Genomic DNA, 115,343 nt, shown 5'->3' on the forward strand with positions numbered 1-115,343 from the left:
TGTGGACGGTCAAGTGACGGCCACAGATGTTGATCATCGTGCAGTGCTCACTTACACGCCAGATAACTTGAAAGGGGTGTACGGTACGTTCACTCTAAATTCGAGTTCGGGCAAGTGGCATTACACATTAGACAATAACGCTCACCAAGCATTAGCGCAGGGCGAGTCTCATGTCGAAACTATGCAGGTCACTGTTACTGACGATCAAGGCGCTACTACTACCCAGCAAGTCACAGTGACAGTTGAAGGCACTAATGATAAACCAGTACTGAGTGCGGATACGCACACGGGTAGTGTCAATGAAGACGGTACTTTGTTTGCTCGAGGGCAGATTTTAGCCACGGACGCCGATCATAACGCTAAATTGACTTATACCGCAGGCAGTCATCATGGCACGTACGGTGATTTCACGCTAAATGCCGGCTCAGGTACGTGGACCTATACGCTGGATAACAAGCATCATCAAGATTTAGCCGCGGGTGAAACCCATACTGAATCTATGCTAGTAACGGTCACCGATGACAAAGGTGCAACGGTGACAGAAACCGTTGCAGTAACGGTGACGGGCACTAATGATATCCCAGTGATCACTAGCAAAGCACCCCTTGAAACAGTCAAAGAAGACGGCCTCCAATTTGTGGATGGTCAAGTGATTGCCACAGATGTGGATCATGGCGCAGTCCTGACTTATACCCCAGATAGTCTTCAAGGGCAGTACGGTACATTTGTATTAAATGCTAGCTCAGGTAAATGGCATTACACGCTAGACAACAGCGCTAACCAAGCGTTAGCCGAAGGTGAGTCTTACACTGAAACCATGCGGGTGACAGTGATTGACGACAAAGGTGCGACGGCCACTCAACAAATCACGGTGACGGTTGAAGGCACGAATGATAGACCGGTGATCACCAGCCAAGCGCAAGCTGAAACAGTCAAAGAAGATGGCGTTCAGGCTGTTGCCGGTCAAGTGACGGCCACAGATGTGGATCATGGCGCAGTATTAACGTACACCCCAGACAGTTTACAAGGTCAATACGGTACATTTCTCTTAGATGCCAGCTCAGGCCAGTGGAAATACACACTTGATAATGCGGCTCATCAAGCGTTGGCCGAAGGGGAGTCCCAAACAGACACCATGTTGGTGACAGTGACCGATGATAAAGGCGCGACGACAACGCAGCAGGTCGTTGTGACGGTTGAAGGCACCAATGACGTACCAAAACTACAGGCTGATACTCACACTGGTAGCGTCACTGAAGACGGTACTTTATCAGCCAAAGGGCAAGTGCTTGCTACTGACGTAGACCATAACGCCCAATTAGCGTATAGCACGAGTAATTCTCAAGGAGCTTATGGGGACTTTACTCTAGATCCAACATCTGGCGAGTGGACTTATAAGTTATCGAATGCTCAGCATCAAGATCTATCTGAAGGAGAGGTCCATACAGAGTCGATGTTGATCACGGTCACCGATGATAAAGGTGCAACCGTCACTGAAACGGTTGCAGTGACAGTGACGGGGACCAATGATCAGCCCGTGGTGACTTTTAAAGACAACAGCGCCGATCATACTCACGGCACACTTTCCTTTACTGATGTTGACACTTTCGATACTCATACCTACGCAGTGAGTGGTAGTACAATCTCTGGTGATACACAAACGATTGTGGGTCAATTTGGCGATCTTGTTTTAGATACTAAAACAGGTGCTTATACTTACACCCAACATCCGTCTGTTTCTGGTATGAGCATGGATGCGAATGGCGTTTATCATGGCAAAGAGTTTTTTGAAGTAAGTACGTCGGATAACCATGGTGGGACATCGACAAAATATCTTACTTTTGAACCTAGTATGGTTGCGAGTGCGCCCACAAAAGATGGGCAGCCTCCAGTATTAACTCCGGTATTGAATCAAGCTCCAGAATTGCTGGATCATCAGCCAGTGATCGCTCCGATTACCCCACCTGTCAATCAATTTGGTGCACTTACTATTGATCCGTCAAGTGATACGGGAACGAGTGACACTGACGGCATTACCAGCGTCACTACACCAAGTGTCACTGGTCATACTGATATCCCATTTTCAGTTGTGACATTGACGGATGAAAATGGCAACGTAGTGGCAACCACGACGTCCAATGCACAGGGTGACTTTAATGTCGCACTTGCTCAACTGTCCGGCAGCATTAGCGGCGATACCCATCATATCTCAGGCGTTGCGTTAGCGCCTTCAGCCACAGCATCTGTCTCTACGCCGACTCCTCTGCAATTGGTTATTGATACAGGAATTCATACGCCAAGTGTAGATATTACGGATGGAACAACACAGACGACGCAGCACCCTAATCATATTATTTCGGGGACAGAGCTCTCTAATGTTGAGATCTCTGGTGTCATCGATCATCAGGGGGTCGAAACTGACTTAACGGGTCTCACCGTTACTGATGAAAAAGGACATGTGGCTCATTTAGACCCGACTCAAGCGACAGTGGACGCCAAGACGGGTGTGTTCACTCTCCATGCCGATTTATCGTCATACGGGCTTGTTGATGGGACACTTACTGTTGATGCAACCGCTACTGATTTGGCAGGGAATACCAAACAGAGTACATCCACCGCAACTTTGGATACTCACCCAGGTAGCATTGCTATTGATGGCACGCTAAGTGGTGATAACGTTATCAATGCATTGGAGACTCAGTCGCCATTAACCGTTTCGGGAACAAGTACTGGTATTGAAGCAGGCCAGCTTGTGACGATTGATTTTAATAATCATCACTATAGTGCCACCGTGGGTACGGACGGCAAGTGGAGCACTCCAGTTCCCGCAACCGATTTGACTCAGCTTACTAATGGTTCAACGCCGGTTATTACCGCTAACGTCGCGGATAAAGCGGGCAATGCCGCCACGCCTGCCACGCATGACATGCAGGTAGACACTCACATTGATACCACGACAGTAGCACTATCCGATGGTGGTAAGGGTGCGAATTTCGATCGCGTTATTAATGCTGCGGAAAAAACGCATGCTGAAATTAGCGGCACGATAGATTCAACAGCAACATTAACCTTATTAACTATCAGTGATGGTCATAACACGATTCCAGTCCCTCTTGCATCGGTAGCCGTTACTCTTGATGGCCATTTTACCGCGACAGGGGTAGATGTCTCTTCACTTGCTGATGGTACACTGACTGTTACAGCAACAGCGGTTGATCCAGCAGGTAATGAATCGTCCAATACGGGCAGTGCATTAATGGATACTGCGCCACCAGTCGCGCCCCACATCACTCCAATTCCGGCTGGGCATGACAAAACGCCAACGCTTTCAGGTACTGGTGAAGTAGGGAGTACAATTACTTTTGTCGATGGGAATGGCAACACCCTAGGCAGCACTGTTGTTAATTCAGCGGGTACGTTTACCTTCACACCGTCAACCGATTTACCTGACGGCGGTAAGGTAACCGCAACCTCAACGGATATTCATGGAAACACCTCAGCACCAACGACGGTGCTTACTCATATTGATACTCACATCGCTCAAACTGCGGTTGATATTACCGATGGTACAACCGGTAGCACTGCTCACCCAAATCATCAGATCAGCGCTGATGAACTTCATGCTGTCTCAATTGCGGGCAGTATCGATCGTACCGATGGTACCGAAACACTGACGACATTGACCGTGACAGACAGTGCTGGAACAAAAGTGAAGTTGGATATTAAACAGGTCACTTTTGATTCAAAAACGGGCATTTTCTCAATCGAGAAGCTGGATCTAAGTGGTCATCAGTTCGTTGATGGTCAGTTAACCGTAGAGGCAACCGCTCAAGACGCTGCGGGGAATATCAGTTCAGTTCAGGGCTTGGCGACCTTAGATAAAACGCCAGGTACGCTCAGCTTTGATAATACTTTGTCAGGAGACAATATAGTCAATGCGAAAGAAGCGCATTCTCCACTGACGATTTCAGGGACGACCACAGGTATTGAAGCCGGTCAGATCGTTGATGTGACACTGGAAAGCCACACGTATCATGCAACCGTAGATGCATCCGGTCATTGGGTGACTACTGTTCCTCAAACTGATGTTGCCAAATTGCCTGAAGGTGACTTAGTCATGCAAGCTGAGGTGCACGATTTAGCTGGGAATAATACACAAGCTATTTCTCGTCAGCTATCAGTGGATACGGCGGTTAAGCCTCCAAAATCTGTGACGTTTGAAAGTACAGGTCAAGATAATCTGTATAACATCAAAGAATTGGGGCCAGACGGCACTGTTACCGCAACTATTGCGTTACCCGATGATGTAAAAGCAGGCGATGTTTTAACGATTAATGGTGTGCCGCATCCAATTACTGACCAAGATATTTTGCATACTGAAGTTACGACTCCAGTGACACCAACTACCACTGTAACGGTGTCAATTACCGATCAGGCTGGCAATACCTCATCAGATGTGTCAAATACAGCCGCGGGTTCTGATTTAACGCCACCTTCAGTGCCGGTATTATTACCGATCGCGAACGCCGATCACAATAAAGACAATACACCGGAAATTAATGGTATTACTGAAGCGAATGCCAAAGTGGATATTTATATTGATGGTACTGTTGTTGGCACAGTAACAGCCAATTCGAAAGGTTCGTTTACTTATACACCACCAACTTTACCGGATGGACTACACAGCTTTACGGCCATTGCAACCGATGCTGCAGGTAACCCATCAACGTTCAGTGCGGCAGTACAAACCACCATCGATACCACTCTTCCTGCTCAATTGGGTGTCAGTTTAGAGACCGATACTGGAGCCTCGTCGACGGATAAAGTTACTCAAACCGGAACATTACATATTCAGCACCATGAAACGGGTTCTCAAATATTGTATTCCGTGGATCATGGTACTACATGGAGCAACAGTTTCACGCCTGTTGAAGATCATAATGAAGTTGTTGTCAAACAAGTTGATCAAGCTGGAAATGAATCTAAGACAACCAGTTTAAGCTTTACGTTAGATACTCAGGTTGCCGCGCCTGGAGTGAAACTGAAGCTAGATAGTGGCTCAAGTTCTATCGACCATATTACCAAGAATGGAGACCTAGATGTGACGGGCACTGAGCCTGGTGCACATGTTGAATACTCTATCGATGGAGGTAAGCATTGGGTCGATACTATAGGCCACCAAATTGATGGGGATTATACCGTCTTGGTGCGCCAAACTGATGTCGCAGGAAACGTATCGGGCAGCACATCAATCAGCTATACCTTAGACACTCAAACTGATGTCGATGTGGCTATTTCAGACAGTTCAAGTGGTGTTTTCCATGGCAATCACTTCTTAAATAGTTATGAAATTGTACATAATGAAAATACAATCACGGGTCATATGGAGGTTGCTGGAGAGTTGACCAAGCTTATCATTTCTGATGCTCACCAGCATGAAGTGATCGTCGACTTGAATAAGGTAAATCTACATACCGATGGCAGCTTTGATATTTCGAATACGGATCTCTCTAGCCTAGATGACGGCACACTAACCGTGACGGCAACGTCAAAAGATATTGCAGGAAATACAGATACTTCAAGTGGTACTATTTTCAAAGACACGGTGAATGAAGCAACCGATGTTACCAATTCTGTTAAAGAAGAAGATATAACGACGATTTCTGGTCAGGTGAACATGGAGCCTGATGCGCATGGCAGTTCTAGCTTAGCTTTTGGTAGCAGCTCATTGTCAGGAGATATAGACGGTACTTACGGTACCTTGCACCTCAATAATGACGGCACATATACTTATGATCTGAACAACGCTGATCCTAAAGTTCAGGCGTTGGGTGAGGGCGCAACACTTCAGGATGTATTGACCTACAAAACCACCGATCCGGCTGGAAATGAAAAAGAATCGCACTTAACCGTCACCATTACTGGCACTAACGATCAGGCTGTCATTGCGGGTGTTGATACGGGCGATGTCACTGAAGGTGTCTCTCCGCAAGATCATTCGCTGTTGCAAACCGATGGTCAACTAACCATTGATGATATTGATACCAATACTCTTACCGCTGGTGGTGAAGAGCAGTTTGTTACGCAAGTTGCACCTGCATCTAATACTCATAACTTAGGCGCGTTGACGATTGATAAAGCCGGTCATTGGCAGTATCAAGTGCACAATGACGACCAAGCGGTTCAAGCACTGCAAGAGCATGATACTCATGTTGACCAGTTTATCGTGCATTCTGTTGATGGTACGGCTCATACAATCGCTGTGACTATTACTGGTACTAAAGATGCGCCGACCATTGAGGTGGCAACAGGCGCTGATCATGGTGCGGTGATAGAGCAAGGTTCTACGTCAGATGGGCATGCCATTGCAGGACAACAAACCACGACAGGTCAACTAGTCGGACATGATGTTGATACCGCAGATACTCAAGCATGGAGTATTGTTGGCACATCTGATGGCACATATGGGCATATCAGTGTCGATGCGAATGGCGAATGGACCTATACACTGGATAATGCTTTAACAGCCACTCAAGGTCTCACGCAAGATCAACATGTGACTGAAAGCTTTACTGTTAGGGTAACCGACAGTACGGGCTTAACTGCAGACCAGAATGTCGTAATTGATGTTAAAGGCAGCAATGACCAAGCCCAAATAGTGGGTACCGATATTGGCTCTGTTAAAGAAGATATTACCAGAAAACATCAGTTACATACTGATGGTCAATTGACTATTTCAGATGTGGATAGTGGTGAGGCGCATTTCCAAGCGAGCACAATGCTTGCTGGACAAAATGGGCATCATGGCACTTTAAGTATCGATGAAAAGGGCCGCTGGCATTACGTAGTGGATAACTCTCTGCAAGCCGTTCAAGAATTAAAGGAAACTGATCATATCGATGATGTGTTTACTGTCTTGAGCGCTGACGGCACAGAGCACACCATCACAGTAACCATCAATGGTACCAACGACCTGCCTGAAATTGTGAAAGGGATCGGTGATACTGGAGCTGTCACTGAAGCTGGCTCTCATGCCAATAGCAGCCACGATAAAGCAGTAGATGCAGGTATCCGCTCAACAAGTGGCACACTTACTGCGACCGAACACGATCAAGGTGACCCGGCTCATTGGGGCGTAGCTAAGCCTCAAGGTACTTATGGTCATTTATCCATTGATCCGGATTCAGGTCATTGGGTATACACATTAGATAACCTTAAAGCAGACAGTCTACACGCGAATCAAGTGGTTACTGAAACCTTTGACGTAACGGACACCGATTCCTCTAACACTCCTGTCTCACATAAAGTCGTGATTACGATTACCGGTAGTAATGATGTTCCTGTGATTACGGGAACGCGTGCTGGTTCGGTAACTGAAGCCGGTGGGACAGCGAATGCTCTGACTGGCACTCCTTCTATTCACGGCACACTGAGTGCATTAGACCCTGATAATAATGATGGAACATTAGCGTGGTCAGTACAGGGAGCAACATTAGGCACTACGGTTAAGGAAGGCACATACGGCTCTATTAGTATCGATCCGCACGGCCATTGGGTTTACACCATTGACGACAGTAAAGATGCGACTCAGGCACTTACGGGTAAGCAAAGTCCAAAAGAGCACTTTACGTTCTTAGTGACCGATTCTTCTGGACAGTCAATTAAGCAAAACGTAGAAATCACCGTGCATGGTAGCAATGATAACCCTGTGTTGTCGGCGTATTCGCCTATCACGTTTGCTGAGGATTCAACGCCTGCACACAGTCAAAGTCATGTACAAACGGTAGTCTTACCTAAAGTCACTGACGTAGATGATTCTACCTTTACCTATAGCATTGATTCACATCTAGATCATGGTAATCACAATAATCCGTGGATTACGATCGATAGTCATACTGGTGTGATTTCAGTTCATACTGATGCGAAAGATTTACAACATTTATCGGTAGGTGCAACGCATACTGAAGATGTGGTTGTTACCGTAAAAGATGCTCAAGGCGGCACGACACAGCAAACTTTGCATCTTACTATTTCAGGTACTAATGACGCACCTACGATTACCTCAGCAAAAATCACCGCAAATCAAGATGAGCATGGAAACCCTAGTGCACAAACAATTGGCAGTGATGCTCTTAATCGGGTTGATGTGATTGAAGATCACGTCGTCAGTGGTGTGGTACAGTTTTCTGATATTGATGACAATGCCGATCCGAGTCATCCAACGGGTGATACACACGAATTTTTTGTGGTTGATTCTCACGGCCACAATATCGATGTACCTGGGTTTATTCTAGACAAAAACAGTGGCTCATTCATGTTTGATACTAGTTTACCTGAGTATCAACACCTACAAGTCGGTGAAACAGAGCACGTTGATTTAAATATAAAATTGGTAGACAGATATGGTGCTGAAAGTATAAAAACATTGCACTTTGTTCTTCATGGCCAAAATGATGCACCGGAAGTGGTTCAACTACATCCGTTACAAGTATTAGAAGACACCACTTTGAAATTCTCTGTGGGTGATCTTGTGGGTGCTCAGCATCAATATATTCGTGATCCAGAAGGTGATGCTATGGCTATCTCTGAGGTCAAGGTAGTCGCTGGCCATGATGGGCATGTACATGGTGCAATAGTTGACTTGGGAATGGGGAATTATCAATTTAAGCCAGATGCGAACTATCATGGCGATGTACAGCTGCAGTATAAAATTGACGATGGCCGTGGGAGCACTGTAGTTAAAAATGGCGTGATTGTAGTGACGCCACAAAATGATGCACCAACTCAAGGTTCAACACAGCTAGCTCATGTCGCAGAGGATTCCGGAGCAATCACTTTTACTGTGCAAGAACTGCTCGCTAATATACATGACATTGACAACGTAGCTTCTTCGAACTCGGGTATTGAGCTGGTATTAGGCTCAGTTACACTAGAACATGGTGAAGGAAAGTTGGTCGATAATCATGATGATACATGGACCTTTATTCCTGATCCTGACTGGAATAGTCATAAAGGGGCTGGAGACGCTAAATTCGCATTTAAGTATATCGAAACTGGTACAGCGTTTGGTCAAGTATCCGGTGCCCCTGTTGAGTACGCCGGTGCAGCAACAATCAAAATAGATCCTGTTCAAGATCCTGCGACAATACATATACCGCGAGCACCGGGTGTTATCACTGCGGGAGGGGCTGATATTACAGGGAAATTGACGGTAACGGACCCCGATCTCAATGAGGATCACTTTAAGGCTGAGAGTAGTATTCAGGGGGCACATGGTTTTGCGAAGATTAACACCTTAGGTGAATGGCAATACCAGCTTCAAGATCAAGATCCTAAAGTTCAAGCCCTAGGTGAGGGTGAAGTACTTACCGATACCATTAGAGTCCATTCAGTGGACGGTACGGAAGCCAGTTTAGTTATTGAAATTCATGGTACTAATGATCAACCGACTATTGCGTTAGCGCACCAGATTACGGCAACTGAAGCGAATTTGGGAGATCAGTTTACGACTGAGCCTAAGCTCGTTACCGGACACTTTGCCGCAACAGATCCTGACGCACACGATACTGTTACTTTTACATTACTTGGGCATAGTGGTCTCCCTACATCTCACTTTAAAGGTAATACGGTACCGGGCCTTACTGTTCATTCCGACGGTAGTTATAGTTTTGATAGGACTGACGTTGCGTATAATTACCTGCAGGAAGGTGAAACACTGTCATTTGATATCACCATACAAGCATCTGACGGTCATGGTGGTGTTGATACGCGTGTAGTACCAATGGTCATCATTGGTACTAATGATGCGCCTGAAATCACCCAACAGATAGACAACTTAGGCACAATTGACTCAGCTCATAGCTCACTGAGATTCGATGAATCAACGTTATTGCAATCTGCGACGGATCCCGATGGAGATTTACTGAGTATCTTTAAGGTAGGCACATCGCAAAATGCGGATGTACAAGTATTAGACTCTACACTGGGTCATATTGATGAAGATGGCGCTGGTGGGTATATCTATCACCCAACTGCAAGTGCTCGTGGCAAGGATGTCGCAATATCTTATAAGGTAACAGATGGGACAGAAGTCGTAGTCGGGCATACTGTGATTCACGTAGATCCTTTGCCTACATCTACTGGCTCGCAAACGCCAACACCTACTCATACGGGTAATAATAATGTTCACTCTACCCCTCCAGTGATTACGGATACCGATGTTATATCTGGTGACTTGACAGGTGATGTAGGGGAAGATGGTACAAGTTATAAAGACAGTTCTGGACATACTCATGTGGCGGATATTGATGGCCATGTGTCAGCTAAGTCTCCATCGGAAAGTCATGCTCATGGTGTGTCGGGTGCAAACCATACACCAGGTCAGTACGGATATTTGAGTGTGACTCCTGCAGGTGATTGGCAGTATCACCTTTATTCTCATACGGGATTGACGGATCCAGTTAATCAGTTGAGCGAAGGTGAAACGCTAACGGACTCAATCAGTGTCACCAGCGCACACTCAGGACATCAAGATATTACCATTACCATTCACGGTAGTAATGATGTACCAATCATCATGGGTGTTGAGAATGTGCAAGTATTTAAGCAAGGTAGCAGCCAAGCCTTAGCTCAGTCGAAAGCGATCATTGAAGTCGATAAAATGCACCTTGAAGGTGATCTAAAAGCACAAGATCCTGATAGTAAAGACCATGTTACATACACACTTGACCCTTCAAATACAGTAGAAGGCTTCAGTATAGATCAGCACGGTCACTATCAATATACACCTACCCATAGTGACGCTGTTTTACAAGGCCTAAAACCGGGTGATACTCGCGATGTAACGGCTCAAGTACTCGTGTCTGATGGACATGGCGGTGATATTACAGTTCCAGTTGTATTGACTGTTCATGGTCGAAATACAGCGCCCACTGCGGATAAAGACGTTAGCTTAGGAAATAGTGACGAAGATCACGTAGTTCAGATCGATGGTACGTCCATAGGAACGGGTCAATTAGTGACACATGCTGGCACCGCTATTGATTTAGTCGCACTCGCGCACGCTAAAGATATCGATAATGACGATTTGCATGTAGTGAATATTAAAGTTGATGGCGGACATGGTACTTTTAGTGATAAGGGAAATGGCGTGTATGAGTTTGTTCCTGAATCAAATTACCATGGTTCCGTAGGATTTACTTATGAGATTACTGATGGCTTAGAATCTACGTCTGTTCATGCTACTTTAACGATTGATTCAGTTAATGATAAGCCAGTAGCACATGACTTTGCTCTTAAAACAACCGATGAAGATAGAGCCATTCATTTTACTCAAAATGATATTATTGGGCAGGGTACATTAGCGGCTCATGGGCACGTTGATGATCCAGATTTGGCGACAGATTCAGCAGAGAAAATTGTGCTGACAGACGTTTCTCTTGTCGATCCAACTCAAGGTACTTTAGCTTCTGACGGTAAGGGAGGATATAGCTTCACGCCAGCAAAAGACGTAAATGGTGATATACACCTTCATTACACCGTACATGATCAGCTTGGTTCACATCAAGGAGTCATCGGTGGTCAGCAGTCAGACAGCGGTACGGCTACCATTCATGTTACTCCGATCAATGACAAGCCTGTTATTACCGATTCAAAGCATGAATCATCTACTGAGGATGATAAATCTACTTTCGTGGCGGAAGGGAAACTTGATATAAGCGACGCAGATAGTGGAGAAGGACATTTTATCGCAAACAGCCATATGACACCTAACAGTGGTGGTAACTATGGTTATCTGGAATTAGATAAACAAGGTCATTGGAAATATCATCTCATGAAGAACTTTGATTCTCATATTCAAAGTTTAGCTGCCGGTGAAAAACTTCAAGAGCATTTTATTTTACATACTGATGACGGTGCTGGCACGACGCACGAGTTAGTCGTGGAGATTATTGGTACTAATGATGGTGCCCGCATCTCTGGTACCGGTACCGCCGGTACAATGAAGACAGAAGTTACTCCAAGTGTGACGGAACAACTTGGTAGCTCGGCAACCGCGACGGCAACGCCGCATGAAATCACTACCAGCGGCACATTGACTGTACATGATGTGGATAAGGGCGAGGCAGGCTTTAAAGCTCAAACATTAAATCCAACAAACTCTGGACACCATTATGGCACGCTGACTATTCAACAGTCAGGCGCATGGACCTATGTCGTCGACAATAATAATCGTGATGTTCAAGTACTTCATGAAGGTGAACAGATACAAGAACACTTTACAGTGACCTCTCTCGATGGCACCGCGACACAAGATGTGATAGTGACGTTAGTGGGAAAAAACAATGCGCCAGTGATTGCCGATATCGCCACACAGTCTACAGATGAAGGGGCAGGTGTTATTCGCGGTCAATTACACTCCAGTGATATTGACAACGATGCGGGAGCGGTGACTTATAGCTTAGAGCAGGGGGCCAAAGCGCCAGCAGGATTCCACTTAAATAGTGATGGTAGCTATACGTTCGATTCGACAGTAAATGCCTATGATGCTTTAGCAAAAGGTGAAACACTGCCAATTTCTGTAAAAGTAGTTGCAACAGATGCGTCTAGTGGCGTGAGCGAAAGCAAAGCGATCAATATTGTTGTAACGGGGACGAATGATCCTTCAGTTATCGGCGGTCAAGATACTACCACGGTTACTGATGCTAAAGATCTATTGGACGGTGCCACCTCTCAACCACAAACGTTAACGGTTGCTGATGTCGATCACAATGAAAATAGCTTTATAGCAGAGACGGACTTAAAACCGCATACTGCGGCAGCAAACGGTCTATCACAATCAGCGTATGGGCACTTATCTATCAATAGCAATGGTCAGTGGCAATATCACGTAGATCATGCTGATAAGGTACGTAACATCCCAGACGGACAGCAAGTTATTGAAACATTTACTGTTCAATCTAAAGACGGTACCAATCATACCGTTACCGTAACGTTAGAGGGTAAGAATGAAGCTGCGCAATTTGCTGGGCAACTCACAGGTAATGTCACCGATGGTCATAGTACAACGGCGGCAGGTACCCTGACTGTCACCGATGAGGACCACGGAGAAACAGGTAAAACAACAGCTGAAACGAATATTCAACCAAGTAGTACAACGGATAGCAAAGGCCATTCTACGAATGCTTACGGTCACCTTGATATTGATGAGCAAGGACAATGGACCTACACCGTTGACAATCAAAAGGCATTGCAAGCACTGCCAGAAAATAGCGCAGTGAAAGAAACCTTCCATGTGCATGCCGCTGATGGTACAGAGCACGATGTGGTTATTACCTTAACTGGCACTGATGACGCTCCAACTATCACGGGATCACATGCCGTTGATGTGACCGATACCGCTTTGCAATCAAGCGTGAAGCACTTACATGTGAGTGACGCTGATACAGGACAAAGTCACTTTAAGGATAATAGTCATGTGAGCGCGGACTCTAGTACCGCCTCTGGTGGCGCGGATCAAACTCACCATGGTGCATACGGACATTTATCTATTAAGGCAAATGGTAGATGGCAATACCATGTGGACGATGCTGATGCGGTGAAAGCCATCCCTGATGGAGAAACTGTCACGGAGACCTTTACAGTACACACTGCGGACAGTACTACGCAAACCATTACCGTTACGTTAGAGGGTAAAAATGAAGCTGCAACGTTTAAAGGTGACCTCGATGGTACTGTCACTGATGGACAAAGTACCTCTGTAACAGGCACTGTGCAGGTATCCGATGTCGACTACGGTCAAGCTGGACTTACAACCGCTCAGAATCATTTGGCACCATCGAACACCGATATTCAACACCATACTGGACTTTCGACTAATGCTTATGGGCACCTTTCTGTTGAAAGTAATGGGCATTGGGCCTATCACATCGACGATACCGCAGCGTTTAATTCGATAGCTGACGGCCAAAAGGTAATAGAAACTTTTGCCATAGAAGCAAAAGATGGCACTCATCATAATATTGTAATTACTTTGATTGGCAGCAATGATGCGCCAACGGTCTCAGGCGCTGTGGCGATGCAGCAACGTGGCACCGAAGATAGAACTATTACCTTAAACCAAAGCCAACTATTGTCACATGCTGTCGATGTTGATAATGCCGATCATTTAACGGTGGTGAATGTTCAGGCGTCGCACGGCACGATAAAAGTAGACCAGCACGGGAAAATACTTTACACGCCAGATGCCAATTATCATGGTTCAGAGACCTTTACTTATGATGTGAAAGATAGCAAAGGTGCCACAGTGCATACCCAAGCTAGCATGCAAATTGATTCTGTCAACGATGCTCCAACTGTGGCTCATAGCGTAACTTTGACAGGCATTAACGAAGATACTCATAGCAGTATTGATGCTTCGGCGTTATTAGCAGGAGCAAGTGATGCCGACCATGATAGCCTATCAATACTGAATAACTCAGTATCTGCCGATCATGGACGAATACAGTATGATTCGAATAGCCATACCTATACATACCGTCCGAATGCAAACTTTCATGGGCAAGATACTTTACATTATCAAGTATCCGATGACATTGGGGGGACGGTTGCACAGACCGCTACCATAGATGTTGCCAGTGTGAATGACAGTCCGACAGTCTCTAATAGTGTCGCACTTCCTGCTAGCGCAGAAGACACGAGTGTAACGATCACAACCACGCAACTGATTGCCAATGCGCATGATGATGATGGTGATACGTTACATATCAGTCAGTTAACGGCAAGCCATGGCTCTTTGCTCGACAATCACGATGGCACTTGGCGCTTTACACCAGACCAAAACTACAACGGTAGGGTGGATTTGAGTTATCAAGTTGATGATGGACACGGTGGTCAGATTGCACAAAGTGCAACCATGACTGTGACTCCTGAGAATGATGCGGCGCAAATTCAGCTCAATGCCGCCGTCGATGTAGATAATGCCCATAACCTGATTACGGGCGGAACATTAACTATCAGTGACCCCGATGGTGCGGCCGAAGAAAGCTTTAGGCCTGAAACAGGCTTACAAGGGCAATTTGGTGAATTGGAAATGTCTGCTGATGGTCAGTTTAAGTACACCTTAAATTCGCATCAGCCTGCTATTGAGCAGTTACCGTTTGGGCAAACGACAACAGATTCGGTAACCGTTCACTCCCAAGATGGCACTGAATATGTTGTGGTGGTGAATATTTCTGGCCAGACTGAGCACGCGCCAAGTGTGAGCCAGCATGTGCCGATTGCGCTGACAACCAGTGAACATCACCAGTTCTCTTCGGCGGATTTTGCGTTTAATGATGCCGATGGTGATGCGCTGGATCATATTACGATCACTCAGTTGCCAACTCATGGTGAATTAACGCTACATGGACAGCAAGTACAAGCAAACCAATCAGTGAGTGCTCAGGACATTGATCAGTTGCTGTTTACCGCTGATAACCATGATACAGGGCCTGTGACGTTTGATTTTACGGCAAGCGATGGTCATAGCGATTCGGCGCAAGCCAGTATGACGATTTCGGTGTCACCTGCGCCTGTGACAACTCCGCCGATCACCCCTGCATCACCAATGCCTTCGGTATCTTCTGATGAGCCAGTATTTGATACGCCGATAGAAACCGTGTCGATAGAAGACCCGTTATCTTTGGAGTCATTAGCCGCGTCAAGTAATGACGGGCATCCTATTGATGGAGCGCAGGCGTACTTAGATCAATTAGGAGTCAGTGATGACATCGCCGCAGGTCAATCTTTTACCGATCACCAACCTTCTGGAGATTTGGATCTTGTATTAGCTCAGGCTGATACGGTTACTGTAGATGTTGACGGAATTATAGTTACGCCAACAGAGGCTGATTCTGCCAGTGTTATCGACGATGAGCACAAACAGCATGATGATATACACCAACAAGAGATGCACCAAACCGAAGTGCATCACCAGTGGGATGACAGTCATCATGGCTAGAAATAGGGTGCCGTATTAGAGGTTTAAAAGGTACGTGAATATCGTTGCGGTAGGTTTGTGACGATATTCATGCCTATATCGGCATGATGCTAGCGAGTCTGGCGCTTTATATTGCAATGATTGAGGTAAATAAAAACGCCAAAGCAGGTTTGCTTTGGCGTTTTGTTTATTTAGTACGATTGGTATAAGCCAATAGGCGAATTTTATCTTTCGCCAAAGGCATGACTGATATTGGTATAAATGGGTTTCCACAAGTACTGGAAGACGGTCTTTTCACCTGTGGTGATATCGACTTCGCCAGTCATACCCGGAATAATTCTAAAGCGAGTAGGATCGTCCCCAAAATAGCCTTTATCTAGCTCTACGATTACATCGTAATAGATTTCACCTCTTTGGGTTTGACTAGTGGTTGGTGATATTTCGGTCACTTTACCTTTTAGTGCGCCAAATCGACTATAGTCAAACGCGTCGACTTTTACTCGCGCTGCTTGTCCAACAGAAACAAAACCTACATCGCGAGGGGAAAGCTTGGCTTTGAAAGAAGAGGTGCCGTCTATTGGGACAATTTCAACCACAGTACCACCGGGCTTGATTACACCACCATTGCGGGTAGTCGGCAGGCTCTGAACCAGCCCTTTTACAGGAGAAGTGACTAAGGTATTTTCTACTTTTGCTTGGCCTGAGCGTAATCGTGCATACAGTGCGGATAACTCTGAAACGGCTTTAGCGCGTTCTTTACTGACCTCGAGATTGCCGGTTGCTTTTAGTTGCTCGACTTTACTTTTGTTTGATTCAGCTTGCTTGGTTAGTACTTCTTTTTTCGATTTAGATTGTTCGTATTCACTTTCTAGCGCCGAAATTTTTTGTTGCATCTCTAAAACACGAACTTTAGAGATATTCCCAGATTTTTGCCCTTTAAGAAGGATCTCGAGCTCTTTTTCTGAAGATTCAAGCTGTCGTTTTTGTGCAGGTAACTGACGAATAACGCCTTTTAGTTCTTCATCGATACGCTCACTTTCTTTTTCGATTACAATACGCTTTTTCAAAAATAGGGATTTAGCGGCTTTTAATTGAGCACGTTGCTCAGCAACAACATCAGGATATTCCTCCTCATATTGAGAGAAGTCGGGCTCTCTACCTTCAATAAAAGCGGTTTTTCTTTCAATTCTTAAACGCAATGTCGCTTCTTTGGAGTGTAACTCTTCTAGTGCTGTCGTTTGAAAAGTAGCATCAAATTCAACAATAGGGTCACCTACATTGACGAGTTGGCCACGTTTAACCAGAATGTTCTTGAGTTTGCCGCCTAATTCACTTTGGATAACTTGACGTTCTCCTTCTGGGATCACCGCGCCTTTCGCCTTGGCAATTTCATCGACTTTGGTAAATATTGTCCATCCAATGAAGAGAATAATGCAGGCCCCAATAAGTAAACTACTTGTCGTGAGTAGGCGACGGGTAATACGGGATTCAATCACTTCCACTGTTGATTCTTGCATGTTTATCCCTCAATCACTTGTGTCATTTGTTCAGGTTGCACTTCTTGTTCTGTGCCATCAGGTATTGGCCCTGCGTAGCTCACGTTACCGCCATTAAGTACAACAACTTGATCTGATAATTTTATAAGGTCAGTGTCGTGCGAGGTGAAAATAATGGTACTTTGACCTCGGTTCTTCTCTAACCACTGCATAAATTTCTGCTTGTTTCTTTTGCTTGTTACAGGATTATCTAACAGTATCAATGGGTAATGATTACAGAGTAATTTTGCCTGTGTCAGCATCATTGCTTCATAGTTGGAAAACGGATGTGACATCGATTCGACTTGATTCAAATGAGTCTGTAGTCCATCTGGCAAGCTATTAACCCAACCCAGCGCTCCTATTTGCTCTAACACCGCTTCGATATTTTCAACCTCGAGTTCGTGCCCGTCAGAGATAAAATCTTGCACTGTCATTGGCACCATTTCAGGCTTATCAGAGTAATAGCCAAACCATTGTCTCAGTAACTGAGGATCATATTGGGTGAGGTTAATACCATTGAGCTTAATTACGCCATTTTGAGCGGGGATCAGTCCTGATATAACTTCTAATAGAGAGGTCTTTCCTGAGGCCATTGGGCCTGTAATGGAGATCACTTGTCCTGGCTCAGCTTTAAAACTGACGCTAGATAGTGCAGGTTTTAGCTGGTTGGCAAAACGAAGCGTGACTAACTCTAACTCAATAGAAGGGGCCTCATTGTTGAGGTGTTGGTGCTGGTATGAAAAATCCCCTTCAGCTTTATGATTAATAGACTGATTAATTTGTCGTTTTGCTTGTTCTATATGATGTAGACGAGAGTAACTGTTAGCCAGCATTTGCGCTGGACTAGTGACTCGAGAAATTAACATCATAGTCGCAATGAGACCACCGGCCGTTAATACATGAGCAAAGATAAGATCAATGCCCAGCCCGATTACCGCTAGCGTACTTAATAGGCTGATAGCATAGTAAATGGACGTGTACTTAGCTTGATGGCTAAGGTGTGAAAAACTGTTTTTTGAGGCTAAGGTGTTGGCCTTCTCAAAGCGAGCCATCCAGTGAGGTAAAATGGCGCTAGAACGAAGATAATTGAGCTTTCCATTGAGTTCATACAATAGAGAAAAACGAGACGTACCTGACACAGTGACCTGATTGCTCAGTAACATTTGTTGCTTTTGACTGCGTTTAGCTAACACCCAGTACAAGGCGAGTGTCACGATAGGCACAATAACGAGCCATCCGCCCAATACTCCAATAGCGATAATAAAAATAATCACAAAAGGGAGGTCAAACAATGCGCCACCAAGGGGGCCTTGTGCGACACTTTTTAAGCTTTCTGCTGTGGTAATACGGCTCATCAATGTCGCAGAGCCGGCCATTCGTGTCAGGCTTAATTGGCTAATTAAGATCTTACGTAATACGGCCTCGGAGACCTCTCGGCTAATGCGGTTAGAGATGGTGGTTAATAGCTGACTACGAATTACTTTTAATAGCAACATCATAGAAAACAACAAGATAGCGCCGACTGAAATGCCAATGACTTCGTGTCCAGCATCGCCTCCAATCACGTGGTCGTAGACCGACATGGTGATAAACGGGATAGATAGGGCAAACAGGTTGGCAATAAAACTTACCAACAGCAATTTGGGTATTAAGGGTTTAAAATCGCTTAATTTGCTTGAGAGCCAGTCAACTTCATTGCGCTCTTGTGGCTGTCCGTGAATCAAAATAGCAATATCGCTAATGGCAAAAGGGTTGTCTTTTGCGACAAACTCTCCCTCTTGATACTCAACATAGCCATCAAGATCATAGTGGCATGCGACACAAGAATTGCTGCTGACTTGAATCGCGGCAAGGTGATCGATCGACTTTAGTCTGCTATTCACCGGATGCACACTATAAGGGATCATTAATCGGTCAAGTAAACTAAAGATATCGTCAGCATCATGAATTGGATAGCTTTGTATCCATTCATTTGCGAAATTTTGAACGCCCGATTCAACTTTGATGATGCTGAGGACGTTTAATACCGAATCTGTATAGCTTTGATTCATGCTTGCGCCTCCAATGTGTGCAGTTGAACTTGCTGCGAGGCCAGTTGAATAAGAGGGTCACTTTCTGTATTCATCACAAAGCAGCGTCCTTGAGAAATATAATACTTGATGATGTCACTGAGTCGGTTTAACGATTCAATATCAAGATCTTTTTCTGGTTGATCAAGCACCACAATCGGTGTGTTTTGTGCCAGTTGAGCCACAAGAGCAACCAATTTGATGCCACCGCGGCTTAGTTTACTGCCAATATTAAATCCCACTTTAGTTTCCATACCTTCAGATAGATCAGAAATTACGCGATTTAACCCTAGCGCGCCGACGAGTAGATTCGCTTCTTCAAGCCGTTCATTATTAAACCCACAGATATTGTCGATGAGAGATCCTGAGATAAGCTGAGGGTTCATAGGAACAAAGCTCACTTTGTGTCGCCATGAAAGTTGATCATTGAGAAAAGGGGTTTCGTTCCATAAGAAGTCACCGGAAACGGTAGGCTCTAGCCCTGCAAATACAGTAACCGCATTGCTACAAAGATCGTCGTCTTCATGATGTAAGATGATGGCTTCGCCTTTCGTTAATTGAAACGAGTAGCCAATTTGTTCGTTAAAACGATTAAACACCACGTCTTTAACACTCAATTGTTCAAAGTCATTGAGCTCAACATGATCATCCGTTGGACGGTCAAGTTCGTTCAACAAGTCTGAAACAGATTCATTAGCCACTAAGAAAGAACTATAGCGTAAACGTAAACCCATTAATGCGCTTAAAGGAGCAACCGCTCGACCTGACAATATTGAACAGGCAGCAAGGCCACCAGAGGTGAGATCGCCTGCAAGCACGCTAAGGCTACCTATGAGTACTACGGCAACCGAGGTACCCATGGCCGCAATTTGAATAAGCTCTTGCGCAATAGCGACTTTACGCTCAGATTCTGCAATAGAAAGATAGCGCTTTTCATTGAGATGGCGAAAGTATCGATAGGCTTTTGATTCTAAAGCATGTTTTTTGACGCCACCAAAAAAAGCAAACACCAACATTAGAAAGTTCATGCGGCTTTGTTCTGAGTAGACTGCTTCTTTAGAATACGCAGCTGATTTTTGAGTGAAGATCCATACGAACGCAAAAGTAATCGCCCAAACTACCACGGGGATGAAGACAAGGTTCCCCCCTACATAGTAAATTAAGCCTAAGAAAATGATGGCAAATGGAACGTCAATCAAGCCACTAATAAACCCGCCAGAATAGAAATCTTTGATTAAACTGATTCCTTTCAGGCTTTCTTGAAGCACACCCGGTTTTAAGTGTTTCATCTGAGCTGAAGTGGCATTATTGAGATGCTCAATAATGATTCGGTAAGTCGAATGCTCAGTATTTACCGCTGCGGCGCCTAACATCCAAGTTCGGACGTAACGTAGAAATGCATCCAACATGATCGCAATGGCTGAACCACCTAATAGCAAGAAGGCTGTACCATAGCTTTGGTTGGGCAAAATACGGTCATAGATCTGCAATATCACTAGTGGAATCACCAGTGATAACAGGTTGATAAGTAATGATGAAGGTAGAACACGAAGTATAGTAGTCCTTTTGGACGCACGACTATTTAATACATTGTTCATTACGAGTTTTTGTCCTGTATAGGCAATTTCAATGAAAGCTTACGAATTTGATATATTAAATGTAATAGGTGATCTTATAATTTTCCATAACTAATTGTTTTTGTAGTTATTTAGATTTCAGATCTGACTTTTATTAACTAATCGGCGTTAACTTATCATAAAATGAACGCAAAGGTTGCAAAATGTTACTCAAGGCAACATTGAGTGAGTAAGTTTGCATGTTAGTGCTTGTGTGATTGCCTGTTGTTTTGTCGGCGTGTGCACGCTCGTGTGGTATGCTTTTATGCATAAGTAACTGTTTTAACTATATTGGATATGTCTGTGACCGCGTTTAAAGAATTTCATGCAAGCTTTACTCTATTAACCCCAACACTTTGGCAACATCTCTACGCTGACATTAGTGAGTTTCGTCAGTTATTTAATTTGCCGATTAACACGGGAGTAGGCAGTGACAAGCTGTGTCATTTGCACTCAAACTTAATGATAGAAGAGTTAACGGAATTGGCTCGTGCAACCAACAAAGAAGATCAAGCCGATGCTATTACTGACACTGTGTATGTGGCTGTAGGACGCGCTGTGCATGCTGGTCATGAAGAGTTACGCGACACTACTATTGCTCGTCAAGTCGACGTGCTTTTAAATGTCGCTAAAACGTTAGACATACCTTTTAAGCAATGTTGGGACGCGGTGCATAGCAGTAATATGAGTAAAGCGGCATTAAATGAACAACAAGCACAAGAAACGGTCTTGGTGTATGCCGAGAAAGGGATCAGTGCGGATTATCAATTAAAAAATGGTAAATATATCGTTTTTTGCGATAAAGACTCTATTTCTAATGATGGAATCCATATCAAAGAAGGCAAGATATTGAAGAACAAGTACTACCAGGCGGTCGATCTTAGCTTTGTAGAATAGTTTGTGAGTAGCGTCGTAGAATTGCCTTGCGATAGCGTATTGTAGGGCAGTTTACCGCCTCATTTAGACCTAATGAGGCGGTATTGTTTATTGAGTGTTTGTTTAGCCAACTGAGTTCGATAGGCTTTTAATTTTGTCGTTTAAGTTAGACTCTAGCTCATCTAACCAAGCGTAGCGCTTAGTGTATAAGCGGCGTTTGGTTTTTTTCAGCTCTGATGGATCTTTACGTTCAGGGTTCGCTGGAACTAAATAACGATATTTATCGGCTTTTTCTGCGCCATATTCTGCCCATAATTCATCATAATCAAACGTCACAGATTTACTTTTAGAGCCTTTATAACGTAAGGCTTGGTAAATGTGTCCGCGATTTGATACGCCAACAAATTTGTTGATGCCCAAAGACTTACCAAACATTAACGCCACTTCAACCATTAACGCTTTTGGTCGTAGACCGTGGAAAGAGCGAGTTAAGGTTTTAATGACTTGGTTTCTATCTTCAATTTTCTCGCTTGGCCCTTTTAGTGCACCAACATGTAAAGTCGGTTCAGGCTCGGTAGAAAGGTTAAACGTAATGGAATAGATGGTTTGGTTTAAATCATTGATTAAGCGTAAACCCAGTGAGCCTTCACGCATCTCACCATCAAATAAAATCAGTGTGAATTGATTCCCTTTTGAATCAGACAGATCAAGAAGAGGTAAACCTTTACCAAATACTCGTGTGATTTCAGAATTGAATGTGCTGTTGAGCAAGTCAAAGTGTTGCTCAATGAGCTTCATGCGCTCATTAACCGGCAAATCAACGAATAGATAAGGCTTCAACGCTTTTTCAATCAGTCTTGGCTTTTGTTCGATTGCGCTGCGGAACACATCATTGTTGTTGGTCAGAGACTCAATACGTGTATAGGTTGCCTGATACACCTTGCTGAGTACATAAAATCGAGCTTGTAGCCAAATGTGTTTGAGTTTTTTATCTGATGTAGAATGCAATGATGCCAGCTCCATGTTGAGTATGATGCGGATATATGTCATATCGCAATAGGTGCAATTAGTGGCATTGAATGTATCAATCGATGGCGACGATTTATAGAAAAGTTGCTGAGAAGTTATTGTTCGTTTTTGAGGGGCGTCGGAAACTGCGGATTATAGATAAGGACTAATTAAGACCCCGTCAAAAGAAAGAATCTTAATTATTTCAATAGATTAGATAGCAAATTGCTGCTGCATTTTTTGAATGAATTCAGCGAGTTGGCTTTCGTGTAGTGCGTTAATGCCCGCCGCAGCCTTTCTGCCACCACCGCTTGGAAATTGACTGCAAAGCTCATCTGCCCCTTCACGACGATTCAACGGGCTTCGTACGCTTACGGTATAAGTTTCTTGCTCTGGGTTTGCTGTAATCACCGCGATGGCTTGGTCTGGGTATTGATTGGCAAGCCAGTTGCCAAAGGTACCGCTGATACGTCTTGCCCATGCTTGGTTTGGCAATAGATACACCGCAATGTGCGAAGTGCTATGGTAATGCTCGATGCTTTGTACTTGCGCCCAATCTGCATCAAAGCCTTCTTTTAGCTGATAAAAGACGCTGCTTTTATCGTTTTGCAGGGCTAAAGGAGAGGGATACGAATAGAGCTTTTGATACAAGGTTTGCGGATGAAAGTGCAAATCTTGGATGCTGTGACCGTAACCATTGTAATTAATCAAAGTGCCCAGCTGCTTTAAAAACTCAATTTCTTCACCGGTCAGTCCGTGCTGCTGGCCTAGTGCGGTCGCTTGAGTCATCAGATTGTCACCAAACGCGCCGGTACAGGCCCACAAATATTGAGCGCCGCTCAGGTATTGATTGATCAGAAGGCTAGTGCAAGTCTCAGGAGAGGTGTCTATTTTCGTAGTCAAATATGCCGACTCTGGTATAGCGCCCGTTCTATGGTGATCGCAGTAAAAGGTTGCAATATCGCGCTCGAGTAGCGTTTGTAGGGCGGCTTGGTTTTTCTCCATCGAGATATCCAATACACACACAGAATCGATGTTTTCCGAGTGGATGATGCTTTGCAATAATTGAATATCGCGCTTTACGCCAGTGATCAGTTGTCCATCCATTGGCGTTGTTTTACGCAATTGTAGCAGGGCGCAAATACCATCGGCATCGCCATTAAAAACGTCAAAATGCGTTAATGAGCTAGACATACCCGTGATCTCGTAAATATTGAACGACTTGCTCGGCAGTTTGCTCGATAGAAAATTGGTCGGTTTTAAGGTGCACTTCTGGCGCGATAGGCGCTTCGTAATCTGATGTGATCCCAGTAAAGTGTTTTATTTCGCCACTGCGTGCTTTTTTGTACAAGCCTTTTGGATCGCGCGCTTCACATACAGCTAAGGGCGTATCCACGAACACCTCAATAAAATCACCTTCTGGCAATAGTGCACGAACCTGTTCTCTATCTTGAATAAACGGAGAAATAAATGCAGTCAGTACCAGAGTGCCTGAATCGACAAACAGCTTCGCCACCTCACCAATGCGTCGGATATTTTCAACTCTATCGTGATCGGAAAAGCCCAGATCGCGGTTTAAACCGTGTCGAACATTATCACCATCAAGAAGATAGCTGTGCATTGCCAGTTGATTGAGTTTCACTTCTACGGCATTGGCAATGGTGGATTTACCCGAGCCACTTAACCCGGTGAACCAAAGCACTGCCGACTTATGCTTTTTCAGCGCTTGTCGCTGACTTGCCGATACTGAGGCTTGATGCCACACAATATTTTCCGTTGTCATAGTAAAACGTTACTCCTTGTAGTAGTGCAGATGGTTCACAAGAACCATCTTACAAGCCAAAAAAATGTTCGATAGCGAAAATAGCGGTAAAGCTGTAAATAATGCTGATTGGCGCGCCTATTTTTACAAAATCTGAGAGCTTATATTGACCTGCGTTAAACACCATTAAGTTGGTTTGGTATCCATACGGGCTAATAAAGCTAGCACTGGCGCCAAAGGCCACCGCCATGACAAACGCAATCGGGTTGGCATTTAAGCTCAGCGCCAGCGAATAAGCGATAGGGAAGGTCACCGCCGCTGCCGCATTATTCGTCACCAATTCAGTCAGTAGCAGCGTTGAAATAAACACAATAATTAGCGCCACATGCGGGCTTAATGTCAGGTTATTACTGACCAATATGGTGTCTAAATACTGAAATAAGCCACTGTTTTGTATCGCAAATGACATCACAATCGCTGAGGTGATGATAAGCCAAATATGATACGGAAAGCGCTGAGTGACATCATTTAAAGTGAGCACGCCAAAACATAATAGAGCGCCAAACAGTAGTAGCATGGCTTTGAATAAAGAGACAATCCCTACTGATGCGCACACTAACGCAATTACGAAGCTACATAAGGTGGCTTTTTCGCCCAGCCCTTTAAGTTTATTTTCCACTTCAATATCGCTAAGCAAAATAAAGTGTTTTTCAAAAGCGGGCGCAAGAGAAGGCGGCTCACCGGCGGTAAGCACCAGATAGTCTCCCGCTTTCAATTTCACTTCACCTAACTTGCCGGATAATCGCACGCCGTTGCGCTTAATTGCGACCACGCCTGCGTTAAATTGTTGGCGGAAATTACACTCTTTTAGAGAGCGGTTCACCAAGTTACTTTGTGGTAATAAGATAGCTTCAACAAAGCTTTTTGAAGCCAATCCTTCTTTTTCGGCAAAAATTTCTAGCCCATTGTAATGGGTCAACTGCGAGACTTTGGATACATCGCCGTTAAAAAACAGACGATCGTTCGCTTCTAGCACTTCGGTAGGGGAGACAGGGCTGATAATACTGCCTTGCCGCTCCATCTCAATTAAAAACAAAGACTCCATATGACGCAGACCGTTTTGATTGATGTCTTTGCCAATTAAGCTTGAACCGTTAGAGACGCTCGCTTCGATAAAATAGCTGTCGCTGACCGGGGTATCGGTTTCATTGTTGGGTAAAAAGCGTACAAGTAGCGTGAGCATTAAGCCACAAGCGACCACCACACATAACCCGACCGCAGTGAAGTCAAAGAAGGAGAGCGGCGGTAAATCGGTATCGAGTAATAAACTATTGACGATCAAATTGGTGGAGGTGCCAATTAAGGTCAATGTTCCGCCTAATATGGCGGCATAAGAAAGAGGTAATAACAGCTTAGTTGCGCTGTGATGAGGGTTGTTGCGTATTGGCGATAATAGGCTTGAAACTACGGCTGTGTTATTGAGAAACGCTGAGAAAACAACAGTAAAGCCAAATAGGCGAGCGAATGTCTCGCCATAGCTTGGGCGTATTACGAACTGTGCCATAATTCGTAATACGCGCGTTTTTTCCAGAGCAATAGAGCACAGCATTAGCAGAATCAGGGTTAATAACCCTTCATTGGAGCCAGCATTAATGACTTGTTCATTGGTGACAAGATTCAATGAAAACAAGGTCAATAATGCCAGACCAAACACCCGTGCAGGGTGTTTCTGAAAACGAATTAAAGCAACAATTGTGGTTACAAAAACCAGCAATACAACGCCGCTTTGAAGGCTCGTGCTCATTGGTTACGCCTTACCGAGTAGGTCTTTTGCATCCCAATGCGGGAAGTGCTTACGAACTAACTGGTTTAGCTCAAGCTCAAACTCAGAATAGGCATGAGTGGCTTTTTGTTGATTCTCTAGTGCGCCTTGCACCATACCTGCACCAACCGTTGCGTTGGTAAAGCGGTCAATGATGATGAATGCGCCCGTAATACGGTTGTTATCATAAGAATCAAAAATCACTTTTTCGTTAAAGTCTAAGTGACACTGACCAATCTCATTCAGATTTAGCTGAGTCGCCGGCAGTTTTTGCATACTGTTTACGTCAACTCGGTGAGCAATTTTTGATACTTGCCCGGTCACGGTTTTAGTACCGATCTTGATCAGATATTCGCGATTTAACTGCAGTGCATCTTCGTTCATCCAAACGATATTACAATCTAGCGCATTACTGTGATGCGGCTGTTGATCAGGGCGCACTAATACATCACCGCGGCTGATATCCACTTCATCTTCTAGGGTTAGGGTAATGGCTTGTCCTGCAAATGAAGAAGTGAGGTCGCCATCAAAGGTAACAATCGACTTCACTTTGCTTTCTTTGCCCGATGGCAGTACTTGAATGCGATCGCCTACACGAATCTCACCGGACACTATCGTGCCACAAAAACCACGGAAATCGAGGTTAGGGCGGTTAACGTATTGCACAGGGAAGCGGAATTCGCCTTCTATTTTACCTTTGTTGGTTTGCGCAGAGTTGAGTAGACGCATCAAGGTAGAACCTGGGTACCAACCCATATTTTTACTTGGGAATACCACGTTGTCGCCATGCAGTGCAGAGACAGGCACAAATTGGATGCTGTCAAAATTCAGCGCCTTGGCAAACTCGCGATATTCTTTTTTTATCTCTTGATAACGTTGCTGGCTGTATTCAACGGTATCCATTTTGTTTACCGCAATAATGGCGTGTTTAATGCCCAGCAGTGAACAAATGAAGGAGTGACGGCGAGTTTGAGTTTGTACGCCGTGACGTGCATCAATTAGGATAATTGCCAAATCAGAGGTCGAAGCACCGGTGGCCATGTTACGCGTGTACTGCTCGTGTCCGGGAGTATCCGCAATGATGAATTTACGCTGGTCTGTAGTGAAGTAACGGTACGCGACATCAATGGTGATGCCTTGTTCACGCTCGGACTGCAAACCATCAACCAGTAAGGCTAAATCGAATTCTTGGTCGGTGGTGTTGTATTTTTTGGAGTCTTTTTGAATTGCAGATAACTGGTCTTCAAAAATCAGCTGATTGTCGTATAGCAAGCGACCGATCAAGGTTGATTTACCATCATCGACACTGCCACAGGTGATAAAGCGCAACAGATCTTTGTTTTCGTGTTGTTTTAGGTACTCTTCCACATCGTATGAAAGTAGATTTGAAATTGTGTTCATCGGTAATCCTTGTCAAATATTTCCGTTGTTGGCTTACGCTATGTAGCTGGCTTACGTGTTATCGAATGGGGCTTAGAAATAGCCTTCCATCTTCTTCTTCTCCATCGAACCGGAGGAGTCGTTATCAATCACACGCCCTTGTCGTTCGGAAGTCGCCGTGAGCAACATTTCTTGGATAATTTCAGGAAGTGTTTCAGCTTTTGATTCGATAGCACCAGTAAGCGGGTAACAGCCTAAGGTACGGAAACGGACTTTTTTCATTTGCGGAGTTTCGCCTGGTTCTAACGGCATACGTTCGTCATCCACCATGATCAGTGTGCCGTCACGTTCCACAACAGGACGCTCTTTAGCAAAATACAGCGGAACCATGTCGATGTTTTCTAAGTAGATGTATTGCCAGATATCCAGTTCAGTCCAGTTTGATAGTGGGAATACACGGATGCTTTCGCCTTTATCTACGCGAGCGTTATAGATTTGCCAAAGTTCAGGACGTTGGTTTTTAGGGTCCCAACGATGATTTTGATCTCGGAAAGAATAGACACGCTCTTTCGCGCGAGATTTCTCTTCATCACGACGAGCACCACCAAACGCGGCGTCAAAGCCATGTTCATTAAGTGCTTGCTTTAGTCCTTCTGTTTTCATGATGTCAGTGTGCTTAGCACTGCCATGAGTGAAAGGGCTAATGTCCATATCTAAACCACGTTGGTTTTTATGCACAATCAGATCAAGCTCGTACTTTTCAGCGAGCTCATCACGAAATTCAATCATCTGCTTGAATTTCCAGTTGGTATCGACATGTAAAAGCGGGAATGGCACTCGAGCTGGATAAAAGGCTTTTCGTGCAAGATGAAGTAATACAGAAGAATCTTTACCAATAGAGTAAAGCATTACTGGGTTTTCAAACTCAGCAGTCACCTCGCGGATGATCTGAATTGATTCAGCTTCAAGGGCTTTTAAGTGGGTAAGTCGAGCGGTATCCATAATAGATGTCTATCCCTGTTATTAAGATGTGATAGCAAGCTAACAACAATCGATAGCTTTGGCTCATAACTAAGCTATCTAAGATAGGCAGAGAAGGACTAAGGGAAAATTCACTGATGTGATTTTGTTGGTAATGTTTATATTTATCAATACCTTAGCGTTAACTTATCGTCGTAGGAATAATCTATTAAATACCCACCTACTTAAAGCATAAAAAGAACATACTTATAACTAAAGTGAATATATGGAAGTTTTGATAACATTCGCTCTGCAGAGTCTTGGTTGTAAAAAATAACCGAGCTCACAGGTGCTCGGTTATTTTGTGTTTAATCTGCCTGTTTAAGAGTCAGGTTTGGCTTAAGGATTGAGCTGCCAATTAAAAGCGTCACTATGAGGTTTGGATTGGTTACTGAGTACAGCATTGAGTAGCGTTTTTGCTTGCTGGGCGCTTAACGGTGACGTTTTTATCGTGTCACTAAACGAATCACTGAGCAATTGTTGCCAGAGTTTGGTCGCTTCTTTATCCAATTTTTCATTAAACGTGCGGTTACCTGCGATTTTATAAAGATGGTCTACAGCCTCGGTAAAGTGCTGTTTTTCAATGGCGCAGTGATAGTGTTTAATCTCCGATTGAATGTCAGTTTTTATCGGTGGTTTTGCTGAAGGCTCTGCTGTAGAGCGACGTGTGTATCGAGCGATTATCACGGCGCTAATGATAGTGATACTGACAAGCACAAGAATAAGTTTGCCGTATTCAGAGAAAAACTGAGCAAGCACTTCACTGCTGTTATTTTGCATGAGTACGGCACTGCTATCACCAATTTGTAGCTGCATAGGCTCTGTAGTCAGGCTTTGCAGTTGATTGGACTTGGTATCCCACCATTTTATTGTTTGCGGCGGTATGACAAGTTTACCGGCTTGTTGAAATACCAAAGTGACATCTTGGGTTAATACGGCGGTATTTCGTTTGCTTAAACGATCAAACACATTCTCTTTTGCGGGCGGCTTGCTATATGCCTCTACGCTTGAAATATCGGGCATTACCAAATCAGGTAGCAGCATCATGTGTGAATTTTTTACTTTTAATTGATAGGTTAACACGACCGCATCGCCTACGGCGTATGAGGCCGAGTCACTATTAGGCGTATCGGTGGATAAGCGAAAAGTGGCGTCTGTGCCTGTTATAAAGTCCGTGACGCCTTTAAGTGCAGCAGGCATTGCAACGTTAAATGTGGCTTCTTTTGATGTGATGCTACCGGTTAATTGAGCATCACTATTCTCGTCATTTTTAAGTGACACATCGACCTTGAAGCTCGGTATGGTGAATTGCCCCTTAGTGAGAGGATAAATATAGAGCTTGGCCGTTTGTGTGTACCATTTTTCACCGGCTATGGTTTTGACTGAGCGCGCTATTTTCTGTTCGTCTTTTTTTACAACCGCGTTCGCAATATCAAAATAGGGCACCACCATTTCATTTTCAAACGGCTGACGACTGCTGAGTATGACGTTTGCCAATACTTGCTGTTTAGGCGCAATATTGTCATTTTCATGAGCGATTTCCACCGACAGGGTCAAGGTGTTGTCGTCGATAAATGCTTGAATATCATTGGCGTATGACGAGCCAGTTGCGATGAGCAGCGTCAGTGCCAATACCCATAATCGCCATTTGCTCTTATAGCTTTGAAAAGTATGATTATTCGTTTTCATTGGCAAATTCCTGTTGAAACTTTTGGCGTAAGAATTTTGATGGATCTTGACGAACCTGCTTTAACCAAACTTGATTGGAAAGCTCAGTGGGCGTGCCTAGTGCGGCGTCTTCATCGCTGGTGGCTATGCTCCTGTCATCAATTTTCTTGTCCCCTTCTTGCTTTTCTAAAGGGGCGTTTTTTTGCTTATCGATGGCGGCGTTTATGATTTCGATATTCTGCTTCATTTCAGCTTGCAGTGAAGGCTTGGTACTTTTCGCCATATATAGCGCAGTGTAGATCGCTTTTGCTTGCTCAAACTGATTTGAATAGGCCAGTGCGTTGGCCGTTAAGTATCGAGCTTTATCATCGTTAGCGTCTTGTAATAGGGTCAGGACACTTTGAAAATCCCCCGCCAGATAAGCGCTATGAGCTTTCCAAGCTGGGGATTCAAACGAGGCTTGAGCCTGCGCGTAATCACCTTGTTTAAAATGCACATAACCTTGCTGATCTTTAGTCAGCCAAAAGTTCATAAATTGATTGGGCGATAGCACTCCCCACGCTGTTACACAAAGGGCGAGTAGCAGTAAGTATTGCCAGTATGCTCTGCTTTTTAGCCAGCCTAGACTCATGCTTGTTGTTTTAGTTGTCACTACACTTACCATTGCAAAGTCCACCCTTTTCTAAACCACATCAGTTGGATAGGTAACAGTAAAAATAACAGTGGATAACCTGAATCTACCCAAGGCTGCGCTTGGTCATTCACCGCAAATAGGTTGCTTTGAATATCTTGATATACTTGCTCAACGTCTGTTGAATCGTGGGTAAATAGGGTCATTGAACCGTGCCCCGACTTAGCTAACGCATCTAGGTTTTGGATTTGAGTGTCCGATAAACCTTGAGCACCCTCTCGTCCACTTTCTGGATTTTCTCCCATCGCCCATATCAAGACTTGATGCGATAGCGATGCAAATTCTTGCTGCATTTTTTCTATCGCTTGTGAGTCGGTTTTATCGGTGACGATAAGCACAGTCGACGGCACTTTTGATTCTTTAAGCAAAGCCACGATAGGCTTAATAACCGATTCGGGCTTACTTTGATTGTCAGGCAATAAGCTAGGGTCAAGTGCATCTAAGAAATAACGAAAGAGCTCTCTGTCCTTGGTAACGGGCATAGCAATATGCGCACTGCCGCCGTAAACCACTAAGCCGGTTTTAGCGTCACCTCTTAGATCCGCTAACTGGGAGATTTTTTGTTTGGCGCGTTCCAATCGAGAGGGCTGAATGTCGGTGTTAGACATAGACTCCGACACATCAAGGGCCACAATCAATTCCGCGTTGTCTTCAAAAAAGGGTGACGCTTGTGTTTTCCATGTCGGGCCCGCCATCACCAATGTCGACAATATGGAAAAGAGTAAGAACAGCTTAATTGGCGTTAACCAAGTGTGGCTGTGCTTATTTAAGGTCAGCTGCTCAATGATATTTTTCGACATCACTGACTGCCATTGAGTTACTAAATCGTCTTGTTTTGCCATTGAGCGTTGTATCGCCACTAAGGGAATTAATGCTAGTAACCACCATGGTCGAATAAAATGAAAATTGCTGAGACTCTCGAAAAGTCCCCAGTCAAATAAACTATTCATTTGGCCCCTCTTTTACTTGGCTAAGAAGCGCTTTTTGGCGCTGGTTAGTGTGGAGTTTTTTACTAAACACCCATAGCGCGGCCAGTAAATTAAATAAAAAACTGACGCCAAATGCCCAATGATGCAGGCTGTGACGAGGTCGGTGTGTTAACAACTCAAATTCTTGTTGTTCTAGCTCGTCAATGGCTTGGTATGCTTGATCAAGCTCGGCGCGATTCATGGCATGGAACATTTGACCACCGGTTACCGCAGAGACTTTTTCTAGGGTAGGGAGATCCATTTTGTAACGCCCTTCAGTGCTAGGGTCGCCAATGGCGATGGTGTAAATCTTCACGCCATATTTGGCTGCTATTTCTGCAGCTTTAACGGGAGGCATTTGAGAACTGGTATCGTCCCCGTCGGTTAATAGAATCATCACTCTTTGGCGACTTTTCTCTTGTTCGAATACCGCAATGGAGAGTCCGATAGCATCACCAAAGGCGGTCTGAAATCCCGCGTAGCCAAGCTCGACACTTTTTAATAGCGCCAACCAAGTATCGATATCTTCGGTAAACGGCGCTTGAATGTAGGCGGCGTCGGCAAATAAAATAAGGCCCAATCGGTCGTGTTCACGACGCTTGGCAAAATCGGCAAGCACTTGTTTAGCAACGTATAAACGGTCGTGTGTTGTGCCCTGTTCATCGGTAAAGTCTTTTTCTGACATCGAACCGGATAAATCTAAAGCGACCATAATTTCTCGGGCGGATTTCTTTTGCTCTATCGGTTCGCCCACCCACATAGGTTTGGCTATTGCGACAATCAAACTGAGGTAGCTGATAATAACCAGCGTCCACTGCACCTTGTTACGATGCAATAAGGTGGCGCTGTGTGAAGGCTTGTCGTCAGACACTGAAACCAAGCGTTCAAAGAAAGGCACTTGCAGTGCACTTTTAGATTCTTTGTACGCTGGCAAAAAGCGATAAACCAGCAACGGTAATACCACAAGTAGCAATGCCAATGGATATTCAAATTCAATCATGATTCACCTCATGATGTTTGATCCAATGCGCTGTTTGGGCAATCAGATTGTGCGCAGCGCTTTCATTGATAGAGGCGTTAGGCGCATACGAAAGCGTGGCTAATAAGCCGCTTAATTGCGACGAAAACTGGCTATTTTTACATTGCTCATCGAGCCATTTTTCCCATTCACTGCCCAGCAAAGGTGAGACTTGATGGCGTGGGTATGCATTAAGCGCTGTTCTGCGCAGCAGCTGTGGAATCAGGCGCAGCCCGTCTTTATCTAAAGATTGCAGCTCAAGCAATGCCATACGACGATACGCATTAGCTTGGTATTGACGATATGCCTTAAACCCACGATAGATAAGCCAGATGGCAATGATGAGCAGTACAAGATACCAACCCGGCGCATTGGGTATCCATGAAATAGGCGCAGGGAGGCTTGGCTCGCCAAGCCCTGATAGCATCGCATTCATGCTGGCGGGTTTTAATGTTTCGGTTGTGCCATTCATATTAGGCTCCAAGGGCTTTTCGCAGCTGTTGATCCGCTGGTTGAAGCGTATTAATTTCAATCACTGGAACGCGGTATTTCTTCGCCATATTCGCAAAATTTTCTAACGCTTGAGTGACGTCATCAGCAAAGCGCTCTTTTGTCTGGGCTTGATTATGAGTGACGGCCAGTTGCAGGTTGCCGTCACTGAGCACCATTTTGTCCAGCTTTGCTAGGTTATGTTCTAACGGGTCGGTGACATGGCACAGCACTACATCGTTGTGCTTACAGAGCGTTTTGATTTGCTCTTCACTTTGCTCACGATAGCCGTAACCATCGGTAATTAAGATGACTAACGCATCGTGTTTAACCAAGCGTTTGGCTTGATGAAATAATTGAGCAAATGAATTGCCTTGAGAATCTTTTGCTTTACCTACGGTGAGCTGCTGATTTTTAATCACTATCTCATTTAAGATCTTTAATACGTGATTGGCACTGCGTTGCGGAGCTATTGGCACTGCGGTGGTGTCGTTATAAATGATGGCACCCACGCGATCGGTCGAGTCCGTCACTTTCCATGCAATGAGCGCTGCAATTTCGGCGGCGATAACCGATTTCATCTTTCCGGTACTTCCAAAAAACATATTGGTTCTTTGGTCGACAAGTAGGTAAACATTACGCTCACGTTCTTCTGAGAAAATCTTTACATGCGGCTTGCCGGTACGCATGGTGACCTTCCAATCCATAGTGCGGATATCATCCCCAATCTGGTAATGACGCATCTCTTCAAAGTTTAAACCTCGGCCACGCAGCTTAGATACATGACGCCCAGTTAATAGACTGTTGACAGGTTGCGGTGGTAAAAAATCAAAGCCTGTGGCTTTGTATTTCATGAGGCGCAACGACTTTAAATCGGTGTAGATTTGCGGGTCGAGTTGCGATGTTTGCTGCTTGATAGGATTGGAGTTCGCCATACCGTGCTCTCTTACGCGACTGCGACTTGAGATAAGATTTCATCAATCACTCGATCTGAGCTTATGCCTTCAGCCAATGCATCATAGGAAAGGATAAGACGATGTCGAAGTACGCCGTGCACCACTTGCCTTACGTCATCAGGGTCAACAAAGTCTTTACCTTTTAACCACGCCATAGCGCGAGCGCATTTGTCTAGTGCAATGGTTGCCCTTGGGCTTGAACCTACTGCAATCCAGTTTGCCAGTTCAGAATCCGGGTATTTCTCGGGCTGACGGGTAGCGATAATGATCGACACTAAGTATTTTAATACCGCACCACTGCAATAGATCTGTTGAATTTCTTCTCGCGCAGCAAAAATACAAGCGGGATCAATCGGCTCTGGCTTATATGACGATGGCTTTTCTTCTCCGCGCACCATCTTGATAATTTGTTCTTCTGCATCCGCGTCTGGATAGTCCAAATTGATTTTCATTATGAAGCGATCCATCTGTGCTTCCGGAAGCGGGTAAGTCCCTTCTTGCTCTACTGGGTTTTGGGTAGCAAGGACCATAAATAAATCAGGCAGTTGGTAGGTTTTACCGGCTACGGTGATTTGACGCTCTTCCATCGCTTCTAGTAATGCCGCTTGCACCTTAGCGGGAGAGCGGTTGATTTCATCGGCAAGCAGTAAATTATTAAACACTGGGCCAGGTTGAAAGGTGAGGGTAGGCTTACCATCAACATCCTGATACACCTCTGTGCCGGTCACGTCAGACGGAAGCAGATCAGGTGTAAATTGAACTCGACCTAGGTCAACGGATAAAGCAGAAGCCAATGCTTTTATCGAACGAGTCTTAGCCGTTCCAGGTAGCCCCTCAAGCAAAACGTTGCCATTGGTCAGTAGTGCGACCAACAAGGTATCGACCATATGTTGTTGTCCGATGACCGATTGCTCCATCTGCTTCTTTAGTTGCATTACTGATTCTAAATTAGAATTCATGTCGTCACTCTCTAGCTGTTATAACGTGAATAAATACAATTAGTTAAAGATAGTTTGTAATTGAGGAAATGGCAGAACATTTTTATTTTAAAAAGTGTGTCTTTATTTCAACGCTTATAAATATAGAGACTATTATTTGTTATGTAATATGCTTTTGGCGGATATCACATATGAATCTAAGTCAATAGCTTTGCAGGGACCAATCATAAAACTGTGAAACGTGAAAGGCACAAATCAAGTCAATTTCTAAGGGAAGCATTCGTTGGTTTGAAGTGTTCAATTTAAATGACAAATATAGGAAACCCATCATGAAAAAACTGGCTCTAAGTATTGCTCTAGGTCTTAACATTGTTGCACTACCAACGTTTTCGGCTACTGAAGTAGCGACCCTTACTGACTTCTTTAGTGATAAAGGCGAAGTGACCACTGAAAAGAACTATGCAATATACGAAACGGCGCGACAGTATCTGAAAGTTCAAGAAAAGGTGGGTGTGAATAACTTTGAACATAAGCGTGTTCTCACTCCGACCGATCAACAACCCGTAGTGCGCATGAATCGAGATACATACTATTCGATGGCCGTTGTTAACGTTTCACAGGGGGCAACGATTACGCTTCCACAAATTCCAGAAGGCAAATACATGTCTATGGAAGTGATTACAGAAGATCACCGCATTCAGGCAATGCAATACGGTTCGGGTACTTTTGATCTTTCTACTCATGCTGGCGACCATGTGTATGTGATTGTTCGCACCGATGCGACATTCACCGAAGATGAAGTGCATGCGATTCAAGATAAAATGACCATTGACGCAAAAGCGAGCGCAGAATTTAAGGCGCCACAAGTACAAAAAGGCCCTTTTGAAAAGGTAGAAAAAGAGCTGAAAGCGGAGATGCCAACCATATTGAAACGAGATGGTGCTCAGGCAACCGCAGGTATGTTTACCGATCCGCAAGATGAATCCAAAGAGCTATTTACAGAAGAGAAGTATGCGGTAGGTGCTGCAATCGGTTGGGGCGGGGCGCAACTGCAAGATAATATTTATGAAGTATCAGGTAACTTCCCAGCTGATACTTGTCACCAAGCGACTTTTGAAGACCCAGAAAATCAGGCGTTTTGGTCAGTAACTGTATATAACAAACAAGGCTTTATGTTTAACGATGTGGCAAATGTCAGCTCAAATACGGCGACTAAAAATGCTGATGGTACTTATACCGTGAGCTTTGGTTGTGGCGATGATGCGCCAAACAATATTGCGACTAAGAACGACTCTGGCGTATTTAACCTAGCATTCCGTCACTATATGCCAAGCCAAAAGATGCGCGATGGATTCCGAGTGCTGCCTTTAGTTAAAGCGGTTAAGTAACCAGTAAATAGCATCAGCTTTTAATCAGTATAGAGATCGAACTATTTGTGAACTCAAAGCCCTATTTCTTCTTGAAGTAGGGCTTTGTTTTGTATATGGGTTGTATAGGTTTAATCGTCACTAGATTTAGTTAAACCAACGTCTAGTGAGCCGACAATATGACCGGATGCTGCTGAGTAGGATGGGGCATGATTTGTGTTTGCCAGCTATAAACCTTAGCAATGGTTTCTGACGTTAGTACTTCCCATGGCGTGCCGTCGGCAACGATATTACCTTGATTAAGGACTACGATTCTGTCGGCGTATTGCGCGGCGAGGTTTAAGTCATGCAGTACTGCGACCACACAAGCGCCTTGCTTGGCTTGTTGCTGGGTAAGTTGCAAGGTGTTGTGCTGGTGGCTCAAATCCAGTGCGGAAGTGGGTTCATCAAGAAACAGTATCTTGCTGTGCTCTATGGAGTCCAACTGAGTCAGTACTCGCGCTAAGTGCACCCGTTGCTTTTCGCCACCAGATAAACTCGGGTAGAGGCGCTCTGCTAAGTGTAAAACGCCAGTTTCGCTCATTTTGTCTTTTGCCACACGGGTGATGTTTTGTTGCCCGCCCGATAAGGTCAGTCCGCCTAACTCGACGACTTCTTGAGCGGTAAAATTAAAGGTCAAGGAACTCGATTGGGGCAGTATGCCAAACTGCTTTGCGAGAACTTTTTTATCCCACTCATGCAATGGCTTACCCAAAATCAGGTGTTCACCTTTATAGGGCATTTCATTACTGAGGGTTTTTAATAAGGTGCTTTTACCTGTGCCATTAGGGCCCAGTAATACCGTGAATTCGTGAGAGTGAAACTCGATGTTGACCTTGTCTAATATGGACTTATTTCCGATATTGACGCTGATATCATTGCATTTTACGACAGGAATACGCATTAAATTCGTCCCTTTTGCGAGATAAGTAGCCAAATAAAGAAGGGAGCGCCAAGCACCGCAGTGATGATTCCGACAGGGATCTCTAACGGGGCGACTAAAATGCGCGATAGCATGTCTGAAATAAGCAATAGTAACGCGCCCAACACTGCAGCGAGAGGTAACAGTGTTTTATGGTTTGGCCCTGATATCATACGTCCAATGTGGGGAACAATAAGGCCAATGAAACCAATCATTCCGGCAAGGGATACGGTTACCCCTACACCAGCGGCAGTAAGTAAGATCAGTCGACCTTTTAATTTTTGAACGTTGATACCTAGATGGCTAGCCTCCGCTTCACCGAGCAGTAAAGCGTTTAAGTTACTGGCGTCTCTGTAGAATAAAACACCAAGTATAATCAATACGCTAAAGGCAAAGATCACGCCAGAAAAGTTTGCTCCGGCAAGTGAACCCATGGTCCAAAGAGAGAGGTCTCTAAGCGCTTGATCATCGGCAAAATAGTTTAAAAGCCCTAGCATAGCCCCAGAGAGTGCGCCTATGGCAACTCCAGCAAGTAGCATCATGGTGACGGATGTACCCGTTGGCGAGGTCCCTAACTGATACACCAATAATGTGGTGATCGCGCCGCCTAAAAAGGAGAACATAGGCACAGTGCCAAACATCAGTAGTTGAGGATAGCTTTGCGCAAGCGAACCAAAAACCACGATGGCTAATGCAGCGCCAAGGGCAGCTCCTGCTGACACACCAATAATACCCGGATCGGCAAGGGGATTTCTAAACAGACCTTGCATTACCGCACCACAAATTGCCAGTATCCCACCGATGGCGATAGCCAGTAGAGTTCGTGGCAAACGCACCTGTTGCACGATCATTGGAATGTGGCTCGGTAGTGCGCTGTCGTAAAAATCAAGGAAATCCAAGTTTGCAGCTAAAGCACTCACACTTTGTAAAAAGCTGATGTCCATAGGGCCGACACTGATTGAAAGAATACTGGTGAGGCACACACTGATGAGTGCAACACCTAGTAAGGTCGGCGTTGATAATTTGATTGAAGGTGCAAAGTTCATAGTTAGTCGCGCTGGAATGTTTGGTATAGACTTTGGCTCAGTTCAATACTTTCAATGCCAAATCCGCCGATGATCGCGCTGCCGGGAACAGGAATGATCTTATTGTTGGCCGCTGCTGATGTTGCTGCTAATAGCGGGAATTTTTGAATAATGCCTTGTTGGCCACCCATTGCGTCCCATGTACGTTGCGGAACCAGTATGTAATCTGGTTGAATATTAATGATGGCTTCAAATGACATGGATTTATAAGAATTAAAGTCTTGATTAGGTGGGTTATTCCCCCCTGCAAGTTGGATTACTTTATCAATAGTGGTATCAGAACCTGCAATCGTTGCCGGGCGCCCTTCACTTAGCATGGCAAAAATAGCTTTTGGATGATGTTTAGGATCAAGCTTTGCAAGGTGCTGCATTTGTTGATGCAGTTTGTCTTTTAACGCGACCGCTTGCACCTCTTTTCCAGTGACCTTAGCGACAGTATCAATACGCGCATCAAGATCCGCTTCGCTGTTGCCAGCCGGAACGGTAATCACTTGGATACCGGCGGCTTTAAGCAGTGTTAACGCGGATTCTGGTCCCATTTCGTTAGAACCAATAATGTGAGTGGGGTTTTGCGCCATAAGACCTTCTGCTGAAAGTTGGCGATGATAGCCGACTTGTGGCAGTTTACCTTCGCTATCAAAATGCTTACTGGTAATGTCGATGGCGACCAATTGATCGTCGGCATTGAGTGCGTACAACAATTCGGTAACGGTCGAGCCTACGCTGATAATTCGGTTAGGCTGGCTGTGTGTGCTCGCTAACGCCAGCGACGAGAAAAACGCTAAGGTGATTAATAAAAGTGTCTGTTTCATTATTTACTCTCTTCCATGACAATGTTTGTCGCGTCAATATTGTTCGTTTGAAGCCATGCTAAAAGTTTCAGCATTGATTCCACGTCTGCAGATTTATCGGGTGAGATAATAAGATCTCGATCTTGTGACGCCGTCACTTTATCTAGCAAGGCATCGGTAAAAGTATTCCAGTGAGTAAAGCTCTCTCCATCAATCGCCCACTTAGGATCTGAGGTAAGAATATTGACCGTAATAACGGTTTTGTTCTGTTCGCTAAGTACCTGTGCATCTGATGTTTGCGGGATCGCTACCTCCATGGTTTTGATGGTGATGTTGGCCGTTAGCAGAAGAAACACCATGACGATAAAAATGATATCGAGGAGGGGAGTTAAATCAGGCTTAAATTCTTCATCAAATAGAGAAGACTGCGATTTGATCATGCTATGACCTCTTCGCAAGACTTGGAATTTTCAGGACATTCGATGGAAATCCCTTCAATGTGTAAATTGCTGTGATTAAGGGTGTATTCGATAGTGGCTAAGGTTTTTTCAATCCACATGCCCAGCAGTTGAGCGCCTGTGATTGCGGGTAGAGCGATCAGCAAACCCACGGCAGTGGTAGACATAGCCAATCCTAATCCGTCAGCCAATACTGAAGGTGAAATAGAGCCCGAAGTCAGCGCTAAGCCTTTGAACATTTCAATAAGCCCTAACACTGTACCCAGTAGGCCAATTAAGGGGCTAATAACGCCGATGATAGAAAGCGTACGTATGCCTGATTTATATTGCTGGCGCTTTTTAAATAGCCAGATGCTAACCGCTTCTTCTCGAAGTTCTTTGGTGAAAGAACGGTGACCCAGTAGCATGCGCATGGCTTGATACATAATGGTTTTGCCTTGTAAATCATGCTCAATAAAGTGCTCTACTTGCGCTGAGTTTGAAAAATTTATTCGATGCACTTTTGACAAAATTTGACGTGTATGAGTTCGGCTATTTAATAGCATGTAGAAAGTGCGTTCTATGATGATCATAAGTGTGAGGGCTGACAGTACGGTCAGTGGTATGGTCATCATTCCGAGTTGGCTGTGAAGCGTAATCAAGGTATTCATAGTGTGCTCAAATCTAGTTAAGTTTAAAATTAATTGGAACTTGTACGCGATAGGCCATGCGTTGCCCTTGTTCTTGTCGGCGTTGGAACTTCCACTTAGTTATCGCCTTTACAGCGGCAATATCTAAAATTTCATGACCAGATGAATGGACAACGACTTGTTTCATTTGTTGACCATCTTCATTAATCCAAATTTCTACTAAGGTATTGCCTTGCCAGCCTCGTCGTTGCGCTAATTTTGGATAGTTCACCGCGCTCGGTTTCGCAGAAAATGTAGGCTTATTGACCATTTTCGGTTTGGCACTTTTACTGGCGCTTACATTTTCTTCCACTGCCACCTCGGTGGTTTCTTTTTTTACCTTGGCGGTTTTGTTAACCGGTGGCGTTTTTTTGGTCACCGTTTTTTCAATGACGGTTTGCGAAGCGGTATCCGGTTTACGTATCGGTTCAGGCTTCACAGGTTTTGCTGTTGTTTTCTTTGGCTCCGGCGTTTTATGCACTATCTTTTTTGGCTTTGGCTTTGGCTTTGGCTTTGGCTTTGGCTTTGGCTCAGGTTTCGGGGGCTGGATTTCTTTCTTTATAACCGGTTCGACAATAGGGGCTTTTTGTTCTACTTTGCTCAATTTAGAGACAGGTTCTTGCACTGTCGCTTCTTTTTTAACCTGTGGTATAGAGATAAATTGAATGTTGAGTGCTTGCCCTTGCTGGTTATTGGCAAAGGTTATCTCTGGCTTAGGTGATGAGAAAGAAAGCGCAACACCATGAATTAAAAGGGAAATAGCACCCGCTATCAAATATCTATACTTTTTCACTGTCGTCAAAAATGTCATAAATTGAGCCTGAATAAAGCCGAGTATACATAAAGTGGTAATAGGAACAATAATCATTTGTGTTACGATTCAATACCGTGACTTCGGTCACATACCTATCGAAATGAGATTTATTATCATTAAAAAGTATGACAATAATTCGGCAAATCGTTATTCAAATATGGAAAACAAAAAGTCGATATGAACCTTGAATTGGACAATGTAGATATCATCGGTAGGCATACTCCTGACCCGTTACGATTTGCCTTTGAAAAGAAAAAAGGCGCACACGCTGGAGGTATTGCTAAGCCCGTTGCTCCGGAGCTTGTACAATCTACATTAACGACCGCATATTCAGCTGTAGGGGAAAAGACGCCACGCTGTCTTTACATTCATATCCCTTTTTGCCGTGTACGTTGCACTTACTGTAATTTCTTTCAATATGCATCAAGCACTCAGTTAATCGATCGCTATTTTGAAGCACTTAAAAAAGAGTTGCTTTGGAAAGCCAGTATGCCTTGGAGTCAAGACTACCCATTCCAAGCGGTTTATATCGGAGGGGGAACCCCAACGGATTTAAGTGCTGCGCAAATCAAAGAGCTTGCCGAGTTGGTTCGTACACATTTTCCATTGACCCCAGATTGTGAATTTACTCTGGAAGGTCGTATTAATCGCTTTGATGATCATAAATTTGAATCTGCACTAGAAGGTGGAATTAACCGCTTCTCATTTGGTGTGCAAAGTTTTGATACTAAGGTACGCCGCAGCGCGAAACGCCTTAACGATGGTGATGAGGTGCTTGAGCGTTTACAACATTTTGTCAGTTACAACAGTGCACCTATCGTGATCGATCTTCTCTATGGCCTACCTTATCAAACCCTGACAACGTGGGAGAACGACCTTGAGTTATATCTCGAAAGTGGGGCGCATGGCGTTGATCTATACCAACTGATTGAAATGCAAAACTTGCCAATGGGACGTTTGGTTGAGCAAGGGAAATTACCGCAGCCAGCCGACACTCAATTGAAAGCCACTATGTTCAAAATGGGCGTTGAGTTTATGGCAAAACACCATCAAACACGCTTGAGTGTCAACCATTGGAGCTCGGGCAACCGAGAGCGTTCAGTCTACAACAGCCTTGCGAAAACATCAGCACAAGTGATGCCTCTAGGGGCTGGTGCTGGCGGTACGGTAAATGGCATTAGCTCAATGCAATATCGTGATATGGATAAATACATACAGGCGGGTGAAGCCAATGAATTTGCCGCGGCAATGGCGTTCCATAGTGCGCCAAATGCTCATATCGATAGCATGATAAAAGCTGCGTTTGATCGCGGAGTATTGAGCGCGCGCGCCCTACCAGATGGTATGTTCGAACGCTTACAGCCATTATTTAAAGCATGGGAAAACAATGGCTTAGCTAAGTGTGATGGCGCGTATTTAACTTTGACTCTAGCTGGGCAGTTTTGGTCTGTAACGCTGGCACAAAATTTAATTAAGGTTGTATCAAGCAACCAACCACAACCACATAAAAATAAAGTAACTGAAGCTGCATAGCTGATTTAGGGGAAAAAATGTATAGCAAATCAACCAAGCAAGAAGTACTAGAAGCTGTTGCAACCTTGATGGAGAAGGACGACTCGATACCTGTCTCTGATATGTCGTTACAACTGAGTTTAACTGAGGGCGAGATCACATTCGTGCTTCCGTCAAATATGATGACAGCGATTGCAGGTCAGCATGCTCAGGAGATTTTAGAAGCGCTTCCTGCATGGGGAAAAGTCACCACTATCGTTCACTCTTGTGGCTCGATATTTGAATATAAAGCGCCATTCCCAAAAGGAAAGGTGGCACATGGCTATTACAACTTAATGGGACGTGAAGGCGAATTGCACGGGCATTTGAAGTTGGATCTGGTTAAACACATCGCGGTTGTGTCTAAACCCTTCCACAAGATGGAAAGTCACTATATTGGTTTTTATGACGAAGCGGGTGCCTGCGTATTTAAGGTGTACTTAGGTCGTGATCAAAAACGCCAATTATTCCCTGAGCAATTAGACAAACTTGCACAGCTGAAAAAGGAATTTGCACTATGAGTGCCCAGCAACACGATGAAAAAAGCCGCGCTGAAATAAAACAAGAGCGACTACAAGGTCGTCTTGGTCCTGAGGTTCAAGAGTTTCGTGACGCTTGCCAAAGTTTACAGCTTGCGACGGTTACTAAAGAAGGCTTGCCTCATGTGAGCTATACGCCTTTTGCGTTTGATAATGCGGGTTATTACATCTTAGTCAGCGATCTTGCTGCACACGGTAAAAACCTAAAATCAAACAAAAAAGTGTCCATTATGATGCTTGAGGATGAATCCTCAGCGAACAATATTCATGCGCGTAAGCGCCTGACCTTTGATACAACGGCGGAGCATCTTGATAAAGCCTCCGAGCAAGGCATTGAAGGGGTGAAGGCTCTAGAAAAGCGCTTTGGTGAAATGGCACAAAACTTAGCTAAATTGGGCGATTTTCATTTATATAAGTTGACGCCAAGTAGCGGCCGTTACGTAAAAGGTTTTGGACAGGCATTTAACGTTTCAGGTAACGATTTGGTGGATTTCTTACACTTGTCTGAAGGGCATGTTAAGCAGGAAAAAGAAGCCATTGCTGAACTGACTTCAGAGCAAAACTGATCTTTCGTCCTCGCACTTAGAGGACAGTACTAAACACTTATTTTCGTGCCGACTGATGGTCATTCTCAGTCGGTAGGGTTTTTATCATTCAAAAAACGGATTTTTGGTTTAATCATGTATAAAAAAACAAGCATAGCCATCGCGATCAGTGCGATGTTTTCTTCTTCTGTCGTGCTTGCAGAGGAGACATTTACCTTTGATGAAGTCGTAGTGTCTGCGACTAAAACTGAGCAAAACAAAAGTGACGTATCTTCGTCAGTTGCGACAGTCAATCGTGACGAGCTTGATGCGCAGATGAACAACAACCTAAAAGATACATTGAAATATACACCGGGCGTGCAAGCGCAAGGCAGTGGTCGTTTTGGTGTGTCTGATTTCAACATTCGTGGCATGGATAACAGCCGCGTAAAAGTGATGGTTGATTCCGTACAGCAGCCATTTTCTTACAACCCCGGTTCTACTCAGCAACGTAAATACCCAAACACCATTGAAACTGACACTTTAGCGGGTATTGAGGTGAGCAAAGGTTCATCATCTAGTCTCTATGGCTCTGATGCGATTGGCGGTGTGGTGCTTATGCGCACCAAAAATCCTGATGATGTATTAATCACCGATGGCGACGAAAATCGTTTCGGCATTAAATCAGCTTATTCGTCAGTCAATAGTGAGTTTAAAAATACCGCAACCTGGGCAATGCGCCAAGGTAAGTGGGAAACTTTGACCATGTTTACTTACGCAAATGGTAACGAGCACCAAACACACGGTGATGGCGCGGACATCAATGGTGTTGATCGTGGCGCGGCTGACCCTGCTGATACTGAGTTATACAATGGTTTGGTGAAAGCCTTCTATCAAGTAAATGATGCGCATCGTGTTGGTTTGACGTTCGAATACTTCGATCGCACCTATGATGAGACCGTATTGTCTCAAGAAGGGTGGGAAATCCTTCCAGGATTCCAGTATTCAGATGTCAGTGCGAAAGACAACACCACTCGTATGCGCGTTGGTGTTGAGCACGACTGGGCGCTCAATAGTGCTATCGCCGATGATCTTCACTGGACTGTGTCATACCAAATGTCTGAATCGCATTCAGACAACTATGATACAACTAACTTCACTTCAAATGGCTTTCCTATTTACCAAGACCGCATTCGAAATCGTCAAAGAATTGCCAATGATGACTCTATTCAGTTTGATATGCAGTTTAATAAACTGATTGTGGCAGACACGCATTATCATGAGTTGACCTATGGTGCGAGCTTCTTACACAACGATTTTACTCTGGAAAATACCGATCACTTTATCCAAAGTGGCACCGGAGCTCCACCGAGTTCATCGCCGGGTAGTACAGGACTTCCGAACGCCACAGTTCAGCAATGGGGCGTGTTCTTGCAAGATCAAGCCTTCTTGATGGATGAAAAATTGGTAGTAACGGCAGGGGTTCGTTATGACTCATTTAAGACCGACCCAGAAGCAAATGATGGTTACGTTGATACCCATGAGAGCAACTCGGACGATTCATTTACTGGACGCGTAGGTGCGGTATACCACGTTGCTGATGCATTTAGCCCTTATGTTCAAGTGAGCCAAGGCTTTAAAGCGCCGACAGTTTACGATCTTTACTACTTCTATAATCAAGGTGCTATCTTCTATGGGAACCCTGATCTGAAAGCAGAAAAGAGTCTTTCCTATGAGTTAGGTTTCCGTGGCAAAGGCAGTATTTACCAATATGAAGTCAGCGCGTTCTACAATGAATACGATGATTTCATTACGACAGAGAAAGTAGGTACAGACGCTGCAAGTGGGCGTGATATCTATACATCAGTCAACATCGATGAAGCACGTATTTATGGTGCAGAAGCCGCCGGTAGCATTCTTGGGCCTATGGGCACTTACACCAAATTAAGCGTAGCTTACGCTTATGGTGAAGATACCAAGACAGGTCGCCAGCTTGACACTGTTGCGCCGTTAACGGGTGTGATTGGTTTGGGTTATGACAGTGAGAATCGTACCTTTGGTGGTATGGTGAACTTCACGATGGTGGCAAGCAAAGATGAGTGGACGGAAGTGGATAACATTGAAGCGCCATCTTACAATTTGCTTGATGTCACAGCTTATTATCGTCCAATGAACGATCTTACACTGCGTGCAGGTCTATTTAACGTGATGGACGAAAAGTACTGGTTGTATGAAGATTTACGAGGCGATACAGAGAAAACTGACTTTGAAACACAAGCCGGTCGTAACTGGGGTGTAAGCTTAGAATACCTATTCTAATATCAGCCAATATAAGACCACTCTACTGAGTTTTCTCAGTAGAGTGGTTGTCGTTTGTGAGGGATGTAAACTAAGCGTTTATTCCTCTTCTAACGAATTTATTTATCTCGATTGATTGTGCCTTTCTTTTACTAAACTTCATTTCAATGCGTACAATATGTACCAGTCGTCATCAGTTTCACCTTTACCATAAAAAGGATCTTGTGTGTTAAAACAAGACGTTGGCGTTACGCCGACCCTCAATAAGCAGTGGTTATACCAACAAGCATTGAAGCATAAGAAAATGCTTATTTTTGCCAATGTTATCGCTTTTCTTGCGACATTAATCAGTGTGCCCATCCCTTTGTTGCTGCCACTTATGGTCGATGAAGTGTTACTGGACAAGCCAGCCAAAGGTTTAGAATTCTTAAATCTCTTTTTGCCGCAAGGGGTACAAACGGCATCTGGATATATCGTCACAGTGCTACTGATGATCATCGCAATGAGAATCGTCAGCCAAGCGCTGAATATTTTGCAAACCCGACAGTTTACTTTGGTGTCGAAGAGATTAACTTGCCAGCTTCGTCAGTGGATTTTGGATAAGCTGGGTCGAGTATCGATGCAGCAATATGAAGAAAAGGGCAGTGGTGGCCTGACCTCGCACTTAGTCACAGATATTGAAACCATTGACAAATTTATTGGGTCAACACTGAGCCGATTTGTGATTAGCGTATTAACTGTGATAGGGACTGGCGGCATTTTATTGTGGCTCAACTGGCAGTTAGGCTTGTTCATTATTTTAATGAATCCGCTGGTTATTTATCTGTCGCGCCATCTTGGTCAAAGAGTCAAACATCTTAAAAAGAAAGAAAACCAAGCATTTGAACGTTTCCAGCAACGTCTAGTGGAAACATTAGACGGTATTTATCAGTTGCGAGCAGCTAACAGAGAGCAAGAATATCTGGGGCGACTCAAACAGGATGCAGAGTCTATCCGAGTGGATGCGGACAAATATGCATGGCAATCCGATGCGGCCAATCGCTTATCATTTTTGATGTTTTTAATTGGCTTTGAGATTTTCCGAGCCGCCGCCATGTTAATGGTGTTATTTAGTGATTTGAGCATAGGGCAAATCTTCGCGGTATTTGGCTACCTATGGTTTATGCTGTCGCCCGTTCAAGAACTTTTGAGTATCCAATATTCTTGGTATAGCGCATCGGCGGCCATGAAACGCTTAAATGGCATACTGGAGATGCCCGAAGAACATCGACCTAAAGCGACGGTGAACCCATTCTCTCAGGGCGAGCCTATCGAGATCGAATTTAAGAACGTCAGTTTTGCGTATGACGCAGAGCGTAATGTGTTAGATGATTTTTCACTTATGATCCCGAAAGGAAAACGCGTGGCACTGGTTGGGGCTTCAGGGGGAGGGAAATCAACTTTAATCCAGTTGTTACTGGGCATTTACCAAAAAGACAGCGGTCAAATATTGGTAAATGGACACAGCATTGAAACGGTGAGCTATGAAGCGCTGCGTCAAGAGTTAGCGGTAGTGTTGCAACAGCCGATGATTTTCAATGATACACTTCGCCAAAATCTAACCTTAGGGCGAGACTACGATGAAGCCGATTTATGGGCCGCACTTGAAGTGGCGCAACTTAGCGACCTGCGCCATACCTTACCTAAAGGGCTAGACTCTCATATTGGACGACAAGGCGTCAGATTATCGGGTGGTCAACGTCAAAGATTGGCAATTGCCAGAATGGTGTTGAGTAATCCAGAATTGGTGATTTTAGACGAAGCGACCTCTGCACTGGACACTTCAACTGAGGCGAAATTGCACTTGGCACTCAATCGCTTTTTGAAAAATCGAACAACGTTGATCGTGGCGCATCGCTTGTCGGCAGTCAAACAAGCCGACCTTATCTACGTATTAGAAGACGGCAAAGTGATTCAGTCGGGAACACATTTAGATTTGATTGAGACAGATGGTTTATATCAAACGCTTTATGGCAGTTTGCAGGCAGGGTAGAGCGCGGTAAGCAAGAGAAAAAGTAAGGACAATGCACGGCGCCTTACTTATTTCATTTTGTATTTAGGTTAATTTACTGATGGCATTTCTTTGAGTATGGAATCGACATAACCTTTAATGTGTTCCACCTCTCGGCTTGGCTTTGCACCGGCTTGAGCAAGAGAGTGCCAGCGCAGTTCCATCAATGGGTAAGTGTACATGGCGATGACGATGGTCCCTTTTTGGTCGCTGTCGCCAAAATCTTGTGCTGGAATGCCTGTGGCAAGGTGCGTTTTGTTGAACAGCTCGTCATCACTGAGCTCTGATTCAATCGCAACCCCATAGCCGACAATAAAATTGGGTTGATGCGACATTGGAACGCGAATGTATCCTTTTTCAGCAAGACTTTGCCCAATCGCTTGATTAAACATGCTTTGAACAGAGGCTTTATCTGCATTTTCATCAATATAGGCTTGCCCTGACTGAGGGTGCCATGCATAGGTTTTTGCTCCCGATGGAATAAATTGGAAATCGCCGCTACTTACTATGCCTATCGCAAAGTTATTGCTCTGTTGTGGGGTGGTGGTTGTGCAGGCTGATAAAAGCAAAGTAAACGCTATGGTTATAAACCGCTTCATGAACACCTCTAAGGGGGTAAGTCGTTAATTTGATATGCACATTAATGCATTTGGTAAAAACAGCATAAACGAGCCGCAGATAGAAAGTCCAGTGAAAACGAAGGGAGATGAAAGAGGAGTTGTAGCAAGGTATTAAGGTGATGTATGAAATAAAAAAGGTTCAAGCGATAGGCTTGAACCTTTTATTTAGTTAGGTTGGGAGAAAAATGGAATTAAAAGAAATGTCCCAAACCATGTAGTGAAGATATGAGGCTAGGTAATGCAACCAAGCCGATTTTTACTGCGATGATGATGCCAACAAATCGCCAAATGTTATGAGTGGCTGCTTTGTTGATCTCTTCTGAATGTTGGCTATATATCATGATAACACCTCAGGAGTTAATGAATATGCTTTCAACTTACTCTCTATTTAGATTATAAAAAGCGTCGTAGGGCGAAAGTATGAGCTAGGTCGATGCTGGTGTGTGGTTTTATGACGTTAACCACACATCAGGAAATTATAAGCAATACTATATTATGGGTGATGTTTTTGGTTTTTACCGTAATTCCCCTAAATTAGTCGTTTTAAATGCGTATTTGAGGGCAAATTTGTCACCAATACGACTCATATTCATCTATAATCATCGACCATATTTTTGGTTAGCCGCTGTTTGTGTTCTTTCATCTCGGAAAGTGTACATAATAGCCAACTGCTATTAGGAACAAAGAATGTCATTTTCGTCACAAGGTTTTTCATCTGATATTGTGCGCGCACTAACTGAGTGTGGTTATGAAAAACTCACTCCGATCCAACAACAAGCTATTCCGCACATTCGTCGTGGTGAAGATATCTTAGCGCATGCACAAACCGGCACGGGTAAAACGGCTGCATTTTCTCTTCCTATTCTGCAGCAGTTGCTCGATAACCCTAAGCCTCGCAGTAAAGCCAATGTACGTGCGCTGATCTTAGCGCCGGCTCGTGAGTTGGCTGACCAAATTGCCAATAATATTGAAAGCTACTCTAAATATACTGATGTTTCTGTTGCGGCGGTTTATGGTGGCGCAAAAATGTCTTCACAAGAGCGTAAATTGCAAGCGGGTGTTGATGTGTTAGTGGCGACTCCTGGCCGTCTCATTGAGCATCTTGAGCTTGGCAACGTGAGTCTGGCTAACTTGGAAGTACTGGTGTTTGATGAAGCGGACCGAATGTTAGACATGGGCTTTATTGGTGCGATCCGCAGCATAATGAATGGTTTATCGGCGCACCCACAAACTTTATTATTCTCTGCAACATCATCGGCGCAAATGAACGCACTTGCCCAAGATTACCTACGTAAACCAAAGCGTATTATTGTCAACGCGGAAAACTCTACCGCATCAACTGTTGCACATGTGGTATATCCAATAGAAGAAGAGCGTAAGCGTGAATTACTTTCTGAACTGATTGGTAAAAAGAACTGGAAGCAAGTGTTGGTGTTTGTTAACTATAAAGAAACAGCTAACGAAGTAGTGAAAGAGCTTAAATTGGATGGTATTAAAGCGGTATTGTGCCATGGGGATAAAGCGCAAAGTGCTCGTCGCCGTGCTCTGGACGAATTTAAAACCGGTAAAGCTCGTGTACTTGTGGCCACTGACGTTGCTGCGCGAGGATTAGACATTCAAGGTCTGCCTCACGTAGTTAACTATGATATGCCTTTCTTAGCAGAGGATTATGTGCATCGCATTGGCCGTACAGGTCGTGCAGGTCAACAAGGACATGCGGTTTCTTTTGTTAGTCGTAAAGAAGAGCTTACTCTTGTTCAAGTTGAAAAGCTGATTCAACAGCGCATCAGACGTGTCGTGTTGGATGGTTATGAGCCTGAGAGCCGAGATGCATTACTGGTTAAAATGCACAGCAAACCGGCTTATAAAAACCGTCAAGGCCGAACCAATAATGCTAATGAAAGTAATGCAGAAAGCCAAAGTAGTGCGGAAGGTCGAGTTCGCTTAATGCGCGCTTTAAAACGCCGCTCAAAAAAGTAAAACACGAGTGATAAAATAATACACCCAACGCGTTGCGTTGGGTGTATTGCTATTGTGATAGTGCGTTTTTAACTGGTTTCTTCTTTATCGGCTGTGATAGATAACAGCCAGATGCAAATTGCGGCTACGGCAGCAAAACCACCTAAGATAATCACGGGCATGGCACTGTAACCTAGTACGTGCCAAATGATAGATTCTAATTGACTCATAATTCTCCCTTACCAACCTTCAACGCCGTGCATGTCGGGTAGTTTGTGTGCAATACCTTTGTGGCAATCTACACAGGTCTTATCACCTGAAGCGAGTGCGGTTGAGTGCTGCTTCACACTGCGTTCACCCTGCTCAGAAAAATCCATGTAATCGAACTCATGACAGTTACGGCACTCAAGAGAATCGTTGGCTTTTAAGCGTGCCCACTCACGTTCAGCAAGGTGACCACGACGAGCTTGGAATTTTTCATCGGTATCAATGATGCCAATGATATGACCAAACACTTCTTTTGATGCTTGAACTTTACGGACAATTTTATCTGTCCATTTATGCGGCACGTGACAATCCGAACAAATAGCCCTTACACCAGAACGGTTGGAGTAATGTATTGTTTCTTGGATTTCTTTCACGATAGGCTCGTGACATCCAGCACAAAACTCTTCGGTATTGGTGTATTCCATTCCTGTATTGAATGCGCCCCAGAAGAGAAGACCACCTGCAAACCCCATGAAAAGGACGATACCTGCAGCCGCCTTACTAGGTCTGGAGAGTCTTTTCCAAAACGCTTTTAAAAATTTCATAAATAGCCTCTTATGTTAACAACTAGCAAAGCTTACTGAAGAGAATCAACAGGTTTGAATTTGTTCTCTACCAGTGGTTTAGCATTGGCTTGAGGAACATGGCACTGCAAGCAGAAGTAACGTCTAGGCGATACATCGGCCAGCACAGCATCTTCGCGATTCACGTAGTGAGTCACGCTGACTTTGGTTGCGCCCATTTCTTTGGCGTTTTTCCAGCTATGACAGGCTAAACATTTGTTGGCATTGAGCGAGACTTCGTAGCCACGAATGTTGTGAGGGATCAGTGGCGGCTGATAGACATAATCACTGCTTACAACTTGTTCTCTTGGGTACTTTTTAAAAGCGTCTGCCGCTCGCGTGGCTTCTAGCTCACTTGCGCCACGTAAAGAGTGAACGCCCCCGATACCACCAGGGTTATTCATCTGGGCTTGAGCAACGCCTGCATTTTCTGCTTGTTCTAAATCGGTTTGTTCTAGCATGCCATCATCAATTTCGTGTGATTGGTGACTGACGCCTTCCACTTCAGATTGCGCAATTGCGACACCTATGGCACTGATTGATAACAGAGCAATCAATAGCTTTTTCATTATTATTTCTCCGCCTATTGGCTAATTAGTAGGGGCTAGGTTGCTAGCCCCGAATAATGGTCAAAGGCCTTAGGCCACTTTAGTGATTTTCACCGGACACTTTTTAAAGTCGGTTTGCTTAGACAGTGGGTCAGTCGCGTCCAAAATCAGCTTATTGATGAGTATTTTTGCATCAAAGAACGGAATAAACACCAAGCCTTTAGGTGGGCGGTTTCGACCACGTGTTTCGACGCGAACTCGAATTTCTCCCCGTTTATTGGAAACCAGTACTTCGTCACCACGGCGCAGATCCTTAGCCTTGGCGTCGGCTGGGTGTATATAACACACGGCATCGGGTACGGCTTTATACAGCTCAGGCACACGACGGGTCATGGTTCCAGTATGCCAATGCTCTAAAACACGGCCAGTACAAAGCCACATATCTAACTCGTCATCAGGCACCTCGGGTGGCGCTTCATACGGCGCGGAAATAATCCAAGCTTTACCATCAGGCTTGCCATAGAAATCCCAATCAGAACCTTTCTTCGCATACGGATCTGAACCTTCTTTAAAGCGCCATAGGGTTTCTTTGCCATCAACTACAGGCCAGCGTAAACCTCGAACATGGTGGTAGCTCTCGTAAGGCGCTAAATCGTGTCCGTGTCCACGACCAAATGAGGCGTACTCTTCAAATAGCCCTTTTTGTACGTAGAAACCTTGCGCATGAGCATCATCGTTGAGCTCTTTTGCTTCGGTGATTGGGTATTTATCTACATGACCGTTCTTAAACAAGATGTCGTACATGGTTTTTCCGCGAAATTCGGGTGCTTTGGCGAGCAGGTCTTCAGACCAAACGTCTTCAATCTTGAATCGCTTCGAGAACTCCATGATTTGCCAAAGATCAGATTTGGCTTCACCGACAGTTTCAACTTGTTGGTACCACGCCTGAGTGCGTCGCTCGGCGTTGCCGTAAGCACCTTCTTTTTCTATCCACATGGCCGTAGGTAGAATCAGATCAGAGGCTTGCGCGGTCGCCGTTGGATAAGGGTCTGAACATACAATAAAGTTGTCAGGATTACGGTATCCCGGTAGGCGTTCAGTATTGATGTTCGGGCCTGCTTGCAGGTTGTTGTTACACATTACCCAATACGCATTGAGCTTGCCGTCGTGTAGCATGCGATCTTGCACTACAGCGTGGTATCCCGGTTTAGCCGGAATAGTGCCTTCTGGTAGTTTCCAAATCTCCTCAGCCTTCGCACGGTGTTTCGGGTTTGCTACCACCATATCCGCAGGTAGGCGGTGCGAGAATGTGCCCACTTCACGCGCAGTACCACAGGCTGATGGTTGGCCTGTCAGTGAAAATGGTGAGTTACCCGGAGTTGAGATTTTGCCCAACAACAAATGAATGTTGTAAATCAGGCTATTCATCCAAACACCACGAGTATGTTGGTTAACGCCCATCGTCCATAGTGACATGACCTTAGTGTTAGGATCGGCGTATTGCTGTGCTAATTGAATAAGGTGTTCTTCAGAAACCCCTGAAATTTCACTGGCTTTGGCCGCTGTGTAAGGCGCAACTGACTTCGCGTATTCCTCAAAGCTAATGCCAGACATTTTGCCAGAGTTTGGGTGAGCCGCCGCTTTTTGTAGCGGATCATCATCACGCAGTCCGTAGCCGATATCGGTTTCAGCTTGCTTAAAGTGAGTGTGTTTATTGACAAAATCTGTGTTTACTTTGTCATTTTGAATGATGTAGTTCGCAATAAAGTTGGCAATGGCCAAGTCACTTTGTGGATGGAAAATATAGCCATGGTCTGCCAATTCAAAAGAACGGTGATAATAGGTCGACAGAACATTCACTTTAACGTGTGGGTGGCTTAATCGGCGGTCGGCAATACGTGTCCATAATACTGGATGCATCTCTGCCATATTTGAGCCCCAAAGGACAAACACATCGGCATTTTCGAAGTCATCATAACAGCCCATAGGCTCATCAATACCGAAACTGCGCATAAAAGCTCCGACGGCAGACGCCATACAGTGACGTGCATTCGGGTCGATGTTGTTCGAACGAAAGCCGGCTTTCATTAGCTTAGATGCGGCGTAACCTTCCATGACCGTCCATTGCCCTGAGCCAAACATGCCAACGCTTGTCGGGCCGCTTTTCTTCAGTGCTTCCTTGAACTTATCCGCCATAGTATCTAGCGCGACATCCCAAGATACTGGAACAAAGTCACCGTTTTTGTCGTACTTACCATCGGTCATTCGAAGCAATGGTTTAGTTAGACGATCTTGGCCGTACATGATTTTAGAAAGGAAATACCCTTTAATACAGTTAAGGCCTTTGTTTACAGGGGCTTCTGGGTCTCCCTGCGTTGCTACTACTTTACCATTTTGTGTTCCGACTAAGACAGAACAGCCGGTACCACAAAAACGACATGGGGCTTTATCCCATTTGATTTTGGTTTGGTCTGAACTTGCGATGAGATTGGTCGCAGAAGCGGGAAGTGAAATTCCGGCTACAGCAGCCGCCGAAGCTGCCGCATTTGCTTTCACAAACTCGCGTCGTGTCATTTTCATAATGTGTCCTCTTGCGGGGTCGATGTACCGATGCTGGCATCGGTCGTAGCCGTTGCATGTATGTCGGTGTCTAGGGCGTCAATATCTGTTTCGATTTGGTGATAAACTAAAGCCGTACTCATCACTTCTGGCTGTTCGTTTATCTCGTCAATAGTAGAGGTGATAAAACCTTGGTTTTGCGTTTCCATCACCACCACAAACTTTCCGTCAGATTCTGCGTAAATTTCTGTACTAGGAAAACTGTTGATCTTGTTTCGAATACTGCTCATCGCTTGTGGCGCGCAGTAGATAACAAAACTTGAAATATGAACTTCACTGGCCGGCATGTTGATCCTCATTGCAGTCAGTCATCGATATAGCTGTGACAGGGCAAACACTTAAACAAGCTCCGCATCCGTTACACAACTGAGAGTCTAGTTTTGGCTGGGGGACATGCCCAACCGAAAATGTAAATTGTATAGCGCTCAGTTCGCACTCATCGGTGCACGTACGACACTCGACATTTTGAGAGGCAAGGCAAGTCTCATTAATTTTGGCGGTGATATTCCACGCTGGCTCCTCAGTCGAGCGAAAAATGTTTTCCGGACAAGCCTGAACACATTTTTGACAAAAAGTGCATTCACCTTTATTAAAGTCGATACTTGGAAATCCGCCACTGCCTTTAATGATAATATTGGCTTCGCAGGCTTGCAGACATTGGCCACACTGAGTGCAACCGTTGATAAATTCGGCATCAATTTTGGCCCACGGCAACCGTGTACCTGTTTCGTAAACCAAGTTTGTTTGAGCTGTGCGTCGCGTGAAAAGTTTGCGCCTTGATAAATCGACCAATGTTGTTCCTGAACTAAAAATATACGCCATATGATGCGTGTGCATCTAAACACTTACTAAGTTTAGGTGAATAAATTGTATTCGATATAACTCAAAAGGGTTAAACTTGTGTTTAAATTGTTTTAGATCAAATAGTTATTATGATTAAGTTCACAGATATGTCAGATAGGAAGAAAAGTGAAAAGTAAGTCAGCACAATCCGTGTCTTATACGATAGGTGGCGCCGTATTTTTGATGGTGCTGTTATCGGCACTCACTATTATGGTGGCCGTGGCAACGGTGTATTCAAGTTATGACGATGCTGAAGCTGTGAATGTGTCGGGTTCAATGAGGATGCAAAGCTATCGGCTAGCCTACGATACTGAAACGCACTTGAAAGAAATTGACAATCATATCGAACGATTTGAAAGGTCGTTATATTCACCATCGATGCAAAATTTAATGCGATGGAATGTGCCAGCTGACATTCAACAAGACTATCAAGGGATCATTGAACGTTGGCAGATCATGAAGCAACTTCTCCTTTCAGAACAATATGTTGAGTACCAAAAGCACGTTCCCATATTTGTTTCGCGTATTGATAAATTTGTATTGAAATTACAACTCAATACCGAGAAAAAGTTACTGGATATGGTGGTGTTTTGTGGCTTTGGTTTAGTCTGCATTATTTTACTGTCATTAGTCATCATGCGCTTTGTACGTTTAAAAGTATTGCACCCACTGCAAGCGCTAGTGCGAGCGAGCCGCCAAGTAGAATCACAAAACTTTGACGTGATACTTAATGATTCGGTAGACAATGAGCTTGGAGCCGTTGCCGCAACATTTAATGATATGACTCGAAAATTAAAAGATCATTATGAGCGCCTAGAGGCAATGGTGGAATATAAAACCGAGGAGCTTAGACACGCAAACAGCTCCTTAACTGTGTTGTATAAAAGTACCCAGCAATTGTCGGCATCTCGGCTTACCCCGGCTCATTTTCAGCAGATTATCGATAACATGGCCTCTATTGATCATATTGAAGCGGTCAAACTGATCATTGACGACAGTGCGGGGCAGGCAACCGAACTTATGTCTGGTGATTCATCGCAAGGGATGTGGCAAGATAAAGCGCTAATTTTAGATGAGGTAAGGCTTGGTAGCCTTCGCCTACAAGTGACTGAGGCTTTTGCTGAGCAGGAGCTTATCGATAATATGTCTTATATATTGGCTCGCGGGATTTATTATAATCAGGCGCAAAAGAAATTTGAGCAGTTGTTGATCTACGGAGAGCGTAGCGCCATTGCCCGCGAACTGCATGATTCGCTAGCGCAGTCACTTTCATTTTTAAAGATTCAAACTAGCTTGCTCAAGCGTACAATGAAGCAAGAAGGACCCGTAGACAAAATGACTAAATCTTCGGTGATAGTAAAAGACATCGATGATGGTTTACGAGAGGCCTATACACAGCTGAGAATGTTATTGAGTACCTTCAGGTTTAGCATCGATGAGGCTAACTTTGGTGATGCATTGAATGTACTATTAGAGAAGCTTCAAACGACGACAGATGCCGAAATTGAAGTGGAAAATAAACTGTCTTCTATTTTATTAGAAGCACACCAGCAAGTGCACTTATTGCAAATCATACGCGAAGCCACAAATAATGCGATTAAGCATGCGAATGCGACGGTAATTCGTGTAGAGTGCCTACAACATGTAGAGCAAATCAGCGTTGCTATTATTGATAACGGGTGTGGATTTGACACCAATATTGAAAAATCAGGTCACTATGGTTTATCTATTCTCAATGAGAGAAGCCAGTACCTAAATGGACAGTTAGCGATAGAGAGTGAGCCCAAGAAAGGGAGCACAATAAGAATTACCTTTAATTGCAAGGATGAATTGGACAGTGAGTAATACCCACCGCATTATGATTGTGGATGACCATCCATTGATACGACGAGGCATCACACAGTTGCTTTCGTTTGAAGAAGATTTCAACATTGTATGTGAAGCCACGAGTGGAACAGAAGCTTTAGCGCTTGCGCACCAGCACGATTTAGACTTGATTTTACTCGATCTAAATATGAAAGGGCTTTCTGGGCTGAATACCTTACAAGCTTTGCGTGACGAAGATATTTTAACGAAAGTGGTTATTCTTACCGTATCGGATTCGCCGGCGGATATCGATGCTATTGTAAGAGCGGGTGCCGATGGTTACTTACTAAAAGACAGCGAACCTGATGAGTTAATTGATCATTTACGTTCTGCGCTGGAAGGCAATAAAGTCTACAGTGACATCGTTGCTCAACAAATCCGAGATCGGGCCGAAAATCCAAGCTTATTAGATAGCTTGACGGAAAGAGAGTTAGAAATCTTATCTAAGGTCGCTTTAGGGCATCGCAATAAGCAAATTGCAGACGTGTTGTTTATTTCTGAATCCACTGTAAAAGTGCACATGAAAAGCTTGTTGAAAAAGTTGCAGGTAAAATCACGTACCGCTGCAACTATCTTGTATTTGGAGCACTATAGCTAACTGAGACTATAGCGCTGCCTGTCAAATATCCTGCAAATATCGATATGAAGTACATTATCAAAGTACTTCATATCGTTTATTCCGTTTAATAGCGTGTTAGTTATTGGATTGGCAACTAATCCAACGTAAAGCCTATCTTTACGGTCACCTGCCAGTGAGCTACTTTTCCTTTATCGACGTGTCCCCTGACTTCCTCCATTTCGAACCAACGAATGTTGTGAACACTTTTACTGGCTCTTGCAACCGCATTGTTTATTGCATCGTCAATACCAATAGTGGATGAACCGACAATTTCCATTTTTTTATAAGTATGGTTTGGCATTCGATAGCTCCTTGAGTTACACCGTCATCACTGTTTAAAAACTAGACTGCGAACTCGGCTATAGCAAGGCGTTAGCAATTGTTTTCTCTATAGGGATAGTGGTTATCTAACGGCACAGAGTCATCAAGCTTTCTTATTGATATTTAACAAGAAATTAATGTCTGAGAGTGTTTTATTCTTAATGTTTTTGTTACATTGAGGATAGTAATGTTTTTGCATATCCCAAACACATGTACCGTTAAACAGTGATATCAAAACAACACACTTTCCACAATCAAGAGGTTTGAAAATGCTAAATGAACAAACTGCTACTCGACTTGATGTACAACAGAATGATTCACTGCAATGGTTAAAGATTGTTGATTTACAGCACTACCAGCAGAGTTGGGAAAAGGCGAGCGACTATTTTCAATCACAAATCTCTCAAAGCGACTGGGTGGATGCGGTGTCGGCGGTGCGGTCTTCAATAGGTGAGCTAGTATCGCGTGACATTACTATGTCAAAACCAGTGACACCTTTATCTGATGCTCCAGAAGGTGAATACAACCAGTGCCAATATAAATCTACGTTTAGCCAAGGTGAATTTATAGAAACAGTCACTTTACTTAAAGAGAACGGTGATTGGAAAGTGGTGGGTTACTTTGTGAAGTAGAAGTGGCAAAACGCTTATGTATTAAAAATAGAGCACGTAATTAGAGTAAGGTGGTGCTAAACATTAGTCACCACCGAAACAGACTACTTACTGCCACAAACTTCACATTGCGCCTGCTTAGGCAAAGTAAACTCTTGCCATTTCATGCTTAGCGCATCAAACATCATTAATTTACCCAACTTATGCTCACCTAAATTTGACAATATGCGCACGGCTTCTAATGCCTGCATGCTACCGATCACGCCGACTACAGGCGCCAATATTCCGGCTTCAACACAGCTCAGCTCATTAGCGCCAAACAGGGTGCTTAGGCACTGGTAGCATGGCTCGTCATCTTGGTAGGTAAAGCTGATGACTTGCCCCTCAAGGCGGATTGCCGCGCCTGAGACGAGTGGGGTTTTATATTGATGACAAAGGCGGTTGAGCTGATTGCGGGTGGTGAGGTTGTCGCTGGCATCAATAACTAATGAGTGCGCGCGTATTGCTTCAGCAAGTTCTTGCTCGTCTAAGCGACGAGCAATGGAGGTGAGGTGACAATGAGAGTTTAATTGAGCCAAACTTGCTTTTGCGGAGTCCACTTTAAAAGCATTAATATCCGATTCAGTGTGTAAAATCTGACGCTGTAAATTCGACAGTTCTACTACATCATCATCAACAATAGTCAGCGCGCCAACGCCCGCTGACACCAAATACGGCGTTGCCGCGCAGCCAAGGCCGCCTGCGCCAATCACTAATATTGAGGCTTGTTTTAGCGCCTCTTGGCCTTCAAAATCAAACGAACGTAGGATGATCTGCCTATTGTAGCGAAGCATCTCTTGGTCACTCAAAATCTCCATCACACAACCTCTAGTACAATGTTGAGTTAAACAACTGGATATTGACCGTTTCGCCCACTTCAACGCGGCCACGCTCTCGCTCTAGAATCACAAAGCAGTTAGCAAGGCTCATTGAGCGAAATGCGCCCGAGCTTTGGTTGCCAGTACTTTGCACTTCAAATTGGCCTTGTTCATTAATGGTGTAGATGCCGCGCTGATAATCAGCACGTCCCGGTGTTTTCTTAAAGGCAGAATGGGTGGTTGCAGGCAGTGTCGGTGGACACTTCCATTCACTTTCACCACTGAGTTTTGCCAGCAGTGGCTGAACCAATATATAAGTGGTCATAAAGGCAGATACTGGGTTACCCGGCAGGCCACAGAACAGCGCATCGCCTATGTTGCCAAAAGCAAAAGGTTTACCCGGTTTGATGGCCAGTTTCCAAAATCCGATTTGTCCTTTTTGCTCTAAGATGTCTTTGGTGTAATCGGCTTCACCGACACTTACGCCGCCGGAGGTGACAACGACATCGGCTTGTTGTTTTGCTTCATCAAAGGCTTTGGCGAGCAATTCAACGTCATCAGGGATCACGCCAAGGTCGATAACCTCACAACCGAACTTTTTAAACAGAGGAATGGTGCCATAGCGGTTGCTGTCATAAATTTCGCCTTCACCTAAGGCTGCGCCAACCGGTTTTAGTTCATCGCCAGTCGAGAAGGTGGCAACAATCGGTTTACGATAGACAGAGACCTGCGCTACGCCAAGTGACGCCAGCATAGGGAGATCGCGCGCGGTCAGTCGTTTGCCTTTACTCAGCACCAACTGCCCAACCTGAATGTCATCACCAAGAGGGCGAATATTCTGGTTATGTTTAGGCGTTGCGCTATCAAACTTAATTCCTGCATCGGTAACTGTCGCTAACTCTTGCATGATCACCGCATCACAACCGGCGGGAATTTTAGCGCCGGTCATTATGCGAATACAGCTGAGCGGTGGCCATTCACCTTGCAGTGGCGCACCAGCAAAAGATTGCCCTGCTAATGGAAGCGTCGATTGCTGCTCAAAATCGGCAATACGCACCGCATAGCCGTCCATTGCCGAGTTGTCAAAAGGCGGCACATGAATAGGGGAGGTGATGTCACTACAAAGAACACGACCAATGACTTTATCTAAAGGTAACGTTTCAGTTTCATTGACCGTAAATGTACTTTCGAGAATTTTGGCCATTGCTTGTTCGATTGGCATTAGACCTGGGGCGTCGCAACAATCCATCGTAGTTCCTTGTTTGTGCACTGAAAAAACGCACTGTAACACGATGCCTGCATCGAGACACTTAAGTGATTAAATTAGATAGTGTAATTTTGACCAAATCCAAGTATTCTCTTTCGCCATCGCGTAAATTTTGATCGTGCGATGAGAAGATGTAGAAATGGAGAGACATATGTCAGCATTAAGCGAATCAGCACTGCTAGTCAAACAAGCGCTTGCCGATAGAGGTTTAGAAACCCCTATGGTGGCAAATGAGCTTACCGCAGAAGATAAAAAGCGCAAGATTGAACATCATATGCGTGAAGTGTTGGAAATCTTGCAGTTGGATTTAACCGATGACTCTTTGCAAGATACCCCTAAGCGTATTGCCAAAATGTATGTTGACGAGGTGTTTTCTGGTCTAGATTATGCGCGCTTTCCAAAAATCACGGTCATTGAAAATAAAATGGACGTGAGCGAAATGGTTCGTGTCAAAGACATTACCTTAACCAGTACCTGTGAACATCACCTAGTGACTATTGATGGTCGAGTGACCGTCGCGTACATTCCGCGTACTAAGATCATCGGTTTATCAAAAATCAATCGCATTGTGCGTTTCTTTGCGCAGCGCCCGCAAGTACAAGAGCGTATGACTCAACAAATTTTAGTGGCGATGCAAACGCTACTAGAAAGTGACGACGTAGCGGTAAAAATTGACGCGACTCATTACTGCGTTAAATCTCGCGGTGTTATGGATGCGACCAGTGAAACCACTACCACTGCGTTGGGCGGTATTTTCAAATCAAACCCAGCCACACGCCACGAATTTCTGCACGGCCTAAGCTAATCGCGACAATAGCTTATTGCGGTTTAATCTTCTTATGTTGAGGTTTAAACCGCTCTGGCCAATACATCACCACATATCCCGCCGACACCCACACCACCAATAACGTTGCAATCGTCAGCTCAAAGAAACCAAATGTGTGTAGCCAATACCAATTGTCATGGTGATATTCAAACCATGTGGTGAGTTTGGACATCGCAATAGCACTGATCACTGAAGGAAAGGTGACCGCTGCAATAGACGGTTGAAATTTAAGTCTGAGTAGGTTGATGTAACAAAGATAAATAAGCAAGGTCATGGTGATGGCAATGCCCGCCAATGCGCCAGTTAAGATAGGGTCAGGATCAGGGAAATTCACCAAATAGGCGGCCAGCGTTAAGTTGATTGGAGCGGCCATAATAGCCAGAGTCGGACGCGCATTTCTAGGGAGCTTACCAAAGAAAACCAACCGATAGAGCACGACAGGCAGCATAAAGAAATAAATGCCTACACAAGTCATGACGATGGTTTCAGAAAATACAGTGTGCCCAAACTGGGTTGCTGCAAGGGAACTACTGATCACCCCAACAGGGTATAAGAACCAGCTAGGCACAATATTAGACATCTTAAAGTTGGCGATTTGATAGCCAAAAAATAACGTCATCATAGTAATGTGTAACAATAGGGCAAGCACCCAGAGCGGGTAGGCTATATAGGGTGATATCACTGCAAGATAATCACAGAGTATTAGCAATGCCATACTCATTGGCGCCATTAAACTGCCTCTAAGAGGGTGTTTAATATCGGCTTTAAACGTGGAAACGCTAGTGAGGTACTTCATTAACACTGGGGTTAATAGCAGTGCCCCGAAGCAGGCAAGGAAAGGGCGTATGGCCTCTCCAATAGGAGGGATATATAAAGCCCATGCTTGGCCTAAGCCAATGACACCCAGCGCCAATGCGGCCTGAGAAGGCGGTACATTTTGATATCGTGTAAAACGTTTCCAGTCCAACAAGCATTCCTATTTAAAGAGTCTTTTTATTATTTCGCTTTTCCCTACAAAAAACAGGGAAAAGCGGCAAATAATAGCAAGATCACAGCTTGTACTGCAAATAGTTTACTACTCAGTCGGAAGATCGTCTTGGCGTAGCTTATTATTCTTCAGCGTTCTGTTAAGCAGTTGGCTGTAGATAGGTTGACCACCTAGTAACTGAGCAAATATAACGGCACCTAAGCTGGTGATGATTAATGGCAGAATTAAGTAATAGTTGTTGGTCATTTCAATAACCAATAAGATCCCTGTGATAGGCGCTCGAACAGTGGCAGCAAACAGTGCCCCCATACCTGCAATAGCGAACATGCCAGGAGTAATAGGAAGGTCAGGAAATGCTGCTTGTGCAATAAGGCCAAAAGCGTAACCAAACAGAGTACCTAGTGCGAGCATCGGAGCAAAAATACCCCCTGGTGCGCCAGAGCCAAAACACATCATAGTGGTTATGATTCGGGCCGCAAATAGGAACAGTAACAGTTTTACACTAAAGCCACCGGTGGTGATGGTTGGAATTAAATCGATACCACCGCCAGTCACCTCTGGAAGGTACAACAAAATTAACCCGAAAGTACCACCGATCAAACTGCCCGTGATTAGGTAGCGACCACGTTTGTTTTGATGCAGTTTAACAAAGGCGTCTTGAGAGAAGGTCACTAGGCGGTTGAAGAGCACACCAAAGATACCAAACATGACACCGAGTAATAAAAACAGCCATAAGGTCGACAGTTCTGGCGATGCATATTGAGGCGTTTGAATAACCGCATATTGTCCGTTAAGAGCGCGGAAAACAATGGTCGCAGAAATAGAGGCGATAATAACCGATTTAATTGAAATTAGAGAGTAGCGGAACTGAGGACGCATCTCTTCAACCACAAACATTATCGCAGCAAGGGGTGCATTAAAAGCCGCTGCAAGACCAGCCGCAGAGCCCGCTGCCAGTAGAGAGTGTCGAGTATCGTCATTCTTAACGCGGAAAACATCGCTGATCATTCGGCCAATTGCGCCACCCATTTGCACAGTTGGGCCTTCTTGACCCAGCACCATACCTGAACCTAATGTACCCATACCGCCAAAGAATTTTACTGGAAGTACACGCCACCAACGTACAGGTCTAACGCCTTCCATTGCCCCTTCGATTTCTGGGATACCTGATCCTGAAGCTTCTGGTGCAAATCTATGTACAAGGTAGTAACCGATAAATGCTAATCCCGCACTGATTAAAAATGCGGCTAACCATAGTGGTAAACCACCGATGGAGCTTTTTAGCCAGTCTGTACGAGTATCCGAAACAAAGTGAACGGCAAGTTCGAAGGATGTGGACACGAAACCTGCGAGAATACCTACGACAATTGATAATAACAGTATTGAAATTGAGCTGACATCACGTGAGAAAAATTGATTAATCGCATCCTTGGGCACTTTTGCTAATAGGGACCGGGTGATTTTTTCTCTGTTTGTCATTTTTGTAAGCCTTAGCACTAATTATTAGGTGAGGTATCGATGTAAATAATACGTTTATATGTGAATAACTATAGGATAATAAAGCGTATATTTTCCATTAGTTTACATGGTTTATATAAGAATAAACCTCGCTATTTTGTCATTGTAAACTTGCACTTTTTGTAAACTTAGCCATAGTTAAAGTGTGAGGTAAGCATTGAATCTTACAGGGAGGACAGAGTGCCTCACATTGAATAACATGTTTAGTTAAAACATTTCGTTAAACATAGTGTTATCGCAATAAAGCTGAAGAGCTTAAAATACTTTAAAGCTCGTTAAATGTTCTCCGGTATATTACCCGCGAGATTCGCAAACTCACGATTGAGTAACGAGACCATAAGGCGCATGCAAAGTGCGCCTTTGTGTTATTTAGTGTAGTCATAATATCACTGTACGCCTCATTAATTTTCTGATTATTTATTCCAAAAACGTAAACTTGCTTTCCGATAAATCACACTAATAACTTGTTTGAATTTCAGACGGTAACTGTATAATTCCCCATCAATTTTAAGCGGTCTGTTGAGTATTTAGATCGTCTTTTTAGCGATATGTTTTAGTCGTTGGTGAGGTATGTAATGAAAGTGGTCGAGTATGTATTGATGTCGGGTTTATTGATTGGCATCGCATGCACTATGTTTGGTTCGTTAACCGCTCATGCTGGTGATATTTGGGGAACGGTGCTGGCGATAAAATAAACGATTTTAAATCCACCATCTGCCAATAAGATACGTTACGGATGACGTTCCTTTCTTTTTGCCATGCTATTCATTGCTGATTTCTCTTTCTTTGTTACTGCCTTTTATCTTCCTCAGTGCATTTGAATCTTGTAAACTCATTCGACTCTTTGTATTTGATTGTTCAGGCTTTACATTATGTCGACGAAAACCCCTACTAATATCATTACTGGTTTCCTCGGAACCGGAAAAACAACCGCCATCTTAAACCTACTAAAGAACAAACCAGAAGGTGAAAACTGGGCGGTTCTGGTGAATGAGTTTGGGGAGATCGGCATTGACGGTGCCTTGATGTCAGAACAGGGAGCTTTAATCAAAGAAGTGCCTGGAGGGTGCATGTGTTGCGCTGCGGGTGTTCCTATGAGCGTGGGCATTAACCTATTACTTCGTCAAAAGCCGGATCGCCTGTTAATAGAACCTACAGGCTTGGGTCACCCTAAGCAGGTGATGGCAACGCTGACCTCAGAACAATACCAGCCTTACATTGAGCTACATACCACCATTACTATGACTGACGCTCGTTATTTTGATAATGAGAAGTACACGTCAAATGACAATTTTAAGCAGCAGCTTGCTGTAGCGGATGTCATTGTGGCAAATAAGAATGAGCTTGCTGAGCCATCACAAAATAGCGCTATGCAAGCGTGGCTAACTGAGCAGGGACTGACGTCTCATGTTGTAACAACTTCAAACGGTGAGTTGGATATCGCATTGCTAGATGAAGTGATTAAAACCAATACCACGCAACAACAAATTGAAGAGCACCATCACCATCATGCGGCTATGGAGCCTCAGTTTGCAATCCCACCCAACCAAACGTTCGTAAGAAAAGAGAATAAAGGGCAAGGGTATTTCAGCTGTGGTTGGTTATTTGGTCCTGAAGTGCAGTTTTCTTTTGATGATGTGTTTTCATTGTTCTCAGACATTACTGCTGAGCGCTTAAAGGCTGTCATTAATACCGAAAGAGGTTGTTATGCCTTTAACGTAACGAATGGCGTGGTATCGGTTAATGAAATGACCTTAGAAGGCTTCGAATCCCGCCTTGAAGTGATCGATAGTCAACTTCTGCCTTGGGATCAGCTAGAAGGTATTCTTCTTTCTATTGCGGGTTTAACGGCTGATGAAAATCAGTGACCTGATATAAAGTCATTAAAGGCTTGAATAATGTCTTGTGCCCCATCTTGCAGACTGCCGATGGGGTCAACACTCATAAACTGCCATACTTCTTCACCAAATATCGCCATAATTAATAGTGCTAAGACGAATGCAGGTAGGAGATAGCGTCTAATCATATTTCGTACTCCGCTAAAGAAGTCAGCGTATTGCTGTATGAAATATAGTCGATTAGACGCCATTTGGCTGTTTTTTGTGAGGTTAACGTTTATTACGTAGGTAACGTTTACGTCGCTCTTCTTTCTTCTTCGCTTTCGCTTCTTCTTTGCGAGCGGTTTCAATCTCTACTTCAATCAGCTCTCCACTGATCATTTCTGGCAACTCTAAAGTCACCTGACCAAGAATACCTTGTCGCAGTTCGTGCAGCAGTATTTCAGAGGCTTTATGCAAATCCACTCGACCGCCAGAACGCAGTGCACCACGTTTACGGCCAATCGCCTCCATGAGTTCGATTTCTGTATCAGGCAGTTCTTCCAGTTGATAACGCTCTTTAAGACGCTCTGGGTATTGCTGCGCTAAATATTCAACCGTATAAAACGCCACTTCGTCATATTCCATTGCGGTGTCTTTGATAGCGCCGGTGGCCGCTAAACGAAAACCGCTGTGTGGATTCTCTACTTTTGGCCATAAAATCCCCGGAGTATCGGAAAGAATTACGCCATTTTGTAAATTAATACGTTGCTGACGACGAGTCACCGCAGGTTGGTTACCTGTTTGAGCGATAGTTCGGCCTGCAAGGGTGTTAATAATGGTGGATTTACCGACGTTAGGAATCCCCATAATCATAGTACGAATGTTTTTGCCCATAGCTTCACGGTGCGGCGCAAGCTTGCGACAAATTTCCATGATTTTGTGGATCTCTTGTGGATTCTCCGTAGTTACTGCCATTGCTTTGACGCCATCTTGAAGCTCAAAATGCTCAATCCAACGTTGGGTTAATTCAGGATCGGATAAATCACGTTTATTTAATACTTTTACACATGGTTTATCTCCTCGTAATTTAGAGATAACAGGGTTCTCAGAAGAATAAGGAATACGAGCATCTAACACTTCGATGATGACATCAATCTGAGGAATGACTTCCTCAATCTCTTTGCTCGCCTTATGCATGTGTCCAGGGAACCACTGAATAGTGTTATTAACCATTTGAAAAATATACCTTTTGATTAGATGCTTGGCGGGTGGGGAGTGGGTGGAGTACGGATTCGTACAGCACACTAAAGCCCTCGCCGTGGTCATTTTGATGCCACGATCATAGCATTGATGCTGGTTTAGCGGAAATATTGCGTGCTAATGGCACAAAAAAGAGAGGTTTTGGTTTTTTTGTGTCATTGATAAACAAAAAAGCAGCGATGAGACCATCACTGCTTTTATTTTCATGTAGTCATTTCATCTATTTAGCTTTGTTTTTGATTCAAGTTCAGTTCAAAGCGAGACAGTGAAAGAATTAGAATGCGTAACGTACACCTAGAGCCGCATCCACACCGAAGTGGAAGCTATCAGGGATATTCACACGTGGCGCTAATGACGCAAAGCCGTCCCACTGTGGAGCGAACTGCCAATCAAGACCTAGAGGTACGCGAATACCGTAGTCGTTGAAGTGGTTACTTTCGTTTTCTTCCCAGTAGCCGTAGTAGCCGTTACCTTCGTCGCGGTAACCATTGCGCCAGTGATGACAGTTGCCGTTGTTATCAACGCTATCACAGTAGTTATGTCCAGCAACATATGGGTGAGAAACCCAATGACCGTGGTCGCCATGCCATGTTTTGTTGAAGTCATAGAAACCACCTACAGCAACGTAGTAGGTGAAAGGTAATCTAGGAGAAAAACGCTTATCTTTTACGATTTTGTAATCAGCAGAAACGCCGTCATTACCAATGAACGCATCGATAGTATCGTACAGCTCAGCATTGATACCAAAGCCTTGATCAAAACCTAAACCTAGTTTGAAATCTGAGTGGTTTTCATAGCTACGTGGTTTTGTGTTTACAGGCGTGCCTGTGTCAGCATAAGCGGTAACCGACGTTAACAGCACACTTGCTGCAACCAAAGCTTTAACTTTATTCATGTGATTCCTATGATTTATTGTAAATTTGTCTCGATGATTCTTATCATGTTGTGACTATTATCACAGTAAAGTTTTAAAAAGTTCAATTTAGCGGGCTTTTTTGATGTGGAAAAATAATTTGCATAATTGCAGAGTGCGCTATTTTAATAGGTTTATCAGTAAGCTACGAAGCAAATAGACATTAAAAAATGAATGTGAATATTTTTAATTTAATGGGTGAAAACGGCTAAAAAACAAGGCTATAACAATGAAGGTTCATATTAAAATAGTGACAGTTAGAATGAAGATTACGATATAGTGAAGCCCATGTTAAAGCGGGATTGATAGGTGCAGTAATGAATATTAAAGAGTTCTCTGAACGGGTTGAATTATCGTCTTATACGTTACGGTATTATGAAAAAATTGGTTTACTTAAGAATATACAGCGCAATAGCAGTGGGCATCGCGTTTATAACATAAAAGATCTGCAATGGATGGCATTTGTGAAACGCTTGAAAGAAACAGCGATGCCTCTTGAGGATATTTTGCGGTATGCAAAATTAAGAGAGCAAGGTAGTGATACGGTGACTCAGCGTCAAACTTTGCTTGAACAGCACCATGAGAATTTGCGTTTGCATATTTTACAGCAACAAATCCACCTTGCAGCGTTAGAAGATAAAATTGATTTGTACAAAAGTGGTAAAGTGGGTTGACTTAGAGTGAACTCTAACTTGTAAGCTATACCTATCTTTATGAAATAGGAACCGACTAATGACTCAATCTCGCTTTGAATCTGGATTAGAACTGCTTACTCAAATTGATGGAGAAGCAGGACAAAATGTCATCGATAGTTTACAAGATATTTGCCCCGATCTGGCAAAATATACGATTGAATTCCCTTTTGGTGATATTTACGCTCGAAGTGGCTTAGATCTTAAATCTCGCGAAATTGCCACAGTGGCCGCCCTTACCGCTCTAGGCAATTGTGCGCCGCAGTTAAAAGTTCACTTAAATGCTGCGCTGAATGTCGGTTGCACAGAAGAGGAGCTCAAAGAAGTCATTTTGCAAATGGCCGTTTACGCCGGCTTCCCAAGTGCTTTGAACGGTATGTTTGCTTTCAAAGAAGTTCTTGCTAGCCGAAATACGGCTTCTTAGTCGAAATAATCGCTTTAAAGAGTATCAGCACATCAAAGTACATTCCTGTCATTAAACAGGAATGTAAATTTCAATACTTCTTCCTTCAATACCTGATCCTATGAGTGCTGTGTGGTAATATCGCCATCAATTTATGCTTTCTATTAGGTCATCTATGTCATTTTCCACGCTGGGTTTAAGTACTCCTATTCTCGATGCAATCAGAAAGGTGGGTTACGACAAACCCACAGACATTCAACAAAAAGCAATTCCAATCGTGTTGGAAGGAAAAAACCTTATTGCTGCCGCTCAGACGGGGACAGGTAAAACGGCCAGCTTTGTGTTGCCTATTCTAGAGATGTTGAGTAAAGGTGAGACGCAACGTAAAAAACGCATTCGCGCGCTTATCGTTGTGCCAACTCGTGAGCTTGCTATTCAGGTAGATGAAAAAATAAAGCAATATGCGAGTGAAACTAAACTGACGTCAATGGCAATGTTCGGTGGGGTTGATTATCAACCTCAGAAGCAAGGCTTAGTTGATGGTGTGGATGTATTGGTTTCTACGCCAGGACGTTTAATCGATCTTTACGGCCAAAAAGCGGTGTACTTTGAAGAAGTTGAAGTATTGGTGCTGGATGAAGCCGATCGTATGTTGGATATGGGTTTTATTGAAGACATCAATAAGATCATTGCTCGTTTACCGCAAGACATTCAAAACTTGCTCTTTTCCGCTACATTATCTAATCCTGTTCGTGATCTCGCCAAAAGTGCCATTGATAGTGCGGTAGAGATCTCTATTGGTAAGCACAGCGCTTCTAAGTCAAACATCGAGCAATGGTTAGTGACCGTCGATAAAGATAAAAAATCAGCGTTACTGGCACATATGATTAATGAATATCAGTGGGAACAGGCGTTGATCTTCATTGAAACCAAGCATGGTGCAGCCAAACTTGCCGCGCAGTTAGAAAAACGAGGAATTCACGCTGAAGCCTTTCATAGTGGGCGTAGCCAGCATATTCGCGCGCAACTACTTAATGATTTCAAAGCGGGTAAGATCCAATACATGATTGCTACGGGCGTAGGTGCGCGTGGTATCGATATTCACGATTTACCAAGAGTGATTAACTACGATTTACCTTACCCAGCAGATGAGTATGTACACCGTATTGGACGTACTGGTCGTGCAGATAAAAATGGTGAAGCGATCTCATTTGTATCAAAAGACAACTTTAAAAACTTGTGCATGATTGAAAGCCGTCTTGGGCATTTAATTGAAAGGCGTGAAATTGAAGGTTTTGCACCGCGTAAAGAGGTGCCGATTTCTATCCTCAATTATGTGCCAAAGCATAAACGTGAGCCGAAAGATTAGTCTTTAGTCACTTAAGGCACATTAAAAAAGCTCTATAAGGTTTTCCTTATAGAGCTTTTTATTATCTGTGATTTAGCAAGAGTAAAACATTCACGTGTAGGCCTGTAGGTGCTGCACGTGTTTGGTATTTACTTTGCAGTAGCAACTGTAGCGTCAGAAGCGACAACTGTTGCTGAGATAGTAGGGCGACCAACAGGTAGAATAGTACGACCGTACTCACCGTTTAGCACTTGAGCCATAGCAAAGTAGATTGCTGATGCGCCACAGAAGATACCTTCAATACCCGCTACAAAGCCGATAGTGTGGTTACCAGTGAACTCGTGCGCTGCAAGCAAGAAGAATAGGATCGTTAGAGAACCAAAGATAACTTGCTTAGCGACAGGGTAGCGCAGTGAACCAATAAACATAAAGCCTGTGAAGATACCCCATAAAACAAGGAACCAAGCCATGAAGCCTGCTGGGCTTGCTGCTTGACCCATGCTAGGCATAACAATGATGCCTACAAGTGTTAGCCAGAAAAGGCCGTATGAAGTAAATGCTGTTGTTCCAAAAGTATCGCCACGTTTAAAGCACATAATGCCAACAATCACTTGGCTCAAGCCACCATAGAAGATGCCCATCGCTAAGATCATTGAATCCATAGGAAAGAAACCTGCATTGTGGATGTTAAGCAAGACGGTGGTCATCCCAAAGCCCATAAGTCCAAGTGGAGCAGGATTGGCCAATTTGTTTGACATATATATACCTTATTCAAAATAGTGCGTAAAAATTAGGCATGGATTTTAAAGGAGTAGATCTGAATCACAAAACACTGAAAATGCAAACTAAGATTTCGATATGCATGTGCGCATGAGTGAGTATTTGAAGTAGAGGATAGATGGGCATTTTATCAAGAAATAAAAAAGGGAACTCGCAGTAACGAGCTCCCTTTTTATAGGATCAATGATGAATGATCAGTTTGTGCGAGGTGTTGATTTTGCGTATACCAAGAAGCCTAGTACCGCAATCAAGCATGACAGCGCAAATGAGGTAACGTGCGAAGGAATAAATCCATACAACGCATAACCTGTTCCGCAGATTGCAACAATGACAAATAATGGCAGTGCAGGTACGCGAATGAGTCGCTGAGCATTTGGCTGAGTAACACGTAATCTCCATACACCGATGAAGAGTGATGCGTAGATGATCCACATCAGTGCAATCGGTAAGTCACCGTACAAATCGAAAATATTTTTTTCAATTCCTGTGGTAACCAATACAAAGCCGACGATCATGTAAGTAGCAAGAACGGCTAGCATGGTAACGCCAGAACGTACTGGTAAGTTGGTTTTTGGCGAAACTGACAGTAGAGCTTGTGAGCCTGCAAAGTTGCGACGCATCGCAAGAGAGTAGGGCATACGCATGCCTAAAAGCATTAAACCGTTAAAACCACCCAGTGCAGAAATAACAATAAACAGTGATAGTGTTCGACCTAGGCCTTCACCGAAGAGTAAGTTTGCTACTTGAGAAACGCCCATTTCGCCATTTACGTATGCAGGGCCTTGAGCAACTGAAAGTAGACCTAGAGTGAAGGTCACGTATACCAACCCGATAATCACTAGACCACCGACCATAGCCAGAGGTAAGTTGCGTTGTGGGTTCTTGATTTCGTGCGCGATAGTGGTCACGTATATCCAGCCATCTAACGCAAACAGCACAGGGATTAGCGCAGCTGCAATAGCAACACCAAAGCTGACTTCTGTTACTGAAGCTACAGCATCAGCAGATGCTACAACAGCGTCACCTTGGTAGAAAAAACCAAAAACTGCGATAGACAGCAGTGGAATAAGTTTGATGATAGTCGCAGCGCGTTGTAAGAATCCGCCTAAAGACTCAGCAAGCAGGTTCGCGCCAGCAATCACAATGAAGTATATCGCGCAAAGACTTGCCAGTAGCGGAGTTGTTGGGTCAACTTGCAAGAACGCGCAAGTAAATACCGCTGAATAATAAAGAATAACCGCTAGGATAAGCGGGATATAAATGACCGTTTGTACCCAACCAACAAAGAAACCGAAGCGTTCGCCCCATGCGGTTTCACTAAATGACATCAGTCCACCGGTTTTTGAACCCATAGACGCAATTTCTGAGATGACCATGGCCGCGATAGTCGTTAATACTGCCGCTAAAACCCATGCAATAACAGCGTATGTACCATTACCACCTGTCGCACTTAAAACAGGACCTGTTTTAAAGAAGATGCCGATACCTACCACAATACCAACCACGAGTGACACCGCTGTGCCTAAACCGTATTTAGGCTGTAACTTTTCGTGCACTTTAAATTACCTCTATTAATACCTAGCAAAATACTCGACCGCATTTGCGACGAGAATATAATTAAAATCCTTATAAAGGTGTGCAGTCTAAATTAATGAAAAAAAATGCGAGCCACAATACCTTCGGCGGTAGCATATAGAAGCAAAGGTGCACTTTAATTCGGCTAAATCTTAGATTTCATTTATGGTGGTGCGGGTTGGTTGGCGAAAACTAGCGAATAAAGGATTGGGCTTGTTGAATTTGACGGATAACCTTGGCTCTGTCTACACCTAAGTGATTGGAATCTAAAATCATCGTCCAATGAGCGATAGCTTGTGAATAGCGAGCGCTAAGGAAGTGATCAGATGCAATAAGCTGTAACGCGGTTTCGTTAAAAGGTTCCATTTCTAAGGTCATGTCGAGTAGACGCTGTACATTTGGGGTGATGGTTTGCGAGTGCTGATAGTAAAGTGCGCTAGCAAGGGCGGCAAATTGACTAGCGTAAGGTGTTGTAGACAGTCTGATGGCATAGTCAAAACAGGTGCTCGCGGAATCAAATTCATATTGCGCCATATACAACTGTCCAAGCTCAAACCACGCCTGTTGATCATTCGGCGATGAAGTGAGTTGCTGTTGTTTCTCTGCTAATAATTCCTCAAGAGTCGGCATTTGTTTGGCGACTGGCACGCTTGGCGTAGGATCGTGCATCAATGCCCACACAGCGAAAGTACAAGCAAACAACAAAACACCGCTCATAACGGACAGCTTCAAATTGGCTTGCTGAGGACGCGCGGTGCGCAACACAGTATAAAGGATGGCGATGGCAAGCAATGCCAAACCGATAAACGCCAGATATGTGATTAGCATTGGATCCCTCCTATTAATAGCGATGTCTGAAAACTGAATACCAGAGCATTGAATGACAGTGCTAGGTATGAAAAGGCTCCGAGGAGTCGGAGCCTAGTCTATTAATACAACAACTTAGTAAGTTGCTTCGCGTTTTTTAGCTTCTTCGTCCCATTGTGGCACAAGCGTTTTTAAGAAATGCTCTTTTTCCGCTTTCATTCCTTCCATATCCATACCAAGCACTGCTTGCGCTTTTTCTTTGGTAGAAATGTCTGGTATTTGAATTGGGTCAGTAATGCCTTTCTTCGCTAGTAAACGAATCACTTTAGTTCGGGCATCAGCCGCTTTATCCACCGCAGTACCAAGCACTTCTAGCGCCACTTCAGGAGCATGCATATGAACGCCGTGTGAGGCGATAGCGTAATCCCAACGCCATTGAGCGTGACGAATATCCATTAAAATAGGCTTCATCTCTTCTTCAGTTGCGCCTGCATCCCATGCCGCTTTCGCTTCAAAGTGCGCCGCTACTATTTGTTTCTCTGCGGTTAGCTTCATGCTTAGTACTTGAGCTTTGCGAGTAGACACAATGTTTTGTAGCTGATCTTTGCTCTGGGTATGACAGTTTGCACACGTATCTTCAAAGCGATCAAATGGGTTACCAATCTTATGGTCGGTATACACAGTGCCGTCTTCGTTTTCTACTTTAGGCATATGACAGTCAACACACACAACATTATTTTTGCCGTGAATACCGTCTCGCCATGTCTCATAACCTGGATGCTGTGCTTTTAGCATTGGCGCTTTAGAGACGCCGTGTGTCCAGTCAGCAAAATCGATAGCGTCGAAATACACTTCCATTTCACCCACGGTGGTGCCCATATCCCATGGGAACTTAACCGCATTGTTAGCGTTTTTATCAAAGTAGTATTCAACGTGACATTGCGCACACACACCGGCTTGCTGATCTAAGCGTGATTGCTCTTCAAAAGGTTTGCCGATGGCTTTAAACGCACGTTCTGTATAAGGGCGCGTTAAGGCTAGCTCAGGCTCACCATTTTTGAACTTATCACTTTTGGTATTGTGGCAGTCAGAACAGCCAATAGGGTTAACCACTTCTGCGCCTAAACGAGCCCATTTGCCGGCAAAATAACCGTCTTCACCTTCTTCATCAATTAAACGCGCTACGTCAGGGCTTTTACAGCTCCAACATGCCATCGGCATAGGGCCAGATTCTCCGTCCGTTGGGCCGCCAGTACGCAAGGTTTCTCTGAGATCTTCCACCGCATAAAAGTGACCACGCGCTTTATTGTAATCTTTAGCAAAGCCATAGCCTGCCCATAAGATCACCATATTAGGGTCTTCTGCCAAAGCGTCTTCCAGTTGTTCACTTTCACTGGTGGCTTTCCAGCTTTGATATTGATCAGGATGAGCCTGTTCAAATGCCGCATTACGCGGATCAAAGCGCTGCTCTTGTTCTGTTGACGCATAAGCATTGAGGGTTATTAACCCCAACAAAGCTATGGGCGCTAACACACCGAGTTTCCATTTTTTGTTCGCCATATTGTCTCCAAACTTTCATTTTATGAATTGCGTTGTGGGGCAGGTTCCTAAAAAGAATTGGAGGTGGTGACCTTATTAAAAAATATGCATTAATTCGGCCAACAGTCGAAGTATAAATGAAAAGATTGATTTCATATCAGCCAAGCATAACTAAGTTGATCCTAATCAAAAATGGCTATAGATCGCACTCACACTTATATAATATTCTGAATTTACGCTTCTAGATGAGATTAATTGCTATTTGTAAATTAATGAATTATCTGGGGTTTCTCACAAATATATAAAATAAATAAAAATAGGGGTGGGTCACTAATATGCACAATTGGACTAGGGAAGGATGTGATTGAAGGTTATTATTAAATAAAGCGTTGTGGCTTATCCTAAATAAGAATTGATTGCACTTAGCCTGAAGTAAATTGGGCTGAGAGTTGTTAATTGATGGTCGAATTATATTTATAAGAAAAATATTTCGATTTAAGGAAAGGATACAATGGGCAATATTAAATTGACCATAGCCACGATGCTTAAAGCTCTAATCGCATTGTGCCTATTTGGTTATTCTATTAATGCTTTGGCCAATGATGGTGTCCAGAACCATTCAGCGACATCCGAACGCTTTAAAGTAGAGTTCACTCGTGACAAAGACTACAAATGTACTCAGTGTCACAAGGATTCTAAACACACTTTAGCTGAATCTCATGGGCAAAACGTTATTGATAAAGTCGGTAAAGAAGTAAATTGTACCGATTGTCATAGCAACATAGGACCGGATCACAGAGACGGTGCCTCTACCGTCGTCAAATATTCTGATGCACAGTCTCGCGCTGGGACAGATAAGCATCAGCTACCACCAGAACTGATTCTAGAAGCTAACGCAGCTTGTACTGATTGTCATACGCCAGAACGTTTGCGTGAAGCTAACTGGACGCACGACGTACACGCTAAGAATCTCACCTGTTCAAACTGCCACACGGTTCATGGAACCGATGCCAAGGTGCTGTCACATGACCACAAGGCAATCGTTGGTATGTGTGTGGACTGTCATTCAGACTTCAACCACAAAGCCAAAGAGTAGGAGATGATATGAGTTGTTCTAGAAGAAACTTCATAACCGGCGCGGGTGTCGTCATCTTTACTACTGGCGTAGCGGGTACCGCGGCATTATCAAGCCGTCGCTCATTTGCCAGCGGTGAAGAAGAAGCGGCCATTAAGTACGGCATGCTGCACGATGAAAATGCCTGTATCGGTTGCACCGCTTGTAGCGATGCCTGCCGAGAAGTGAATAAAGTGCCAGAAGGTGTCAGTCGTTTAGATATCCATCGTTCTGACCCGATGGGCGAATTTCCTGATGTCGAGTATCGCTTTACCCGAAACTCCTGTCAGCATTGTGAAAACGCCCCTTGTGTGTATGTGTGTCCTACGGGCGCGGCTTATAAAGACCCTAAAACTGGCATTGTAGATGTACACAAAGATAAATGCGTAGGCTGTGGCTATTGTTTAGCGGCATGTCCTTATCAAGTGCGTTTCTTCCATCCTGAAAACAAAGCGGCCGACAAATGTAACTTTTGTCGAGACACTAACCTCGCGCAAGGCAAACAACCGGCTTGTGTTGAAAGCTGTCCAACGAGCGCCCTGGTTTTTGGTGATTTAAATGATGCAAACAGCACGATATCTCAGGCGATAAAAAACAAGCCTGTATATCGTGACAAAGTAACGTTGGGCACAAAACCTCAGCTTTACAAAGTGCCGTTTGATAAGGGGGAGGTGTAACATGAGTAGTGCATTTCATTTCGACTCTTTAGTGTGGGATTGGATCATTGCGATCTATCTCTTTTTAGCGGGTATGTCGGCGGGCGCTGTCATCGTCGGGTTATATTTAAAACGCAAAGTGATAGAAGGTGATGCGGCGCAAAATGGCATCATCAAAGCGATCGCTTGGATTGCGCCAATTGGCATTATCCTTGGACTATTGATACTGATATTCCACCTAACCAAGCCGTTAGATTTTTGGAAAATCATGATTTACTACAACCCAACGTCAGTCATGTCGATGGGCGTGTTGTTATTCCAAGTGTATATGGCGGTATTGTTTGTTTGGATTGGCATTATTTTCAGAAGCCAAATCATGAACTTCTTAGGTGGACGCTTTCAGTTTATTGACGGCGTTTTACTCAAGTGTAAGCGCTTTGAAAATGGCTTGGAGCTGTTACTAGGCTTTTTGGCGATTGCCTTAGCCGCTTATACTGGGTTCTTATTATCGGCGCTGAAAACCTATCCGATGCTAAATAACCCTGTACTGCCGATTTTGTTCTTGTTCTCTAGTTTGTCCTCTGGCGTTGCGGCCTGTTTGTTATTCGGTATCTTGCTGTTTAAAGAAAGTGTCTACAGCCCAAGTGTGGCTTGGATTCACAGCTTTGAGCGACCTGTAGTGTTGTTTGAATTATTTGTTCTGGTGACCTTTTTTACTGGGCTTATTTTTGCAGGTGGACAACATGAGGCGGCCGCATGGAACGCCATCGGTGGCGGCTTTTGGTCGAACTGGTTCTGGTTTGGGGTTGTGGGCATAGGAATGCTCTTGCCACTGGCGATGAACTACTTTAGTTCGGCAACGACCAAGCATAATCGTGGCTTCATTTTAGTGGTGACAACCCTGAGTTTGATCGGTGTCTTAATGCTGAGAACATTTGTGCTGTACGCAGGACAAATGACGGTAATATAAACCGATACCAAAAATGCCCAAGCAATACCCAATATTGGCTAATAACTGATTGGTATAAATTGAATTTCTTCAATGGCTTGGGCCTATTTCTATGAGTGAGACCATGCTAGCAAACCTCGGCTTATTTTGTTTGATCTTGACTGCCATAGTCAGTAGCGCAGGCGTTGCTGTAGGTCTCTATACTGTTGCGCAGTGGCGAGTCTTTCAAACCGATAAAACGGGTCATGCGAATTACCCATCCGGTAACTCTTCATCACAGCATCGCTCAATGTGGGTACAGTCTTTAGTGCGCTCGTTTGCCTTGATTTCCTTTTTGGCATCGACCATTTCTATCTCTTTGCTTGCTTACGCCTTTGCCAGTGATGATTTTTCACTGAGCTATGTCTCCGACAATTCAAACAGTGCCTTAGCTTTGCCATTTAAAATTGCCGCCACTTGGGGCGGGCATCAAGGCTCAATGTTATTTTGGATACTGGTGCTAGCAGGGTGGGCGGTATTGGTCTCTAGGCGACACACGAAAGACAGCGATTATCATGCAAGTTGGCTGATGCTATTGCTGGTGGCCATATTTAGTTGGTTTACTTTAATTGCTTCCAACCCTTTTGTTTTAAATGAGGTTTTGCCACTGCAAGGGCGAGATCTTAATCCCATGTTGCAAGACATCGGGCTGATTATTCATCCGCCACTGCTATACATTGGCTATGTCGGATTTTCTTCGGTATTAGCGCTTACCTGCGGCTATTTATTGGCACTAGATAATTTAGGCGATGTGTTTGAAAGGCTGACGCGACATGCGTTATTAGCATGGATCTTTTTAAGTGCCGGGATCTTAGTAGGTGCGGCGTGGGCGTATTATGAGCTCGGTTGGGGCGGATGGTGGTTTTGGGACCCGGTCGAAAATGCTTCATTGTTGCCGTGGTTAACCGCGACCGCATTACTGCACTCGGTGATGGCAAGTCGCAAGCAAGGTCAGCTAAAGGTGTTTACCTTTGTATTGGCTATTGTCACTTTCTGTCTAAGTATTTTAGGTACCTTTATTGTACGCTCAGGGGTGCTAACCTCAGTGCATGCTTTTGCGGTTGACCCAAGTAAAGGTCTGGCGCTGTTGGCTATTTTAAGTCTGGTATTTATCAGTGCTTATGGCTTGCTGGTAGCGCGAGTACATTACGTAAAATCCAATGCCATCACGCATTTTGCCAGTAAAAACTTTTTGATATTAGTGTCGATTAATCTATTGGTGTTAGCCACAGCAATTGTGTTGCTAGGCACTTTTTATCCTATGCTTTATCAGCTGTTTGGCTTAGGCAATATCTCAGTCGGCGCGCCGTATTTCAATCTACTGTTTGGTCCATTAACTATACTGGCATTAATTGTGATGGGGTTTAGCCCGCTAGTTAAATGGCAAGCACAATCGGGCGCATTCCCGGTAAAGTTTCTGTTGGGTTCGCTTATCTTTTGCGGCGTATTAAGCGTGTTCTTTTTGCAGATGTACATTCATAGAAACAGCCACGTCTCTGCCTCTTGGTCTGCTTGGGCTTTATTAACCACATGGGCGGCAATGTGGATGAGCTTTACTCATATTGCGCGCTGTTTTCGCGTAAGAAAACAGGTGTATAAATACAAAGTGTATCTGGTGTCTATGGCGCATATTGGAGTCGCTATATTGGCATTCGGCGCTAGCATGAACAGCTTTTATTCCTATGAACTCACCGCAAAGTTAGGCCCAAACAGCCAAGTTCAATTTGGTGACTATCAAATCCACTATCAAAACACCAAGCTGTATATCGCCAGCAACTATACTGCCGAGCAAGGAGTGGTCGAAATTACCGCCCCTAATGGTCAAACGCATATCGCATTGCCAGAAAAACGCTATTACTCAGTGCGAGTGATGAATATGACCGAGCCATCACTAACCCCATTTTTAGATGGCGATGTGTATCTCACCCTTGGCGAAAAACTCGATACTCAGCACTACGCCGTCAGAATGCAGTTTAAAGCCTTCATCCGTTGGATATTATTAGGCGCAGTATTGACCATTGTCGCAGGAGTAGGGCTACTTGGAAGAGGCGTATTAGTAAAGCAATGGTTCACTCAAACCAAAGTAGCCAAGGAGTATCAAGCATGAAATGGCTGTTAGGTTTTGGGATTTTGTTAATAACAGCCATGCTTAACGTCAGCATGGCATCGGGGTATCAATCCATTTCACATCCCGTCGATTTATTTGAGTTTGATTCTGTCGCTCAGCAAAAGCAGGCGATTCATCTAGCCAAAACACTTCGCTGCCCAATGTGCCAAAATCAAAATTTAATCGAGTCCAATTCAGCGGTCGCGAAAGACATTCGTTTACGAGTGTTTGAGCTGATTAAAGCGGGTAGTAGCGAAGCCGAAGTTAAACAGTACATGGTAGCGCGATACGGAGAGCACGTTTTATATCAACCCAGCATGAGCTTAAAAAATGCTTTGTTGTGGGGGATTCCGTTGCTACTTGCAGTCGGGATGTTTGGTTTTATGGTGAGGCATATTCAGCGGTTGGGGAAAGAGTAGGGTTATTTAAAACCTGTTCTAAAACTGGAGTGGTTGCTTTAGGTATCTTCATAGTTCGAGTTTTTTTGAAAGTGGCGATGGTTCTAAGCTCGGAGAAAGGTTAAGACTGGTACATAAATAGATTGCATCTGAATTAGCTAAACCCCAAACACAAAAAGCTCAGCCCGAAGGCTGAGCAAAGGCTCTCTTTAGAGGAAGAGATAAGAACTACTTTTTCATCTGATTAATTTGCTGTTGCATGTTGTCAATTTGGTCAAGTTTGGCTTTTACGCCGAGCGAGGTTTGACTGATTGCGGCAGGGTTTAGCACTTGCCCTTGTTGACGAGGGTATTGATCTAGAGTGGCAAAGAATTTGCCTAGCTCGTCTTGTACTGGAACAAATAACCACATGTTATCCGCCATCCAACGAAGGTACATGCCTGATTCGTGTGGTGCTTTTTCAAATGGGTCTGCACGTAGATGGATGATTTTCGGCCAGTTAGATTCAAAACGTACTGCATCGGTGATGTTGCCTTCTAGGGTAGCGAAGTGCAGTTTCCAATCTTCCCAGCGAATGGCGTTTAGCTCACCGTTGGCACTAAAGTACAGCAGTGAATCACGAGGGCCTTTTTCTTCTTTTCCTTCAAAGTAAGGCATGAAGTTGTGGCCGTCGATGTGGACGCGCCATTCTTTTCCGTTCGCTGTGTAGCCTTTTGCTAGCTTCTCTTTTACATCCGGTACGCCAGCGGCTGCCATAATAGTTGGTAGCCAATCTTGGTGCGCCATCATGTCGTTGTAGCGAGTACCTGCTTCAATCACGCCAGGCCAGCGGACCAGTTGTGGTACGCGCATGCCGCCTTCCCAAGTGGTGCCTTTTTCTCCATGAAATGGCGTTGCGCCGCCGTCAGGCCAAGAAACGGTTTCTGCGCCGTTATCTGTTGAGTAGATGACGATGGTGTTGTCGGCTATTCCAAGTTCGTCTAGCTTGTCTAGTAAGATCCCGACATGGTCGTCGTGCTCTAACATGCCATCGGCATAAATGCTGATGCCTGATTTACCTTGGTATTTCTCTTGTAGACGAGTCCATACGTGCATGCGAGTGGTATTGTGCCAAATAAAGAATGGTTTATCGGCTTTTACCGCTTTTTCCATAAAGGCGAGAGAAGAATCTAAGAACTCTTCATCGGCGGTTTCCATGCGCTTACGCGTCATAGGGCCAGTATCTTCAATGCGACCGTCAGCGTAAGATTTAATTACGCCGCGAGGGCCGTAGTTTTTACGAAACTCTGGGTCTTTTGGATAGTAGTAAGTCTCTGGCTCTTCTTCGGCATTCAAGTGGTACAAGTTGCCAAAGAACTCATCAAAACCGTGTTTAGTTGGCAAGTGCTGATCTTGGTCGCCTAAGTGGTTTTTACCAAATTGTGCGGTCATATAGCCTTGATCTTTTAGCAGATCGGCAATGGTAGGAGCCCAATCAGGAATGCCGTGGGTTGAACCTGGCATGCCAATGGTGAGCAAACCGGTACGAAACGGTTCTTGACCGGTAATGAACGAAGCACGTCCAGCCGTACAAGATTGCTGACCATAGTGGTCGGTAAATAAGGCGCCTTCATTGGCAATACGGTCAATGTTTGGGGTTTTGTAGCCCATCATGCCTTGGTTGTAGGCACCTACGTTCCATATACCTATATCATCGCCAAAGATGGCAAGAATATTAGGTTTGTCGGCGGCTACAGCGGTTGCTGAAACGGCTAACATTCCTGCTGACATAGCCAGTTTACTGAATTGATTAGTCATTGAGACTCCATCGCTTTTTTCTAAGGAAAAGGAATTCAACGAATCAGTCCCATGAATTGCTAAGGGAAATATTAAGGCGCTCTTTGCATGTATTTGCGTTAAATCACTTACAAGAGGGCGATAAACCCGATGCGTTGTGGGGGCATAGTAAATATTGGGGAAATGCTTTGTCGCTTTATAGACCTTATAACCTTTAGTTAATTACTTGCTAACTATTTGATTTTTGGATTTTATTTGATTATTTAGAAGAGTTTGATAAGTAAAAAATGTGAGATGGCGCATCGGTTATTACCGTTGGCTATTTAAAATACTCGACTTCGAAATAAGCTATAACGACTTTCCTGTATAACCTTTTGTTATGGCGAAATTACATACAATGAGTGGATTCAATGTATGAGGGTCGATTATGAATCAGTCACAACAGGCTATTGCCAATCTAATTTCGCGAGTAGAACAGTCCGTGGTTGGTCAGAGGCATGTGGTTGAGTCGTTAGTGCTGGGTTTATTAACCAACGGGCATGTCTTGTTAGAAGGCTTACCCGGCACTGCGAAAACGCGCTCAGTTAAAGCTTTGGTCGATGCGTTAAATACCTCGTTTGGTCGAATTCAATTTACCCCAGATCTTTTACCCTCAGATGTAACGGGCACAGAAGTGTATCAAGAGGTTGTAAATTACTCAGGCAATGCCAAGCCTCAGTTGCACTTTCAAGCAGGCCCAATTTTTAACAGCATTGTATTAGCCGATGAAATCAATCGCGCTCCGGCCAAGGTGCAAGCGGCATTGTTAGAAGCGATGGCGGAGGGAACGATCACCGTTGCTGATGAAACGCATCAATTACCTGAGTTATTTATGGTGCTGGCAACACAAAACCCGATTGAGCAAGAAGGGACGTACCCATTGCCAGAAGCGCAAATGGATCGCTTTCTTTTAAAAGTGCGAGTGGATTACCCAGACGATGATGCCGAGCTTAATATCATGCGCCTTGTGCGTAGCGAAGAGACGCAAGATGACGAGGGTGATTCTTTAAGTGCAGAGCCACTTCCTGCAATAGATCCTAAATGGGTGTTTAAGGCTCGCCAAGAAATCGCCAAGGTTGAAGTCTCAAGCATCGCAGAGCGCTATATTGTGGCGCTTATCATGGCAACTCGTCATCCCCAAAGATACCCAAACAGCAAGTTACCGCGCTGGATCCAAGTAGGCGCAAGCCCTAGAGCCTCAATAGCCTTAGACAAATGCTCTAGAGCCTATGCATGGCTACAAGGGCGCAATTTTGTTGAGCCTGATGATATCCGCGCGGTGGCCCACAGCGTGTTAGGCCATAGATACACCCCTAGCTTTGATGCACTAGCAGAAGGAATTTGCGCCACTGAGATCATTGACGAGCTACTTGATCATGTCGTGATTGGCTAGCGAGAGGCAGTAAAAATGGTTCAAGTATCCCATGACGAACGAATTCATTGCCAATATCAGCGTCTAGTTCAGTTGCAAGGGCAGGTGGGCTCGTTGTCGTTTTTACCGAAATTGACCGCAGGTACTTTGTTATCAGGGCGTCATCACTCTTTGTTTCGTGGGCGCGGACTTAATTTTGAAGAGCTACGTCATTATAAGCGTGGCGATGACATTCGCAACTTGGATTGGAAAGTGACCCTGCGCACTGGCAAGCCTCATGTGCGTGCCTATACCGAAGAAAAAGATCGCAATGTGATTATCTGCGTTGACCAACGCGCGAGCTTATTTTTCTCTTCTGCTGAGGTGATGAAATCGGTAGTGGCTGCGGAAATTGCGGCGTTGAGTGCATGGCGAGTGCTAAAAGATGGTGACAGAGTTGGCTTTGTCATCGCTACACCGAGCGGGCCGCAGTGGCACAAACCTCAGCGCAGTCGTGCACATCTTTTACATCATTTAAAGCATCTTACGGACGCTAATCAAGCCTTAAATGTGCGTTGCCATGATGATGAAAACGCTTCATTTTCCCATCTTATGACAGCCTTGCGTCGCAGTGTCACTAAAGGCTCAATGGTCATCATACTCAGCGACTGGCATGGCGTGAGCCAAATGGATATCGAAGCGCTCAAGCAGCTACAAATTCATAATGATGTGCTTACCGTGATGATTTCCGATGAGTTTGAGCAGAGCTTACCTGCTAGTACCTCATTGTGGGTATTGGGCGATGGTCAACATCAGCTCAATCTCGGCGGTGCCAATCAAATTCAAAAAGCCAGTCGCGGTCTAGCGCAGCATCAAACCATGAAAAAAAGCCAACTAGTGCGCTTAATGGCGAGCAAAGGTTTACCTCTGATTTGCTTGGGCACAAAAGGCGATCACCTTGCGCAATTTAAGCGGGAAATGGGGACGGGACGATGAGCCTACACACTCCACCACAAAGTTATATGTTGCGTGACATCGTGGAAGTTGCGGTCGCGCCTTCAGTGAGTTGGTTGCCACAGACGATAGGCTGGAAGGTTTTAGCATTCGTGCTACTCGGCGCTTTTTGTCTATGGGTAGTTAAGCAATTTAAAATTTGGCACAGTAACCGCTACCGCCGAGAAGCGTTGAATACACTAAATCGTATTGCAAAAGCGTGTCACGGCAGTATTCAAGATCCAGCGGCCTTTCGCCGTCAGGTCAGTTGCGATCTCTTTTCGGTGATGAAAGCGGCGCTGCGAGTGGTAAATCCAAAGGGTGCTAGTTTATACGGCGCATCGTTTTTACAAGCGTTAGATGCACACATTCCAGAAAATAGCCGTCAGTTTGAAGCTAAATGGTCGCACTGGATGCGCGGTTTGATGGACAGCCAATATGTGCTGAATGAGATTGAATTACTGCTGTTGCTAGACGATTGCCAAAGATGGGTAGGTGAACATCACGCTTTTCTTACAGAGAGTAACTGTGAGACTAACAGCGAGGTACAAAATGTTTAGTTTTGATCTCGAACTGGCGCATCCACTTTGGCTTTTGGCTTTGCCAGCACCTTTGTTTATTTACTATTTTATTCCAGCCTATCGCACCAAACAATCAGCCATCAAAGTGCCGTTTTTTGGCCTCTTGCTAGAGGTGTTAGGTGAGAGCCCAACAGAGGGTGCCAGTCAGTTGCGTCCATCACTTTGGCAACGCTGTATTTTAGTGTTGTCGTGGTCACTTGTGGTTTTGGCTATGTCGAAACCGACCGTACTTGGCGCGCCACAAACAAAGCAGCAATTAGGGCGTGATGTGATGGTGGTAGTCGACTTGTCTCAGTCGATGGAGGAGCGTGATTTTACCTCATTAGATGGTGAGAAAATATCAAGGCTAGAGGCGGTTAAAGAGGTATTGCAAAACTTTGTGCAATCTCGACAAGGCGACCGCCTTGGCTTGATTTTGTTTGGTGACGCGGCATTTGTGCAAACTCCATTTACCGCCGACCAAAGTGTTTGGTTGGCATTACTCGAGCAAACTCAAGTAGGAATGGCAGGGGCAAGCACGCATCTAGGAGACGCAATCGGCTTGGCGATAAAAGTGTTTGAACAAACGCCTGCGACACCTGCAACACCTGCAAAAGCGAATGAAGCGCGCGAGAAAGTCGCCATTGTCTTAACCGATGGTAATGATACGGGAAGTTTTGTCGAACCGATTGACGCGGCAAAAGTGGCTAAAGCCAAACAGGTGAAAATTCATGTGATTGCCATTGGCGACCCAACAACGGTCGGCGAAAAAGCCCTTGATATGTCGACGATTGAACGTATTGCTTTGGAATCTGGAGGCGAGTCATTTCAAGCGTTAGATAGGCACTCTTTAACACTCGCGTCTGAAAAAATTGATGCATTAGATCCAGAGCTTTACCAAAGCACCACTTATCGACCCAAAACCAGCTTACATGCGTACCCTATCATGCTGGTGGTTGCGCTTTATCTGTGCGCTTTTGCGGTTAGCTTGTGGTGTCGCACGCTGAATAATAAGGAGTAAAGGCATGTTTGATTTTGCCCTTTTTGAGCGATTGTTTTGGCAACAAATACTGACTCAGTTCCATTTTATAAGACCGTTATGGCTGTTGGCGTTGTTGCCATTGTGTGCAGTGATTTATTGGCGATGGCAATTAGATACCCAACGCCAAGGGCAAGCCGTTTTACCTAAGCACTTAATCCAAGCTTTATCTATTGGACAACAAGGGTGGCGAAAGCAATTGCCACTTAAATTTTTGTCTGTGGTGATGAGCTTGGCAATTGTGCTCTGCGCAGGCCCCACTTGGCAGCGTGCACCATCACCATTTGGCGAAGACAAAGCCTCACTGCTTATTGCGTTAGACGCTAGTGCTTCAATGCTAAATGAAGATTTAGCGCCAACACGCTTAGCGCGAGCAAAACAAAAAATTCATGACTTGTTAGAGCTAAGAGATGGAGGACAAACAGGCTTAGTGGTGTTTGCGGGGACGTCACATTTGGCGATGCCGCTAACTAAAGACCGTCAGGTATTTGCGCCATTTTTGGCGGCCATTGACCCAGACATAATGCCTATCAAAGGCAAAAGAGCCGATAGCATTATTGAGCAAATTGAGAGTCAGCTGTCTGAGAAAATGCCTGCTAGCGTGTTGTTAATTAGCGATGGTGTTACGCCAGATAGCTTAGTGCGTTTGGCGGAGTATTTTACGCAAAGTTCTCACCAATTATTGATTTTAGCGACAGGCAATCCAAAGCTAAAAAGCAACAACCCAATGGATCTTAGCTCGTTGCAACGCTTAGCTCGTCAAAGTGGCGCAAGTTTAGAAGTGGTCAGTATTGATAATACCGATGTGCTGGCACTAGATAGAAAAATACAAAGGCACATGCAGCTCAATAATGAGTCGGCAATGCCGTGGCAAGATATGGGCTATTACTTATTGTTTCCTATCGCTTTGCTTTTATTGCTGTGGTTTAGAAAAGGCTGGCTAGTGCAATGGGTTGTTATTGGCTGTGTGATAGCGCCTTGGTATTCAGCATCGGTAATCGCTGCACCGGTTTATTCTGTTAGCGCTCATCAAGCAGAGAGCGTAAGTGCTTTTGAAGAAGTGACTACGCTGGATAAAGTCTCTAGTGCATGGATAAACCTTTGGCTAACTGCAGATCAACAAGGGCAGTGGCACTTTAATCGACAACGCTATTTGCAAGCCGCCACCCACTTTCAAGAGCCCATGCGCAAAGGCATTGCCTATTACTACGCCGCTGAATACTCGCTAGCTCATTCTGCGTTCTTAAATGCAGACTCCGCCAATGGCGCGTTTTACGCAGGCATTGCGCTCGCAAGGCAAAGGGAATATCTAAAAGCGCGTGACCTGTTTGCCTATTTATTAAGTGAAAAACGCTGGCCGTTAATGGCTGAATTGCGCTCGCAAATTGAGCACAATTTAATGGTGATGCAGGGCATAGTCGACGAAGTAAATCGTCTGAGTGCTAGCCAAGCAGGCACTACCGATGGTGCGGAGGATTCCATTGAGTTGGGAGATAATCCACAAACCGGTGACGGCGCAGAAGACACTGCGGTTGCTGAGATGATGCTAAAAGAGTCGCTCAATGCCAACGAGATTTTAGGCAGTGAAGAGTTGGCTGATAAATGGCTACGACGGGTAGAGTCCGATCCTAAGCTCTTTTTACGCGCTAAGTTTCAAATACAGCGAAGCACACAGCAAGCACAGGAGCGAAATGATGCCCAATAAATGCTTAAATATCGTATTGCTGGTGTTGGTCTGTTTACTGGCTTTTAGCACTTATGCAGTAAGTGGTGATGTGCAAAGTAATGAAGAAAATAGAGTGCCAAGCCTGCCCAATATTCAGCTAAAAAGTTGGCTACAAAAGCCGGGCGACACAGCCAATGCGTCACATACGGAGCTTCAAGCACAGGTCAATCAGCCCATTATACTGTTTGTCGAAGTATCAACGCCACGATGGTTTACCGCAGGTACACAACTGAGCCTGCCAGAAATTGCCAATGTCATTGTGCAAAAGCCCTCCCAACTTGCGGTTAATTACGCAGAAAAACGAGCGGGCAGTACTTGGTCGGTGCAGCTTTGGGAAATTCATTTATATCCGCAGCAAGAAGGGCATTTTGTTGTGCCGTCTTTACGTGTTCAAGCGCAAGTCTCGGTGCAGAGTAGGGATAATGTTCAAAGTGAAATGTACACTCAGCCACTCAAATTTAATGCGCAACTGCCAACAGGATTGTTAACGCCGAGCTCTGCGTGGATCAACAGTCCGCAGGTTGAGGTTACTCAAAAGTGGCAACAATCAAGCGCAGAGTTAAAAGCCGGTGATGCGATTACTCGCACTGTGACGGTCACCGCCGACAATACTCTGGCTATGCTACTGCCACCGATATTTAATCGTAAGCATGATTTAGCCAGTAATCATTACCAACTGTATTCTCAGCCAATTAAGTTATTGGACGCGCAACATCGCCACCAATTTCAGGCGCAAAGAACGGAGCAGCAAGTGTATGTATTGCAACATGGCGGGGAGGTAACGCTACCTGAGCATTCAATACTGTGGTGGAATTCTCGCACGCAGCAATTGGAAAATGTGCGGGTAGAAGCTCGCACTTTTAAAGTCGCGCATACACTTACATCGTGGATGAACTACTATAAGAATAGCATCGCTATTTTGTTGTTATTTTTGTTCGGTTTTTCTATGTTAATCATAGCGATGCGACGATTTTATAAAACGAGACCACAGCCTCTGTTTTGGCAATTTTCACAAGTGTTGTATCGCGGTGATACAGGCGAAATTAGAGCGGCTTTATACGCACATTTAAGGCGTTGTTCCAGTGAGTTACAAATGAGCAAATTATCTAGCGCAAGCCAATGGCAGATAGTCGCCAACCAGATACAAACTCAGCCAATTTCATTTGTTCAAGGCTGGCTGGTGTGGTGCAAAATAGCGTTAATGCGCAGGCGCACAATAGGGCAAATAGGCTTGCAAAAAGCATTGCCAGAATTAGACAACATCAATCGCCGTTATTAACTCCGGTTAATAACAACCTTGGCGGTTGGTATACAAGTGACGCAAGAGTAACTTTAAACTATGAAAAGCACTGAGCTTAATTTAATTCCTTTCTTTGTCGCTGTGTATGAAGAAAGCAGCATGTCCAAAGCGGCTAATCGTTTAGGGGTGAGCCAACCTGCGGTGAGCAAAGCCCTAAAACGTCTGCGTGAGATTTACGATGATCCTTTGTTTCATCGTAGCCCAGTTGGGGTTAAGCCAACTACCTTTGCCTCTGATATATATCCAGCGCTGTCGGCGTCGTTTAAAAATTTCACGTCTACATTAACTGCCACCAGAGATTTTGATCCTAAGGTATCAGAGCGCATTTTTTCTATCGCTTGTATTCCTTTAGTCGGGTATCGATTGATGCCAGAGCTGCTTTTGAAAATCAAAAGTTTAGCGCCCAATATAGATCTGGATGTTCATCCGTTGTTTACCGAAGACCATGAATCAGATTTAAGACTGCAACGCTATGACTTGGTGCTAGATATGCGCCCAATCGAAAAGACCAGCTTAAAGATAGAAAAGTTAGGTACTGAAAGTGTGCACGCGATTGCCAGACAAGGGCATCCAAGGATCAGTGACAGTATCAGCATTGAACAGTTTTTAGCGGAAGAGCACATAGCGGTATCGCGCTGGCAAAGCAGAAGCTCATTTTTATCGAATGATCACTTCCCTGAGCTGAGTAAGCGAAAAATTGTGTACCGTTCGCCGGGGATTTTAGAAGTGTTGCCAGTGGTATCCAGTACCGACTATATCTCTTTATTTCCGTCATCGCTGATCAAGCAAGTGGGCGGAAATTATCCCATCCAAGTGTTAGAAACATCGTTTTTAGATATATCAGAAGATTTATGTATGTTGTGGCATCCAAGCCGAACCGCAGAAGTTGGTCACAAATGGTTAAGAACTCAAATACAGAGCGTATCTAAATCGATATTTAATGAGTAGAGTAAAGGCGCGGTAACCGTCTTGGTATTGTTTTTCCCTTACAATACCAAGAAGGTTTCTAGGCGAGCACTTATAAGCTGTACCAAGCTTTTCCTGCTTGGAAGCCGATAAGAGATGACATTTGCTCAAGGTAGATCGCAGGAACGTCAGAGGTCTCTTTTTCGAGTTCAGATTCAGATACAAATTGAGTTAAAAATGTTTTGTACGTAGAGATCATACCTTCATTAGTATCTGTGTTGCCTTGCTCTCTTGCGATTTTACGCGCTTTTTGAGTTAGGTAGTTTTCGATAGTACTTGCTTCGCCACGAAGTAAAGCATGTTTGTTCACCATGCCTAGCTCATCGTTTGCGGCATCAGTAGAAATTGAATTTTTTAATAGTGTTAATTTCGCCATATTCACTTAAGTATTCCCCCACAGAATGAAAATAAAAGATGATTTTTCTTATTGCTCGTTATACGCCACAGGGTGCAAGTACGGTGTCAAATAGTGAACAACAGAAAAGTTGATGCATCCTAGATCTAGAATGTTAACTAGTCCACAAAAATCGTATGACTATGTAAGTTTGCGAATAAAATAGTTTACATTTTAATCTGGTTGTGAGTGGAAAAGAGTCGATTTGAGAGGGGGAGAGTGTTTTAATGAGGTTAAAATATGCTTTTTTGTATGAGGTATAGAGTTTATATAACGCTGGGGAATATGAGAGAAGTTTCATCGATTTTAGAAGGTTCATCGATTTTATAGGTAGAGCCCATAATTAACACTATAGGCTCTATAGAAATACACTTACAAGCGTGCGCTAGCGAGTTCACCACCATCTACGTGCAGAACTTCGCCTGAGATGTAACTCGCTCTCGTTGAAGAGATAAAAACCGCGGCATTGGCAATTTCTTCAGGGGAGGCGAGTCGGCCCATAGGGTGTGCATCTTCTTTGGCTTTGAACTCGGTAGGGGCGGCAATTCTGTAGCCATCCCAACCGCCACCGGGGAAGAGGGTTGATCCTGGTGCGATAGTATTAAAGCGGATTTTTCCTGCATATTGCTTAGACAGGGAATAGACATAGTGAGTCAGAGCCGCTTTAATCGACGCGTAAGCACTGGCGCTGTCCGAAATATTGGCACTTATTGAGCCGATGAAGGTTACCGCAGGATTTGGGTTGGTCATTGCTGGAATAACGGCTTCGATGTTCTTCACGGTTGCGAGCAAGTCGATGTCGATGGATTCTTCCCAGCTACCACTTAATGCGCTGACATTGGGAATAAATACATCAACCGTACCAATTTCTGCAATCCATGCCTTAAAGTCGGCTTCTTTACTGACGTCTAATTGCTTGCTGAAAACATGTTTAAAATCTTTGAGATTTTCTAGGGCAAGATCAATCTTTTCTTGGCTACGGCCACAAAAATAGACATTGGCACCTTCTTCGAGGAAGGTTTTTACCATCGATGCGCCAATACCAGAACTACCGCCAGTAATTACAATATTTTTGCCTTTGAAGTTCAGATCCATATCGTCCTATCCTTTTAATGTTTTGTTCCCAAGTCGGCTTTGTTGTCGCAACTTAGCTCCACGGTCTTTATGACAGTATATGTTGATTTTCTAGATAAAAAGCAAGCTGTTACTTACTTTGTCTTTTTTTAAAGGTCAGGGCAATAATGATTTGGGAAATATCAGAATTAATCGGCTGGCCTAGTATTAACCCTTTATGAGTGAGTAGACGAGTTGGCTGAGTATTCTATCTCATGTTCAATATAATCATCGTCACTAAACCAAGTGACTGTGCCAACATAATCATTGTCTTTAAGTTGGCCGTCGATGAGCGCCGCAAATCTCGCGGTCATTTTAAATAAACCATTTTGATTGTCTAAATCTGTGAGGAGCTCTGAGACAATGGCTTGTGCTTTGTCGTCCAGTTGTAGGTTCATGTAGTGCATGTGTTCTCGCTTAATTATTGTAATGACATCCCTTAAGCCCGCTAGTATGAAGGTTACCGTGCCAAGTTGTAAGTCACTTATTTTTTCTGTGCTATTTTTGATCACTTAATGAGTGTGCTTGGCATCATTTTGACCGTTGTTGCTGGAGGATAAGGGAAGAAAGGTGCTTGAGTTGGATAAAAAATGCCGCAAAGTTGAGCTTTGCGGCATGTTCTAGTCATTGTTTGTTTATTTGACGTTGTTACTGTTTAGGAAGAAGCTGTTTTACGGCTGTTTCTAATTGAACGTCGCGCTGGTTAGCAATGCTATCTGGATAGTTGTGAACAATTACGTCGGGCACTATTTCTTGATTTTCCAACCAGTTACCGTGTTTGTCTTTTACACCAAGCTGTGGCACGCCATAGATTAATAGCGGGTTTTGCTGATGCTGCCAGTTAACAAAGGTCCCCGTTCCTGGAACGGTATCACCGACCACTTTACCTAATTTATTGTCCTGATATAGCTGCGCCATGACGGAAGCATCAGAGTAGCAATAGGAGTTAACTAACAAAACCGTAGGTTTAGTCCAACGTCGGATAGGGAACTTAGCCGCTTGATAACCGTCACGACTGACTGCTGTGCCATATTCAACCGCAGACAGTAAATCCACTATTTGATCGTGTAGGTTGCCACCGGTATTAAATCGAATATCAATCACTACTGCGTCTTTATCACGATTTTCACCAAACAGCTTATTGACCAACTCTTTATAACTCTCAGAGTTCATCTGAGGTACGTGTACATAGCCAACTTTGCCTTTAGATAATTGATCAGTCAGTGTTTCGTTTTTATTAACCCAGTATTGATATGAGAGTGCTTGTTCTTGCTTGCTATCAATAGGGAAGACCTGAACATTGACAACTTTATCGCTATCTGGCTTAACAACGCCAAGGGTCGTTGGCTTGCCAATAAGATTGCGTAAATACGGGTAAATATCATTGTTTTTTTGGATAGCAATACCATTGACACTTTTGATGATACTGCCTGCGACAATAGCAGAGTTGGGCAGATCCGCTGGGCCGTTGTCCAATACGGCATCCACACGTACGCCTTCGCCTTGATAAGTATCATCGTAAAACAGTCCTAAACTTCCGACTTTTTCCCAATTCTGTCCTTGAGCATGGAAAGAAGCGCCAGTGTGAGACGCGTTTAATTCACCCACCATTTCACTTAGCAAAATAGCAAAGTCTTCATAGGTATGAATCGCAGGTAGATGACGAGCGTAACGGGTCTTGAGTCCGGCCCAATCAACGCCATGCAAGTCCTCATTATAAAAGCGTTGCTCGGTCAATCGCCACACATGGTCAAAAATGTAATTTCGTTCTTGTGCGAAATTAAATTCGGCTTGTAGATCAAATGCTTGAGTCTTAGATTGATGAGTAGCAAGGCTATAGCTTTCGATTGTACCGTTTCCTAGCATGTTCAAAGCGCTACCATCATCACTGATCTGAATTTGCGAAACAGCCGCCGCAGGACGAGTAAATAAAGGCGTAAACTCTTGAGTGGCAACTGAGAAAGTCGCGAACACAAGGTTTTCTTTTTGAACGTATGCGACGAGTACGTCTTTATTGTCCGGTGACAACGCGGCAAACTCTAAATTTAACGACAGTGGCGTTAGACGGTGTACTCGCTGTGCTAGTCCTTTTTCCTCTATACGGGTTGCGGGTGCTTGTGGCTCTGCTGGCTTTTTCGCATCGCTATCGTCTTTATCTTTTGCTTTGTCGTTATCTGCTGTTGGGGTCAGTGCCACTGCATCTTGATGTTTAAACCAATTGTATTCAGTGAATTTGTTGAGCGATACGCCATAAACATCAAGCTGTGTTGGTGAACCGTCTAGCTCAGTCACCCCGTCTTTAGTGGTCACCCAGTAAGCAATTTGACCGTCGTTGGAGAAGGTAGGGGAGTATTTACCAAAGCCACTTTGGCTTAGCAGAATACGCTTATCTTTTTGCGTCGTATCAAACATCACAATTTTGTTTGCGTCTAATACACTGCCAGTGCGAGAAATAATATATTGGCTATCAGGAGACCAGCTATAGCTCCAATCACTTCTAGAGTACGAATACAACTCGTTGGCTTTGATCAGTGGAGTAATAGAGTGATCGCCCAAGTTTTCAACCACTAAGCTATTGATATCAACTCGGTAGGCCACTTTTTGATTGTCAGGAGACAGTACTGGCTGTATTTCATCTTGCGGAGTTTGTGTGATTGCTGTTTCCGTGATTGACGTAGCCCCAACAAAACCAGAATCTGCGGCGTTAATCTGGCTGCGGAAAATATCCCAGTTACCGTTTCGCTCTGAGCTGTAGTACAGCGATTTGCCATCTTTAGAGAAAGACACGTCTTTTTCTTGCTGTGCGGTGTGGGTGACACGAACCACACTGCCGCTGCTCATTGAGACAACAAAGATGTCTCCACGAGCGACGATAGCCGCTTCTTTGCCGGACGGAGAAACGGCAAACTCAGTAGCTTGATATTTCAGGTTGACGTTACTTTCACTGCCTTTCAGGTCCTGCTTGCGGATATGGATAGCCACTTTGTGACTTTTTGCATCGTGGCTTGGCTTTATCCAAATGTCGCCATCATAGCTAAATACCAGATCATTTTGATTACTTACAGATAATGAACGCAGTGGGGCGGTATCGAAAAAGGTTTGCTGCTCTGGCTTAGCCGTAGGGTCATTAATCTCTTTACGCCATACGTTAAATGAGCCTGAACGTTCGGACAGATAATACATAACACTGTCATCGGCAGACCAATGTGCGTCTCTGTCTTCACCTTTGTAATAGGTGAGCTGAAGGTGCTTACCCCCCTTGTACAGCCAGATATCCCGTGCGGATGCCGACGTTTGGTGTTTACGCCATTCTTGTTCAATAGAGGGGCGGTTTGTGTAAAGAAAGCCTTGCGCGTTATGAGCACTGTCAAAGCTGCTGACCGAATTGCCCAGTTCTAGATGTTCTCGTCCACCCTGAGCATTGACTGAATATAGGTAAATGCCCGCGCCAAATAGACCGTTGCCCATGTTTGCTTTGCTATTACCAATACGACGACTTGCAAAGTACACAGTACTGCCGTCAGAGCTGTAAGAGTACGGAACATCTTTACTCGGGTGGTAAGTTAAACGTTGCGATTGTCCACTATTTACATCCATAGTAAACACATCACCGCTACCATAACGGTTAGAGGTGAAGGCAATAGATTTGCCATTTGGCGACCACACCGGGTGGCTGCTAAATACTGACTCACTGGTGAGTGGAAGCGCGTCTCCTCCTGTGCTGGGTACTAACCATAGCTGCCCTGCATAGCGAAAGACAATTTGTGAACCGTCGGGTGATACGGCGGCATCGCGATACCAATTGGCAGAATTGGCTGTGTCCGTTTGCTGTACTGGGGCGGCAACCACCACCGAAGTAGTGACAGCTAACAGTCCAAGTGTTTGAGTCAGGCGTTTAAACACGAAATATTCCCATCTAGACAAAAGGTAAACGGTAGCAAATTGCGCCTCAGCTTTGGGTTATATTATCGGTAAATTAGCTTTCAATAACCGTGCTAAGTCTTTGCTGAGCAAAGAATAAGGATAGTTGAGAGCGTGGTGATTTTAAAACAAATAGGGCTAAACCTCATCAAAGCTAAGTTTGATGCGATTTAACCCGATAAAATAATCAGCGTGAAATGAATAAGCCGTTATTTATTGCTCGCTGTATTACTCACGGTCTTGCTCATAGTATTGGTCACCTCATTGAGCACATTACCGGTCGCGCCACTAGGTAGGGTGATGCCCAATAAGTTAGATAAAGTGGGCGCAATATCATAAGGGGTGATTGCGGTGGTGACTTTTTGCGCGCTGATGTTATGTCCGGCAAAAATGACAGGCACGTGCGTATCATAGCGCCACGGCGAGCCATGAGTGGAAGCTACCGTTAAGCCATCCATATCATTAATATAGGTTCTTGGCTCGAATACCAAATAGACATCACCGGAGCGGTTAGCATGATAATTATTGCTGACCATGGTATTGAGATAACTATCGGCCAATCGCCCTGTTGCGATATCTTCACTGGTGACTGCGCTCGCAACGCCTTTTATTTTCATCGCTTCCTCGGCAATAACCGCTTGTAATTGCGCAAGGTCGATGGATTTTTGTTTGATTAACTCGTGATTCAAATACACATAAGGTTGAGCATAAAGTCTTATGATCTCTTCATTAACCGCAAACTTTGTGGCAAGTCGTTGTTTGAGGTTGTCAGTGAGTAAATTAGATTTATCAAAATATTGGGCTTGTTTTAACCCAAGTGAAGCGGCCACAGGGGAGGCTTCAGGTGCGCCATGATCAGCGGACAATACAATCACGGTATTGTCTAAACCAACGCGCTTGTCTATCTCAGCAAACAATCCTTGCAAGGTTCTATCTAAACGAATCAAGTTATCCTCGGCTTCAAGGCTTGATGGCCCATAAAGATGCAGAACATAATCATTGGATGAAAAGCTGATCGCTAGAAAATCGGTGACACTGCGACGCCCTAGTTGTTCTTCTTCGAGTAAGGTTTTGGCAAAATCTGCGGTGATTTCATCGCCTGCTGGGCTGATGGTGAGCATGGTCGAATAGTAAGGGAAGCTTTCTGGCCCATAAGGGTGGGGAAAGGTTCTTTGAAAACCGGCTAAATCGAACTTGTGTTGCTGTGAGACTTCTTCAAGTGTGTATTTGTCCCTTGCCAGAGCAAGCTCCCAACGCTTACCAGAATATTGTGAGGGTACATTCTTTTTATTCCACGTCTCGACCCAGCTCGGATAACGGGTGTAGTAATAATCACTGGTGACAAACTCTGCAGTGGCTTTGGAAAACCAAAAGGCTTTGCCTGTGTGACCGGCTAGCGCAATGGCGCCGCGATCTTTAGTGGATACGGCAAACACTTTTGAGCGGCCATTGTTTGAAATTGTCAGCTCATCGCTAAAAGTGGAGACCAGCATTGGCGCAGGCGAGCGACCATCTTGCTTAGCGGTACGTTGGGTTGGATCAATTTCGGTGGATTGATCAACCCCTGCTTGTTGAGTGAGTATTTGGTAGTCGCCATCTTCAACGTTGTACACTAAGCGTTGCTGAGCGCGGTCATACCAAACGTTGCCGACCATGCCATGCACCGAAGGAGGGGCACCGGTGGCAAGTGAGGCGTGACCGACAATGGTTTCGGTGTTGGCGTGTTGATAATGGGCATTGCGGTAATAGACGCCGTTATCCATCAGGTAACGAAAACCGCCATCGGTGAAATTGTGCTTATAGCGCTCTAGAAGATCGCCGCGCAGTCCATCGACTGTGATCTGCAATACCAGTTTAGGTTGGGTGTCTTGCGCGCAAGCAAAAGTGCTAAATAACCCCATACTGGCAAAGCCTAAACCCAGTGCAATTAATTGTTTTTTCATAGTAATGACCTATTAACCTGATTTTTAAAACGCACACTAATGTGCACTGCGCACTAGTCGTAATCCCATATCTGACATGGTGATGGACTGACTGGCGAAGTCTCGTCGAAAGTTCTCCGATTGCTCAGCGCTATAGGCAAAACTGCCGCCGCGCACGGATTTATGGGCAAGTTTGATGTCAGTGTGTTGGGCGTTATTTGGGTTATCTTGTGGGGAGTTGCGGTAATAGGTTTCTTCAAAGGCATCTATAGTAAATTCGCCAACATTACCCGTCATATCATACAGTCCGAGCTCGTTGGGCTTTTTCTGACCAACGCGGTGCGCTTGATTGTTGGCATTGCCTGCATGCCACGCCACCTCATCAATGTTGTTGGAACCGCTGTAAGTGTAACCTTTAGAATAATTGCCTCCCTTGGCAGCAAATTCCCATTCCGCTTCGGTAGGCAAGCGATAGTTTTGCCCAGTCACTTCGTTTAAGCGCTGCACAAAAAAGTACGTTTGTTGCCAGCTCAAGTTGTTTACGGGTACTTGCGGGTCTTGGAAAAAACTTCGAGAGTGTCCCATCACTTCTTCAAACAAAGCCTGAGTCACTTCATATTTGGCGATATAAAAGCTATTCACTCGCACGGTATGCGCCGGCTTTTCTGCTGCGTGTGCGGAAGGTGAGTCTGAGCCCATGACAAAGGTGCCACCTTCTACGAGCACCATATCTGCTTCTATTTGCGCGGTAAGAGGGTGAGGCTCTACAAGAGAACATCCTGTCATTGTTAACACTAGCGTCCATGCTACGAGGGAGTAAGAGTTTTTCAAAGGCAGGTTCATGCTTAGTCTCTTTAGAAATCAAAACATAAGCTTATCAAGGAGTGACTTTCCAAATGGTTATAAGCGCAATAACAAGCCTTTTGTATAACCAAAAGTTAAAATTATGCTGTTTTTGGCAATCAAAATAACGGTATCGATATGTTGTTGACTCAAGGCCCACAGTTTAATGGTCACCCTTCGAAAAGAATGCACGTCATGGCAAAGCCGATTGGCGCCGCGTGTAATATTGATTGTAATTATTGCTACTACCTAAGTAAGCAAGACCTTTTACAGTACAAAAAAGGTTGTTCACCACAGATGAGTGATGACGATCTTGAGTTGTATATCAAACACTATATTGAGGCGCAAAATACCCCTGAGATCATTTTTTCATGGCAAGGGGGCGAGCCAACCTTATTGGGATTAGCCTATTTTGAAAAGATTGTTGAGTTGCAGAAAAAGTATCAGCCACAAGGCGTGAGTATTGCCAACGATCTGCAAACTAATGGCACCTTGTTAAACGCTAAGTGGTGTCAGTTTTTAAAAGAGAACAACTTTTTAGTGGGGCTAAGTATCGATGGCCCTGCGATGTACCACGACGCTTACCGCACCAATAGAGCAGGGCGCGGCACTCATAAACAAGTGATGGAAGCGGTAAAACTGCTGCATGAGTATGAGGTGCGTTTTGCCACACTCACTTGTATTAACAACCTAACCAGTCGTAATCCGCTAGAGGTGTACCGTTTTTTGCGCGACGAAGTGAAATCGCCGCAAATGCAGTTTATTCCAATTGTGGAACAAAAGACGTTTCGCGACACAGCGCCGCAAACTTGGGCGGCAAACGAACAACCTCGTCAAGGTGATAAACGCTTGATTCCGGGTGCAAAAAACTCGGTGATGGAATCATGGTGTGTATCAGATGAAGCGTGGGGTAATTTTTTGATTGCCGTATTTGATGAGTGGGCAACTCACGATATAGGCACAGTGTTTGTGCAATATTTTGAAGCCTTTATCGAAACGTGGATGGGGCGCAAGAATCCGCTTTGTACCTTGAGTGAATTTTGTGGAAAGGGCTTAGCAATGGAGCCAAATGGCGACGTATTTGCTTGCGATCACTATGTGTACCCTGAATATAAGATCGGTAACTTGCATACGGATAATTTAGATGAAATGGCGTTTTCTAGCCAGCAACAACGTTTTGGCTTTTCTAAAACTCGCAATTTAACCGAGCAGTGTAAGCAATGCGATTACCAGTTTGCTTGTTTTGGTGAGTGTCCTAAAAACCGCTTTATCCGCACTCGTCAAGGTGAGCCCGGTCTTAACTATTTGTGTGCAGGTTGGCATAAGTTTTATAAGCATGCGGATCGCTCTTTAGCACATATATTGCGCGTGATGGGTTACCCAGTCGCGCACGGTAAATACAGTGATTCGGTAATGCGTCAAGCTATGGCATTGCAACAGCCAAAGCCGGTAAAGAACGACATGTTCAATAAAAACGTATTCGGGGCTAAGTTTTGATGAATCGTAACTATCTCAATGTAGGTCCAATCGTTTTGTTACTGACTATGGCACTGAGTTTCTCAGTTAATGCCCGTTTAAGTGCTGGTGGAGAAATAGCGGATACAAGCCATAACCAAACTAGCCATCCGTCAGCTGAGCAGCTTTCGTATATTGCGCAAGACAGAAATAACCCAATTGCAACACGCATCGATGCGCTACAACAACTGGCGCAGCACCCAAGCCAAAGTGCGCTTATTGCCGTGGCAAGAGGACTCAAAGATCCCTCGTATGAAATAAGAGAGGCATCGGTGAGCGCAACAGAGCCTTATCAGTTTGCGCATCGCTGGCGATTATTAGCGCCACTGATGAACGATTTGGTAGTGGATGTGCGAATGGCCGTGGCGCGCAATTTAGTGGTTGAATATAGCGAAATGAATACGCTACAAAAACAGCAGTTTGAGAGCGTATTTGACGAATGGATAGCAAGGCTTGAGCAAGCCTCCGACGAAGAGTCGTTAATTAGCATGGCGCTAGCGTATGTGCATGTTGAGCGCTATTCACAGGCGAGGCAGTTTTATTTTCAATTAACCGATCAATCACAGCACAATGTCGAAGCTTGGATTGGCATCGCCGAAACTTACCGCTTGGAGCACAATGATTTTCAGGCGTTAAATGTGTTGCAAGATGCCCTGCAAGCCAATCCGCAACAGCCGCAACTGTATTACTCTAAAGCATTGACTTTAGTACGGTTAGACAGAAAGCCCCAAGCGGCAAAGGCAATGGAAAAGGCCGCAACATTGGCGAAAACCAATGCGCATTACTGGTATGTAAATGGCATTTTGCACGAAGTGTTCAACCCTATAGCAGCGCAACAGTCCCTGCAAAAGGCGTACGACATTTCGCGTAACCCACAACATTTGTATGCGGTGTGCGATTTAAAAATTAGACACGCTGATGCTGGTGCAAAACAGTGTGTGCTAGAGCTAAAAAGCCTAGCACCCGATGACGTGAGGAATGCATTAATGCGTCGTATTGACCACGGGGATAATGATGTTGTTGCGTACTAAGGCACGTTTTACGTTTTTACACAGCTTGCCAAAGCGTCGAATATCATCAAAGTTTGGCGGCGTACCATCTGAGATGTAATGCTCCCAATACGAAAGCTCAGTATCCACTAGCTCCATTAATTTCTTTGGACAACCGACGCAGTTGGTTCCCGTACCGCAGACAAAAGTCTCATCTTCATAAAGAGGCAATTCGATTTTGGCTTGCTCTATAAGGTTATGCATTGCGGTGAGTCTATCGGGTTTACGTTCGGTCATGTCGCTGAGCCTTGAATTCTAATCGGGGATATAATAATACAAATAAATCTAGTGTGTATAGATCGTTTCATTATTAAGAAATGCCCAGATTTAAATAAACCTACTAGGTAGATACTTAGGGGAATGTCTACTTGTTTAAAGGAAATTGTGATGATGAAGTTGATAATGTTTTTGGGTGTTTTCGTAGTCAGTTTTTGGGTTTAGCAAACTGTTGCCCCAAAGCTTTGCTATTACAAACTTATGGATGGCCTGTCATTTGTAGTAATAGGAACGCAGGAAGCATTTTTCTCAATGCAAAATTCAAGACCTGACCTCATTTACTGTAATTCAGCAAAGTTTTTAACCGTGTAGTTTTTTACTTTGAGCAAATGAGATCGCGCTAAGTTACTTAGCTTGTATTTGTGCTTTTACATAAGTTAGTTACAGCGAATTCAGAAAGCTTTCGCCATCAACAGTGTTTCCATTACTCCAGTCTTCTTTAGCTGACTTAAAGCAGTGTTTTAGGTACTCAACTTTCATAGCTTCTAGCTCTTCAAAGTCACGAATGGACATGATAACGACAGCATCTTTACTGTTTTTGCTGATTTTTATTGGCTCGCATTGTGCGTTTAGAAATAGCTCGCCGAAATTTCATTCGGCATCATTCGCAGTTAATGTACGCATGGTCAGTTCCCATTTGAGTTTACAGTTAGATTATAATGTACCGCATGAAATGTTTAATTTAATTAAATCGTGCGATTCGAGCGGAATTCAAGTTAACAAAACTGTACATGAGGGGTCGATACAACAGAAATGAGGCTTTTATCCCTCAATAGACTCTAACTTCTTTGAAAACCGCCGCTACCCAACAAAAATTGCCTTCTGTCTTATTTAACTTATCAGTGGTTTGATAGAGTTATGATTCGATATGCAGGGAGGGTTTGAGATGGGAACGATAATAGGATTGGTCATTTTAGCTGGGGTAGATTGGTATCTTGTTCGGAAAACAGGACTTCATATACCTCAACTAATTTCCAAAAAGTATGCCGAGTATTTACGTGGCAAAGAACATCACAAATAAGATGGTATTGATTACGTTCAAAATTCGCCAAAGTATGACTGCCAAACGTCATGTTGAGTAACGACACTTATATAGAAACTTAGAATATAAGTGTCGGAATTTACTGAATTAAACGACCGCTGAACCAAAACGGTTGTGTCCATCACTGCCTTTAAAAAAGCCAAGATAAATCAGCATTAATAGTGAACCAATCAAAGGCACTAGGTTGACCAGCACCCACCAGCCTTTTTTATCGAGGTCGTGTAAGCGTCTTACTTGCGTTGCGATAGACCACCACACCATTAAGAGACTCACGATAAATGTCAAAAACGCTCCAATCAGCGATACATTTTCCGGGCTTTGATGAGATAAATTACCATTGAGTGCAAGACGCATGCCTATGCTTACCACGAAACAGCTGACGAACATAAACCAATACGTTTTGCGACTGGCACGTCCCTGAAATGAAAGCATGTCCATAATTGACCCCTTTATTACGATAGCGTTGTATATTTGACTCAACATAGCACATACCCAAGTATCTCTAAATACAAGAAGTTAAAGATCAAGAGATACGATTTGGTATGATGTGTTGAGTTGAGCTTAGAGGAATCACTTTTTTGTTATCAATTCCCTTAGCATCAAGCAATACTGTTCTTAAGGTTGTTGTTTGGTTGGAGCGAGTGCAATTTTTCGAATGCATACGTTTTGCGGCTGTTGAAAAGCAAATAATACACTGCGCGCCACATCATCGGTAGCAAGTACACCACTCATGTCTTCCCCACGCATCATAACCATCTTTGATCTCTTGAGACGAGGTATGCGAAAGCTGCATCGTTTCTAGCGCGCTCAGTGCAATTGTGGTTCCTCGTACATTGGCCGCAGCCACTTCTTCACGAACATTTGCTGAGATGGCATGTACGGCAAACTTTGTACCGCAATAAGCAGCATGACTAGGGAATTTTTCTGCCAGCGATGGAGCTGATATTAATGATAGTACCACTGTTTCTCGTGGTCATTGGCGCGAGTACCGATTGCATGCAGGTGAGCAGTTTTAATTGGCTGTCTGATATTTGTCATATACATAACCCAATTTCAAATAAAGCCTGAGAGAGGGTGTTAATGCACAAATTTCCGCAATCTTATACTGCATCCCTCAATCAAGTTAGAAGGTGGTTATAGTCGTCTATGTTGAATGCCATCAATTTATCGGTGCTTCGTTCATTTGTGTTGGTGGCGTGCTTGGGGAAGAGCTTCTCGTACATGTGTTCTCTGATTGGCACATACCTAGCGTTGATTTTTCAATGACTTACCATAAAGACAAATTTAGACCTGAGTGTTTGATTAAACTGATTGTATTTATTACTGATAAATTCAAACAGATGAGAAAAACATGAGCGGGGTTAATTTTTAAGGAAATTTAGTGAACAGTTATCAGATTTTGTACAAAGAAAAGATTATTTGGGCAGTCAATCTTAGCGGTGACAATGCGGTAGATCAGATAACGAGTTTAACTGAGCAAGGGTATAAAATATTCAGCCGAATAGTGCAAGCTGTTACGGAAAGTGACGCTATACGCCAATTTAATACGTTGCATAAACCGGCTAAAAATAGCGGTGATGTGACGATGAGAAATATACTTTGCTATAGAACGAATAAATTACAGAGACTGCCTTTTCTTGCATATACGATAGCCAGTTATATCGTTACTTTAGTCAGTGTATTGTTGCTAACGTTAGTTGCGCACGAAAGTGATTTGGACTATTCAATGGTATTGCTAGTCCCTATATTTATTGGTTTGATATGGTTTATTAGTGGTTTATCTATAGCGAGATGGAAAAATTGCGGTCATAAAACATGGCACTATATAGTATTGACACTTTGTTGTACGGTATTGGATTTTTATTTTCTCGGGGCAGCAAATACGTTATTGACGCTGTATATGTTGTTTAGACCGCAATCACATAAAGTGGCATAACATCATTTAATTTAATAATGTTATGCCACTAGAAAATGAACAGGATTAGAGTTGAAAAGTAGATGATTTGTAGCGATTAAGTCGAGATTTAACGTAAAAGAAAAAACGTTATTGCTACTAAGAGAGCAACATCTTATTAGACTTTAGCAGTCGAGTTAATTGTTCTGTTAGATTCATTCGTTTTGAGAGAGTTAATCGACCTGCATCATACAGCCTAACTAAAATACTAGTGTCTGTGGTTTCACATCGATTTTCATAGCGTATCTCTTCTAGAAAAGCGTCCATTTTATATGGAGACAGTTTAAACCTTTCCATTTCACACTCTAGATCACAATCGTATATAACTACTTCCATACATGTTCTCCTAAGAGTTATTATTTTCGATGGGTCTATTATCCTTATTATATTATTTAATTAATCAGTGCTAAGTCACATAAGGTTTACCAGTAACAATATGTGTGATTCCGATCAATAAATATGAGCCTGATGGCCATATATATGAGCTACAGCTCACTATGTTTCGAACGGGTAAAGTGTGGGGAAATGCTCTATTTGTATGTAAAATACGATTATTTACGCTTTATTAAACATTAATTTACATGCAGATGTGATACTTGATTTATATAATCAAGTATCACATTAGTTAAATACGCATATGCGTTTGATGGTGTATGCAGGCGCGATAGTTAAAAGTTCAGGCTTTATAAGGTTAAGCCTGAACTTTTTTGTTTTATATATTATGCCTGTACAAGTCTCTTCTGATCGCTTTTCTTTAAGAAAGCGTAACTGAAGCCAGTAACCAGTGTACCTGCCGCAATGGCGACTAAATACATGAGCACTGGGGTGATAGCGTTTGGAATTAACAATACAAATAGACCACCGTGTGGTGCGAGTAATTGTGCACCAAACAGCATAGATAGTGCGCCCGTTAACGCTCCCCCAACCATACATGATGGGATAACACGCATTGGATCTTTAGCGGCAAATGGAATCGCACCTTCTGAGATAAAACATAGTCCGAGTACAAAAGAGGCTTTACCTGCTTCACGGGCACTGGATTCAAACTTATTTTTGGCTAAGAAAGTCGCAAGACCCATGCCTAGAGCAGGCACCATACCAGCGGCCATAATGGCGGCCATTGGCGCATATTGTTGTGATGCCAGTAGACCCACACCAAATGCGTATGCTGCTTTGTTTACTGGGCCACCCAAATCAAAACACATCATTGCGCCAAGTAAGATGCCGAGCATAACAGCGTTCCCTGCGCCCATGGTATTTAGGAAGTTCTCAAGACCACTCATCGTTGCTGCAACAGGGCTGCCGACTACGTAAATCATGACTAAACCAGTAAACAGTGTCGCGATAAAAGGAATAATCAATATGGGTTTAAGTGCTTCCATCGACTGCGGCAAAGACAGTTTTTCGGCGATAAATTTTGCGCTGTAACCAGCAATGAAACCTGCTGCTATACCGCCAAGAAAGCCTGCCCCCAATGAGCTAGCTAACATGCCGCCGACTAGACCGGGAGCGAGTCCTGGACGATCTGCGATAGAAAAAGCAATGTAACCCGCAAGTACAGGAATCATCAATGCGAACGCAGAAGCGCCGCCAATGGTCATTAGAGATGCGGCAAGTGTGCCTTCTTCTTTAAATGCTTCAATACCAAAGACAAAACTCAGTGCAATGATAAGTCCGCCAGCGACAACGACAGGTAACATGTGTGATACACCGGTCATTAAATGTTGATAGATGCCTTTGCTTGTCGCGTTCTCATCACTCGTGTTTACGCTGCCTGTTGCTTTATAGGGAGTGGCTTGCGCAAATGCATTCTCAATTTCTTGTTGAGTTTTCTTAAGGGCAGGGCCCGTTTTTGTTCGATACAGTAACTTGCCATCAAAACGATCAAGCGGTACATCAATATCTGCGGCAATAATAACTAAATCGGCGTCTTGGATTTCTTGGTCTGTCAGTTGGTTTTTTGCACCGACTGAGCCTCGTGTTTCAACTTTTATTTGGTGTCCTTGACGTACAGCTTCGGATTCCAACGCTTCAGCAGCCATAAAGGTGTGTGCAACGCCTGTTGGGCACGCGGTGATAGCCACAATCTTTTGGCTGGTGGAATTATTTTGCACACTTGCAGTGGTTACCTCTGAACTGGTCAGGGTAGATGCATTGTGAATGGCCTTGGTTAAAAACTCACTGGCATTGCTCACGGCATTACCAATACTTCCTTGATAAACTGGCTTGCCAACAAAGCGAGCCGTATCAATTGCGGTATCAGTGGCGATGATAATGGCATCGGCGCTGTCAATATCGTGTTGGGTGAGTGCATACCCTTCAACGATTTTAGATTGGCATTCAATTTTTGCGCTGATCTGTAGGGATTGAGCGGCTTTTTCTAACAGTCCGGCAGCGATGATGCTGTTCGCAACGCCACTAGGACAGGCGGTAATAATTGCAATATTCATAGGGAAGACCTTATTTAGTTATAATGGTGTGTCGTACATCAACTTGATTGATGACGCTGTGCAATTGTTCGCTGCTGGGTATGCCGACTCCCACTTGCGTGACGGCAAGAGCGGATAAACCTGTAGCAAACTGCAACAAGGGTTCTTTTTCCATATTTTGCATGTGGCCCCAACATAGGCCTGCAACTAATGTGTCACCAGCACCAACAGTGCTAACAATTTTTGCTTTCGGTGGTTGGGAAAATAACCATATTCCCTGTTCTAGCCACATTACGCCGTTTGCGCCCATCGAGACGACGATGTTATCAATGCCTTTATCGGCAAGCTCTAATGCGGCTTGCTGGCACTGCTCAGCCGTAGTTAATGAACGGCCAACAAACTCAGCCAGTTCTTCATCGTTAGGTTTGATAAGCCAAGGCTTAGCGTCCAGTCCAGCACGCAGGGCATCGCGGCTACTATCAAACAGGACTTTTTTCCCAAGTTGATGCAGTCTCTTAATCCACGAAGCGCAAAGCTGTGGTGAAATCCCGTTCGGCAAGCTACCGGCTATTACGAAATAATCGTGGTCTTTGGCAAGTGCAAACAGTGTTTCTTCAAAGGCTCTGATGTCGGCTTCAGTGACCGTTACGCCAGGGAAGTTGATGTCACTGACTCTGCCATCTTGTTCAATCAGCTTTACATTGATACGTGTTGCGCCATCGACTCGAATAAAGGCATCTTTGGCCTTGATATCGTTGAATAATTGGCTAAACAACTCTGGGTTATTTTTACCTAAGAACCCCGTTACCGTTACCTCTGCGCCAAGTTCACTGAGCACTTTGGCAACGTTGACCCCTTTACCTGCGGCGTGTAACGAGCCTTGCTCAACAAGGTTTACCGAGCCTAAATCTAGCTCTTTCACACTGCCTGTTAGATCTAAAGCAGGGTTTAAGGTAACGGTGACTACTTTATTAGTTGTTGTCATATTTTTATCCTTCACCAAGTCCTGACTCTATGGCAATTCCGATTGCGCTTAGCGCCGCTTCTGCGTCTATTCCATCAGCAGAAAACTGTAATCTATGACCATGTTTCACGCCCATTGCAATCACCTTCATCAGGCTTTTCGCGTTTACTGGTTTCGCTTCAGCGTCTAAATTGCATACTTTGATGTCAGATTGGAATTTCTTCGCTTCTGCAACTAACATCGCACCGGGTCTCGCGTGCAATCCATGAGCATTTTTGATAGTAAACTGAGCTTGGTACGCGGCAGAGGCGTTGATATCTTGGTCATGATTATCGGTAGAAAACAGTGTCAGCAAAGCTTGGGGAGTCGATTGCAAAAGCTCGTTTTGTCTTTGTACTGCGACGGTATTGATTAAGGTAGTCAACATCGGTTGATGAGTCGCATTGGTGGCAGAGAACGCCACTAATCCTTTTACAGGTTGCCCTTGGTATTGGCAGTGATTCGCTGTGGTCACAAATGACATCGCAGTGCGCTGGCAGCCAATATCACTCGACAGTAACCACAACCCCTGACCTAGATTCGTCGGCGTTTTCGTCACCAGATCGGCGATGAATTCGTTGTCCACACAGCGTTGGTTTTTAAGCAGTCCCCCAGCCACGACGACCAGTTGCAACATATCATTGGCAGGAAAGTTAAGCTCAATCAAAGAGGTGCTAAAATCGGCATTAAATTGCACGTCACCGTTAAGTAAAGCGACGATGGTTTGTGCGGTTTTTGCATTTTGCAGGGCGCTCTCCACACCATCGGAAGAGAGCACTTTGGTTAGCTGTTTCAAAATGCCTAAATGTTCATCAGATTTGGCCGCAATACCAATGGCTAAATAAACGGTATTGCCGTCGCCCCACGATACGCCGTCAGGAAAATGGTGAATTGCAACCCCCGTGTTTTTTACCAGCGAACGTGTATCTACCGTGCCATGGGGGATTGCAATGCCATTGCCCAAAAAGGTCGAGTTTTGCGATTCACGATTTAGCATTCCTTGAACGTAGTCAGACTCAACAAGTTGTTTGTCCGCTAGACTTTTAGCAATGCTTTGAATCGCTGCTGCTTTATCCACCGCTTTTTGCTGCAATGTGATGTCTTGTGTCGTAATTGTAAGCATGTTTGCCTCTTCCTATTGGTTTCCTTTCACTTAATCGTTGCTTTAAGTGAGTTGCTTAATCGATTCAGCAAATTGAGAAATAAAATGCCCTTTACTGCTAGGGCGGCTGTTTTTGTCTTTTCTAAAGGCGTACTTTATTCATCATAGCGCACGAATAAATCATTATGTGCGCGGGTAACCACCTTGATAGTTTGTACTGTAAGTGATTAATCGGCAATTTTCTTAACAAGAAAATAGTGATCTAAGTCATCTATTTCTTTTTGCTTAATCGTTTCAGCTTTAATAGTTAACCGATTCAGCATATCATTCAAATAAAAGTAGCCATTCATCTAAATAATTATGATCTACTGCACAATTTACTAGGAATTGAGATGACGTTAGAAGAAATTGCCAAGCTGGCTGGTGTATCAAAAACGACAGCAAGCTACGTGATAAACGGTAAAGCGAAAAAATATCGCATTAGTGAGAAGACGCAGCGCAAAGTGATGGCCGTTGTGGACGAGCATCACTTTCAACCGGATCATGCGGCCTCTTCTTTACGTGCGGGTAATAGTCGCTCGTTTGGCTTAATCATTCCGGATCTAGAGAACAGCAGTTACGCAAAGTTGGCAAAATTGCTGGAGCAAAACTCAAGAAAGGCAGGTTATCAGATTTTAATTGGGTGTTCTGATGACAACCCAGTGACTGAGCGTGCATTAGCAGAGGCTTTGCTGAGTCGCCGAATAGACGCATTATTTGTGGCAACCTCAATGCCTCAAGCAAACGAGTTTTATCAGGCGTTATTAAACAAAGGGACTCCCGTCATTGCGATAGACCGTTTGTTAGATGATGAAGTGTTTAGCTGTGTGGTCAGTGAAGATTTTGAAGCGGCGCTGCAACTTACTCAATCCATTATGCATGAAGAGGTGACAAGCCTTGGCATCGTGGGTGCACTGCCAAATTTACCCGTTTCACGACACCGTCAATCAGGCGTAGAAGCAGCCCTTAGAGGCAGTTCGGTATCAATCAGTTTTGCCTACGGAGAGCACTTCTCTGCAAGCGAAGGAAGATTGTTAGCGCAGCAGTGGGTGGACAATGATTGCGTGCCTGATGCGATTATTTGTACCTCTTATACCTTATTAGAAGGGGTGTTGGATGTGGTATTACCGAACCCTGAATTGGTCAAGCGCCTGAAAATTGCCACCTTTGGTGACAATAGGTTATTGGACTTTATCCCGATCAAAGTTAACGCCATGGCGCAGCGCTTTGAAGAAATAGCGGATAGTGCATTAGCGTTAGCCTTAAATGCCAGCGCAAAACGTTATGAACCGGGCGTTGAGTTGATTGAACGTGCCTTAAAAGTACGCAACCAACCAACGTAACAGGTTATTCAATGGAAAAAGCCTTATTTTGTAAGGTATCGATAATGAGCTGTTTTAACCACTGATGAGCAGCACTATTTAAGGTGCGTTTGTGTTCGATAAGATACACACTAATTGCCATTTTAGACTCATTTTTCAGCTCATAAACAGGCGCTAGGCGTTGCTTAAAATTATCAACGCTGCGTAACGTATGCGTTGATATCAATAGCTTATCTGAGTCTTGCATGGCATCGACTAAGGTATTGAGCTGACCACTTTTAAAGACCACATCTCGCTGTAATCCCTTAGTTTCTAAATACGTATCGATAGGATTATGCTCGCCAAATACCGAACGAATGTCTAAGTTCAAATCAACAAATTGATACTTTAAGCAATCTTGCAACGTCACTTTCTCTTGCAAGGTTAGCGGATGATCGAGCATGCCATAAAACACCGCGTGAGTATGCCCGATAAGTTCACTGGGAAATTCTTCAGTGTTGTTGGGTTTTTCAATGTGGATTGAAAAGTCGACCGCTTGCTCTTTAAGTAATGCCGTAGGATCAAGAGATGCTGAGTATTCTACAAGACTGGCGTTTGGCGCGTGACGCATCAACTCTCTAATCAGTGGTACTGATAATTGTCGGCTCATTAGTGGCGGTAGCGAAAGCCTGAATGTTTGGTTACAGCTTTGCGGAGAAAACTGGGTGCTATCAATAAGCGAGTTGATTGAGAGCAGTATTTCATTAAGCGGCTCTTGCAACGACAGCGCTTTTTCTGTGGGTTGCAGCCCGGCTGATTCACGATAAAAAAGTGGGTCGTCAAACAATTCTCGCAACCGCTTTAAGGTTCGGCTCATTGCCGGTTGAGAGAGAAACAGCATCTCTGCCGCTCTAGAAACATTTTTCTCTTTTAATAGCACACTTAAAGAGACTAAAAGGTTTAAATCTAACCGTGATAGCTGCTGCTCTAACGTTTTCATGATATCCACTTAAATTATATTAATATGTAATAGAGTGACATTATATGAATATGACTATAGGTGCATTTCACGAGGTTTGTCTAGCCACTGACTTTGTTTTTTGCTTGTTGAATAGAGTTTTTGATCAGCTCAATAAACTGCTGATAACGACTAGGAAGGGGACGATCTTTTTTCGAAATCAAATACAGATCATCTTCCACATTGCTCTGGGCTTGATGAACACAGAGTTCGGGATAAAAAGGTGAGGAGTGCACAGCGCTTAATGGCAAAACGGTAAAACCAATCCTTTGTGCAACGGGATATAAAATTTGGCTTAACTGGTTGATATAAGTCACGCGCTTTATGGTCGGTAACGAAAGTTCACTCAGCTCTGAGTTTCCACACTCTTGTAAATACTGCGCTAAATATTGTTCAGCATCAGGGTGCTCAACAAGCCCTAACGCTTGCAAGGCATTAGCATTGATGGGTGTTTTCGCATAGCTTTGTGGCAAAACCAGACATAAAACTTCAGTACCAATTTTAGTCACTTCAAATTCAGCTTGGTTTGGCACTTGAGTCACAAGCCCGATCAAAGAATGCCCTTGCTGAACATATTCACAAATTCGTTTGTTGGGTGCGGATTCAATACTGATATTGAGTGCATCATATTGTGACTGTACGGTGATGAACTTAGGATAAAGCCACTGCGCCAGCGCACCTGAACAGGCCAGTTTAATACTACCGCTATACGGATCATCGGTTTTTAATGCAGTTAGAAGATGCTGCTGTTGTTCAATTAATTGGCAAGCATATTCATACACAATATGGCCTTGTTCGGTCAGCTCAAAGCTTTTTCCTTTTTTGATCAAAAGCGGCGCACCGCAAGCTTGCTCGAGTTTTTGAATATGCTGAGTCACCCCTGGTTGGGTCATAAACAGCGCCTCTGCCGTGCGGGTAAAATGATTCACTTCCACCAAGGTTTTAAAGGTTTTTAGCCAGCTGTTGTTGAGCATGTTAATAACATTAAATAATGAATTTGTAGGTAAATCATAATTTAATGTTCGAATGATGCAAGGTGAAATTTGCTCAGTACATGCAGTGACAAAGTGGAGAGGGTTGACATCAGTATAGTGTTGTAGCGGGTACAGAATAGAAAAAGCCAGCAATACATGCTGGCTCATAACTTAGAAATTACAATATCAATCAGTAGCAATATTTAGCTATTAGTAATTATGCTTCCGAAGAATAATTACCATATTTCTCAAGAAGTAATATGTTCCAACGTAATTCTTTCGGGATACGTTTTGGATCTTTTAATTTCGACTTTTTAGTCATTAATGTTTGATATAAAGAATCAACGTAAGATTTTGCTTCAGTATTATTTATATCTATCAAAGACTTAATTGCCATTGCTCGGTCTTGCCACATGTTACTGTCTTTATGAATATTAATAAGCATAGCAACGCTGCTTTCATCCTGTAGAGTACCTAATGCTGAAATAGCCGCTAATCGAATATATTCATGTTTATTCTGAGTATATTTTTTCAGTGCAGGGATAGCGGTTTTGTTGTTAGAAAATCCTAACTCATAAACATCAAGATAGGTTGAGCCAATGGTTTGTGATTGATCGATATGCGCAACCAGTTCAGCGACTTTTTCATCCGGAAGTTTTCCGTGTAAGAAGTCTCTATTAATCTGCGCTGCAATGGTCTTGATTGATAGAGATAACGGTTCGCTATAGCAAGGCTCATTGAGTTCATTCATTGACCACACGGGTACTTTGGCACGTTTAACGAACGACTTATAACTGTGATGCTGGTCGCCAGACACTACGTCAACCCTCGCAAAGGTAAGGGTTACCATAGGTGAAAACCCTGATACTCGATTAGAGATAACTTGGTAGTCTTTGAAGGTAACAGTATTCTTTGTTGATGCATCATCAACAGTGAAACCTCGAGCAGTTAATTCAGATTTGATACTTTCTTTAAACACATCAGCAGCATCTAATTCTTCTTTTCCGTCTTTAATTATGACTGGAATAGGCATCTCAGAAACTGAATATTCATGTTCTGGCTTAATGTCAGATTTGAACGTATAGTCAAAGTTATTGTCTGAGTTTATATATGCATTCGATGAATCGGCTGGTCTATTTACCTTTGTGACAATACTACAACCTGACAAAGCAAATAAAACAATAATTGCAACACATAATCTTTTCATGCATACCTCACTGCTAGCATAAATTTATTTAAATTGAACGTCATAGCTATCACAGTCATTAGACTGTTATTTCAATTACCGTGATTGTTATTAATGGTTCAACTTTAGGGTACGCGATTATATGGATTATTTTTAAACGATCTAGCACTGGAAACTTAAATTTTGTCATCTATTCATGCACTGGATGTGAGCGTGTGCTAATTGTGTGTCTAGGTGCGTATTTAATGGTTATAAGTACAAAATTTATATCACGAATGGGAAATAGTTATGGCAACACGACTCGTAGAGTTCGTTGCGGAAATTAATGTCTAGCAATAGCTAGTTAAGTAATTTATGAACAAAGAGGGGAAGTGGAAGTATTACTGGGCATCTTTATTGGATCTCAATGCTTAAGGTTCCCAACATTTGCTCTGTTCGTCTCGGTTTGACCTCTGTTGTTTTATTAAATAGTCGAAAGTTTCCCAAGCAGCATAATCAGCGCTCGCTTTCTTATCTCATGTGGACTTCGATGATAGCGATGTAAATATTGACGGTGAACCTAGTATCTATTCTTTAGGTTTGAGTTATCATGCTAACCCACAATTGATTCTCTCAGGCGAAGTTAGAAAAACCGAACAAGGAAGAGGGTGCTCTCACTGGTTTAACGGTTATTTATGCATTCTAACGACGGTTTAAGTAAGGTGTAACAACAATGCAAGGCGTTCTTTCAATACAATCCCATGTTTCTTTTGGTCACGCAGGCAATAGCAGCGCGGTTTTTCCAATGCAGAGAATGGGATTAGAAGTTTGGCCGATTCATACGGTTCAATTTTCTAATCACACTCAGTATCCCCAAGGTTGGAAGGGGAGTGTGTTTTCTGCTGATGACATTAGTGATGTTGTCCAAGGGTTGAGT

Annotated in this window: 92 protein-coding genes and 2 pseudogenes (1 of these 94 running past the window's edge); 34 read left to right on the forward strand and 60 right to left on the reverse strand. The window is 44.0% G+C overall.

What is annotated here, in order from left to right; genetic code table 11:
- Positions 1–13 precede the first annotated feature (13 nt).
- Positions 14–16,000, forward strand: coding sequence for a VCBS domain-containing protein (locus tag VEZ01S_RS16745; protein WP_217994655.1), 15,987 nt, complete (start codon positions 14–16; stop codon positions 15,998–16,000).
- Between the two features lie 203 nt (positions 16,001–16,203).
- Here the strand turns inward: VEZ01S_RS16745 and VEZ01S_RS08340 are convergent, their stop codons facing one another.
- From VEZ01S_RS08340 to VEZ01S_RS08350, 3 genes are read right to left on the reverse strand one after another with little or no spacing between them, the layout of a single operon-like run.
- Positions 16,204–17,496, reverse strand: coding sequence for an HlyD family type I secretion periplasmic adaptor subunit (locus tag VEZ01S_RS08340; RefSeq protein ID WP_021713587.1), 1,293 nt, complete (start codon positions 17,494–17,496; stop codon positions 16,204–16,206).
- 2 nt (positions 17,497–17,498) lie between these two features.
- The gene (locus tag VEZ01S_RS08345; protein ID WP_021713588.1) at positions 17,499–19,568 is read right to left on the reverse strand and encodes an ABC transporter transmembrane domain-containing protein; all 2,070 of its coding nucleotides are present in this window, start codon (positions 19,566–19,568) and stop codon (positions 17,499–17,501) included.
- Positions 19,565–21,184, reverse strand: a complete 1,620-nt coding sequence (locus tag VEZ01S_RS08350) for an ABC transporter transmembrane domain-containing protein (RefSeq protein ID WP_021713589.1) — start codon at positions 21,182–21,184, stop codon at positions 19,565–19,567. Before VEZ01S_RS08350 ends, VEZ01S_RS08345 begins: the two co-directional genes overlap by 4 nt.
- A 321-nt stretch (positions 21,185–21,505) precedes the next feature.
- Between VEZ01S_RS08350 and VEZ01S_RS08355 the strand changes: the two genes are divergently transcribed.
- Positions 21,506–22,099 carry a nucleoside triphosphate pyrophosphohydrolase family protein gene (locus VEZ01S_RS08355; protein WP_040890511.1) on the forward strand — a complete coding sequence of 198 codons (594 nt, stop codon included), beginning with the start codon at positions 21,506–21,508 and terminating at the stop codon, positions 22,097–22,099.
- Positions 22,100–22,201: 102 nt separating this feature from the next.
- On the opposite strand, the gene VEZ01S_RS08360 is transcribed toward VEZ01S_RS08355, so the two are convergent.
- The 13 genes from VEZ01S_RS08360 to VEZ01S_RS08420 form a co-directional block, all read right to left on the reverse strand.
- A complete protein-coding gene (locus VEZ01S_RS08360; protein WP_021713591.1) occupies positions 22,202–23,086 on the reverse strand; it encodes a VirK/YbjX family protein in 885 nt (294 codons plus the stop codon).
- A gap of 213 nt (positions 23,087–23,299) precedes the next feature.
- Positions 23,300–24,280, reverse strand: coding sequence for a DHHA1 domain-containing protein (locus VEZ01S_RS08365; protein WP_021713592.1), 981 nt, complete (start codon positions 24,278–24,280; stop codon positions 23,300–23,302).
- A complete protein-coding gene (gene cysC, locus VEZ01S_RS08370) occupies positions 24,273–24,869 on the reverse strand; it encodes an adenylyl-sulfate kinase (protein ID WP_021713593.1) in 597 nt (198 codons plus the stop codon). The genes VEZ01S_RS08365 and cysC overlap by 8 nt, the downstream gene beginning before the upstream one ends.
- A 49-nt stretch (positions 24,870–24,918) precedes the next feature.
- Positions 24,919–26,652: an SLC13 family permease gene (locus VEZ01S_RS08375; protein ID WP_021713594.1), complete on the reverse strand. Its 1,734-nt coding sequence runs from the start codon at positions 26,650–26,652 to the stop codon at positions 24,919–24,921.
- Positions 26,653–26,655: 3 nt separating this feature from the next.
- A complete protein-coding gene (cysN, locus tag VEZ01S_RS08380) occupies positions 26,656–28,071 on the reverse strand; it encodes a sulfate adenylyltransferase subunit CysN (protein ID WP_021713595.1) in 1,416 nt (471 codons plus the stop codon).
- Between the two features lie 72 nt (positions 28,072–28,143).
- Positions 28,144–29,052, reverse strand: coding sequence for a sulfate adenylyltransferase subunit CysD (cysD, locus tag VEZ01S_RS08385; protein ID WP_021713596.1), 909 nt, complete (start codon positions 29,050–29,052; stop codon positions 28,144–28,146).
- Between the two features lie 357 nt (positions 29,053–29,409).
- Positions 29,410–30,759, reverse strand: coding sequence for a BatD family protein (locus VEZ01S_RS08390; protein ID WP_021713597.1), 1,350 nt, complete (start codon positions 30,757–30,759; stop codon positions 29,410–29,412).
- Positions 30,746–31,390: a hypothetical protein gene (locus VEZ01S_RS08395; protein WP_235868464.1), complete on the reverse strand. Its 645-nt coding sequence runs from the start codon at positions 31,388–31,390 to the stop codon at positions 30,746–30,748. Before VEZ01S_RS08395 ends, VEZ01S_RS08390 begins: the two co-directional genes overlap by 14 nt.
- A 5-nt stretch (positions 31,391–31,395) precedes the next feature.
- A complete protein-coding gene (locus tag VEZ01S_RS08400; protein ID WP_021713599.1) occupies positions 31,396–32,379 on the reverse strand; it encodes a VWA domain-containing protein in 984 nt (327 codons plus the stop codon).
- Positions 32,372–33,397 carry a vWA domain-containing protein gene (locus VEZ01S_RS08405; RefSeq protein ID WP_021713600.1) on the reverse strand — a complete coding sequence of 342 codons (1,026 nt, stop codon included), beginning with the start codon at positions 33,395–33,397 and terminating at the stop codon, positions 32,372–32,374. The genes VEZ01S_RS08400 and VEZ01S_RS08405 overlap by 8 nt, the downstream gene beginning before the upstream one ends.
- Positions 33,390–33,887 carry a DUF4381 domain-containing protein gene (locus tag VEZ01S_RS08410; protein WP_021713601.1) on the reverse strand — a complete coding sequence of 166 codons (498 nt, stop codon included), beginning with the start codon at positions 33,885–33,887 and terminating at the stop codon, positions 33,390–33,392. The genes VEZ01S_RS08405 and VEZ01S_RS08410 overlap by 8 nt, the downstream gene beginning before the upstream one ends.
- A 1-nt stretch (position 33,888) precedes the next feature.
- On the reverse strand, positions 33,889–34,839 hold the full coding sequence (locus VEZ01S_RS08415) for a DUF58 domain-containing protein (RefSeq protein ID WP_021713602.1): 951 nt from the start codon (positions 34,837–34,839) through the stop codon (positions 33,889–33,891).
- Positions 34,840–34,850: 11 nt separating this feature from the next.
- Positions 34,851–35,819, reverse strand: coding sequence for an AAA family ATPase (locus VEZ01S_RS08420; protein ID WP_021713603.1), 969 nt, complete (start codon positions 35,817–35,819; stop codon positions 34,851–34,853).
- A 308-nt stretch (positions 35,820–36,127) separates the two neighbouring features.
- Here VEZ01S_RS08420 and VEZ01S_RS08425 point away from each other — a divergent pair, with 308 nt between their 5' ends.
- Positions 36,128–37,186 carry a DUF1214 domain-containing protein gene (locus tag VEZ01S_RS08425; protein WP_021713604.1) on the forward strand — a complete coding sequence of 353 codons (1,059 nt, stop codon included), beginning with the start codon at positions 36,128–36,130 and terminating at the stop codon, positions 37,184–37,186.
- A gap of 142 nt (positions 37,187–37,328) precedes the next feature.
- Here the strand turns inward: VEZ01S_RS08425 and VEZ01S_RS08430 are convergent, their stop codons facing one another.
- From VEZ01S_RS08430 to VEZ01S_RS08455, 6 genes are read right to left on the reverse strand one after another with little or no spacing between them, the layout of a single operon-like run.
- Positions 37,329–38,108 (reverse strand): heme ABC transporter ATP-binding protein, encoded by a 780-nt coding sequence (locus VEZ01S_RS08430; RefSeq protein ID WP_021713605.1) that lies wholly within the window; start codon positions 38,106–38,108, stop codon positions 37,329–37,331.
- The gene (locus VEZ01S_RS08435; RefSeq protein WP_021713606.1) at positions 38,108–39,172 is read right to left on the reverse strand and encodes a FecCD family ABC transporter permease; all 1,065 of its coding nucleotides are present in this window, start codon (positions 39,170–39,172) and stop codon (positions 38,108–38,110) included. The genes VEZ01S_RS08430 and VEZ01S_RS08435 overlap by 1 nt, the downstream gene beginning before the upstream one ends.
- A gap of 2 nt (positions 39,173–39,174) precedes the next feature.
- Positions 39,175–40,023, reverse strand: a complete 849-nt coding sequence (locus VEZ01S_RS08440) for a heme/hemin ABC transporter substrate-binding protein (protein WP_021713607.1) — start codon at positions 40,021–40,023, stop codon at positions 39,175–39,177.
- The gene (locus VEZ01S_RS08445; protein WP_021713608.1) at positions 40,023–40,442 is read right to left on the reverse strand and encodes an ExbD/TolR family protein; all 420 of its coding nucleotides are present in this window, start codon (positions 40,440–40,442) and stop codon (positions 40,023–40,025) included. The genes VEZ01S_RS08440 and VEZ01S_RS08445 overlap by 1 nt, the downstream gene beginning before the upstream one ends.
- On the reverse strand, positions 40,439–41,110 hold the full coding sequence (locus VEZ01S_RS08450; protein WP_021713609.1) for a MotA/TolQ/ExbB proton channel family protein: 672 nt from the start codon (positions 41,108–41,110) through the stop codon (positions 40,439–40,441). Before VEZ01S_RS08450 ends, VEZ01S_RS08445 begins: the two co-directional genes overlap by 4 nt.
- Positions 41,111–41,123: 13 nt before the next feature.
- The gene (locus VEZ01S_RS08455) at positions 41,124–41,939 is read right to left on the reverse strand and encodes an energy transducer TonB (RefSeq protein WP_235868463.1); all 816 of its coding nucleotides are present in this window, start codon (positions 41,937–41,939) and stop codon (positions 41,124–41,126) included.
- 180 nt (positions 41,940–42,119) lie between these two features.
- On the opposite strand from VEZ01S_RS08455, the gene hutW reads away from it, so the two are divergent.
- The 5 genes from hutW to VEZ01S_RS08480 all read left to right on the forward strand — a co-directional run bounded on the left by hutW (position 42,120) and on the right by VEZ01S_RS08480 (position 48,886).
- Positions 42,120–43,475 carry a heme anaerobic degradation radical SAM methyltransferase ChuW/HutW gene (gene hutW / locus VEZ01S_RS08460; protein WP_021713611.1) on the forward strand — a complete coding sequence of 452 codons (1,356 nt, stop codon included), beginning with the start codon at positions 42,120–42,122 and terminating at the stop codon, positions 43,473–43,475.
- Positions 43,476–43,492: 17 nt separating this feature from the next.
- Positions 43,493–44,014: a heme utilization cystosolic carrier protein HutX gene (hutX, locus tag VEZ01S_RS08465; RefSeq protein ID WP_021713612.1), complete on the forward strand. Its 522-nt coding sequence runs from the start codon at positions 43,493–43,495 to the stop codon at positions 44,012–44,014.
- On the forward strand, positions 44,011–44,598 hold the full coding sequence (hutZ, locus tag VEZ01S_RS08470; protein WP_021713613.1) for a heme utilization protein HutZ: 588 nt from the start codon (positions 44,011–44,013) through the stop codon (positions 44,596–44,598). The genes hutX and hutZ overlap by 4 nt, the downstream gene beginning before the upstream one ends.
- A 114-nt stretch (positions 44,599–44,712) precedes the next feature.
- Entirely contained in the window at positions 44,713–46,875 is a 2,163-nt protein-coding gene (locus VEZ01S_RS08475; protein WP_021713614.1) for a TonB-dependent hemoglobin/transferrin/lactoferrin family receptor, read from the forward strand.
- A gap of 205 nt (positions 46,876–47,080) precedes the next feature.
- Positions 47,081–48,886, forward strand: coding sequence for an ABC transporter ATP-binding protein (locus tag VEZ01S_RS08480; protein ID WP_021713615.1), 1,806 nt, complete (start codon positions 47,081–47,083; stop codon positions 48,884–48,886).
- Positions 48,887–48,954: 68 nt separating this feature from the next.
- Here the strand turns inward: VEZ01S_RS08480 and VEZ01S_RS08485 are convergent, their stop codons facing one another.
- Together VEZ01S_RS08485 and VEZ01S_RS16830 are read right to left on the reverse strand one after the other, a co-directional pair.
- A complete protein-coding gene (locus tag VEZ01S_RS08485) occupies positions 48,955–49,503 on the reverse strand; it encodes a DUF4136 domain-containing protein (protein ID WP_021713616.1) in 549 nt (182 codons plus the stop codon).
- A gap of 212 nt (positions 49,504–49,715) precedes the next feature.
- Positions 49,716–49,865: a hypothetical protein gene (locus VEZ01S_RS16830; RefSeq protein WP_162889454.1), complete on the reverse strand. Its 150-nt coding sequence runs from the start codon at positions 49,863–49,865 to the stop codon at positions 49,716–49,718.
- Between the two features lie 346 nt (positions 49,866–50,211).
- Between VEZ01S_RS16830 and VEZ01S_RS08490 the strand changes: the two genes are divergently transcribed.
- Positions 50,212–51,504: a DEAD/DEAH box helicase gene (locus VEZ01S_RS08490; RefSeq protein WP_021713617.1), complete on the forward strand. Its 1,293-nt coding sequence runs from the start codon at positions 50,212–50,214 to the stop codon at positions 51,502–51,504.
- Positions 51,505–51,572: 68 nt separating this feature from the next.
- On the opposite strand, the gene VEZ01S_RS16615 is transcribed toward VEZ01S_RS08490, so the two are convergent.
- From VEZ01S_RS16615 to napF, 6 genes are all read right to left on the reverse strand, one after another.
- A complete protein-coding gene (locus tag VEZ01S_RS16615; protein WP_021713618.1) occupies positions 51,573–51,713 on the reverse strand; it encodes a TIGR02808 family protein in 141 nt (46 codons plus the stop codon).
- Positions 51,714–51,722: 9 nt separating this feature from the next.
- Positions 51,723–52,295, reverse strand: a complete 573-nt coding sequence (locus tag VEZ01S_RS08495) for a NapC/NirT family cytochrome c (protein ID WP_021713619.1) — start codon at positions 52,293–52,295, stop codon at positions 51,723–51,725.
- A gap of 32 nt (positions 52,296–52,327) precedes the next feature.
- On the reverse strand, positions 52,328–52,774 hold the full coding sequence (locus VEZ01S_RS08500; protein ID WP_040890537.1) for a nitrate reductase cytochrome c-type subunit: 447 nt from the start codon (positions 52,772–52,774) through the stop codon (positions 52,328–52,330).
- A 177-nt stretch (positions 52,775–52,951) separates the two neighbouring features.
- On the reverse strand, positions 52,952–55,441 hold the full coding sequence (napA, locus tag VEZ01S_RS08505) for a periplasmic nitrate reductase subunit alpha (protein WP_021713621.1): 2,490 nt from the start codon (positions 55,439–55,441) through the stop codon (positions 52,952–52,954).
- Positions 55,438–55,767, reverse strand: coding sequence for a chaperone NapD (locus VEZ01S_RS08510; RefSeq protein ID WP_021713622.1), 330 nt, complete (start codon positions 55,765–55,767; stop codon positions 55,438–55,440). The genes napA and VEZ01S_RS08510 overlap by 4 nt, the downstream gene beginning before the upstream one ends.
- Positions 55,754–56,272, reverse strand: coding sequence for a ferredoxin-type protein NapF (gene napF / locus VEZ01S_RS16620; RefSeq protein WP_119005679.1), 519 nt, complete (start codon positions 56,270–56,272; stop codon positions 55,754–55,756). Before napF ends, VEZ01S_RS08510 begins: the two co-directional genes overlap by 14 nt.
- A gap of 177 nt (positions 56,273–56,449) precedes the next feature.
- On the opposite strand from napF, the gene narQ reads away from it, so the two are divergent.
- Positions 56,450–58,168 (forward strand): nitrate/nitrite two-component system sensor histidine kinase NarQ, encoded by a 1,719-nt coding sequence (gene narQ / locus VEZ01S_RS08520; RefSeq protein ID WP_021713624.1) that lies wholly within the window; start codon positions 56,450–56,452, stop codon positions 58,166–58,168.
- Between the two features lie 13 nt (positions 58,169–58,181).
- Positions 58,182–58,787: a response regulator gene (locus VEZ01S_RS08525; protein WP_040890541.1), complete on the forward strand. Its 606-nt coding sequence runs from the start codon at positions 58,182–58,184 to the stop codon at positions 58,785–58,787.
- 115 nt (positions 58,788–58,902) lie between these two features.
- Here VEZ01S_RS08525 and VEZ01S_RS08530 read toward each other — a convergent pair whose 3' ends face one another.
- A complete protein-coding gene (locus tag VEZ01S_RS08530) occupies positions 58,903–59,109 on the reverse strand; it encodes a dodecin (RefSeq protein ID WP_021713626.1) in 207 nt (68 codons plus the stop codon).
- Between the two features lie 289 nt (positions 59,110–59,398).
- On the opposite strand from VEZ01S_RS08530, the gene VEZ01S_RS08535 reads away from it, so the two are divergent.
- Entirely contained in the window at positions 59,399–59,761 is a 363-nt protein-coding gene (locus tag VEZ01S_RS08535) for a DUF4019 domain-containing protein (RefSeq protein WP_021713627.1), read from the forward strand.
- Between the two features lie 83 nt (positions 59,762–59,844).
- On the opposite strand, the gene moeB is transcribed toward VEZ01S_RS08535, so the two are convergent.
- Together moeB and moeA are read right to left on the reverse strand one after the other, a co-directional pair.
- Positions 59,845–60,597, reverse strand: a complete 753-nt coding sequence (moeB, locus tag VEZ01S_RS08540; RefSeq protein WP_021713628.1) for a molybdopterin-synthase adenylyltransferase MoeB — start codon at positions 60,595–60,597, stop codon at positions 59,845–59,847.
- A 10-nt stretch (positions 60,598–60,607) separates the two neighbouring features.
- Positions 60,608–61,846 carry a molybdopterin molybdotransferase MoeA gene (gene moeA, locus VEZ01S_RS08545; protein ID WP_021713629.1) on the reverse strand — a complete coding sequence of 413 codons (1,239 nt, stop codon included), beginning with the start codon at positions 61,844–61,846 and terminating at the stop codon, positions 60,608–60,610.
- A gap of 169 nt (positions 61,847–62,015) precedes the next feature.
- On the opposite strand from moeA, the gene folE reads away from it, so the two are divergent.
- Positions 62,016–62,669, forward strand: a complete 654-nt coding sequence (folE, locus tag VEZ01S_RS08550; protein ID WP_021713630.1) for a GTP cyclohydrolase I FolE — start codon at positions 62,016–62,018, stop codon at positions 62,667–62,669.
- Between the two features lie 13 nt (positions 62,670–62,682).
- Here the strand turns inward: folE and VEZ01S_RS08555 are convergent, their stop codons facing one another.
- Complete coding sequence (locus VEZ01S_RS08555; protein WP_021713631.1) at positions 62,683–63,657, reverse strand: TDT family transporter; 975 nt, start codon at positions 63,655–63,657, stop codon at positions 62,683–62,685.
- A 108-nt stretch (positions 63,658–63,765) separates the two neighbouring features.
- Positions 63,766–65,157 (reverse strand): H(+)/Cl(-) exchange transporter ClcA, encoded by a 1,392-nt coding sequence (gene clcA, locus VEZ01S_RS08560; protein ID WP_021713632.1) that lies wholly within the window; start codon positions 65,155–65,157, stop codon positions 63,766–63,768.
- Between the two features lie 911 nt (positions 65,158–66,068).
- Between clcA and VEZ01S_RS08565 the strand changes: the two genes are divergently transcribed.
- Positions 66,069–67,064 carry a CobW family GTP-binding protein gene (locus tag VEZ01S_RS08565; RefSeq protein WP_021713633.1) on the forward strand — a complete coding sequence of 332 codons (996 nt, stop codon included), beginning with the start codon at positions 66,069–66,071 and terminating at the stop codon, positions 67,062–67,064.
- On the opposite strand, the gene VEZ01S_RS16835 is transcribed toward VEZ01S_RS08565, so the two are convergent.
- From VEZ01S_RS16835 to VEZ01S_RS16365, 3 genes are all read right to left on the reverse strand, one after another.
- Complete coding sequence (locus tag VEZ01S_RS16835) at positions 67,058–67,222, reverse strand: hypothetical protein (RefSeq protein ID WP_021713634.1); 165 nt, start codon at positions 67,220–67,222, stop codon at positions 67,058–67,060. The genes VEZ01S_RS08565 and VEZ01S_RS16835 overlap by 7 nt on opposite strands.
- Positions 67,223–67,304: 82 nt before the next feature.
- Complete coding sequence (gene ylqF / locus VEZ01S_RS08570; protein ID WP_021713635.1) at positions 67,305–68,249, reverse strand: ribosome biogenesis GTPase YlqF; 945 nt, start codon at positions 68,247–68,249, stop codon at positions 67,305–67,307.
- Positions 68,250–68,550: 301 nt separating this feature from the next.
- The gene (locus VEZ01S_RS16365) at positions 68,551–69,171 is read right to left on the reverse strand and encodes a hypothetical protein (RefSeq protein WP_021713636.1); all 621 of its coding nucleotides are present in this window, start codon (positions 69,169–69,171) and stop codon (positions 68,551–68,553) included.
- 335 nt (positions 69,172–69,506) lie between these two features.
- Here VEZ01S_RS16365 and VEZ01S_RS08580 point away from each other — a divergent pair, with 335 nt between their 5' ends.
- The 3 genes from VEZ01S_RS08580 (at position 69,507) to VEZ01S_RS08590 (ending at position 71,653) form a co-directional block, all read left to right on the forward strand.
- Complete coding sequence (locus tag VEZ01S_RS08580) at positions 69,507–69,863, forward strand: MerR family transcriptional regulator (RefSeq protein ID WP_021713637.1); 357 nt, start codon at positions 69,507–69,509, stop codon at positions 69,861–69,863.
- 58 nt (positions 69,864–69,921) lie between these two features.
- Positions 69,922–70,305, forward strand: a complete 384-nt coding sequence (locus tag VEZ01S_RS08585; protein ID WP_021713638.1) for a carboxymuconolactone decarboxylase family protein — start codon at positions 69,922–69,924, stop codon at positions 70,303–70,305.
- A gap of 154 nt (positions 70,306–70,459) precedes the next feature.
- On the forward strand, positions 70,460–71,653 hold the full coding sequence (locus VEZ01S_RS08590; RefSeq protein WP_021713639.1) for a DEAD/DEAH box helicase: 1,194 nt from the start codon (positions 70,460–70,462) through the stop codon (positions 71,651–71,653).
- A 128-nt stretch (positions 71,654–71,781) separates the two neighbouring features.
- On the opposite strand, the gene VEZ01S_RS08595 is transcribed toward VEZ01S_RS08590, so the two are convergent.
- The 4 genes from VEZ01S_RS08595 to nrfA form a co-directional block, all read right to left on the reverse strand.
- Entirely contained in the window at positions 71,782–72,390 is a 609-nt protein-coding gene (locus VEZ01S_RS08595) for an acetate uptake transporter (RefSeq protein ID WP_021713640.1), read from the reverse strand.
- A gap of 216 nt (positions 72,391–72,606) precedes the next feature.
- Complete coding sequence (locus VEZ01S_RS08600; RefSeq protein ID WP_021713641.1) at positions 72,607–73,968, reverse strand: APC family permease; 1,362 nt, start codon at positions 73,966–73,968, stop codon at positions 72,607–72,609.
- 211 nt (positions 73,969–74,179) lie between these two features.
- Complete coding sequence (locus VEZ01S_RS08605) at positions 74,180–74,815, reverse strand: TPR domain-containing protein (protein WP_021713642.1); 636 nt, start codon at positions 74,813–74,815, stop codon at positions 74,180–74,182.
- A gap of 114 nt (positions 74,816–74,929) precedes the next feature.
- Complete coding sequence (gene nrfA, locus VEZ01S_RS08610; protein ID WP_021713643.1) at positions 74,930–76,354, reverse strand: ammonia-forming nitrite reductase cytochrome c552 subunit; 1,425 nt, start codon at positions 76,352–76,354, stop codon at positions 74,930–74,932.
- Positions 76,355–76,844: 490 nt separating this feature from the next.
- Here nrfA and nrfB point away from each other — a divergent pair, with 490 nt between their 5' ends.
- From nrfB to VEZ01S_RS08635, 5 genes are all read left to right on the forward strand, one after another.
- Entirely contained in the window at positions 76,845–77,429 is a 585-nt protein-coding gene (nrfB, locus tag VEZ01S_RS08615; RefSeq protein ID WP_021713644.1) for a cytochrome c nitrite reductase pentaheme subunit, read from the forward strand.
- An 8-nt stretch (positions 77,430–77,437) separates the two neighbouring features.
- Complete coding sequence (gene nrfC, locus VEZ01S_RS08620) at positions 77,438–78,124, forward strand: cytochrome c nitrite reductase Fe-S protein (protein WP_021713645.1); 687 nt, start codon at positions 77,438–77,440, stop codon at positions 78,122–78,124.
- Position 78,125: 1 nt separating this feature from the next.
- On the forward strand, positions 78,126–79,073 hold the full coding sequence (gene nrfD / locus VEZ01S_RS08625) for a cytochrome c nitrite reductase subunit NrfD (protein WP_021713646.1): 948 nt from the start codon (positions 78,126–78,128) through the stop codon (positions 79,071–79,073).
- 91 nt (positions 79,074–79,164) lie between these two features.
- Positions 79,165–81,198, forward strand: coding sequence for a heme lyase CcmF/NrfE family subunit (locus tag VEZ01S_RS08630; RefSeq protein WP_235868462.1), 2,034 nt, complete (start codon positions 79,165–79,167; stop codon positions 81,196–81,198).
- Positions 81,195–81,617, forward strand: a complete 423-nt coding sequence (locus VEZ01S_RS08635) for a cytochrome c-type biogenesis protein (RefSeq protein ID WP_021713648.1) — start codon at positions 81,195–81,197, stop codon at positions 81,615–81,617. Before VEZ01S_RS08630 ends, VEZ01S_RS08635 begins: the two co-directional genes overlap by 4 nt.
- A gap of 207 nt (positions 81,618–81,824) precedes the next feature.
- Here VEZ01S_RS08635 and VEZ01S_RS08640 read toward each other — a convergent pair whose 3' ends face one another.
- Entirely contained in the window at positions 81,825–83,393 is a 1,569-nt protein-coding gene (locus tag VEZ01S_RS08640) for an arylsulfatase (protein ID WP_021713649.1), read from the reverse strand.
- A 406-nt stretch (positions 83,394–83,799) separates the two neighbouring features.
- Here VEZ01S_RS08640 and VEZ01S_RS08645 point away from each other — a divergent pair, with 406 nt between their 5' ends.
- Genes VEZ01S_RS08645 through VEZ01S_RS08675 form a run of 7 tightly spaced genes read left to right on the forward strand, consistent with a single transcriptional unit; the run spans position 83,800 to position 91,328 of the window.
- Positions 83,800–84,804: an AAA family ATPase gene (locus VEZ01S_RS08645; protein ID WP_021713650.1), complete on the forward strand. Its 1,005-nt coding sequence runs from the start codon at positions 83,800–83,802 to the stop codon at positions 84,802–84,804.
- Positions 84,805–84,819: 15 nt separating this feature from the next.
- A complete protein-coding gene (locus tag VEZ01S_RS08650) occupies positions 84,820–85,758 on the forward strand; it encodes a DUF58 domain-containing protein (protein ID WP_021713651.1) in 939 nt (312 codons plus the stop codon).
- Entirely contained in the window at positions 85,755–86,315 is a 561-nt protein-coding gene (locus tag VEZ01S_RS08655; protein WP_021713652.1) for a DUF4381 domain-containing protein, read from the forward strand. Before VEZ01S_RS08650 ends, VEZ01S_RS08655 begins: the two co-directional genes overlap by 4 nt.
- Positions 86,308–87,336, forward strand: a complete 1,029-nt coding sequence (locus tag VEZ01S_RS08660; RefSeq protein WP_021713653.1) for a vWA domain-containing protein — start codon at positions 86,308–86,310, stop codon at positions 87,334–87,336. Before VEZ01S_RS08655 ends, VEZ01S_RS08660 begins: the two co-directional genes overlap by 8 nt.
- Positions 87,337–87,340: 4 nt before the next feature.
- The gene (locus VEZ01S_RS08665) at positions 87,341–89,059 is read left to right on the forward strand and encodes a vWA domain-containing protein (protein WP_021713654.1); all 1,719 of its coding nucleotides are present in this window, start codon (positions 87,341–87,343) and stop codon (positions 89,057–89,059) included.
- Positions 89,046–90,359, forward strand: a complete 1,314-nt coding sequence (locus VEZ01S_RS08670) for a BatD family protein (protein ID WP_084621685.1) — start codon at positions 89,046–89,048, stop codon at positions 90,357–90,359. The genes VEZ01S_RS08665 and VEZ01S_RS08670 overlap by 14 nt, the downstream gene beginning before the upstream one ends.
- Before the next feature lie 60 nt (positions 90,360–90,419).
- On the forward strand, positions 90,420–91,328 hold the full coding sequence (locus tag VEZ01S_RS08675) for a LysR family transcriptional regulator (RefSeq protein ID WP_021713656.1): 909 nt from the start codon (positions 90,420–90,422) through the stop codon (positions 91,326–91,328).
- Positions 91,329–91,398: 70 nt separating this feature from the next.
- Here the strand turns inward: VEZ01S_RS08675 and VEZ01S_RS08680 are convergent, their stop codons facing one another.
- The 6 genes from VEZ01S_RS08680 to VEZ01S_RS08705 form a co-directional block, all read right to left on the reverse strand.
- The gene (locus VEZ01S_RS08680; RefSeq protein WP_235868461.1) at positions 91,399–91,722 is read right to left on the reverse strand and encodes a hypothetical protein; all 324 of its coding nucleotides are present in this window, start codon (positions 91,720–91,722) and stop codon (positions 91,399–91,401) included.
- A gap of 390 nt (positions 91,723–92,112) precedes the next feature.
- Complete coding sequence (locus VEZ01S_RS08685; protein ID WP_021713658.1) at positions 92,113–92,835, reverse strand: SDR family NAD(P)-dependent oxidoreductase; 723 nt, start codon at positions 92,833–92,835, stop codon at positions 92,113–92,115.
- Positions 92,836–93,029: 194 nt separating this feature from the next.
- A complete protein-coding gene (locus tag VEZ01S_RS08690) occupies positions 93,030–93,260 on the reverse strand; it encodes a hypothetical protein (protein ID WP_021713659.1) in 231 nt (76 codons plus the stop codon).
- 241 nt (positions 93,261–93,501) lie between these two features.
- The gene (locus VEZ01S_RS08695) at positions 93,502–96,756 is read right to left on the reverse strand and encodes a S41 family peptidase (RefSeq protein ID WP_021713660.1); all 3,255 of its coding nucleotides are present in this window, start codon (positions 96,754–96,756) and stop codon (positions 93,502–93,504) included.
- Positions 96,757–96,983: 227 nt separating this feature from the next.
- Positions 96,984–98,717, reverse strand: coding sequence for an alkaline phosphatase family protein (locus VEZ01S_RS08700; protein ID WP_021713661.1), 1,734 nt, complete (start codon positions 98,715–98,717; stop codon positions 96,984–96,986).
- Between the two features lie 36 nt (positions 98,718–98,753).
- Complete coding sequence (locus tag VEZ01S_RS08705; RefSeq protein ID WP_021713662.1) at positions 98,754–99,539, reverse strand: formylglycine-generating enzyme family protein; 786 nt, start codon at positions 99,537–99,539, stop codon at positions 98,754–98,756.
- A gap of 138 nt (positions 99,540–99,677) precedes the next feature.
- Here VEZ01S_RS08705 and VEZ01S_RS08710 point away from each other — a divergent pair, with 138 nt between their 5' ends.
- Both VEZ01S_RS08710 and VEZ01S_RS08715 read left to right on the forward strand, forming a co-directional pair.
- Positions 99,678–101,036, forward strand: coding sequence for an anaerobic sulfatase maturase (locus VEZ01S_RS08710; protein ID WP_021713663.1), 1,359 nt, complete (start codon positions 99,678–99,680; stop codon positions 101,034–101,036).
- Positions 101,036–102,085: a tetratricopeptide repeat protein gene (locus VEZ01S_RS08715; RefSeq protein WP_021713664.1), complete on the forward strand. Its 1,050-nt coding sequence runs from the start codon at positions 101,036–101,038 to the stop codon at positions 102,083–102,085. Before VEZ01S_RS08710 ends, VEZ01S_RS08715 begins: the two co-directional genes overlap by 1 nt.
- Here VEZ01S_RS08715 and VEZ01S_RS08720 read toward each other — a convergent pair.
- The 4 genes and pseudogenes from VEZ01S_RS08720 to VEZ01S_RS08735 form a co-directional block, all read right to left on the reverse strand.
- Entirely contained in the window at positions 102,038–102,340 is a 303-nt protein-coding gene (locus VEZ01S_RS08720) for a hypothetical protein (RefSeq protein WP_021713665.1), read from the reverse strand. The two genes, VEZ01S_RS08715 and VEZ01S_RS08720, sit on opposite strands and share 48 nt — an antisense overlap.
- A gap of 420 nt (positions 102,341–102,760) precedes the next feature.
- Positions 102,761–103,003 (reverse strand): annotated as a pseudogene (locus tag VEZ01S_RS16630) (type II toxin-antitoxin system prevent-host-death family antitoxin).
- Positions 103,004–103,508: 505 nt separating this feature from the next.
- Positions 103,509–103,859 carry a DUF805 domain-containing protein gene (locus VEZ01S_RS08730; RefSeq protein ID WP_021713667.1) on the reverse strand — a complete coding sequence of 117 codons (351 nt, stop codon included), beginning with the start codon at positions 103,857–103,859 and terminating at the stop codon, positions 103,509–103,511.
- 177 nt (positions 103,860–104,036) lie between these two features.
- A pseudogene (locus VEZ01S_RS08735) lies at positions 104,037–104,437 on the reverse strand (SDR family oxidoreductase); the annotation flags it as partial.
- A gap of 365 nt (positions 104,438–104,802) precedes the next feature.
- On the opposite strand from VEZ01S_RS08735, the gene VEZ01S_RS08740 reads away from it, so the two are divergent.
- The gene (locus VEZ01S_RS08740) at positions 104,803–105,357 is read left to right on the forward strand and encodes a hypothetical protein (protein WP_021713670.1); all 555 of its coding nucleotides are present in this window, start codon (positions 104,803–104,805) and stop codon (positions 105,355–105,357) included.
- A gap of 117 nt (positions 105,358–105,474) precedes the next feature.
- Here VEZ01S_RS08740 and VEZ01S_RS08745 read toward each other — a convergent pair whose 3' ends face one another.
- From VEZ01S_RS08745 to fruB, 4 genes are all read right to left on the reverse strand, one after another.
- Positions 105,475–105,711 carry a hypothetical protein gene (locus tag VEZ01S_RS08745; RefSeq protein WP_021713671.1) on the reverse strand — a complete coding sequence of 79 codons (237 nt, stop codon included), beginning with the start codon at positions 105,709–105,711 and terminating at the stop codon, positions 105,475–105,477.
- Between the two features lie 383 nt (positions 105,712–106,094).
- Positions 106,095–107,825: a PTS fructose transporter subunit IIBC gene (gene fruA / locus VEZ01S_RS08750; protein WP_021713672.1), complete on the reverse strand. Its 1,731-nt coding sequence runs from the start codon at positions 107,823–107,825 to the stop codon at positions 106,095–106,097.
- Between the two features lie 10 nt (positions 107,826–107,835).
- Positions 107,836–108,789, reverse strand: coding sequence for a 1-phosphofructokinase (gene pfkB / locus VEZ01S_RS08755; protein ID WP_021713673.1), 954 nt, complete (start codon positions 108,787–108,789; stop codon positions 107,836–107,838).
- Positions 108,790–108,793: 4 nt separating this feature from the next.
- Positions 108,794–109,930, reverse strand: a complete 1,137-nt coding sequence (gene fruB, locus VEZ01S_RS08760; RefSeq protein ID WP_021713674.1) for a fused PTS fructose transporter subunit IIA/HPr protein — start codon at positions 109,928–109,930, stop codon at positions 108,794–108,796.
- Between the two features lie 371 nt (positions 109,931–110,301).
- Between fruB and cra the strand changes: the two genes are divergently transcribed.
- The gene (cra, locus tag VEZ01S_RS08765; RefSeq protein ID WP_021713675.1) at positions 110,302–111,291 is read left to right on the forward strand and encodes a catabolite repressor/activator; all 990 of its coding nucleotides are present in this window, start codon (positions 110,302–110,304) and stop codon (positions 111,289–111,291) included.
- Between the two features lie 4 nt (positions 111,292–111,295).
- Here cra and VEZ01S_RS08770 read toward each other — a convergent pair whose 3' ends face one another.
- From VEZ01S_RS08770 to VEZ01S_RS08780, 3 genes are all read right to left on the reverse strand, one after another.
- Positions 111,296–112,249: a LysR family transcriptional regulator gene (locus VEZ01S_RS08770; protein ID WP_021713676.1), complete on the reverse strand. Its 954-nt coding sequence runs from the start codon at positions 112,247–112,249 to the stop codon at positions 111,296–111,298.
- Between the two features lie 80 nt (positions 112,250–112,329).
- On the reverse strand, positions 112,330–113,409 hold the full coding sequence (locus tag VEZ01S_RS08775) for a LysR family transcriptional regulator (RefSeq protein ID WP_439654006.1): 1,080 nt from the start codon (positions 113,407–113,409) through the stop codon (positions 112,330–112,332).
- Between the two features lie 49 nt (positions 113,410–113,458).
- Positions 113,459–114,448 carry a HEAT repeat domain-containing protein gene (locus VEZ01S_RS08780; protein WP_021713678.1) on the reverse strand — a complete coding sequence of 330 codons (990 nt, stop codon included), beginning with the start codon at positions 114,446–114,448 and terminating at the stop codon, positions 113,459–113,461.
- A 691-nt stretch (positions 114,449–115,139) separates the two neighbouring features.
- Here VEZ01S_RS08780 and pdxY point away from each other — a divergent pair.
- Positions 115,140–115,343 carry the start of a pyridoxal kinase PdxY gene (pdxY, locus tag VEZ01S_RS08785; protein ID WP_021713679.1) on the forward strand. Its footprint extends 654 nt past the window's final position, so the window shows 204 of its 858 coding nt (coding positions 1–204); it begins with the start codon at positions 115,140–115,142; the stop codon falls past the right edge of the window.

This window comes from Vibrio ezurae NBRC 102218, assembly GCF_000467185.1.
Lineage (GTDB): Bacteria > Pseudomonadota > Gammaproteobacteria > Enterobacterales > Vibrionaceae > Vibrio > Vibrio ezurae.

What these genes read in the sequence shown, in the direction of transcription:
- VEZ01S_RS08490 (WP_021713617.1), top strand. Translation starts at nt 50,212, where the DNA reads ATGTCATTTTCGTCACAAGGTTTTTCATCTGATATTGTGCGCGCACTA.
- napA (WP_021713621.1), bottom strand. Translation starts at nt 55,441, where the DNA reads ATGAAAATGACACGACGCGAGTTTGTGAAAGCAAATGCGGCAGCTTCG.
- hutZ (WP_021713613.1), top strand. Translation starts at nt 44,011, where the DNA reads ATGAGTGCCCAGCAACACGATGAAAAAAGCCGCGCTGAAATAAAACAA.
- VEZ01S_RS08590 (WP_021713639.1), top strand. Translation starts at nt 70,460, where the DNA reads ATGTCATTTTCCACGCTGGGTTTAAGTACTCCTATTCTCGATGCAATC.
- VEZ01S_RS08440 (WP_021713607.1), bottom strand. Translation starts at nt 40,023, where the DNA reads ATGAAACAGACACTTTTATTAATCACCTTAGCGTTTTTCTCGTCGCTG.
- clcA (WP_021713632.1), bottom strand. Translation starts at nt 65,157, where the DNA reads ATGACAAACAGAGAAAAAATCACCCGGTCCCTATTAGCAAAAGTGCCC.
- nrfA (WP_021713643.1), bottom strand. Translation starts at nt 76,354, where the DNA reads ATGGCGAACAAAAAATGGAAACTCGGTGTGTTAGCGCCCATAGCTTTG.
- hutW (WP_021713611.1), top strand. Translation starts at nt 42,120, where the DNA reads ATGAACCTTGAATTGGACAATGTAGATATCATCGGTAGGCATACTCCT.
- VEZ01S_RS08775 (WP_439654006.1), bottom strand. Translation starts at nt 113,409, where the DNA reads ATGAGCCAGCATGTATTGCTGGCTTTTTCTATTCTGTACCCGCTACAA.
- VEZ01S_RS08525 (WP_040890541.1), top strand. Translation starts at nt 58,182, where the DNA reads ATGATTGTGGATGACCATCCATTGATACGACGAGGCATCACACAGTTG.
- VEZ01S_RS08415 (WP_021713602.1), bottom strand. Translation starts at nt 34,839, where the DNA reads ATGGCGAACTCCAATCCTATCAAGCAGCAAACATCGCAACTCGACCCG.
- VEZ01S_RS08710 (WP_021713663.1), top strand. Translation starts at nt 99,678, where the DNA reads ATGTTGTTGACTCAAGGCCCACAGTTTAATGGTCACCCTTCGAAAAGA.
- pfkB (WP_021713673.1), bottom strand. Translation starts at nt 108,789, where the DNA reads ATGACAACAACTAATAAAGTAGTCACCGTTACCTTAAACCCTGCTTTA.
- VEZ01S_RS08635 (WP_021713648.1), top strand. Translation starts at nt 81,195, where the DNA reads ATGAAATGGCTGTTAGGTTTTGGGATTTTGTTAATAACAGCCATGCTT.
- nrfC (WP_021713645.1), top strand. Translation starts at nt 77,438, where the DNA reads ATGAGTTGTTCTAGAAGAAACTTCATAACCGGCGCGGGTGTCGTCATC.
- VEZ01S_RS08510 (WP_021713622.1), bottom strand. Translation starts at nt 55,767, where the DNA reads ATGCCGGCCAGTGAAGTTCATATTTCAAGTTTTGTTATCTACTGCGCG.
- VEZ01S_RS16835 (WP_021713634.1), bottom strand. Translation starts at nt 67,222, where the DNA reads ATGATTAGACGCTATCTCCTACCTGCATTCGTCTTAGCACTATTAATT.
- VEZ01S_RS08455 (WP_235868463.1), bottom strand. Translation starts at nt 41,939, where the DNA reads ATGACATTTTTGACGACAGTGAAAAAGTATAGATATTTGATAGCGGGT.
- VEZ01S_RS08585 (WP_021713638.1), top strand. Translation starts at nt 69,922, where the DNA reads ATGACTCAATCTCGCTTTGAATCTGGATTAGAACTGCTTACTCAAATT.
- VEZ01S_RS08365 (WP_021713592.1), bottom strand. Translation starts at nt 24,280, where the DNA reads ATGTCTAGCTCATTAACGCATTTTGACGTTTTTAATGGCGATGCCGAT.
- VEZ01S_RS08350 (WP_021713589.1), bottom strand. Translation starts at nt 21,184, where the DNA reads ATGAACAATGTATTAAATAGTCGTGCGTCCAAAAGGACTACTATACTT.
- VEZ01S_RS08680 (WP_235868461.1), bottom strand. Translation starts at nt 91,722, where the DNA reads ATGGCGAAATTAACACTATTAAAAAATTCAATTTCTACTGATGCCGCA.
- VEZ01S_RS08645 (WP_021713650.1), top strand. Translation starts at nt 83,800, where the DNA reads ATGAATCAGTCACAACAGGCTATTGCCAATCTAATTTCGCGAGTAGAA.
- VEZ01S_RS08675 (WP_021713656.1), top strand. Translation starts at nt 90,420, where the DNA reads ATGAAAAGCACTGAGCTTAATTTAATTCCTTTCTTTGTCGCTGTGTAT.
- VEZ01S_RS08630 (WP_235868462.1), top strand. Translation starts at nt 79,165, where the DNA reads ATGAGTGAGACCATGCTAGCAAACCTCGGCTTATTTTGTTTGATCTTG.
- VEZ01S_RS16365 (WP_021713636.1), bottom strand. Translation starts at nt 69,171, where the DNA reads ATGAATAAAGTTAAAGCTTTGGTTGCAGCAAGTGTGCTGTTAACGTCG.
- fruB (WP_021713674.1), bottom strand. Translation starts at nt 109,930, where the DNA reads ATGCTTACAATTACGACACAAGACATCACATTGCAGCAAAAAGCGGTG.
- hutX (WP_021713612.1), top strand. Translation starts at nt 43,493, where the DNA reads ATGTATAGCAAATCAACCAAGCAAGAAGTACTAGAAGCTGTTGCAACC.
- VEZ01S_RS08595 (WP_021713640.1), bottom strand. Translation starts at nt 72,390, where the DNA reads ATGTCAAACAAATTGGCCAATCCTGCTCCACTTGGACTTATGGGCTTT.
- VEZ01S_RS08500 (WP_040890537.1), bottom strand. Translation starts at nt 52,774, where the DNA reads ATGCTAGAACAAACCGATTTAGAACAAGCAGAAAATGCAGGCGTTGCT.
- nrfD (WP_021713646.1), top strand. Translation starts at nt 78,126, where the DNA reads ATGAGTAGTGCATTTCATTTCGACTCTTTAGTGTGGGATTGGATCATT.
- VEZ01S_RS08715 (WP_021713664.1), top strand. Translation starts at nt 101,036, where the DNA reads ATGAATCGTAACTATCTCAATGTAGGTCCAATCGTTTTGTTACTGACT.
- ylqF (WP_021713635.1), bottom strand. Translation starts at nt 68,249, where the DNA reads ATGGTTAATAACACTATTCAGTGGTTCCCTGGACACATGCATAAGGCG.
- VEZ01S_RS08730 (WP_021713667.1), bottom strand. Translation starts at nt 103,859, where the DNA reads ATGGACATGCTTTCATTTCAGGGACGTGCCAGTCGCAAAACGTATTGG.
- VEZ01S_RS08410 (WP_021713601.1), bottom strand. Translation starts at nt 33,887, where the DNA reads ATGAATGGCACAACCGAAACATTAAAACCCGCCAGCATGAATGCGATG.
- VEZ01S_RS08690 (WP_021713659.1), bottom strand. Translation starts at nt 93,260, where the DNA reads ATGCACTACATGAACCTACAACTGGACGACAAAGCACAAGCCATTGTC.
- VEZ01S_RS08580 (WP_021713637.1), top strand. Translation starts at nt 69,507, where the DNA reads ATGAATATTAAAGAGTTCTCTGAACGGGTTGAATTATCGTCTTATACG.
- VEZ01S_RS08780 (WP_021713678.1), bottom strand. Translation starts at nt 114,448, where the DNA reads ATGAAAAGATTATGTGTTGCAATTATTGTTTTATTTGCTTTGTCAGGT.
- cysN (WP_021713595.1), bottom strand. Translation starts at nt 28,071, where the DNA reads ATGAACACAATTTCAAATCTACTTTCATACGATGTGGAAGAGTACCTA.
- VEZ01S_RS08565 (WP_021713633.1), top strand. Translation starts at nt 66,069, where the DNA reads ATGTCGACGAAAACCCCTACTAATATCATTACTGGTTTCCTCGGAACC.
- VEZ01S_RS08430 (WP_021713605.1), bottom strand. Translation starts at nt 38,108, where the DNA reads ATGCGTATTCCTGTCGTAAAATGCAATGATATCAGCGTCAATATCGGA.
- VEZ01S_RS08405 (WP_021713600.1), bottom strand. Translation starts at nt 33,397, where the DNA reads ATGATTGAATTTGAATATCCATTGGCATTGCTACTTGTGGTATTACCG.
- VEZ01S_RS08535 (WP_021713627.1), top strand. Translation starts at nt 59,399, where the DNA reads ATGCTAAATGAACAAACTGCTACTCGACTTGATGTACAACAGAATGAT.
- VEZ01S_RS08650 (WP_021713651.1), top strand. Translation starts at nt 84,820, where the DNA reads ATGGTTCAAGTATCCCATGACGAACGAATTCATTGCCAATATCAGCGT.
- moeA (WP_021713629.1), bottom strand. Translation starts at nt 61,846, where the DNA reads ATGGATTGTTGCGACGCCCCAGGTCTAATGCCAATCGAACAAGCAATG.
- VEZ01S_RS08720 (WP_021713665.1), bottom strand. Translation starts at nt 102,340, where the DNA reads ATGACCGAACGTAAACCCGATAGACTCACCGCAATGCATAACCTTATA.
- VEZ01S_RS08745 (WP_021713671.1), bottom strand. Translation starts at nt 105,711, where the DNA reads ATGGAAGTAGTTATATACGATTGTGATCTAGAGTGTGAAATGGAAAGG.
- VEZ01S_RS08340 (WP_021713587.1), bottom strand. Translation starts at nt 17,496, where the DNA reads ATGCAAGAATCAACAGTGGAAGTGATTGAATCCCGTATTACCCGTCGC.
- VEZ01S_RS08420 (WP_021713603.1), bottom strand. Translation starts at nt 35,819, where the DNA reads ATGAATTCTAATTTAGAATCAGTAATGCAACTAAAGAAGCAGATGGAG.
- cysD (WP_021713596.1), bottom strand. Translation starts at nt 29,052, where the DNA reads ATGGATACCGCTCGACTTACCCACTTAAAAGCCCTTGAAGCTGAATCA.
- VEZ01S_RS08530 (WP_021713626.1), bottom strand. Translation starts at nt 59,109, where the DNA reads ATGCCAAACCATACTTATAAAAAAATGGAAATTGTCGGTTCATCCACT.
- VEZ01S_RS16830 (WP_162889454.1), bottom strand. Translation starts at nt 49,865, where the DNA reads ATGATATATAGCCAACATTCAGAAGAGATCAACAAAGCAGCCACTCAT.
- moeB (WP_021713628.1), bottom strand. Translation starts at nt 60,597, where the DNA reads ATGGAGATTTTGAGTGACCAAGAGATGCTTCGCTACAATAGGCAGATC.
- VEZ01S_RS08700 (WP_021713661.1), bottom strand. Translation starts at nt 98,717, where the DNA reads ATGAAAAAACAATTAATTGCACTGGGTTTAGGCTTTGCCAGTATGGGG.
- VEZ01S_RS08400 (WP_021713599.1), bottom strand. Translation starts at nt 32,379, where the DNA reads ATGAATAGTTTATTTGACTGGGGACTTTTCGAGAGTCTCAGCAATTTT.
- VEZ01S_RS08655 (WP_021713652.1), top strand. Translation starts at nt 85,755, where the DNA reads ATGAGCCTACACACTCCACCACAAAGTTATATGTTGCGTGACATCGTG.
- VEZ01S_RS08640 (WP_021713649.1), bottom strand. Translation starts at nt 83,393, where the DNA reads ATGACTAATCAATTCAGTAAACTGGCTATGTCAGCAGGAATGTTAGCC.
- VEZ01S_RS08425 (WP_021713604.1), top strand. Translation starts at nt 36,128, where the DNA reads ATGAAAAAACTGGCTCTAAGTATTGCTCTAGGTCTTAACATTGTTGCA.
- VEZ01S_RS08390 (WP_021713597.1), bottom strand. Translation starts at nt 30,759, where the DNA reads ATGAAAACGAATAATCATACTTTTCAAAGCTATAAGAGCAAATGGCGA.
- VEZ01S_RS08605 (WP_021713642.1), bottom strand. Translation starts at nt 74,815, where the DNA reads ATGCTAATCACATATCTGGCGTTTATCGGTTTGGCATTGCTTGCCATC.
- VEZ01S_RS08495 (WP_021713619.1), bottom strand. Translation starts at nt 52,295, where the DNA reads ATGAAATTTTTAAAAGCGTTTTGGAAAAGACTCTCCAGACCTAGTAAG.
- fruA (WP_021713672.1), bottom strand. Translation starts at nt 107,825, where the DNA reads ATGAATATTGCAATTATTACCGCCTGTCCTAGTGGCGTTGCGAACAGC.
- VEZ01S_RS08660 (WP_021713653.1), top strand. Translation starts at nt 86,308, where the DNA reads ATGTTTAGTTTTGATCTCGAACTGGCGCATCCACTTTGGCTTTTGGCT.
- VEZ01S_RS08475 (WP_021713614.1), top strand. Translation starts at nt 44,713, where the DNA reads ATGTATAAAAAAACAAGCATAGCCATCGCGATCAGTGCGATGTTTTCT.
- VEZ01S_RS08445 (WP_021713608.1), bottom strand. Translation starts at nt 40,442, where the DNA reads ATGATCAAATCGCAGTCTTCTCTATTTGATGAAGAATTTAAGCCTGAT.
- cra (WP_021713675.1), top strand. Translation starts at nt 110,302, where the DNA reads ATGACGTTAGAAGAAATTGCCAAGCTGGCTGGTGTATCAAAAACGACA.
- VEZ01S_RS08685 (WP_021713658.1), bottom strand. Translation starts at nt 92,835, where the DNA reads ATGGATCTGAACTTCAAAGGCAAAAATATTGTAATTACTGGCGGTAGT.
- VEZ01S_RS08345 (WP_021713588.1), bottom strand. Translation starts at nt 19,568, where the DNA reads ATGAATCAAAGCTATACAGATTCGGTATTAAACGTCCTCAGCATCATC.
- VEZ01S_RS08770 (WP_021713676.1), bottom strand. Translation starts at nt 112,249, where the DNA reads ATGAAAACGTTAGAGCAGCAGCTATCACGGTTAGATTTAAACCTTTTA.
- cysC (WP_021713593.1), bottom strand. Translation starts at nt 24,869, where the DNA reads ATGACAACGGAAAATATTGTGTGGCATCAAGCCTCAGTATCGGCAAGT.
- folE (WP_021713630.1), top strand. Translation starts at nt 62,016, where the DNA reads ATGTCAGCATTAAGCGAATCAGCACTGCTAGTCAAACAAGCGCTTGCC.
- VEZ01S_RS08485 (WP_021713616.1), bottom strand. Translation starts at nt 49,503, where the DNA reads ATGAAGCGGTTTATAACCATAGCGTTTACTTTGCTTTTATCAGCCTGC.
- VEZ01S_RS08670 (WP_084621685.1), top strand. Translation starts at nt 89,046, where the DNA reads ATGATGCCCAATAAATGCTTAAATATCGTATTGCTGGTGTTGGTCTGT.
- VEZ01S_RS08665 (WP_021713654.1), top strand. Translation starts at nt 87,341, where the DNA reads ATGTTTGATTTTGCCCTTTTTGAGCGATTGTTTTGGCAACAAATACTG.
- VEZ01S_RS08375 (WP_021713594.1), bottom strand. Translation starts at nt 26,652, where the DNA reads ATGAGCACGAGCCTTCAAAGCGGCGTTGTATTGCTGGTTTTTGTAACC.
- VEZ01S_RS08705 (WP_021713662.1), bottom strand. Translation starts at nt 99,539, where the DNA reads ATGAACCTGCCTTTGAAAAACTCTTACTCCCTCGTAGCATGGACGCTA.
- VEZ01S_RS08435 (WP_021713606.1), bottom strand. Translation starts at nt 39,172, where the DNA reads ATGAACTTTGCACCTTCAATCAAATTATCAACGCCGACCTTACTAGGT.
- nrfB (WP_021713644.1), top strand. Translation starts at nt 76,845, where the DNA reads ATGGGCAATATTAAATTGACCATAGCCACGATGCTTAAAGCTCTAATC.
- VEZ01S_RS16615 (WP_021713618.1), bottom strand. Translation starts at nt 51,713, where the DNA reads ATGAGTCAATTAGAATCTATCATTTGGCACGTACTAGGTTACAGTGCC.
- VEZ01S_RS08450 (WP_021713609.1), bottom strand. Translation starts at nt 41,110, where the DNA reads ATGAATACCTTGATTACGCTTCACAGCCAACTCGGAATGATGACCATA.